Here is a 114843-nt window from a genome sequence, read left to right as displayed (position 1 = left end):
GGCATCCATGCCGAGTCTGTGGCCGTAGTCCACACGGGACGGGCGGTTCGCGCAAGTACCCGCCCCCCGATCCCACCCAAAGGTTGACGTCCCACACCGGGACACGCCGATGGATGTGTCAGGAATCACACCGATTTGCCCTTTTCCGTACGTCCCCATGATGCTGCACGGGCCGACCGGCCGGGCAGTCGTCCGGGAGGTACCGGCAGTGACGGTTCACGGACCGTACGCCCGACCGAGCACCTGACCGAGATGCGAACGGCATTCGGGCTACACCTCCCGGCGGGCGTAGAGTCTCCTGTTGGCCCTCACCTCGACCGGCCGCCATCGGACGGTCGAGAGCCTGAAAAACCTCAGGTACAGGTCGGACCACCTCTTCGTAACACCCGGTGGTGAGCGGACGGCAGAGTTGCCCGAAGCGCGCCATCCTGCCGGGCCATCCAGTGGAATCCCAGTGGGCGGAACGGTTACCCATCGGTAGAGATGACGGATCTCCGAGTTGCGGTACACGATGGAGGCGGCGCGACACACCTCAGACCGACAGTGAAGGAACAGCGTGGCTTCCGGATCCGATCGCAACCCGATCATCATTGGCGGCCTTCCGAGTCAGGTCCCGGACTTCGATCCCGAGGAGACCGCGGAATGGCTGGAGTCGCTCGACGCGGCCATCGACGAGCGGGGGCGTGAGCGCGCCCGTTACCTGATGCTCCGCCTGATCGAGCGCGCCCGCGAGAAGCGTGTCGCCGTGCCCGAGATGCGCAGCACGGACTACGTCAACACCATCGCCACCAAGGACGAGCCGTTCTTCCCCGGTAACGAGGAGATCGAGCGCAAGGTCCTCAACGCGACCCGCTGGAACGCGGCCGTGATGGTGTCCCGGGCGCAGCGCCCGGGGATCGGTGTCGGTGGCCACATCGCCACCTTCGCCTCGTCCGCGTCGCTGTACGACGTGGGCTTCAACTACTTCTTCCGGGGCAAGGACGCGGACGGCGAGTCCGGCGACCAGATCTTCTTCCAGGGCCACGCCTCCCCCGGCATCTACGCCCGCGCCTTCCTGCTGGACCGACTGAGCGAGCGCCAGCTCGACTCGTTCCGCCAGGAGAAGTCGAAGGCGCCGTACGGTCTCTCGAGCTACCCGCACCCCCGGCTGATGCCGGACTTCTGGGAGTTCCCGACCGTCTCGATGGGCCTCGGCCCGCTCGGCGCGATCTACCAGGCCCGGATGAACCGGTACCTGGAGCACCGGGGCATCAAGGACACCTCCGACTCGCACGTGTACGCCTTCCTCGGCGACGGCGAGATGGACGAGCCCGAGTCGCTCGGCCAGCTGTCCCTGGCGGCCCGCGAGGGCCTGGACAACCTGACCTTCGTGGTCAACTGCAACCTGCAGCGCCTCGACGGCCCGGTCCGTGGCAACGGCAAGATCATCCAGGAGCTGGAGTCGCAGTTCCGCGGCGCCGGCTGGAACGTCATCAAGCTGATCTGGGACCGCAGCTGGGACCCGCTGCTCGCCCAGGACCGCGACGGCATCCTGGTCAACAAGCTGAACTCGACCCCGGACGGCCAGTTCCAGACGTACGCCACCGAGTCCGGTGCGTACATCCGGGACCACTTCTTCGGTGGCGACCTGCGGCTGCGCCAGATGGTCGAGTCGATGACCGACCACCAGATCCAGCACCTGGGCCGTGGCGGTCACGACCACGCCAAGGTCTACGCGGCGTACAAGGCGGCCCGCGAGCACAAGGGCCAGCCGACGGTGATCCTCGCCCAGACCGTCAAGGGCTGGACGCTCGGCCCGAACTTCGAGGGCCGCAACGCGACCCACCAGATGAAGAAGCTGACGACCGAGGACCTCAAGCGCTTCCGCGACCGGCTGCACCTGCCGATCACGGACAAGCAGCTCGACGAGGGCTACCCGCCCTACTACCACCCGGGCAAGGACTCCGAAGAGATCCAGTACATGCACGACCGCCGCAAGGAGCTGGGCGGCTACATGCCGACCCGCAAGGTGCGGCCGCGCATGCTGGAACTCCCGGGCGACGACGCCTACAAGGCGGTCAAGAAGGGTTCCGGCAACCAGACCATCGCCACCACCATGGCGTTCGTCCGGGTGCTCAAGGACCTGATGCGGGACAAGGGCATCGGCAACCGGTTCGTGCCGATCGCGCCCGACGAGTACCGCACCTTCGGCATGGACTCGCTCTTCCCGTCGGCGAAGATCTACAACCCGCTCGGCCAGACCTACGAGTCGGTCGACCGTGATCTGCTGCTCGCCTACAAGGAGTCGCCGACCGGCCAGATGCTGCACGACGGCATCTCCGAGGCCGGCTGCACCGCCTCGCTGATCGCCGCCGGTTCGTCGTACGCGACGCACGGCGAGCCGCTGATCCCGGTCTACGTCTTCTACTCGATGTTCGGGTTCCAGCGCACCGGTGACCAGTTCTGGCAGATGGCCGACCAGCTCGCGCGCGGCTTCGTGATCGGCGCGACCGCCGGTCGTACGACGCTGACGGGTGAGGGTCTGCAGCACGCCGACGGCCACTCGCAGCTGCTCGCCTCGACCAACCCGGGCGTCGTCGCGTACGACCCCGCGTACGGGTTCGAGATCGCGCACATCATGCAGGACGGCATCAAGCGGATGTACGGCGCCACGGCCGAGCACCCGCACGGCGAGGACGTCTTCTACTACATGACGGTCTACAACGAGCCGATCCGGATGCCGGCCGAGCCCGAGAACGTCGACGTCGAGGGCATCCTCAAGGGTCTGCACAAGTACGCGCCGGCCACGGCGGGTCAGATCAAGGCCCAGATCCTCGCCTCGGGTGTGGCGGTGCCGTGGGCCCTGGAGGCCCAGCGCATCCTCGCCGAGGAGTGGAACGTGGCGGCCGACGTCTGGTCGGCGACCTCCTGGAACGAGCTGCGCCGCGACGCGGTGGAGGTCGAGGAGTTCAACCTGCTGCACCCGGAGGAGCCGCAGCGCGTCCCGTACGTGACGTCCAAGCTCCAGGGTTCGGAGGGTCCGTTCGTCGCCGTGTCCGACTGGATGCGCGCGGTGCCGGACCAGATCTCCCGCTGGGTGCCGGGTGCCTGGCAGTCGCTGGGTGCGGACGGGTTCGGCTTCGCCGACACCCGTGGCGCTGCCCGTCGCTTCTTCCACATCGACGCGCAGTCGGTGGTCCTGGGTGTGCTCACCGAGCTTGCCAAGCAGGGCAAGGTCGAGCGGCACGCGCTGAAGGAGGCGATCGACCGCTACCAGCTGCTGGACGTGGCCGCCGCCGACCCGGGCGCTGCGGGCGGCGAAGCCTGATCAGCCTGTAAACACTGAGGGCCGGACTCCTTCTCTGGGGTCCGGCCCTCGGGCTTTCGGGGAGTCCCCGCGCCCGGTAGGAGCAGTCCGGCAGGACAGGCCCGGGCGGCGAACGGATGATTTCGGGTACGTAGCATCCCTCGTACGACTGGAGGAGACCATGCGGGACGAGATCATCGCGCGGGCCGGGTTCCTGCTCCGGGACCTGCACCTGCCACCGGTGGACGCGCAGCTGCGGCTCAAGGACTACTTCCCCGATCTCGAGCTGGAGGAGCGGGTCCGGTACGTCCGGGAGGCCCGGGAGCTGGCGCAGGGGGCGGCGGCCGAGCTCAGCTGACGGTGAAGGTGCCCAGTACGGTGCTGAACTGCTGCTGGGCCGTCGGCCAGTCCTGGGCCGGCGAGCCGACGTAGATCGCGTACTCGGTGCCGTTCACGGCGATGAAGGCCTGGTCGGCGGCGTGCCGGGGCCCGAGCCCGGAGTCGGTCCAGGTGAACTCCCAGAGGGCGCCGTCGCGGCCCTGGTAGGTGTCGGCCTGCAGGGTGATCCGGGAGTAGTCGGGCAGCGTGCCGACGGTCTGTTCCAGCTGGAGGAAGTGCGACTGCGAGCTCTGCGTCGCGCCGGGCGTCAGGCCGAAGCGGAGCAGGTGCACGCCGCCGTCCGGCGAGTAGTCGATCTGCCCGTTCGTCACACTGCGCGTCCAGCCCTGGGGCACCGCGAAGCGGAACCCGGCCGGGTCGTCGGTCCAGCTGTAGCCGGCGGGGGCCGCCGTGACGGTCTGCGTCGCGGCAGGAGCGGGGGGTGGGGTCGGGGTCGGCGTGGGGGTGGGGGTCTGCGTCGGGGTCGACGCGGGGGTCGGGGTCGGGGTCGGGGTCGCTGTCACGGTGACCGGTGCGGGGCTGCCGCTCTGGAGTGGGGCGGTGACGGTCGCCGGGGTGCCCTTGTGCGAGTTGCTGTTGACCACTGCGAAGACGACCCCGCCGACCAGCAGCACGCCCAGCACGGCGGCGACCAGCACCAGCCAGGTCCGCCGCCTTCCGTCGTCCCCGGCCCCGGCCTGGAACGGCACCGGCGTCGGCGTGGACGGCGGGCCCGACGGCGGGCCCTGCGGTGGCCCCGAGAGCGGTACTGGTACCGGCAGCGGGGTCGGCGGGGTCGAGCGGGTCGGGGTGGCGGAGAGCCCTGCGTCGGCCGCCTCCGTCGGGGCGTGCAGCGCCGTGCCGGAGGTCCGGGCGGTGGCCACCTCCTGGAGCAGGGCCAGCGCCTGACCCGCCGTCGGCCGCTCCGCCGGGTCCTTGCGCAGCAGTGCCTCGATGACCGGCGTGAGCAGGCCCGCGTTCCGGGGCGGCGGCAGCGGGTCGGTGATCACGGCCTGCAGGGTGCTCATGGTCGTCGTCCGGTGGAACGGCGACTGTCCCTCCACCGCCGCGTACAGCGTCGCCCCCAACGACCACAGGTCGGACTCGGGCCCGGGCCGGTGGCCCATGACCCGCTCGGGGGCGATGTAGTCGGGCGAGCCGACGATGTCACCGGTCCGCGTGAGGCCGGGCGAGCCCTCCAGCATCGCGATGCCGAAGTCGGTGAGCACCACCCGCCCGCCGCGCTCCAGCAGCACGTTGGCGGGTTTGACGTCCCGGTGCAGTACGCCGAGCCGGTGGGCCGCATCCAGCGCCGACACCACCTGTGCCCCGACCCGGGCCGCGTCGCGCGGCAGCAGGGTGCCCTCGGTGGCGACCACTTCGGCGAGCGAGCGCCCGTCGATCAGCTCCATCACGATCCACGGCCGGCCGTCCTGCTCCAGCACATCGTGGACGGTGATCACGCTCGGATGCTTGACCCGCGCCGCCGCCCTGGCCTCCTGCTGCATCCGGGAGTGCAACCCCGGCAGCTCGGAATCCGGCACACCGCTGACGCTGAGCTCCTTCACCGCGACCTCGCGGTCCAGCATCTGGTCCCGGGCCAGCCAGACCGTCCCCATGCCGCCACTGCCGAGGCTCGCCCCCAGCAGGTACCGCCCGGCGAGCAGCCGTCCGCCCTCCGGAGGCACCTCGTCGTCGTGTGAGCTCATGGGTGTTCCCGCAATCTGTGCGGCGGCCTGATCTCTGTTTCAAGTCTTGCGCCGCCCACCCCCGGCTGCGACCGGGGTGAACTCGGCGAGGTGATTCGGGGGCGGCACCCCGGCCCACCCGTCCCCACGAGTCCTCCGGCCCGGCGGGCGCCACCCCATCCCGAACTTATGACAGTCTCTGCCATTAGACAATCACTGACTTCTGCCAATGGCTGACATATGTCAGACCGCTATCGTGGTGACCATCACCTGACGTCGGAAGGCTCCCCCATGGCCGTGCAGCTCACGGACACCACCCAGCCCGACCAGGTGCTCGGCCTGCGCGAACGCAAGAAGCGGCGCACCCGGGACGCCCTGGTCGAAGCCGCCCACCAGCTCTTCCTGGAACAGGGCTACGCCCGCACCACCGTGGACGAGATCGCCGCCGCCGTGGACGTCTCGCAGCGGACCTTCTTCCGGTACTTCGCCAACAAGGACGAGGTCGCGCTCGCGATCCTGGCCGACGCCGAGGACCACTTCGTGGCCAACCTCCGCGAGCGCCCCGCCGACGAGAACCCCCTGCGGGCCCTGCGCCGCGCCATCGTCCTGACCTGGCGCGAACTCGGCACCGCCCGGCACGACCGGCCGAGCAGCATCACGGCGGCGCTGGAGCTGATCCAGCTGATCGAGAGCACCCCCACCCTGCTCGCCGCCCACCTGCGCCGGATCACCGAGCAGGAACAGATCGTCGCCGGCATCCTCGCCGAGCGCGAGGGCCTGGACCCCGCCACCGACCTGCGTCCCCGGGTGATGGCGGCCGTCTTCGGCGGCGTCCTGCGCTCGGCACACCTGTCCTGGAGCGCGGAGAACGAGAGCACGGAGACGGAGAACTCGGGCTCCGAGGCCATGATCAACCTGATCGAGCGTCACTTCGACCAGCTCGGCCCCGCCCTCGCGGGCGACTGGCACGGCCGGTAGGAGCGATCAGCGGATGCTCTGACCAGCCGATCAGCCGCCGGTACGGCAGCGCGCCATACGACGGGCGGGCGCCCGGCGAGCCCGATTGGACGTGTGAGGCTTCCCACAGTTTAGACTCTGCACACCCCCTGCTCGGAGCCCCTACGCTGGCTGACGAGTAGTAGGTAGGCGGTCGTACCACCATCGGGCCCCGCCCGCTGTGAAGGTCAAGGGTCCGAGGGAGTTGGCGCCATGCAGCGCAGGCGGGTCAAGCGCATCCTGATAGGGGCCTTCGCGGCCTCCGCGGTACTGGTGGACGCCGGCTCGGCCGCCGCCCAGGCCGCCGCCGCCAACGAGCAGGTCGCCATCACCACCCCGCCGGCCGGCAGCGCCGCCTGGGTCGGGGACCACTCGCTCGGCCGGGCGCTCCCCGACCCGGCCACCGCCGACGCCAGGACCGTCGCCGCCTTCTTCGCCTCGCTCACCCCCGAGCAGACCACCCGGCTGATCGCCGAGTACCCGCTCGTCGTCGGCAACCTCGACGGCGCGCCCGTCGCGCTGCGCTACCAGGCCAACCGGCTCGCCATCGCCGCCGAGAGCGACCGCTCGCGGGCCCGGGCCAACGACCCGAAACTCGACGCCGACACCCGCGCGCTGGCACTGTCCCGCGCCAACGACACCAACGCCCTGCTCGACAAGGGCCGCCAGATCCTGGCCTTCGACCCGCGCGGGCGCGGCCTGGTCAGCGAGGTGTACGGCGATCTCGGCAGCGCCCAGCGGGTCGCCGTCCTGGTCCCCGGCTCGGACGCCGACCTGGCCCGCTTCGACCGGTCCGTCGACCCGCTGCGCTCCCCCGCCGGGATGGCCCGCGCGCTGGTCGCCGAGGAACACCGGCAGGCCCCGGGCAGCCACACCGCCGTCATCGCCTGGACGGGGTACGTCACCCCGTCCGGCCTCGGCCCGGACGCCGCGACCTCCCGGCTCGCCGATGCCGCGGCACCCCGTCTGGAGCGCCTGCTCGACGGACTGGCCGTGACCAGCAGCCCGGACTCCCCGCCGGCCCTGTTCTGCCACAGCTACGGCTCGGTGGTCTGCGGCGTGGCCGCCCCGAAGATCCACGACGGCGCGGCCACCACCGACATGGTCGTCTTCGGCAGCCCCGGCATGGGAGTCCAGGACGCCGCCGAGCTGGGCAACGGCGTCCAGGTCTGGGCGACGCGCAACCCCACCGACTGGATCGCCAACGTCCCGTACCTCGAGGTGGGTGGCCTCGGCCACGGCGCCGACCCGACCGGCGCGGACTTCGGCGCGCAGCAGGTCTCCTCCGCCGGGGCGGCCGGCCACACCGGCTACCTGGCCGCCAACACCGCCAGCCTGCACAACTTCGGCTCCATCGCGCTCGGCGACTACCAGAACGTCAGCCACCCGCCGACCACCGGCTGAACCGGCAGCGCCCGCACCCGTCAGCGTGCCGGGTCGGCCGCTCCGTAGAGGTCGGCGATCCCGGCTGCGACGCGGGCCAGTTCGGCCCGGGCCTGCGGTGGTGAGAGCACCTCCAGGTCGGTGCCGTAGGGCAGCAGCATACGGACCGCGCCGAGCGCCTCGAACCCGAACTCCAGCTCTGCCCAGTCACCTTCGGCGGGTTTCGGTGGCGCCACCAGCAGCCCCGAATGAATCCGCAGGACCAGGTCGAGCCGCTCGCGGCGCACCCGCGCCACCACCCGGACCGCCACCGGCCGCCGTTCGACCTGCTCGCGCAGCACCGCCCAGACCTCGGCCAGGCCGAGCCCGGCCCGGCGGCGTACCGGTTCGTCCTCGGTCACGGCCGCCAGCACCCGCTCCACCCGGAACAGCCTCGGCTCGGCGACCAGATCCGCCACCAGGTACCAGACGCCCGCCTTGCTCACCAGCCCGTACGGGTCGACGGTGTACTCGCGCGGCGCGGCCGAGCCGCTGTGCCGGTAACGCAGCGCCAACCGCCGGTCGGTGAGCACGGCCCGCTGCAGTTCGGCCAGGTCGACCGCGCCGGCCGGTACCATCCGCTGCCAGCGGGCCGGGTCCACCAGGATGCGTTCACTGGTCAATTCGGCGGCCGGGCGGTGCGGGGCGGGCAGCGCGGCCATCACCTTGCGCAGCGCCGGACCGATCGCGCCGCCCAGCCCGAGCGCGTCGTGCGCGCCCTGTGAGGAGAGCACGAAGAGCGCGCGGGCCTCGTCGCTCGTCAGCCCGGTGACATCGGTGCGGTAGCCCGGCAGCAGGTTGATCCCGCCGTGCCGCCCGCGCTCGGCCCAGACCGGCACCCCCGCCGCCGACAGCGCGTCGACGTCCCGGTAGACCGTGCGGACGGAGACCTCCAACCGCTCGGCGAGCTCGGCCGCCGGGACCTGCCCCCGGGTCTGGAGCAGCAGCAGGATCGAGAGCAAACGGTCGGCTTTCACCACGTCAGGTTAAACCTGACAGTAGATGTCAGGTATCCCGGGCAGAGTGCTCCTCGTAAGGAACCACCGCACGCAGCCGAGGAGTTAACCCCATGGACGCCACCACCGACCTCCGCCCGCTCTACCGGCGCGCCCTCGGCCAACTGGAGAAGCTGGTCGTCACCATCACCCCCAACCAGCTCGAACTGCCCACCCCCTGCGATGAGTTCGACGTACGGGCACTGCTGAGCCACACCGTCGGCGGGATCCACCGGGCCTCGTACGTCGGCGAGGGCGGCTACGCCCTGGACGTCCCCGCCCTGGTCGGCGAGACCGCCGACGACGCCTGGCCGGCCGTACTCGGCCGGGCCGGCGCCCGGATGACCGCCGCCTGGGCGGACGACGCGACGCTGGACCGCCTGGCGGTCGTGCCGTGGGGCGAGGTGCCCGGCCGCGCCGCACTGGGCGGCTACTTCATGGAACTGGTCACCCACACCTGGGACCTGGCCCGGGCGACCGACACCGCCGCCACCACCCTGGACGACGAACTCGCCCACGTCGCACTGGCGTTCGCCGAGTACGCGCTGCCCGCCGAGCGACGCGGCCCGGGGGTCCCGTTCGGCCTCGTCCGCCCGGCCCCGGCCGACGCCGACGCCTACACCCGCCTGGCCGCCTGGCTCGGCCGGGCGTAGCTATTCGGGGGCGCGGGGGAGAGCCCCGCGCCCCCAAGCGAAACGCTACTCCCGACCCGCCGAGGTGAAGGTCATGTCGGCGTAGCGGTTGCCGGCGACCTGGGCCGCGATCGGCTCCAGTTCGGCGAGTTCCTCGGTGGTGAGCCGCAGGGTGGCCGCTGCGGTGTTCTCGGCCAGCCGGGTGCGCTTGCGGGTGCCGGGGATCGGGACGACCGTCAGGCCGTGGACCTCGGCGCGCTGCTGGACCCAGGCGAGTGCGACCTGCGCGGCGCTGACGCCCCTGCCTGCGGCGATCTTCTGGATCGGGGCCACCAGGGCGGCGTTCCGGGCCGCGTTGGGGCCGCTGAACTGCGGGTGGTGACGGCGGTAGTCGTCCTTGCTCAGCTCCTCGGCGGCGGTGAACGCGCCGGTGAGGAAGCCGCGCCCGAGCGGCGAGTACGGCACGAAGGCGACGCCGAGTTCGGCGGCGGCCGGGACGGCCGTCCGCTCGACGTCCCGGGAGAAGATCGACCACTCGGACTGCAGGGCGGCGATCGGGTGCACGGCGTACGCCTCGCGCAGCTCGTCACCGGTCACCTCGGAGAGCCCGAGGTGCCGCACCTTGCCGGCCCGGACCAGCTCCGCCATCGCCCCGACCGAGTCGGCGAGCGGGACGGCGGGGTCGCGTCGGTGCATGTAGTAGACGTCGATGACGTCCACGCCGAGGCGGCGCAGCGAGGCGTCCACGGCGGTCCGGACGTACGCCGGGTCGTTGTTGAAACCCCGGTAGCTGATGTCGTCCGCGCGGCGCTCGATGCCGAACTTGGTGGCCAGCACGACCTGGTCGCGATTGGCCCGGACGAACGGGCCGATCAGCTCCTCGTTCGCGCCGGAGCCGTACACGTCGGCGGTGTCGAAGAGGGTGACTCCGAGCTCCAGGGCGGAGTCCAGCGTCGCCAGCGCCTCGGCGGCGTCGGTGGGGCCGTAGAACTCGCTCATGCCCATGCAGCCGAGGCCCTGGATGCCGACGGTGGGGCCGTTGGTGCCGAGAACGGTGGTGGGGAGGCTCATGCGCTCTTCCTGTCTGTTCCGATACGTGCGGGAGTACGGGTTTGCGGGGTGCGGGTGTCGGCCTTGTGGGAGTACAGGTCGATCTTGTAGTCGAGGACGGCGAGGGTCGCATGCAGATCGGCGATCTTCTGCCGGACTTCCTCGCGGTGGGCGACCAGCAGGTCGCGCCGGTCGTCGTAGGTGTGCTCGCCGGCCCGGACCAGCTCCACATAGCGGAGCATGTCGGCGACCGGCATGCCGGTCAGCCGCAGCCGTCCGAGGAAGGCGAGCCGGGCCAGGTCGGCGTCGCTGTAGCGGCGCTGGCCGGAGTGCGAGCGGTCGACCGCGTCGAGCAGACCGATCCGCTCGTACCAGCGGAGGGTGTGGGCGGTCAGCCCGCTCGCGGCGGAGACCTCGCCGATGCTGTGCCGGGGGTTCCGGTCCGCGTCGGCGGTCGCCGTGTTGAAGGCCTCGCTGCAGCTCAGCAGATCAAGGCGGATCGGTGCGAGCGTTGCCATCGTGTAACTCCCGGTTCTCGGCGACGAATGAAAAGTTACAGAGTTAGAGCGCACTCCAAGCAAGCCTGCCACTCCGGCACCGCCGGGTGAGTCGTTAGAGTCGGCGCATGCAGAGCTTGCGGATGATCGAGGACTGGCCGGTGCCCAACGCGGCGGCTGCGGTGGTACGGGGTGCGGACGGCGCGCTGCTGGGCGAGAACGGGCCGCAGGAGCGGCTGTTCCCGCTGGCGTCGGTGACCAAGCTGCTCAGCGCGTACACCGTGCTGGTCGCGGTCGAGGAGGGCGTGTTCGAGCTGGACGACCCGGCGGGCCCGGAGGGGTCGACGGTGCGGCACCTGCTGGCGCACACCTCGGGGCTGGCCTTCGACGAGCGCCGGGTGATGGCCGCGCCCGGCACCCGGCGGCTTTACTCGAACGCCGGGTTCGACGTACTGGCCGAGGCGCTCACCGCAGCCTCCGGCATCCACTTCGCGCAGTACGCGGCGGAGGCGGTGTTCGAACCGCTCGGGATGCGGGCGACGCTGCTCAACACCGCGCACCGCTCCCCCGCCGGCGCGGGCGGGCTCTCCACGGTGGCCGACCTCGCGCGGTTCGCCGCCGAGCTGCAGGCGCCCAAGCTGCTGGACCCGTCCACGGTGCACACCGCCACCCGCGAGGTCGCCTTCCCCGGACTCAGCGGCGTACTGCCCGGCTTCGGCCACCGCCGCCCCAACGACTGGGGCCTCGGCTTCGAGATCCGCGGCGACAAGTCCCCGCACTGGACGGGCACCACCAACTCACCCGAGACCTTCGGCCACTTCGGCCAGTCCGGCACCTTCCTCTGGGTGGACCCGGTGGCGGACGCGGCCTGCATCGCCCTCACCGACCGCGACTTCGGCCCGTGGGCCGCAGAGGCCTGGCCGGCCTTCACCGACGCAGTGCTCGACGAACTCCGCAGCTGACGGTCGCCCCCGCGTGGTTGCCCTCAGCCGAAGAGGACCGGCGAGTGCATCTCCCAGAGCAGCAGCTCCGCCCCCGCCGCCCCCGCCGTGGGGTCGGCGAACGCGGGGCCGGTGACGCGGACGCTGTCACCGGGGTCCATCGACCGGCCGCTGCCGTGCGGGCCCGGCACGGTGCGGTAGCCGAGCGAACCGGCCGTCAGGTGCAGGTAGCGGTAAGGGGCCTGCGGCAGTTCGGGCAGCGGTTGCCAGGGTTCGGCCGTGACCAGGTACAGCGCCGCGTCGCTGCGGCGCAGCCGTAGCGCGGTGGTCCCGGCGTCGCGGTCCAACCCCGAGGCCAGCAGGGTGAGTCCGTCGGCCGACGGCTCGACCTTGCGCAGCCCGTACGCGGGCGGTGCGTCGAAGGTGTCCGGCTGCAGCCACATCTGGACGAACCGCACCGGCACCTCCGCGCCGCCCGCGTTGCGCTCCGTGTGGGTGACACCGGTGCCGGCGCCGAGGTGCTGGATCATGCCCGGGCGGACGATGCCCGCGTGGCCGTCGCTGTCGCGGTGGGCGAGTGCGCCCTCGACCACCCAGGTGAGGATCTCGGTGTCCCGGTGCTTGTGCTCGTCGTAGCCGGCGCCGGGCTCGAGCAGCTCCTCGTTGCAGGCCAGCAGGGCTCCGAAGTGGGTGTTCTTCGGGTCGTAGTGGCCTGCGAAGGAGAACGCGTGCCGGGTGTCGATGCCTTCGACAGGGGCGGAGCGGTAGCGCTCGGCGGCGCGGCGGAGGTCGGCTCGGGGGCGGGCGGGTAGGTCGGTCACGGCTCCCACCGTATCGGGTGCGGCAGTCGGTGTGACCTGGGCCACCCGGCCGATCCGGTGGGGCCGTGCGCGAGCACCCGCCGCCGTGAGGCAGTCTTGTCCTGTGCCAGCCGCTTCAGCGAATTCCGACAAGAAGACCGCAGCCAAGAGGACCGCCGCCAAGAAGGCGGCGCCGGCCGAGGCCGCGCCCGCCAACCCTGCGGACGGCAAGACGCCCGACACACCACGCCCCGCCCGGCGCGGCCGCCTCACGGCCCAGGAACGCAGACTCACCACCGAGCGGGCCGAACTCCGCGCCGCGACCCTCAAACGGCTGGAGAAGTCCTCGGGCAAGCTCGCGACCAACGCGATCGCCCGGATGGACGACCAGTTGGGCTGGTACCGGCGGATGCCGCCGGAGCACCGCTCCTGGATCGGGCTGGTCGCGCAGGCCGGTATCGCCGCCTTCACCGAGTGGTACCGCCACCCGGAGGCGCCGCAGGCGATCAGCACGGACGTGTTCGGCACCGCGCCGCGCGAGCTGACCAGGGCCATCACCCTGCGGCAGACCGTCGAGCTGATCCGCACCACCATCGAGGTGATGGAGGAGGCCATCGAGGAGGTGGCCGCCCCCGGTGACGAGGCCGGGATGCGCGAATCGGTGCTGGTCTACGCCCGCGAGATCGCCTTCGCGACCGCCCAGGTCTATGCCCAGGCCGCCGAGGCACGCGGCGCCTGGGACGCCCGGCTGGAGGCGCTGGTCGTCAACAGCCTGCTCTCCGGCGACGCCGACGAGGGAGTGCTCTCCCGGGCCGCCGCGCTGGGCTGGGGTCAGCCGAGCAAGGTGCTGGTCATCATGGGCAGCGCCCCGGACGGGGACAGCGAGCTGGTGGTGGAGGCGATCCGACGGGCCTCCCGGTACGCCAAACTCCACGTCCTCACCGGTGTGTTGGGCAAACGGCTGGTGGTCGTGGTGGGCGGCGACAAGGAGCCCGTGCACGCCGCCCGGGCACTGATCGGCCAGTTCGCCCCCGGCCCGGTGGTGGTCGGCCCGACCGTCGGTGACCTGCTGTCGGCGACCAGGTCCGCGCATGCCGCCGCAGCCGGCCTGAAGGCGTGCGCCGCCTGGCCGGACGCCCCCCGCCCGGTGGCGGCGGACGATCTGCTGCCCGAGCGCGCCCTCGCGGGCGACCAGGCCGCCCGGCGGCAGCTGGTGGAGGAGATCTACACACCGCTCGACGAGGCCGGATCGGCACTCCTGGAGACGCTGAGCGTCTACCTGGAACAGGCCTCCTCGCTGGAGGGTGCCGCCCGGATGCTCTTTGTCCATCCGAACACCGTGCGCTACCGGCTCAGACGTGTGACTGACGTCACGGGCTATGCTCCCTCCGACGTGCGTTCGGCCTTCACCCTGCGCATCGCCCTTGCGCTGGGCCGTCTCGGCTCGGGCGTCGAACACGGGTGACCAGGCTGTAGGGACTCCACAAACCGAGGTGCTTTTCTTCGTTACCGTCGCCTACCCGCCCACGGGCGCCCGGCGAGAGAGGGTTGAACCGTGCTCGTAATCGTTGCCCCTGGACAGGGTGCCCAGACTCCCGGCTTCCTCAGCTCCTGGCTGGAGCTGCCCGGCGTGGACGACCGGCTGCAGCGCTGGTCCGCCGTCGCCGGGCTCGACCTTGTCCGCTTCGGCACCGAGGGCACCGAGGAGGAGATCAAGGACACCGCCGTCGCCCAGCCGCTGCTGGTCGCCGCGGGCCTGCTCACCGCCCGTGCCCTGTTCGGTGACGAGGCCGAAGCCCGCAAGCTGGTCGGCGCCGTCGCCGGGCACAGCGTCGGCGAGATCACCGCTGCCGCCTGCGCCGGTGTGCTCGACGCGCACGACGCGCTCACCTTTGTCCGCGAGCGCAGCCTGGCGATGGCCGACGCCGCCGCCCTCACCCCGACCGGGATGGCCGCCCTGCTGGGCGGGGATCCGGAGCTCGTCGCGGCCAAGCTCGCCGAACACGGCCTGACGGCGGCGAACAACAACGGTGGCGGCCAGATCGTCGCGGCCGGCACCCTGGACCAGCTGGCAGCACTGCGGGCCGACCCGCCGGCCGGCAGCCGGGTGATCCCGCTGAAGGTCGCCGGCGCGTTCCACACCGAGCACATGGCTCCGGGCGTCGAACGGCTCGCCAAGCTGGCGCCGAGCCTGAAGGTCGCCGACCCGCAGGTCGCGTACGTCTCGAACCGGGACGGCGAGGTCGTCGACTCCGGTGCCGAGGTGCTGGCCCGCCTGGTGTCGCAGGTCTCCAACCCGGTCCGCTGGGACCTGTGCATGGAGACGCTGCAGCAGCTGGGTGCCACCGCAGTGATCGAGCTGGCTCCGGCCGGCACCCTCACCGGCCTGGTCAAGCGCAACCTCAAGGGTGTCGCGACGCTCGCCCTCAAGGCCCCCGCCGACCTCGACAAGGCGCGAGCGCTGGTCGAGGAGCACGGCGGTCAGGAGCGACTCGGATGAGCAACCCTGAGACCGGCGTCGCCCCGACCGGGCCGGCGCAGATCCGTCCCACGGTCGGCGCCGCGTACTCGCGGATCCACGGCGTGGGCGGCTACCGACCCGTCCGGGTGATCCCGAACTCCGAGGTGCTGAACTGGATCGACTCCTCGGACGAGTGGATCCGGACCCGCAGCGGCATCGCCGAGCGTCGCTGGGCGGGCCCGGAGGAGACCGTCGCCGAGATGTCGGTGCAGGCCGCCGGCAAGGCGATCGCGCAGGCCGGGATCGCCCCCGAGCTGATCGGCGGCGTGATCGTCGCGACGGTCTCGCACCTCAAGCAGACGCCGGCCATCGCCACCGAGATCGCCCAGCGGCTCGGCTGCGGCACCGCCCCGGCCTTCGACATCTCGGCGGCGTGCGCGGGCTTCGGCTACGGCCTGAGCCTGGCGGACGGTATGGTGCGCGGCGGCAGCGCCGAGTACGTGCTCGTGATCGGCGTGGAACGGCTCAGCGACCTCACCGATGTGACGGACCGTTCGACGGCCTTCATCTTCGGCGACGGCGCGGGCGCCGCCATCGTCGGCCCGTCCGACACCCCCGGTATCGGCAAGGTGATCTGGGGCTCGGACGGTTCGCAGAAGGACGTCATCTCGCAGACCCAGGCGTGGGACACCGCGTTCGCCAAGGAGGACGCCGTCAACGGCGTCGGCGCCCAGGTGAAGTGGCCCGCGCTCCGGATGGAGGGCCAGGCGGTCTTCCGTTGGGCCGTCTGGGAGATGGCGAAGGTGGCCCAGCAGGCGCTGGACGCCGCCGGTGTGACCGCCGACCAGCTCGGCGCGTTCATCCCGCACCAGGCGAACATGCGCATCACCGATGCCATGATCAAGAAGCTGCAGCTGCCCGACTCGGTACCCGTCGCCCGCGACATCACCGAGACCGGCAACACCTCGGCGGCCTCCATCCCACTGGCGATGGAGCGCATGTTGGAGAGCGGCGAGGCGAGGAGCGGAGACCTCGCCTTGATCATCGGCTTCGGGGCGGGTCTGGTCTACGCCGCAACAGTCGTTACTCTCCCCTAGGCGTCACCGCCTGTATGACCACCGTGTCCCGCACCCGCGGGCGCGGGACAGAAAACCTGCCGACTGCCCACCCGGGCAGTGGGCGACCCACAGTGAAGAGGAGCAGCCACTATGGCTACCAAGGCAGAGGTCCTGGAAGGTCTCGCTGAGATCGTCAACGAGATCGCCGGTATCCCGGCCGAGGACGTCGAGCTCGACAAGTCCTTCACCGATGACCTGGACGTCGACTCGCTGTCCATGGTCGAGGTCGTCGTGGCCGCCGAGGAGCGCTTCGAGGTGAAGATCCCGGACGACGAGGTCAAGAACCTGAAGACCGTCGGCGACGCCGTGGACTTCATCCTCGCCAACGCCGACGTCTGACAGTCCGCGTCGACAACTCGTCGGTCCCCGTGACCGACCGGTCCGGCCGGGGGGCGTTCCGCTCCCCGGCCGACCACCCCCACCACTTCGTACTCTCGGCTTCCGCCGCCACTCCCTGCCACACGTGAAAGAAGAAGAACCAGTGACCGCTGAAAATCGCACCGTGGTCGTCACAGGTATCGGCGCCTTCACGCCGCTGGGCGGCGACGCCGCCTCGTTCTGGGAGGGCCTGCTCGTCGGCCGTTCCGGCGTGGGCACGCTGACCGAGGAGTGGGCCGCCGACCTGCCCGTCCGGATCGCCGCCCGAGTGGCCGTGGAACCGGGCGAGATCCTGCCGCGCCCGCTGACCCGCAAGCTGGACCGCTCGGCGCAGTTCGCGCTGATCGCCGCCCGCGAGGCCTGGGCCGACGCCGGTTTCGAGACCCCCGCCACCGACGAGTCCTCCAAGCTCGCCCCCGAGCGGCTGGGCGCCGTGATCGCGTCCGGCATCGGCGGCGTCACGACGCTTCTCGACCAGTACGACGTACTGCGGGAGAAGGGCGTCCGCAAGGTCTCCCCGCACACCGTCCCGATGCTGATGCCCAACTCCCCGGCGGCCAACGTCGGTCTGGAGGTCGGCGCCCGCGCGGGTGTGCACACCCCCGTCTCCGCCTGCGCCTCCGGCGCCGAGGCGATCGGCTACGCGATCGAGATGATCCGCACCGGCCGCGCCGACGTGGTGATCGCCGGTGGCACCGAGGCGGCCATCCACCCGCTGCCGATCGTGGCCTTCGCCAACATGATGGCGATGTCCAAGAAGAACGACGAGCCCCAGCGCGCCTCCCGCCCGTACGACAAGGGCCGTGACGGCTTCGTCCTCGGCGAGGGTGCCGGCGTGGTCGTGCTGGAGTCGGCCGAGCACGCCGCCGCGCGCGGTGTCCGGGTCTACTGCGAGGCGGTGGGCCAGGGCCTCTCCTCGGACGCCCACCACATCGCCCAGCCCGAGCCGACCGGCGCGGGCATCGCACGGGCCATCGCGCACCTCTTCGAGTACAACGACCTCGACAAGGCCGAGGTCGTCCACCTCAACGCGCACGCCACCTCGACCCCGCAGGGCGATGTCGCGGAGCTGAAGGCCCTGCGCAAGGAGCTCGGCGAGCACGTCGAGCACATCGCGATCTCGGCCACCAAGTCGATGACCGGCCACCTGCTGGGCGGCGCCGGCGGCATCGAGACCGTCGCCACCGTGCTGGCCCTGTACAACCGCCTCGCCCCGCCGACCATCAACCTCGACGACCTGGACGACGATGTGGACGGCGACGTCGTACGCGGCGAGCCCCGCAAGCTCCCGCAGGAGGGCCGGATCGCGGCCCTGAACAACTCGTTCGGCTTCGGCGGCCACAACGTGGTGCTGGCCTTCCGCACCGTCTAGTCATAACAAGGGGCGCGAGGAACTGCGCGAATCCGGAAGGCCACAACCCGCAGCCTCCCGCTTCGCAAAGCCCCTCGCGCCCCTTGTTCTGTGCTCAGACCACTTGGTGAAGCCACCGCACCGGCGCGCCCTCGCCCGCATAGCGGAAGGGCTCGAGTTCGTCGTCCCAGGGCTTGCCGAGCAGGCGGGCCAGGTCGGCCTCCAGGTCGCTGCCCTCGGTCTTGGCGCGGAGCAGCACGGCCCGCAGCCGGTCCTCGGGGATCAGGATGTCGCCGTGCATGCCGGTGACGGCGTGGAAGATCCCGAGCGACGGCGTGCTGCTGTAGCGCTCGCCCTCGGCCGTCGGGCAGGGCTCGCTGGTGACCTCGTAGCGCATCAACTGCCAGCCGCGCAGGGCGGAGGCGAGCTTCGAGGCCGTGCCGGGCTCGCCCTGCCAGGAGAGCTCGGACCGCCAGTGGCCGGGCGCGGCCGGCTGGCGGATCCAGTCGAGGCTGACCCGCACGCCGAGCACGCCCGCCACCGCCCACTCGACGTGCGGGCACAGCGCGCGGGGCGCGGAGTGGATGTACAGGACACCACGTGTCGTCACCGGGACCTCCAGGCTGTGGACGAGGGTCGCCTTCCCCAGCTGCCTCGTACCCATTGCCGGTCGTGTCCTGCTGTCTGACTACCCAGTGCCCCGATGGGACCCAACTCATTCGAGATTAGGTCATCAAGTTGAGCAAAACGGACAAGCTTTCACCCCATGCTAGTCGGATCCCGGGCAGGGTCCACCCCTCATCCGGATCTCTCCCCCGAACGGCCGCATCCGGGACGGACCTGGGGACGGACCGGGGGCGGCTCCAGGACGAATCCACCGTAGCGCCCACGCCAGTGGGCCACATGACGGTCCGTCGGAAAGGCCGGAAATTCACCTCCGTACGCGCCCGTACGCGAACCGCCCCCGCAGTGGGATCTGCGGGGGCGGTTCGCGAGCTCATGGTGTGACGGAGTGTCAGACCAGGCTGAGGGCCACGTCGATGTTGCCTCGGGTGGCGTTGGAGTACGGGCAGACCTCGTGCGCCTGCTCGACCAGCAGCTTGGCGGCCTCGGCGTCGAGCGAGGGAAGCTTGACGGCGAGGTCGACGGCGAGGCCGTAGCCACCGGCGGCGTTCGGGCCGATGCCGACCTTCGCGGTGACCTCGGCGCCTGTGACGTCGGCCTTGGCGCGGCGGGCGACCACGAACAGCGCGCTCTGGAAGCAGGCCGCGAAGCCGGCCGCGAAGAGCTGCTCGGGGTTGGTGCCCTCGCCGCTGCCGCCCAGCTCCTTGGGCGGGCGGACGGTGACGTCCAGCAGGCCGTCGGAGGAGGCGACGCGGCCGTCACGACCGCCCTCGGCGGTGGCTATGGCGGTGTAGGCGATCTTGGTGGGCTTGCCCGACATGAGGTGACTCCTGGCTGTGGTGAGGGAATTCGAGGAAGGACCGGAGGTGATCAGGAGTTGATCAGGAGGTGAGCTGGACGACCATCTTGCCGGTGTTGTCGCCGCGCAGCAGACCGATGAAGGCTTCGGCGGTGTTCTCCACGCCCTTCACCACGGTCTCGTCGTAGCTGAGCTTGCCGTCCCGCAGCCAGCCCGCCATCTCGGCGACGAACTGCGACTGCAGCGCGGCGTGGTCGTTGACGAGCATGCCCTGCAGGCGCAGGCGCTTGCCGATCGCCATCGCCAGGTTGCGCGGGCCGGCCGGGGGCGTGGTGTCGTTGTACTGGGCGATCGCGCCGCACAGGGTGGCCCGGCCGTACGGGTTGAGCGCGCTGATCGCGGCCTCGAGGTGGTCACCACCCACGTTGTCGAAGTAGACGTCGATGCCGTCCGGCGCGGCCTCGGCGAGCTGCTCGCGGACCGGTCCGTCCTTGTAGTTGAACGCGGCGTCGAAGCCGTAGCCGTCCACCAGCTTGGCGACCTTCTCGGCGGAGCCCGCCGAACCGATCACCCGGGACGCGCCCTTGAGCTTGGCGATCTGGCCGACCAGCGAGCCGACCGCACCGGCCGCGCCGGAGACGAAGACGCTGTCGCCCTCCTTGAAGCTCGCGACCTCCAGCAGACCGGCGTACGCCGTCAGGCCGGGCATGCCGAGCACGCCGAGGTAGTACGAGAGCGGAGCCAGCGCCGGGTCGACCTTGACCGCGCGCTCGGCGGGGAGCGTCGCGTACTCGCGCCAGCCGAGCCCGTGCAGCACCGCGTCACCGACGGCGATGCCCTCGGCCTCGGAGGCGATCACGTAGCCGACCGCGCCGCCGTCCATCGCCGCACCGAGCTGGAACGGCGGCACGTACGACTTCACGTCGTTCATCCGGCCGCGCATGTACGGGTCCACCGACAGGTACTCGTTGCGGACCAGGATCTCCCCCGGGCCGGGCTGCCGGACCGGAGCCTCGACCAGCGCGAAGTTCTCCGGGGTGGGCCAGCCTGCCGGGCGGGCCACCAGGTGCCACTCGCGACCGACCGTGGGCGTTACCTGCTCTGACATCGTTCTGCTCCCTTGGGACGTTTTCCCCCGTAGTACCGGTCGACCTGAAAGGTTGACCGCCTAAAGCAATCGTGGACGTGAAAGGTTCACGTTGTCAAATGTTCAGCTAGACTGGTTCCCATGGAGAACACCCCGACCAAGGTCGTCCAGGAGCCCGCCGACGCGATCACCCGCGAGGTCGTGGATCTCATGGCGGGCCTGGTCGCGCTGTTCCACCGCGAGTACGAGGAGGCGGCCGCCGCCCGCTCGCTGACCGGCGCCCAGGCCAAGGTCCTCGCGCTGCTCCGGCGCGGCCCGATGCCGATGCGGCACATCGCCCAGACGCTGAGCTGTGAGCCGTCCAACATCACCGGGATCGTCGACCGCCTGGAGGCCCGCGGCTTCGTCACCCGCCAGGCTGACCCGCAGGACCGCCGGGTCAAGCTGGTCGCCGCGACCGAGGCGGGCCGCTCCGCGAGCGAGGAGCTGCGCGAGTCGCTCAACTTCGCCCGCGAGCCGCTGGCCACCCTCGCCGAGGACGAGCGGACGACGCTGCGGGACCTGCTGCGGCGGATGCTCGAAGGCGCGGACCCGGAGACCGACCCCTCCTGATATCGCCTCCTGATATCCCCTCATTCCACCCTGGGTCGAACATACTTCTGCATCGAGTCGCACGCAGGTGTAACCGAACGCCGCCTCGAAACCGTCTATCCGGTGAGACCCGCACCAACCGGCCGGCCCTCACCCGAACGACCTTCACCCGGGCGGCCGTACCCCGAGCGGCCGTACAGAGAGCGCTGATGATGACCGACGTCAAGAGCCTGCCCGTGAAGGGCTCCGGCCGCTCCACCCGAGCGCGGCTCGCACGGGCCGCCGGTGCGACGGCCGCAGTGGCCGTAGTGATCGCCGGCGGGACCGGGGTCTGGTTCTACCGGCACCTCAACCACAACATCAGCACCTTCGACCCCAGCGGCATCGCCAGCAGCCGCCCGCCGGCCGCCGTCCCGGTGCCCGCGAAGAGCGGCGGCACCGGCGACAGCGTCGGCGGGCCGCCCGTCAACGTGCTGGTCCTGGGCTCGGACTCGCGGGCCAACGGGAACGACAGCCTCGGCGGCGGCGAGGTCGGCGTCGGCAACTCCGACACCGCGATCCTGCTGCACGTCTACGGCGACCACCGGCACGCCGTCGCCGTCTCGATCCCCCGCGACACCCTGGTCACCATCCCCTCCTGCCGGCTGCCCAGCGGCCACTGGACCACCCCGCACACCAACCAGATGTTCAACTCGGCCTTCACCGTGGGCGAGTACGCCGCCGGCAACCCGGCCTGCAGCCAGAACACCGTGGAGACCCTCACCGGCCTGCGGATCGACCACACCGTGGTGGTCGACTTCAAGGGCTTCGCCGCGATGACGGACGCCGTGCACGGTGTCGACGTCTGCGTACCCAACGACGTCGACGCGTACGGCATAAAGCTCGGCAAGGGCCGGCAGACCGTCTCCGGGCAGGCGGCGCTCGACTACGTCCGCGCGCGGCACGGCTTCGGCGACGGCTCGGACATCGGCCGGGTGAAGCGCCAGCAGGCTTTCCTCTCCTCGCTCTTCAAGAAGGTTCAGGGCCAGGGCTTCGACCTCACCACCCTGCTGCCACTGGCCGACGCCGCGACCAAGTCGCTGACCGTCGACCCCGGTCTCGGCAGCGCGCTCAAGCTCGCCGACTTCGCCCAGTCGCTCCGGGACATCAAGCTGAACGACATCACCTTCGTCACCGCGCCCTGGCGGTACGACGGCGAGCGCGTCCGGCTGGTCCAGCCGGACGCGGGTGTGCTCTGGAACCTCCTGCGACAGGACCGCACCCTCGACGGCCTGCCCGCCCCCGCACCCTCGACGGGCGCGACGGCCGGCGGCGACCCGACGGCCACCACGACGGCCACCCAGGCGACTTCCCCGACAGGCGACCCGACGACCTCGGCGGCGACCTCGGCGATGTCCTCACCGACGTCCGCTCCGACGTCCTCGCCGACGAGCTCGGCGGCGGCTCTCCCGAGCAGCCTGCCGACCGGCATCACGACGAACGCCCGCAACGCGGGCAGCGACCTCTGCTCCGACCTGAGCTTCGGCTAGGCCCCGCCCGGCTGCGCCGGGTACACCGGCCACTCCGGGCTCACGGGTCCGGGACTCCGGTGACCACCACGGTCACCCTGGTCCCGGGCCTGAACTCCCCGGCGGCGGCGAGGTCGTGGACAGCCAGCAGGGTCTTCGCCACGTACCGGCGCTCGGGGTCGATCCCGTGGCGGCGCTCGAACTCGACTGCGAACGCCTCGAGTTCCGGCGGGACGCGGCCGTAGCCGCCGCCGTGGTGGCCGTGGTGGATCCGCCAGTTGTCGAACTGCCGTCCGTACGCGGCCTGGTGGAGCTCCGCGACCTCGCGCTCCAGGTAGCCTTCGCCGCGCAGGACAGCCACCCCGAGGGCCCGCGCCCCGGCTGGCAGGCCCCCCGCGATGCCGGCCAGCGTGCCACCGGTGCCGACCGGGCAGCAGACCACGTCCCGCTCCCCGAGCTCCGGGATCTCGGCCGGAATCCCGGCGGCCCCAGCCACGGCCAGGGCGTTCGAGCCGCCCTCCGGCAGCACCAGCAGACGCCCGTCGCCGTCCTGCTCCGACCACCGGTCCGTACCGCGCACCAGCTCCCGGTACCGCCCCCGCGAGACGAACCGCAGCTCCATCCCGGCCGCCTCCGCCGCCCGGAGCGACCAGTTGCGCGGCAGCGGGGCCAGCTCGTCACCCCGGATCACCCCAACGCTGGACAGCCCCAACTCCCTTGCAGCGGCTGCCGTCGCGCGGATGTGCGTGGAGTAGGCGCCACCAAAGGTGAGCAGCCCGGTGTACCCCTGCTCCACCGCCAGGGCCAGGTTCGGTGCGAGCTTGCGCCACTTGTTGCCGGGCACCGTCGGATGCGCGAGATCGTCCCGCTTCAGCCGCAGCCGTACCCCCACCCGGGCCAGCGCCGGGACGTCCAGAGTCACCAGCGGGGTCGGCAGCGCGGCGGGTGACAGCATCGGCCCAGCATACGGAGGGTGGGTGGCGCGTCCTATCTCCTAGCGGGAGGACTGGAGGTGGGCGAAGACCACCACGTTCTCCGTGTAGTCCTTGAGCTTCCGGTCGTACGAGCCGCCGCAGGTGATCAGGCGCAGCTCCGCGTCCGGGGTGTCGCCGTAGACCTGGGCGTTGGGGAAGGCGTTCTTGGCGAAGGTCTGGGTCGAGTCGACCACGAAGGTCGCGACGGTGCCGTCCTCGCGGGTGATGTCGACGGTGCTGCCCGGGGCCAGCAGGTGCAGCATCAGGAAGACGGCGGGGCCGGTCCTGGTATCCACGTGACCTGCGACGACGGCGCTGCCGCGTTCGCCGGGCGACGCTCCGCCCCGGTACCAGCCCACCAGGTTCGGGTCGTCCGGGGCCGGTGCCTCCAGGGCTCCTGCGGCGTTGAGACCCAGTTCGCTGAACGGCGCGTCCAGGAAGAGCTGGGGGATCCGCAGCCTGACCGGGCGGGACCTGGGCAACGCCCGGCCGACCGGAGCGGCACGGGACGGCTTCGCGGCGCCCGGCACCCGGGCTCCGGCCGAGGCGGCCGCTCCGGCGACGGCCGGCGGTGGCGGCGCCGCCGGGGCGCCGTCCACCGACTGGTAGATCACCAGGAGCCCGACCACGGCCACCCCCATGGCCCAGCGGAAGAGCCGGAGGCTGCTGTCCTGGGCGGCGGGACGGCCGTCCGTCGGTGACTGACTACCCATCGTGGCGGCTACCTCTCCAGTTACTGAGTGCTGCTGGCTACCGGGTGCTGGTGTGCACACCTGCCGTGTACGTACTACATCGCAACCACCTACACGTGCGTCCTGCAGCGCGCGTACGTACCTCACCGCCGGGCGGCCGGACGGCGGCCGGACGCACCGCCGTGGCCGCCACCGAGCGGTGGCGGCCACGGCAGGACGATGAGTGACGGCTCAGGCTCAGGCCGTGCCGCCGGCCGAGTTACGCCGGCGCAGGGCGAACGCGCCGACGCCGATCCCACCGGCGAGCAGGGCGGCACCGGAGGCCAGTCCGCCGCCGGAGACGGACATCGCGCCACCACCGGTGTGGACTCCACCGGTCGGCTTCGCCTGGTCCTGCCAGGACGCGTCCGCCTCGTCGGAGGTCTCCTTGCCGACCGCCGTGCTGTCGTCCTTGCTCGCGCTGTCGTCCTTCTTGGCGTCGGCCTTCTTCGTGTCGTCCTTCTTGCTGCTGTCCTTCTTGACGTCGTCCTTCTTGACGTCGTCCTTCTTGACGTCGTCCTTCTTCGTGTCGTCCTTGACGACCTTCTTGTCGACGGCGGGCTTCTGGTCGTCGGGCCCGGGGGCCTGCTCCTGCCACACCTTCTGGTCGTCGGCCGAGGCGGCCTTCGGCGCCGCAGCCGCCGGAGCGGCCGGGGCGGCCGGGGCTGCTGCACCTGCCGGAGCCGCCGGAGCGGGCGAGGTGTCCGCGTACGCGATCGGGGAGCCGAGGGCCAGGACGGCGGCGATGGCCGCTCCGGTGAGGAGGGTGCGTTCGATACGCATGAGACCGAATCCTTCCGACGCTCCCGGACGACCGTCGGCACTTCGCCGGCTGATGGAATCGCGGTCACGCCTCAATCACCGTCAGTCACAAACCGGTTGCGCGCCACCGGCGGCTCCCATCCGGGTGAGACCCGTGGCCGGTTCGGGGTCTGCCGACGGATCGTTCCCGGTATTGCCGGGCGCCCCTCCGGCGGATGGCGCCGCCCGCTCCAATGGCGGAGTTCCGCTGGGCCGTCGGAGTGACACTGGGCCCCAGTGCGGCGCCGCACCGCGTCGAGCGGGGAGGTCGGGGGACAGATGCATCATGCTGTCACATCATCAGATCATGTCCCGTCGGCTACTACTGAGCGTGGCCGGGCTGACCCTGCTCTCCGCCGAGGCCTGCGGAGCCCCCGTGCCGAACACCGGCAGCGCCGAACACCACGCCGACTCCCCCGGCCCGCTGCCGCCCACCTCCACCTCGCCGACCCCGACCCCCGCGAAGAGCCCGAGCCCGAGCCCGGCCGCTCCGGCGGTGAACGTGCCGAGCCCCGCCCTCAGCAGCGCCGCCGCACCGTCCCACCGGATCAGCGACCCGCTCTTCTCGCTCCCCTCCGACGACAAACTGGTCGCCCTGACGATCGACGACGGGCCGGACCCCACCCACACCCCCATCGTGCTGTCCATCCTGAAGCAGCACGGCATCCGGGCCACCTTCTTCCTGGTCGGGGAGAACGCCGCCGCGCACCCCGGCCTGGTACGCGAGATCGCGCAGCAGGGCCACCACGTCGCCAACCACACCTGGACGCATCCCGACCTCCGCCAGCTCCCCGATGCTCAGGTCCGGGACGAGCTGGAGCGCACCTCCGACGTCCTGCAGAAGGCCACCGGCAAACCGCCGACCTGGTTCCGGTCACCCGGCGGGGACTGGTGCAAGGTGGCGCTGCGGACGTGCAGCGAGCTGGGCATGCGGCCGATGGGCTGGTCGGTCGACCCCCGGGACTGGTCCCGCCCGGGGACTTCCAAGATCACCACTCGCGTCCTGGGAGCCGTCCGGCCGGGCTCGATCGTCCTCAACCACGACGGCGGCGGCGACCGCTCGCAGACCATCGCCGCCATGCGCGCCTACCTGCCGGTACTGATCGAGGACGGCTACCAGTTCACCGCCCCCCGGTGAGGCTGGCCATGCCCGCTTGCCACCGGCTTGTTCCACCGACAACAAGACTCCCCTCCAACGCTGTTGGCCAGGATCGACCGATCGGTCACGGTCGCGGGCCACTGCGGCGGAGGGGAGATCAACCGATCGGTTGATGCGGGCTGGAGCAGACGCTCCCAGGTACTCAGTTCTCCTTGACGACGACGGTCTTGGCGACCTTGTCGTGCAGGCACTGCTGCAGCGGCTTGTCCCACAGCTGCCAGAGGACATCGAGCAGGCTGAAGAGCGTCCCGAGGCAGTAGACGGCCTGCGGTCCGGCGTAGACCGCCGCGCGGGTCCAGAACTCGGCATCGGTGGGCCGGCCACCGTGGTCGAGCGCCACCACCCGGATCTTCATCACCTTCTTGCCGAGCGTCTGACCGTTCTGCGTGATCATCATGGCCGCCTCGTAGCCGAGGATCATCACGGCCGCCGCCACGTAATACAGGTACGGGCTCACCGCCGCCACGATCGCGTAGACCACGATGATCGGCACCAGCAGTACGGCGAAGTCGATCAGCTTGGCCAGAAACCGGTCCCCCGGCGAGGCCAACGTCCGACTCCCCGGAGCCGGCGGGCCACCGTACGGGCCCGCCGGGCCCTGCTGGGAGAGCCACGGCGGCAGCGGCTGCTGCGGCTGACCGTAGGGAGGCTGCTGCCCGTACGGGGGTTGCTGGCCATAGGGGGGTTGCTGCGGCGGCGGACCATAGCCGGGCTGCGGCTGGCCGTACGGGTCCTGATGCGGCGGCTGCTGCGGCGGCTGCGGACCGAAGCCCGGCTGCGGCTGGTCGTACGGGTTCTGCGGCCGGTCATCCGGCTGTCCATGACCCTGCGGTTCGTTTGTGCTCATGCCCCCGACTCGTCTTCCATGTCCGGGCGATCACCCTCGATCGCGGGGATGGCTCCCGCCCACAGGGTCCACAGGCCCGTAGATCTTGTCAACACACTTATCGGAAGAGACGATGACAAACTCGACCGAGTGGCCAACACCCTTGTCTTCCTGGAGTTCTGATGACGCCCCCGCTCCGCTACGACGCCGTACTCTGTGACATCGGTCCGTCCTGACCGGGACTGTACGAAAGTTGGCTCTGTCCCGTAATCGGTGGTAACGAAGTGTGACTGCCGTCGTTGGTATGGCGTGCTTGATGTCAACGAGCTTGTGGGTGTGGTGTTTTCGGGGCTGTCGGCCCTTGTCGTTGAGGGGGTGGCGGACGAGGGCGGGGTCACTTGGGCATCCGCACGGACCCGGGATGATCCGGTGCCGTGTCCAGCGTGCGGGCAGCCGACGAGTCGCTCTCCGCCTACCCTGACACTGCTTCCCCCGGGCTCACGCGTCTCCAGTGTCCAGGCATCCACCCCGAGGTGGAACCTCAGTTGCCCTCTCTCCCGCTGGCCATCCCTCAGGCCGTCCAGCACGACGATCCGTCAGATCAACTACGCGCACGGGCTGTTCACCCAGGAGCCGACGGTCGACGGCCGAGCAGACCATCGCCATCGGCCAGGAGGTGCCTACCTGTTCGAGCACCGCCGGTACAGATGGGCCGCAGAGACTCCACCTGAGGGACATCGCCGTCCCCAAGTCGGACTCTTGTCCCACGCCTTGGGGCGGCTTGTAAAGCTGATGGTGCCCGCACGTTCCCGGACGGGTGAACTTCGGCCTGCCGGTGCCTTCGAAGAGCTGTTGTTGCTCTACAGTCTTCACTGAGGTGGTTCCCGCGTTTTCGCTGGTCACCACGCACACAACCGGCGCCCGAAGGCCGGTCTTTCGAGGTGGGGCGGGTGGGACTCGAACCCACGACCAAGGGATTATGAGTCCCCTGCTCTAACCGGCTGAGCTACCGCCCCGGTTCGCCGCGCAGCGCGGTGCGAGGACCGGTGCAGCAGCAGACGGCCCCTCAGGGCCGTCCCCGGCAGCATAGCCGGTCGATCAGCTGTGGTGCTCGCCGGGGGCGCATCCGGGTGCGCGGGGGTATCGGTGGTCCGACCTGCGGGTGTCGATTGCGTCTATCCGCCAGCGGGGTGAAGCTGGAGGCTCGGTGGACCGGCGGTCCGGCTTCGAGGGTGGTGGCGGGTGATGGTCCGTAAACGTACCGGTCGGCAGGTGCGGCAAGCATGGCAAGCGTGGGCAGGAGCGGCGGCCGCGCTCGTGCTGGCGGCGGCCGGGTGCGGCTCGTCCCCTTCGGGGGCGGCGGGCGGCGCAGCGGCCGGCGCCCAGAGCCCGAGCCAGAGCACACGCGCGCGGCCCAGCGGGTCCGCCGCCACCTCCGCCGCCTCCGCCCACGGCTGGAGCAAGGACCGTCTCCTCAGCGCGATCGCCAAGCACCCGGGCACCACCCACACGGCCAAGGCCGGCAGCCTGAACGGACTCGTCGGAGCGGTCTTCACCCACGACTCGGGCGGCGACCACTTCTGTACCGCGAGCGTCGTCGACAGCGCCGGGCAGAATCTGATCATCACCGCCGCGCACTGCGTCTACGACCCGGTCACGGGCCAGGGCAGCGACCTGGTCTTCGTCCCGGGCTACCGCAACGGCGAAACCCCCAACGGCGTCTGGCCGATCGTCTCGATCACCGTCGACCAGAGCTGGAAGGACAACGGCAACCCCGACCTGGACGTGGCGTTCGCGATCGTCCAGCCGCAGAACGGCCTACAGGTGCAGCAGGTGCTCGGCGCGAACACGCTCGGCGTCAACCTGGGGTACCAGTTGCCGGTCCGGGTGACCGGCTACCCGAGCAGCGGCGACGTACCGATCACCTGCTCCAACAACACCACCCAGCAGAGCCCCACCCAACTGCGGATCGACTGCCCGGACTACACCGGCGGCACCAGCGGCAGCCCGTGGATCACCGCCCTGGACCCGAAGACCCGGTCGGGCACGGTGGTCGGCGTGATCGGCGGCTACCAGCAGGGCGGGGACACCCCCGACACCTCGTACACCAGTTACTTCGGCGACCAGGTCCAGGCCCTGTACGCGCGGGCCACGGGGTAGCGGCGGCGAGCTGCCCCCGGCACCCAGAGCTGACCCACGAACCTCATCCCAGAGGGTGGCGCGGCGGGCTTCCCGCCTGGTAGATCTTGCTCCGGACCTGCCGTGGGACGGCACGGCCGGAGGAAAGGGTTCACGAATGGCACGCGTACGGCCCGGCGCCAGCACCGCCGCCCGGCGGCTCGCCGCGACGCCCGGCGTCGCCACTGCCGCCACCACCGCCGCAGCCGCCCTGCTGCTCGCCATCGCCACCGCGTGCACGACGGCCGGCCCTTCGGAGAGCCGCAGTACCCCGTCCTCCCGCCCGGCCGACCTCGGCGGGACGAGCAACCGGATCGGCGCTCTCTTCCTGGACGCGAACGGCTCCCGGGGCTGTACCGCCAGCGTGGTGGACAGCCCGCACCACAACCTGCTGGTGACCGCCGCGCACTGCGTCTACACCGCCGCCAACGGCCGGCTGGACAGCCTGGTGTTCGCGCCGGGCTTCCGCAACGGTGAAGCTCCGTACGGCAGTTGGAAGGCCACTACGACGACCGTCGACCCGCGCTGGGCGGCCGGCGAGGACCCGGAGTACGACATCGCGTTCGTCACCGTGGACGCACTGGACGGCCGGCAGATCCAGGACGTGCTCGGCGGAAACCCGATCGCCACCGACGCGGGTTTCGGCCTGCCGGTCTCCGTCACCGGCTACCCGAACGAGAGCCAGACGCCGATCACCTGCTCCAACCGGACCAGCCGGTACAGCGCGACCCAGGAGCGCTTCGACTGCCACGGCTACACGGACGGGACGAGCGGCAGCCCCTGGCTCACCCCGGAGGGCAAGGTGGTCGGCGTGATCGGCGGCTACCAGCAGGGCGGGGACACCGACCAGACCTCGTACAGCATCACCTTCGACCACCGGGTCACCGACCTGTACCGGCAGGCCACCGCCTGAGTCCGGGCGGGCGGTCAACCCGGAGAGGCGACAACAACAACCAGCACGGGCCGGGGAAACACGAAGGCCCTCCGGCGGCCGGAGGGCCTTCGCTCTGCACACTCACCTCAACTGCCGGTGAAGCTCCCGCAATTGGACTCGAACCAATAACCTGCCGATTAACAGTCGGCTGCTCTGCCAATTGAGCTATGCGGGACCGAACTTGCAGCGCCGGAGGGCCTTGGCGGGCCTTCCGAGCTCCCGCAATTGGACTCGAACCAATAACCTGCCGATTAACAGTCGGCTGCTCTGCCAATTGAGCTATGCGGGATTGAGTTTGTGCCTGGGAGCCGGATCTTCCCCGGCGCCTCGGCGCTCGCTGCGGGTCATACATTAGCGCACTCAGGGGGGTGGTCCGCCAATCGCTTTCGCGCAGCCGGTCACCCGGGGTCCGATCGCGCCCGTGAGCGACCCGCTCGGCGCGCCCCGCGCGCGGCCGCGAGCCCCGCCGGGGATGCTGGGGCACAGTGGCGGGAAGGCCCGCCCGGACCCGCCGCAGCCCGGGAGGTTCGCCGCCGGGCAGGACGGGTAGGGCAACGCGGCAGGGTCCGCAAGGAAGGGTGGAAGCCGAGCATGTGGAAGCTGACGTTGATCGTCGGAGTCGGGGTCGGGTACGTCCTGGGCGCCCGGGCCGGGCGGCAGCGCTACGAGCAGATCGCCAGGACCGCACGGCAGATCGCCCAGAACCCCAGAGTGCAGGACGCCGCCGAGAAGGCCCGGCACCAGGCCGGCACGGTGGCGGGGAAGGCGGCGGGCGCGGTGGCCGACCGGGTCGGCGACCGGCTGCCGAACGCGGTCACCGACCGCGTCTCGTACTTCAACCGCCAGCACGCCGAGGACGACAGCTGGGGCACGGTACGCCCCTGAGGGCCGGGTCCTCGGGGCGCCCGCCGGTACGGCGCTCCGAGGACCGCTCCGAGGGCCCGAAAGGGCAGGCCCAGGTGTTACCCGCCCGTACCGAGTGGGCAACACTTGGCCCGCCGGTCGTCATCCGGGCCGCCTGCTGAGGCATGATCTCGATATGGCCATCGTCGCGGGCATCGACAGCTCGACCAGCCGAACCAGGATCGTCGCGTGCGACGCCGACACCGGCGCCGTGCTGCGCGACGGCCGCGCCGCGCACCCCGTGCAGGAGACCGCCAACGCCCGGGCCACCGAGACCGACCCGCAGAACTGGCTGCACTCGCTCGGCGAGGCGGCCACCGGCGGCCTGCTGGAGAGCGTCCGGGCGATCGGCGTCTCCGCGCAGCAGCACGGGCTGATCGGGCTGGATGCGGGCGGCGTACTGGTCCGCCCGGCACTGCTCTGGAACGACCCGCGCTCGGCCGGCTCGGCCGCCGCGCTGATCGACGCGCTCGGCGGCCCCGAGCCGTGGGTCCGGGCGATCGGCTCCGTCCCCGCCCCGACCTACACGATCGCCAAACTGCGCTGGCTCGCCGAGCACGAGCCGGTCTCCGCGAAGCGGATCGCCGAGGTCCTGCTGCCGCACGACTGGCTGGTCTGGCAGCTGCTCGGCCATCCCAAGCGCCGCACCACCGACCGGGGCGACGCCTCCGGGACGGGCTACTGGTCGCCGCTGACCGGCGAGTACCGGCAGGACCTGGTGGAGCTCGCGCTCGGCCACCAACTACGGCTGCCGGACGTGCTGGGCCCGGCCGAACCCGCCGGGCACACCCCCGAGGGCCTGCTGATCTCGGCCGGCACGGGCGACAACATGGCGGCCGCGCTGGGCCTCGGCCTGATGCGCGGCGACGCGGCGGTCTCGCTGGGCGGCAACGGAACGATCTTCGCGGTGCACGACCAGCCCGTGGTCGACCTCTCGGGAAACATCTCCTCGTACGCCGACGCGACCGGGAACCACCTGCCGATGGTCGGCACGCTGAACGCCGCCCAGGTGCTGCGCTCGATGGCCGGGGTGCTGGGCTGCGACCTGGCCGGGCTGAGCGACCTGGCGCTGCAGTCCTCCCCCGGCTCGTACGGGCTGGTGCTGCTGCCCTACCTGGACGGCGAGCGGACCCCCCGACTGCCCAATGCGGCAGGCACCCTGACGGGCCTGCGGGCCGAGTCGATGGCCCCTCAGCACCTGGCCAGGGCCGCCGTCGAGGGCATGCTCTGCAACATCGCGGACGCGCTCGACGTGCTGCGCGGCCAGGGTGTCGCGCTGCGCCGGGTGTTCCTGCTCGGCGCGGTCGGCCGGCTGCCCGCCGTACGGGAGATCGCGCCGCTGCTGTTCGGCGTCCCCGTGGTGATACCGCCGACCGGCGACCACGCGGCGCGCGGCGCGGCGCGGCAGGCCGCCTGGGCCCTGGCGGGCACGGCCGAGCCACCGCAGTGGGAGCTGCCGGAGGCCGTCACCGTCAACCCGGACCAGTTCCACGACCCGGCCGTCGGCAACTCCGTGCGCCAGCAGTACGCCACGATCCGCGAACAGGTACACCCGGAGACCGCAGGGTAACTCCGACGCAAGCCACAACAGGGGCGCGAGGAACTGCGCGAAACCGGAAGGCAACAACCCGCACCCTCCCGCATCGCGCAGCTCCTCGCGCCCCTGCTGTAGCCAGAGCCCTACACCGGCAGGTGGTCCCGCAGCGGGCCGACCGTCAGGCCCTGCTCGGCGCACTTCTCCAGGATCCTGGGCAGCGCTCCGAGGGTGGAGTGCCAGGCGCCGGGGGCGGAGGTGACGTCCGAGTCGTGCAGCAGGAGCGTGCCACCGGCGAGCGGTGCCCGGGTGATGGTCCGCAGGACGGACTCGGGGGTGGCGGTCGACGTCCAGTCCCGGCCCCAGTGCGACCAGAGCATCGGGGTCAGGTCCAGCTGCCGGGCGGCGGCCAGTGCGGAGAGGCTGAGCACGCCGTACGGCGGGCGGTACCAGCGCGGCTGCTCGCCCGTCACGTCGGCGATCAGGTCCCGGGCGCGGGCGATGTCGTCGCGGGTGGCGCGGGGTGAGCGGATCACCATCGGGCGGTGCTGGAAGCCGTGGACGGCGACCTCGTGGCCGGCCTCGACCAGGTCCCGGCCGAGCCAGGGGGCGCGGACCAGCATCCGGCCGAGCAGGAAGAACGTCGCCCGGACGCCCGCGCGGTCCAGTTCCTTCAGGAAGAGCGGGGTGGAGCGCGGGTCGGGCCCGTCGTCGAAGGTGAGCGCGACGTGCCCGGGGTCGCCCCAGCCGTTGAGGCCGGGGGCGAGGTACGGGCGCAGCGGGCCGAGCGAGGTGAGCGCAGGCAGGCTGTGGGCCACGGCCAGGCCCCCCGCCGCGACGGCGGCGGACACGGCCAGGGTCCGGGTGACGGTGGACTGGCTGCTCATCACGCGACCTCGAGGCTGTGGGCGGTCTGCTCCGCGTACAGCGCCGTCGTGGGGACGGGCCGGACGGTCTGAGCGGGAATCGGAACGGGGGTGGCGGCGGGAGCCGGTGCCGGGACGGGGTCGGCGGTCGGGCCGGCCAGGTCCGCGATGACGCGGTCGGGCGAGGACGGTACGGCCGACGCGGCGGAGCCGGAGCCGGCCTCGTCGAGGGCCCAGGGCGCCGGGTCCGGGCTGCTCGCGAGGGCGGTGGTCAGGGCGGGGGCGAGCTCCGCGAGGTCGCGGATCCAGACCGCGAGACCGGCCTCGTCGAGGGCCTCGGCGTTGGTGACGCCGTGGCCCGGCAGGCAGCGGTAGCTGACCACGGGCACGCCGCTCGCCATGGCCTCCAGCGAGGTGAGGCCACCGGCGTTCTGCACGACCACATCGGCGGTGCGCAGCAGGGCGGGCATGTCGTCGACCCAGCCGAGCGGCACGCCGACGGCCGACTTCAGCAGGCGTCCGCGCAGCACGGTGTTGTGCCCGCAGACCGTGACGGGGACCGCGAGGCCGGAGGCCGCGATCTCCCGGGCCGTCTCCTCGACCTCGCCCACGCCCCAGGAGCCCGCCACCACGAGGGCGAGCGGGCGGTCGGTGGGCAGACCGAGCCGGACCCGCTCGTCGCGGCGCTCGGTCTCGGAGAGCGCCGGGCGGAACTCCGGCCCGACCAGCGGCCCGCAGGACATGACCTCGCGGGCGCCGTGGCGGCCCGCCTGGTTCGAGGCCACGGGGTGCAGCGCGAGGTGCAGGTCGATGCCGTCGGCGACCCAGAGCGGGTGGACGGACATGTCCGTGAGGAAGGTCACCGCCGGGATCGACAGCCCGCCGTTGCGGCGGAGCTGGCCGAGCGCCTGGCTGGCCAGCGGGTAGGTGGAGACCACGGCGGCGGTGTCGGGGCCGATCGCCGCACGGGTACGGCGGGCCGCAGCCCGGCCCGCCAGCCGGCCGACCAGCCCGCCGAAGCCGCGGTGCTGCTCCAGGGCCCGCAGCATGGTGCCCCACGCCCAGGGGGCGACGCGCAGTTCGAGTGCGTAACTGCCGCGCAGCAGACGGCCGCAACCGGGTGGCAGCAGGTCGAGGAAGTCGTGGCGGTCGACCTCGTAGCCGGCCTCCTCGAGGCGGCGGGCCAGCTCGCGGGCCGCGCCGTCGTGGCCGGCTCCGACGCTGGCCGACACCACGGTTATGCGTGTCCGTCGTGATGGCATCAGTTTCCTTTCGGCCGGGCGGAGCGGAGGTGGCCGGTGAGCCCGGTCCCCGCACGCCGTGGCACGGAAGTGGTGGCGCGAACGTGGGATGGGCCGGCCCCGAGATCCCTTCGGGGCCGGCCGGTCTGTGGAGCGCCGGGTCAGTCCGGCGCGCGTTCGACATCCGGTGGTCGCCCACCGGCCACGTCGGTACTGCGGGTCACGCCGGTACCCGCAGTGGCGACGGTATCGGACGGTGCTAGCCGGCGGGGACGGTGTTGCCGGTGACCGTGCCGTCGGCGCCTGCCAGCGAGACGTCGTGGCGGACGCCGTCCGTGCCCAGCACCACGGCCAGCCAGGCACTGCCGCCGCCCTGCTGCCCGGTTATCCGGAGCGTCTCGACCCGGCCGCCCGGAACGGCGCCGGCCGCCTTCGCCGCCGCCTGGGCGGCGGGCAGTGCGGGCAGCGGCGCGGGCGCCAGCGCCTGGCCCTCCTCGCCGTCGGTGCCGTCACCGGCCTGGCCGCCCTGAGCACCGTCCGCGCCGTGGCGCAGGTGGCCCTCGGCACCCTGGCGGTGCCCGCCCTGGCCGTAGGACCCGGCCTCGGCGTAGTGACCGCCCCAGCCCTCGCGCGAGTGGTGGTGGTCCAGCACGGCGGCAGCCGCCGCTCCCCCGCCCACGATCACCACGACCACGGCCAGCGCGGCCCACCGGGCGCCTCGGCGCCGGGGCACCAGGCGCCCGAGCGCCACCCGGGAACGGGCCGACTGCTCGGACTTCCCGGGCTGCTCCGGGGTGGAGGGAAAGGACTGAGACATCTCGCTGCTCCTCATGACAACCGGACACCGCGCCCGGCTCGGCACCGAGCATGCTGAAGCGAACCTGAAGCTGAGCTGAAGCCACCTGAAGGCATCTTCAGCCGGACGCCCGCGCCGCCTGCGACCCTTGTCCTCATGCGCGTACTGGTGGTCGAGGACGAGCGGCGGCTCGCCGCCGCTCTGCAGCGAGGGCTTCAGGCCGAGGGTTTCTCCGTGGACGTGGCCCACGACGGGCCCCAGGGGCTCTGGCTGGCCGGCGAGCACGACTACGACGTGATCGTGCTCGACATCATGCTGCCCGGGCTCAACGGCTACCGGGTCTGCGCCAGGCTGCGCGCCGCCGGGAGCGAGGCCGGCATCCTGATGCTGACGGCGAAGGACGGCGAGTACGACGAGGCGGAGGCGCTGGACACCGGGGCCGACGACTTCCTGTCGAAGCCGTTCTCGTACGTGGTGCTGGTCGCCCGGCTGCGCGCGCTGGTCCGGCGTACCGGGCGGCGCGGCCCGCAGAGCATGGAGTTCGGCGACCTGATGATCGATCCCGCCCGGCGGCTCTGCACCCGTGGCGGGGTCGAGGCGAAGCTCACCTCGCGGGAGTTCGCGGTGCTGGAGCACCTGGCGCGGCGGGCGGGCGAGGTGGTGCCCAAGCGGGAGATCCTCGAGCAGGTCTGGGACTCCGCGTTCGAGGGCGACCTGAACATCGTCGAGGTCCACGTCAGCGCGTTGCGCCGCAAGATCGACGCGCCGTTCGGGCGGGCCGCCGTGGAGACCGTCCGAGGCGCCGGCTACCGCCTGGCGGTGGACGGTGGCTGACCGGGGCCCGGGCCGCCGGGAGCGGCTGACCCGCCTGCTGCTGCGGTTCCGGCCCGGATCCGTCCGGGCCCGGGCCACGCTCGGCGCGTCCGTCGTGGTCGCCATCGCACTGGGTATCGCCTCGTTCGCGCTGGTCACGCTGCTGGACCTGAACCTGATCCAGAACGCCGAGGCCGCAGCCGAACAGCAGGCCGTCTCGGTGTCCCAGCTGGCGGCCGAGGAACGCCTCGACCCGCTCCCACCGCCGGCGCACGGCGCGGACTTCATCCAGGTCGTCGACTCCACCGGACGGGTCCTCGCGGCCAGCCCGAACCTGGCCGGACGCCCGCCCGTCTCCCCCTATCGCCCGATGGTCGTCGGCATCGTGCGCGGCACCTGGGATCTCAGTCCGCTGCACGACGAGCACCGCCAGCAGGTCGTCCGGGTGACCACCAGGACTCCGACCGGCCTGGTCACCGTCTACGCCGGTACCTCGCTGCGGGACGCGGACGCCGCCGACACCACCACCACGGCCACCCTGCTGGTGGGCGTGCCGCTGCTCCTGCTCACCGTGATCCTGGTCACCTGGTGGGTGACCGGCCGGGCGCTGCGGCCGGTCGAGGCGATCCGGGCGGAGGTCGCCGAGATCAGCGACCGCGACCTGCACCGCCGGGTGCCGGTGCCCCGCAGCCGGGACGAGATCGCCCGGCTCGCCGCCACCATGAACGCGACCCTCGACCGCCTGGAGGCGTCCGGCGTCCGGCAGCGCCAGTTCATCGCGGACGCCTCGCACGAGCTGCGCAGCCCGATCACCGTGCTGCGCACCCAGCTCGAGGTGGCGCTGGCGCACCCCGACCCCGCGCTCTGGCAGGAGCTGGTCAGCGGTGCGCTGGAGGACACCGCCCGGCTGGAGGACCTCGCCTCCGACCTGCTGCTGCTGGCCCGGATGGACGCCGCCGAGCCGGCCTCGGCGACCTCCGTCGACCTGGCCGACCTGGCCGCCGAGACGGTCGCCGCGCGGCGCGCCGACCGCGTCCCGGTCCGGATCCGGGCCGCCACGGACGTCACCGTGATCGGCAACCCGCTCTGGCTGGCCCGGCTCATCACCAACCTGCTGGACAACGCCCAGCGCTACGCGATCAGTCAGGTCGAACTCTCCCTCCAGGTCGAACCCGGCACCAGGACAGCCGTGCTGGAGATCTCCGACGACGGCCCCGGCATCCCGCCGGCCGACCGGGAGCGGGTCTTCGAACGCTTCACCCGGCTCGACGACGCGCGCAGCCGCGACGAGGGCGGCGCCGGGCTGGGCCTGGCCATCGCCCAGGACATCGCGACCCACCTCGGCGGCGGTCTGGTCGTGGCGGACTCCGACCATGGTGCCCGGCTGGTGGCCCGGCTGCCGCTCGCGAAGGACTGAGGGCCAGGTCCACCTCCGGACTCCGGGAGCCGCCGAACGGCCCTATGGGCGGGCAACCCGCCGGTCCGAGCGTGAATGCTGGCAGCTGAGCGCCCAGCACCGGCAGGCCGGAGCTGCGCGGGACCACCACGAAGGGACCTGGGATGGCACTGCACCACGGAGACGCCGACGACCGCCGACTGACCGTCGCCCCCTTCCTCGGCGAGGCCGACCCGCTCGGCGCGATGGAGCTCAGCCCGCCCCTGCACCGACTGGCGGACGGCCCGATCCCGCCGGACACGGCGTACCAGCTGATCCACGACGAACTGATGCTGGACGGCAACGCCAAGCTCAACCTGGCCACCTTCGTGACCACCTCGATGGAGGTCCAGGCGGAGAAGCTGATGGCGGAGTGCCTGGACAAGAACATGATCGACAAGGACGAGTACCCGCAGACCGCCGAGCTGGAACGGCGCTGCGTGGCGATCCTGGCCGACCTCTGGCACGCCCCGGACCCGGACACGGCGGTCGGCTGCTCGACCACCGGTTCCAGCGAGGCGTGCATGCTGGCCGGGCTCGCCCTGAAGCGCCGGTGGATGGGACGGAACGCCGACCGGTACGCGGCCGGGGCCCGGCCCAACCTGGTGATGGGAGTCAACGTCCAGATCTGCTGGGAGAAGTTCTGCAACTTCTGGGAGGTCGAGGCGCGTACCGTGCCGATGCAGGGTGATGTCTACCACCTCGACGCCGAGCGGGCGGTGGCCCTCTGCGACGAGAACACCATCGGGGTGGTCGGCATCCTCGGCTCCACCTTCGACGGTTCGTACGAGCCGGTGGCGGAGATCTGCGCGGCGCTCGACGCGCTGCAGGCGCGGACCGGGCTCGACGTGCCGGTCCACGTCGACGGGGCGTCCGGCGCGATGGTGGCGCCCTTCCTGGACCCGGATCTGGTCTGGGACTTCCAGCTGCCCCGGGTCTCCTCGATCAACACCAGCGGCCACAAGTACGGGCTGGTGTATCCGGGGGTCGGCTGGGCGCTCTGGCGGGACAAGGAGGCCCTGCCGGAGGAGCTGATCTTCCGGGTGAACTACCTGGGCGGCGAAATGCCCACGTTCGCACTGAACTTCTCCCGCCCGGGGGCCGAAGTCGTCGCCCAGTACTACACGTTCCTCCGGCTGGGCCGGGACGGGTTCCGCGCCGTGCAACAGGCCAGCCGGGAGGTCGCGGAGTATCTGGCCGCCGAGATCGAGAAGTTGGGCTGCTTCCGACTGCTCACCCGGGGCGACGAACTGCCGGTCTTCGCCTTCACTACGGCAGACGGGATGCCGTTCGACGTCTTCGACGTCTCCCGGCGGCTGCGCGAACGCGGTTGGCAGGTACCGGCGTACACCTTCCCGGCAGACCGGACCGACCTATCCGTACTGCGAATCGTCTGCCGGAACGGGTTCTCCCGCGACCTGGCCGACCTCCTGCTCGCCGACCTCACCCGCCTGCTCCCCGAACTCCAGCGCCAGCCGGTGCCGTTGCAGAAGCTCGGCGTACCGGCCCGAACCGGCTTCCACCACTGAGCCACTGAGCCGCAAGGTGTGCACCCGCTCAGTCGAGGTACCCCCGGAGCTGGTCCGCGAAGGCGTGATCCCGCAGCTTGGCAAGGGTCTTGGCCTCTATCTGGCGGATCCGCTCACGGGTGACACCGAAGAGGTGGCCGATCTCCTCCAGCGTGCGCGGGCGTCCGTCGTCCAGGCCGTAGCGGAGCTGCACCACCTGCCGTTCGCGCTCACCCAACGTCGAGAGCACCGCCTCCAGGTGCTGGCGCAGGAGCAGGAAGGCGGCGGACTCGACGGGTGAGGCGGCGTCGGCGTCCTCGATCAGGTCCCCGAGGGCGACGTCGTCCTCCTCGCCGACAGGGGTGTGCAAGGAGACCGGCTCCTGCGCGAACCGCAGCACCTCCCGGACTCTGCTCTCGGAGATCTCCAGCACGGCGCCGACCTCCGCCACGCTCGGCTCGGCACCCCGCTCCTGGAGCATCGCCCGCTGGACGCGGATCACCCGGTTGATCAGTTCGACCACGTGCACCGGAACCCGGATGGTCCTGGCCTGGTCGGCGAGGGCACGGCTCATCGACTGCCGGATCCACCAGGTGGCGTACGTCGAGAACTTGTAGCCGCGTTCGTAGTCGAACTTCTCGACCGCGCGGATCAGACCGAGGTTGCCCTCCTGGACGAGATCGAGCAGCGTCAGCCCCCGGCCGACGTACCGCTTGGCGACGGAGACCACCAGTCGCAGGTTGGCCTCGATCAGGCGGCGCTTGGCCATCCGGCCCAGCACGACCAGGTGGTCGAGCTCGTCGGTGAGCCGCTCGTCCGGGCCGGGGCTGGTGTCCAGGGCCTGTTCGGCGAAGAGCCCGGCCTCGACCTGCCGGGCCAGCTCGACCTCCTCGACCGCGCTGAGCAGCCTGATCCGGCCGATCTCGCGGAGGTACTGACGGAGCAGGTCGGCGGCCGGGCCGGAGGACTCGTCGAGTGCGGGGGGCGGGCCGTCCTCGTCCTCGTCCTCCACACCCGCCTCGGCTCCCAGCGGGTGACCGGTCGGCGGCCCGCCCTGGACCGGCACCCGGGCCTCCTCGGACGGCGGGCCGTCGTCGCGCCCGTGGTCGTCGGCGCTCGCACCGACCGCTCCGCCCTCGTCCGTTCGGTACCGTCCTGGTCCGGCCTGGCTCGCTCCGGCCTCGGCGGCGGCATCATCGACGAGCAGCTCGTCCACGACGGCCTGCGGTGGCTGCACTGCGGCAAAGTCCACGGGCATCCCTCTCTGGGCCGCGCGCGGTTCGTGGGGGATCCGCGCCACACGGACTGGGATACCCACCAGTGTGGGGTACGCCACGCTCCTGGGCCGAGAGCCCTGCGCCGACTTTCTGCCCCGGCCCGCTTCCCGCTCCGGACCACCCGGTACGGCTACAGGCCGGCGAAGCCCCGGCTGCGCAGTCCCTGCCCGTACTGCTGGAGGGCCCACAGCTCGCTCTGCACGGCGTTCATCTCCTCCGCCGTGGAACGGTTCCCGAGGCGCTGCAGCTGGCCCCGGACCTCGGCGATCCGGCGGTCCACCGCCTGCAGGCGCAGTTTGACCAGGAACTCGCCCGCGTAGATCTCGTCGGGTGCCCGCCGGGTGCGGATCGGCTCTACCGTCAACTCGGTTACCAGTCTGCGTACTTGATCGTCGGGGCAGATCTCGCGCACGACTGCGGTGAAGTCGGGCAGGGTCGCGCCGTACGTGGCTCCGCCGGCCTGGCGGATCGCGCCGCGTACGGCGGCGTACGGCGGGGTGGGGAACTCCTCGTCGCCGTAGTTGTCGAACGCCGGGCTGACCAGGTTCGGGTGCTGGAGGGCGAGCTTCAGCAGCTCGCGCTCCACGAACTGGGCGGGGTCCTTGGGGTTCAACCGGTAGACGGGGCGCTGCGGTTCGGCGGCCGCCTGGACCTCGATGCGGCGGGCGGCGAGCTGGGCCCCGCGTGCCTGCTGCGGGTTGTCGCGCTGCCAGCGGGCCAGCTGGCCGATCCGCCGGACCACGAACTGCTCGTCCAGGATCCCGAGCAGGCCCGCGAGTTGGACGGCGTACTCGTGTTGGATCGAGCGGTCCTTGATCTTCACGATGATCTGGGCCGCCTCCTCGAGCGCGGCCGCGCGGCCCTCCGGCGAGTCCACGCGGTGCCGGGCGACGGCCGAGCGGAGCGCGAACTCGAAGAGCGGGACGGGGTTTTCGATGAGTTCCCGGACTGCTTCGTCGCCCTTGGCGAGGCGCAGTTCGCACGGATCCATGCCGCCGGGGGTGATGGCGATGGAGGTGCGGGCGGCGAACTTCTGATCGTCCTCGAAAGCTCGCAGGGCGGCCTTCTGGCCGGCGGCGTCGCCGTCGAAGGTGAAGACCGTCTCGCCCCGGTACTGCGAGGTGTCCATCAGCAGCCGACGAATGATCTTGATGTGATCCTCGGCGAACGCGGTACCGCAGGTCGCCACCGCCGTTGTCACACCGGCGAGATGACAGGCCATCACATCCGTGTAGCCCTCGACCACCACGGCCCGGCCGGACTTGGCGATCTCCTTCTTGGCGAGGTCGATGCCGTAGAGGACGTTCGACTTCTTGTAGATCGGCGTCTCAGGGGTGTTGAGGTACTTCGGGCCGGTGTCGTCCTCGCGCAGCCGACGGGCGCCGAAGCCGATCACCTCACCTGTGGTGTCCCGGATCGGCCAGACCAGGCGGCCACGGAAACGGTCGATCAGCCCGCCGCGCTGCCCCTGCGAGGCCAGGCCGCCGAGCAGGATCTCCTTGTCGCTGAAGCCCTTGCCACGCAGGTAACGGACCAGGTGCTCCCACCCGGCCGGGGCGTAGCCGACCCCGAAGTGCTTGGCGGCGTCGGCGTCGAAGCCGCGCTCCGCGAGGAAGGCCCGGCCGATCTCGGCCTCCGGGGTCTCCAGTTGCTCCTGGTACCAGGCGGCGGCCACCTTGTGCGCCTCGACCAGCCTGGTCCGCTCGCCCTGCTGGTGGCGGGGCGAGTAGCCGCCCTCCTCGTACCGGAGCGTGATGTTGGCCTGGCCGGCCATCCGCTCGACGGCCTCGGCGAAGGAGAAGTGCTCGATCTTCATCAGGAAGGAGATCGTGTCGCCGCTCTCACCGCAGCCGAAGCAGTGGAAGACACCCTTGCCCGGGTGGACGTAGAACGAGGCCGACTTCTCGTCGTGGAACGGGCAGACGCCCTTGAGCTGGCTGCCACCGCCGTTGGTCAGCTGGACGTAGTCGCCGACGACAGCATCGATCGGCAGTGCGTTGCGCACCGCCTGCACATCCTCGTCCCTGATCCGCCCAGCCACTTGGTGAAGTGTACGGGCTCGGCCACCCGTACGGCCGCGACCTCGACCACCACTTCGGTCACCCCGACTCGATCACCCCACCTCGGTCACGCCGGCCCGTTCACCCCGCCTCGACCAGGCGGGCGTGCAGAGCCAGCGCCGAGGCGTCGGTCAGGGTGGCGATCTGGTCGATCACCGCCCGCAGGGCCGCCCGGTCGTCCTCCGCCTCCTCGTAGAGGGCGGCGAACACCGGGTCGAGACCGTACGGCGCGGTGCGGACCAGGGTGTCGGCCAGCTCGGCGATCACGATCCGCTGGCGGGAGCGGAGTTTCGCCTGCTCCTCGCGCTGCATCACGTACCGGACGGCGACGGCCTTCAGGACGGCGCACTCGACCCGGACGGCGTGCGGGACGACCAGCTCCGCCGCGTACCTGGTCAGCGGCCCGGGGCCGTAGCGGGCCCGGGTGGCCTGCTCGGCCGCCAGGCAGAAGCGGCCGATCAGCTGGCTGGTGAGGTCCTTCAGGCCGGCCCGGGCGCGGGCGGAGCCGTCGTACGAGCGGGGCCACCACTCCTCGGCGCGTAGGCGGTCCAGCGCCTCGCCGAACTCCTCGGCCTCGGCCTCCGGCGCGTACCGTTCGGCGATCTTGAACAGCTCGCCGCGCTCCTCGGCGGAGCGCAGCACGGCCGGGTCGATGTGGCCGGCCTGCAGGCCGTCCTCCACGTCGTGGGTGGAGTAGGCGACGTCGTCGGACCAGTCCATGACGGTGGCCTCGAAGCACTTGCGGTCGGCGGGCGAGCCCTTCCGCAGCCAGCGGAAGACCGGCAGGTCGTCGGCGTAGACGCCGTACTTGGTGGAGCCCGGGTCGGTGGGGTGCGAGCCGCGCGGCCAGGGGTACTTGGTGGCGGCGTCGAGGGCGGCCCGGCTCAGATTGAGACCGACGCTGTGCCCGGGCCACGGCGCCAGCCGGGCGGGGGCCTCGTCGAGTGGCGCGAAGCGTTTGGGTTCGAGCCTGGTGAGAATGCGCAGCGACTGGGCGTTCCCCTCGAACCCGCCGCACGCCTCGGCGGCCTGGTCGAGCGCCTGCTCACCGGTGTGGCCGAACGGCGGGTGCCCGATGTCGTGGGCCAGACAGCCGGTCTCGACCAGATCCGGATCGCAGCCGAGGGCCGCGCCCAGCTCCCGCCCGACCTGGGCACACTCCAGCGAGTGCGTCAGCCGGGTACGCGGGAAGTCACTGAGCATCGGCGCAACCACCTGCGTGATCCCTGCCAGCCGGCGCAGCGCGGCGGAGTGCAGCACCCGCGCGCGGTCACGCTGAAAAGCCGTCCGCCCCGGACGCTTGTCCGGTTCGGGCACCCAGCGGGCCTCGGCGGAGGGTTCGTACGGAGCGGTGCGGTACGCGGTGTCGTTCACAGCTGTGTCATCCATATATCGGTCACCGTACGCCGCACCACCGACATTCCACCGGCGCACCGCGTAAGAGGCCCCGCCGGATCGGGCTTCCCGGTCGCACCCTCGCGAACCAGCCTCTCCGTGGTGCGGAGGATCCGCTGCAAGGCAGCCGGGTCGGCCGGACGGTCAGCAGGTCGGCCGGTGCGACGGATCAGCCCTTGACCGCGCCGAGCACCGCCGCCGCCATGCCCTGCTGCCCACGGGCGTTGGGGTGGACCGGCGCAGACCCGGCGGCGGGGATCGGCGGCTCGATCCAGCGGGTCTCCTTCCCCGAACACATGTCGTGGCCGACCGACGGGGCGAAGGTGTCCACGTACACCGCCCCCGCCGCCCTGGCCCGCTGTTCGAGCATCGCGTTGAGCCCGCGCTCCTCCGCCAGGAGGAAGCCGACATCCCCCGGAGCCACCGTGCGCCCCAGCGTCTGCGCACAGTCCGCCGGATCGGCCGGCAGCAGCGCCGGGTAGCCGACCACGTACACCCGGGCCTGCGGCGCCCGCCGCCCGATCTCCCGCAGCAGGTCCGCCAGCCGCTCCCCTGCCGTGTCGACCTTGCCGCGCAGCTGGTCCTGACCTTCTGCGGACGTGTAGTGCGTACGGCAGGGTGCCTGGTCGGCGGACGCCCCGGTGGAGCCGCCGAACAGCGAGTGCCGGAGATCCTCCATGGCGCACACCGTCAGTACGTCCACGAACCCGACGTCGTTACCGCCGATCCCCAGCGTCACCAGCCGGGTGGCCGGTGAGAGCGCGTCCAGCTGGGGCGCGTTGGTGCCGCCCGCCGTCCGCTGGACCCCCGTCAGATCGGCTGTGGTGGCTCCGCTGCAGCTGACGTCGGCGAACCCCGGCCCGGCCGCCAGGCCGAGTTCCTTCGCCACCAGCGAGGGGTAGTTGACGCCGGATCGGCCGCAGCCCGTTGGCGTGCCGACCTGCGGATCGATCGCCGGCCCGGCGGTGTACGAGTCGCCGAGGGCGACGTACGGGCCGCTCGGGGCCGCCACGGCGCTCGTGGTCGGGCCCGCGCCGGTAGGGGGCGCGGGCTTCGAGAGGCCGCCGGTGCCCGCGCCGCAGGCCGCCGTCAACAGCAGACCGGCCAGCCCGAGCGGCCAGCGACGACGTCCGACCTCCACCGCGCACCCCCTCCCAGCCCCGTCGCCGCACAGTTACTCCGCTACTACTGGTCCGCGTCGCGTACTACTACTCCGCGTCGCGCTCGTGCTCCGCCAGGAACTCCTCGAAGCGCCGCCCCAGCTCGTCCGCCGACGGCAGGTCGGCCGGATCGGCCAGCAGGCTCTCGCGCCCCTCCGAGCCCGCCACCGCGTCGTACTGGCTCTCCATGCCCCGGATGGCGGAGCGCAACTCGTCGTCGCCCTGCGCCAGCTGCTCCTCGATGTCGGCGTAGACCTCACCGATCCGGTCACGCAGGTCGGTGCCGGGCAGCACCAGACCGCTGGCCGACTGAACGGCCTCCAGGATCAGTACGGCCGCCGACGGGTAGGCCGAGCGGGCGACGTAGTGCGGTACGTGCACCGCGAAACCCAGCACGTCGTGGCCCGCGTCGGCCAGGCGGTACTCCAGCAGCGCCTGCGCGCTGCCGGGCACCTGGGCCTGGTCGAACCACTTCGGGTAGCCGGCCGCCAGGTCCAGCCGCGTCCCGTGCGGGGTGAGCCCGACCGGGCGGGTGTGCGGGACGCCCATCGGGATGCCGTGGAAGTCCAGCGAGATCCGTACCTCGAAGCGCTCGACCAACTCGCGCACGGCGGCCGCGAACAGCTCCCACTCGGTGTCGGGTTCCGGGCCGGTGAGCAGCAGGAAGGGCGTACCGACAGAGTCGTGCACCAACTGCAGCAGAATCTCGGGCGGCTCGAAGGACGTCCACCGGTCCCGGTCGAACGTCATCGCGGGACGGCGGGCGCGGTAGTCGACCAGCCGATCGTGGTCGAAACGGGCGACGATCTGCGGGGAGCCCTGCTCCAACAGATGAGTCACCACCTGGCCGCCGGCCTCACCGGCGTCCATGAAGCCCTCGAAGTGGTAGAGCAGCACCAGACCAGCGGCGTCCTGGCCGGCCGCCGCGTCTGCGGCTACCAGCGCGGCCACGCCCTGCTGCTCCAGTTGGTACAGCTCCTTGGGATCCCGCACCGCGCACCCAACCCCGTTCCGTCTTGTCAGTCGTCTCGTCGGTCCCACCGTTTGGCTCGACCACGCGGGCCGACCGCAGTCGTTCCGGCCGTCCGATCAGTCCAGCGTGCCGGACACCCGCGACATTCCCGAATTGCCGGGCGGCGACATTCCCAAGTAACGGAGAGCGCCTCGTCCGGGTTCCGGTTCCGCCGACCGGACCGCAGGGATACCGGCTCCCCCGACCACGGCGTGACCATCATCGCACCCCACCACGAATCCGCTGGTCGGAGCCCTGGCGACCGCCCCGGGCCGGTCTCCGGGCGGCCACCGAGCCGCGCTCGCCGAGCCGTTCCGAAGCCGTTCCGCGACCGTTTCGAAGCCGTCAAGGCGAGCCCGGCGGCAGGCCCGGCGCAAGCTCGCAACCCTGATGGCGCGCCGCGAGGTGACGCACCGCCTTCTGGCGGGTATCGTCCTCTCGCTGACCCGCATCGCCGCGTCGCTGTCCCGTCGTCCGTGACGCCGTGGACCCGGCCCGGGCCCGATACGGTCAGACACTCGCACCGCACCTTGCCTTCACCTGGCCGCCTGCTTCCCTTCGCGCTCTCATTCTCCTTTCGGCCATCTCGCGGACGCACACTGTCCCCCCGCTCATCTCGCCGGACCGGTCCGTTGACCCGAGTCCGTTCCGGCACCGCGCTGCCCGCTTCCGGGCCGCCTCCTCGCCGCACGACCGGGCCTCCGGCGTTGGCAACCCCGCTCCCCACAGCGGGTGGAGGCATATCCCGGAGCCGGGGCGAAAGACCAGTTGCCCTTGTGCCGTACCCCGGCACGAGGGTCCCTCCGATCGCCGAAGGACCGAAGGATCCGTGCCCGTACCCGTAACCCTCATCGGCCGCACCGCGCGGCTGGAGCCCCTCGCCATGCACCACGCCGAGGCTCTCGCCCTGGCCGGCGCCGAGGACCGTGCGACCTACGCCTTCACGCCCGTCCCGCACGGTCTGGAGGCTGCGCGGGACTACATCGCGCGAGCCCTCGCCGACCAGGCGGCGGGCCGTTCGCTCCCCTTCGCCACGGTGAGCGTCGCCGACAACCGGGTGGTGGGCGCCACCCGGTTCCAGGAACTCGACTACTGGCAGGGCCCGGTGGTCTGGCCGCCGACGCCCGGTGTGCCGTTCGGTGATCCGCGCGACGCCGTCCCGGACGCCGCCGAGATCGGCGCGACCTGGCTCTCCTCGCGCGCCCAGGGCACCGGCATCAACACCGAGGCGAAGCTGCTGATGCTCCGCCACGCGTTCGAGAGCTGGCGGGTGCAGCGGATCTCGCTGCGGGCCGACGCCCGCAACCTCCGCTCGCGCACCGCGATCGAGCGCCTCGGCGCCACCTGCGAGGGCGTCCGGCGGGCGCACTCCCGTGGCCTGGACGGCGTCGTGCGCAGCACCGCGTTCTACTCCATCCTGGACGAGGAGTGGCCGGCCGTCCGGGACATCATCGAGATCCGGATCGCCGCCGCGACCTCGCCGAGCGCCCCGGATCCGGCTCTCTCCCAGGAGTGTCTTAGACACGGCAGCCCGCTGATCACCGCCTGACCGGTTGAGCCGTGCCCCCACCACGGCCCCCGTACAGCGGCGCCGACCTCGTCAGAGGCCGGCGCCGCTGTCGTCCCCGTGCACCAGTCCCCCGCCCTCACCGGGGCCGGTTGCCGGCCGGACGGGCGGAGCCCCTACGCTCTTGGGTCGGGGCGGAGGAGAACGACCGGACACCGGCGGGGCCGGGACCGGCACGAACCGGCACGGATCGACAGGGGGAGCACGCCGTGAGCTACCACCGGAACAACTGGCAGCAGGCGGTCGGCCTGGCGGCGGCGTTCGTACCCGGCGGCGAGGCGATCAAGTTCGCCGTCGACGTGGTCCAGGAGCTGACCGACGACGTCGGGAAGAGCCGGCTCGACTACGTCAAGGGCGGCCGCCCGGTGGTCGAGCTCCCGTGGCAACCGGCGGGCCCACCGCCGTACCCGCAGCGCGCGGACGCGGTCGGCCGGCAGGCCTGGGACCTGCTGTTCGCGGACGAGAAGCGCTTCGCCGCGCGGTCACTGCTCGACCAGGTGGGCAACCTCCTGATGCCGCTGCCACCCGCCGAACTTGACATGGTGATCCGCCGTTTCGGCCCGCAGGGGCTGGCCCGCTGGGACGACCTGACGCACACCAAGGACCAGCAGGGCGAGGAGGCGTACGACCACCGGCGCCAGCAGGAGATGTTCAACTGGCTGCTGCGCTCGGTGAGTCCGTACACCGCCATGCTGATCGGCAGTGCGATGCCGTGCAGCCAGCCGGAGTTCGAGCACGCCTGCTGCGACGACGCCGGCTGGGTGCTGCCCAAGGGGCCGTTCGCACAGGTGGACGGCGGCTACTTCACGGAGAGTTGGCAGCGGGTCTCCGGCTCCACCGAGGCGATGTCCTGGCAGGACATGTCGCAGGGACGCTTCGGCACCTGCTGGCTGCTGACCAGCATTCAGGGCGTCATCCAGGCCAACCCGCAGCACGCCCCACGGCACGTACGGCAGGAGGCCAACGGTACGGTCACCTGCACGCTGTACCAGGACGGCCGGCCGTTCGACATCACCGTGGTGCCGGACCTGCCGTACGCCCACGGCGCGCTGCACGGCGCCAAGGGCCACAGCGACGACGCGCGCTTCGCCGAGACCTGGCCGAGCTACTACGAGAAGGCCGTCGCCCAACTGCGCTTCGGCTACGAGGCGATCTCCCACGGCGGATACGTGGACGACGCGCTCTCCATGCTGACCGGCCGGCCGGCGCAGAAGCTGGACCTCAAATCACCCTGGCTCTGCCACGAGATCGCCGACCGCAAGGCGCGCGGCCACGCCCTCACCGCAGGAACCCTCGGCGAGGGCGACGACCGCAAGCGCCTGTTCGGCGGCCGACTGGCCGCCAGCCACGCCTACTTCGTCAAGGACGTGGACGTGGCAGGCGGCCGGATCTGCCTGGGCAACCCCTGGGGCGACGAGGCGGACCGCCGGATGTGGGAGTGCTGGCTGACGCTCCGGGAGGCGTCGACCTACCTGTACAACATCGACGCCGCCGCGACCTGGTGACGCTCCCCGCGCCCGGTCCACCGCTCTCTCAGCAGTGACCGTCGATCGCCTGGAACGTGCTGTAGTGGTCCCCCGTCCAGTACTCCTCGCCCGCCGTTCCCGTGACGACCCGTCGGGTGCCACGGTCCCCCGAGCCCGGGGTGACCACGGTGAACTCGTGGTAGTAGCCGGTGGACTGCTTCGGGAGCCGGTTCTCGCGGTTCTCGAAGACGATGCCGTCCGTCCGGTACGGGTACGGGCCGCCCTTGTCGACCAGGGCGAGCGTGTCACGGGCCTGGCTGGGCAGCTTGCTGCGGCAGACGTCGGCGATACCGGGATGCGCGGGGGCGCCCGCGCCCGAGGGCCTGGCCGGGGCGGACGGCTTCACCGTGCTGCCGGGCTTGCCCGCACTCATGGTTGCGGGCCCGGCCGCGTGGGAGGTCGACTTCGTACTGCTCGGCTTCGTACTGCTCGACTTCGTACCGCCGAGCAGCCCGAAGGCGACAACGGCGGCGATCGCGCAGAGGACGACCGCCACGACGGCGATCAGACGGTTTCGGCTGGTCATGGGCCCAAGCTTGCCGGGTCCCGGAAGCGGGCCGGTCAACGGGGTACGGCAGTCACCCGAACGGTGGCGCCGGGAACCAGCAGGTACAAGTGGAGCCGGGGCGGGAACGGACGCCATTGTCCGTTCCCACCCCGGCTGCCTACGTACGGCGGCTCTCCTGCGCCGAGCTCCGCCGTACGCCCCTCCCATGGAGGGGGTGCGGTCAGCGATGGGACCGCGCTACGAGGTTGTCACCCCTCAGCGCGAGTCGCTGCCCGCCGTCTCAAGGGCGGCGCGGCCTGCCTCCAGGCGCGCCACCGGGATCCGGAACGGGGAGCAGGAGACGTAGTCCAGCCCCACCTCGTGGAAGAAGTGCACCGACTCCGGGTCGCCGCCGTGCTCGCCGCAGACGCCGAGCTTGAGGTCCGGGCGGGTCGCCCGGCCCGCCTCGACGGCCAGCTTCACCAGGGCACCGACACCGTCGCGGTCGATGGTCTCGAACGGCGAGACCCCGAAGATGCCCTTCTCCAGGTACGCGGTGAAGAACGAGGCCTCCACGTCGTCCCGGGAGAAGCCCCAGACGGTCTGGGTCAGGTCGTTGGTGCCGAAGGAGAAGAACTCCGCCGCCTCCGCGATCTGACCGGCCGTGATGGCGGCGCGGGGCAACTCGATCATGGTGCCGAGCTTGATGTCCAGCTCGACGCCGGTGGACTTGGCCACCTCGGCGAGTACCCGCTCGCACTCGTCGCGGACGATCTCCAGCTCCTGGACGGTGCCCACCAGCGGGATCATCACCTCCGGACGCGGGTCGCCGCCGCCGCGCTTGCGCTCCGCCGCCGCCTCCGCGATCGCCCGGACCTGCATCCCGAACAGGCCCGGGATGACCAGGCCGAGGCGCACGCCGCGCAGACCCAGCATCGGGTTCTGCTCGTGCAGCTTGTGCACGGCCTGGAGCAGTCGCAGGTCGTTCTCGTTCGGGTCCTTGCGGGCCTCGGCGAGGGCGACGCGCACCGACAGCTCGGTGATGTCGGGGAGGAACTCGTGCAGCGGCGGGTCCAGCAGACGGACGGTGACGGGGAGTCCGTCCATCGCCTGGAAGAGCTCGAGGAAGTCGCCCTTCTGCAGCGGGAGGAGGGTCGACAGGGCCAGCTCGCGGTCCTTGTCGTTGTCCGCCAGGATCAGGTGCTCGACCTCCTTGCGGCGCTCCTCACCGAGGAACATGTGCTCGGTGCGGCAGAGACCGATGCCCTGGGCACCGTAGCGGCGGGAGCGGTTCGCGTCCTCGGCGTTGTCGGCGTTGGCCCGCACGGCCAGCCGGCGGCGCACGTCGGCATGCGACACGATCCGGTGCACGGCCTGGACCAGACCGCCCTGGACGTCGGCGCCGGCGTGCAGCGTGCCCTCGAAGTACTCCACCACCGGGGAGGGCAGCACCGGGACCTCGCCGAGGTAGACCTTGCCGCTCGCTCCGTCGATGGAGACCAGGTCACCCTCCTCGACCACCTGGCCGTCGGAGGTGGTGAAACGACGGCGCTTGGTGTCGACCTCGAGCTCCTCGGCACCGCAGACACAGGTCTTGCCCATGCCACGGGCGACCACGGCCGCGTGCGAGGTCTTGCCACCACGCGAGGTGAGGATGCCCTCGGCGGCGATCATGCCGTCCAGGTCGTCCGGGTTGGTCTCCCGGCGGACCAGGATGACCTTCTCGCCCGAGCGGGACCACTTGACGGCGGTGTACGAGTCGAAGACCACCTTGCCGACTGCGGCACCCGGCGAGGCCGCGATGCCCCTGGCGACCTGCTTGGAGTTCGCGTCGGGGGCGAAACGCGGGAACATCAGCTGCGCGAGCTGACCGCCCGTAACGCGGTGCAGCGCCTCGTCCAGGTCGATCAGGCCCTGGTCGACCAGCTGGACGGCGATCCGGAAGGCGGCGGCGGCGGTGCGCTTGCCGATCCGGGTCTGCAGCATCCAGAGCTTGCCGCGCTCGATGGTGAACTCGATGTCGCAGAGGTCGCGGTAGTGCAGCTCGAGCTTGCTCATGATGGCCATGAGCTCGTCGTACGACTTCTTGTCGAGTTGCTCCAGCTCGGCCAGCTGCAGGGTGTTGCGGATGCCGGCGACGACGTCCTCGCCCTGGGCGTTGGAGAGGTAGTCGCCGTACACGCCGACCGCGCCGGTGGAGGGGTCGCGGGTGAACGCGACACCGGTACCGGAGTCCTCGCCGAGGTTGCCGAACACCATCGAGCAGATGTTGACGGCGGTGCCCAGGTCGTTCGGGATCCGCTCCTGACGGCGGTACAGCCGAGCCCGGTCACCGTTCCAGGAGTGGAAGACGGCGTGGATCGCCAGGTCCATCTGCTCGCGCGGTTCCTGCGGGAACTCCCGGCCGGTCTCGCGGAGCACGATCGCCTTGAACGTCTCGACCAGTACCTGGAGGTCGGAAGCATCCAGGTCCAGGTCGTTGGCAGTGCCCTTGGCCTGCTTGGCCTCGTCGAGAGCCTCCTCGAACAGCTCGCCGTCGACGCCCAGCACGGTCTTGCCGAACATCTGCACCAGTCGGCGGTACGAGTCCCAGGCGAAGCGCTCGTTGCCGGACTGGGCGACCAGGCCGAGCACCGAGGCGTCGGAGAGCCCGATGTTCAGGACGGTGTCCATCATGCCCGGCATGGAGAACTTGGCTCCGGAGCGGACGGAGACCAGCAGCGGGTTGTCCGCCTGGCCGAGCTCCTTGCCCATCTCCTGCTCGAGGGACTTCAGGTGGCGGCCGATCTCCTCGTGGAGGGAGGACGGCTCACTGCCCGTCTCCAGGAAGACCTTGCACGCCTCGGTCGTGATGATGAACCCCGGAGGGACCGGGAGACCAAGATTGGTCATCTCGGCGAGGTTCGCACCCTTGCCGCCAAGAAGGTCCTTGAGGTCCTTGTTTCCTTCTGTGAAGGAGTAAACAAACTTCTGCTCGGACGGCACGGGTAGGTCTCCTCGTACGCGGTTGCCCTGACGCCGGAGAACATACCCATTTCAAAGGCGGTTTCGCGCTACCAATAGGCCGTACGAATCTCACAGTGGGCGGTTACCCAGCAGATCGAATGCCCACTGTGGCGTTCACCTCTGTTGGCGAAATCGTCCGGATGACGCTAGCAACCGTTCAAGTAGTGAACACATCGAAACGCCAAGATCATACGAACCGGACAGAGAGTAGCGGCTTGGGATCCACCATGTTTCCCCGGCTTGATTTCCTGCAGCCAGCCGAGCCGATCCGCCGCCAAGTCCTTCGGGAAGCGATTTAGGACCTGGTGTCCAACGAACCCACCTGACCGGCCGTCAATCGCAACGATATGTGGCAAGCGTCACGGACGCATCTCAGCCGTCGGGCGCAGAAAAACTCCCCACCCCGTCACCTTGTGTCCACCCCCGAGACCTCCGAGTGAGCATTATCTGCCAGAAAGGAGCCCTCTTGGCCAGGTTGTCCAAGAGGGCTCCGCCGTACCGGCGAGGCGGGCCGACGGCCCATATTCGCCAATTCAGCCAAATCAACCGCCGGAGGTGTCCGTTTCGGCGTCAACGCTCGGCAGAGCGCAGTCGTACGGATCGTCCAACCAGCCCTCCGGGAGAACCACCCGGTTGTTGCCACTGGTCCGACCGCGCGGACCGTCCGCCCCGGCGGGCCACACCTGCTGCTGCTCCACCTGGGCCAGCGTCTCGGCGAGCTCGGAGAGCGAGCTGGACATCGCCAGCTTCACTCGCAGCTCGGAGCCGACCGAGAAGCCCTTGGTGTACCAGGCGACGTGCTTGCGGAAGTCCACCACTCCGCGGCCCTCGTCACCCATCCACTCACCGAGCAGCTGGGCATGCCTGACCATCGCGCGCGCCACGTCGGCAAAGGTCGGACGGGAGTAGTCGACATCGCCCTCGAAGATCGAGACCAGGTCCTTGAAGAGCCATGGCCGGCCCAGGCAGCCACGGCCGACCACCACACCGTCGCAACCCGTCTCGCGCATCATCCGCACCGCGTCGTCCGCCGACCAGATGTCGCCGTTGCCCAGGACCGGAACCTCGGCCGGTACGGCTTCGCGCAGCCTCGCGATCGCGGACCAGTCCGCCGTGCCGCCGTAGTGCTGGGCAGCGGTGCGGCCGTGCAGCGCGATGGCCGACACCCCCTCCTCCGCACCGATCCGGCCGGCGTCGAGGTACGTCAGATGGTCGTCGTTGATGCCCTTGCGCATCTTCATGGTGACCGGGAGGCTCCCCGCGTTGGCGACCGCCTCGCGGAGGATCTCGCGCAGCAGGTTGCGCTTGTACGGGAGTGCGGAGCCGCCGCCCTTGCGCGTGACCTTGGGGACCGGGCAGCCGAAGTTGAGGTCGATGTGGTCGGCGAGGCCCTCGTCCGCGATCATCCGGACGGCCTTGCCCACCGTCACCGGGTCCACCCCGTAGAGCTGAATGGAGCGCGGCTTCTCACTCGGGTCGAAGTGGATCAGCTGCATGGTCTTGGCGTTGCGCTCGACCAGGGCCCGGGTGGTGATCATCTCGGACACGTAGAGGCCCTTGCCACCGCTCTGCTCCCGGCACAGCGTCCGGAAGGGGGCGTTGGTGATGCCCGCCATCGGCGCCAGCACGACGGGCGGCCACACTCGCATCGGGCCGATGTGCAGCGGCGCGAACTCCGCGCCGGGCGCCGGCGTGGCGCCGGGCGTAGGGCCAGGCGTGACGCCGGCTTCGGCGGCGGGGGCGGAGGATGCGAGGGCGGCGGCGGAGGTGGAGGCGGAGGTGGTGCCGAGCTCGGCGGGCATGGTGCCAGGTGTGGTGCCGAGTGTGGCGTCGGGCGTGGTGGTCATGCGCGGTGAGTCCTCAACAGGATCGGCAGGGCGGCGGTCCGAGACTCTTCATTGTCCCCCACCTGGCGTAGTGGCCCCGGCGGGCTGCCTCTGTGGGGCCTGCCGGGCCACGGAAGTCGGTGGAGAGACACGGGCCTGCGTCGGCTTTCGAACGTCTTGATCAACTGCGGGGATCCGTGGTGCCCGCCGCTCTGGCTCGGCTGCGCCAACCGGTCCCACGCGGCAACGCCGCCGACCAGCAGGGACACCGCCAGCACCAGCGCCCCCAGCACCCGCCAGGTCCTGCGCTCCATGAGCTATCCCACCTCCAGGAAGCGGAGGACCGCCAGCACCCGCCGGTGCGTGGCATCGGCCGGCGACAGGTCCAGCTTGGCGAAGATGCTGTTGATGTGCTTGGCCACCGCGCTGTCCGAGACCACCAGCGACCCGGCGATCGCGGCGTTGGAACGGCCCTCCGCCATCAGCGCCAGCACGTCCCGCTCGCGCGGGGTCAAGCGTTCGAGCGGGTCACGGTGGCGGCGCAGCAGCAGCTGGGCGACCACCTCGGGATCCAGCGCCGTGCCACCCTCGGCAACGCGCTGCAGGGCATCGACGAAATCATCCACATTGGCGACCCGCTCCTTGAGCAGATAGCCGACGCCGCTGGTGTTCCCGGAGAGCAGATCCGAGGCGTAGCGCTCCTCCACGTACTGGGAGAGCAGCAGCACCGCCGTCTCGGGCCACTGCCGGCGGATCACCAGTGCGGCACGCACCCCCTCGTCAGTGAAGCCCGGCGGCATCCGGACGTCCGTCACCACGACCTTGGGTGTGTGCCGCTCGACGGCTGCGAGCAGCGCCTCGGCGTCGCCGACGGCGGCGACGACCTCGAACCCGACCGCCTCCAGGACCTTGACCAGGCCCACTCGCAGCAGGACCGAGTCCTCGGCGATCACAGCTCGCACGGCAACTCCACGGTGATGGTGGTCGGGCCCCCGAGGGGGCTGATGATGGCGAAGGTGCCGTCCACGGACGCGGCCCGTTTTCGCAGGCCGACGAGGCCCGTACCGGTCGCGGTGTCGGCGCCGCCGACACCGTCGTCGGTGACGACGATGCACAGGCGGCCGGCCCGCTGCCGCACCGACAGGTCGACTCTGGACGCTCGGGCGTGCTTCGCCACGTTGGCGAGAGCCTCCGAGACGGTGAAATACGCGACGGCCTCGATGGTGGCGGCGAGCCGGTCGGGCAGCTCGACCCGGAGTCGTACGGGCACCGGAGCGCGGGCGGCGATACCGGAGAGCGCCGCGTCGAGACCTCGGTCCTCCAGGACGACCGGGTGCAGGCCCCGCACCAGATCGCGGAGCTCGACAATGGCTGCCTGAGCCTCCTCGTGCGCCTCCACGATCACCTGCATCGCATCGGGTCGGACACCTCGCAGGGTGCGGCGGGCCAGTCCGAGGTTCATGGCGAGGGAGACCAGACGCTGTTGAGCACCGTCGTGGAGGTCCCGCTCGATGCGGCGGCGCTCGGCATCGGCTGCATCCACCACCCCGGCCCGGCTCTCCGCCAGATCCTCGACCCGCTGCTCCAGCACCTCGGCGCGATTCGGGCCGAGCAGAGCACGGACCGCCCGCTCGTCGGCGCCGGCCAGCCACCCGGACACCCAGGGGATCGCGAACAGCAAGGCGATACCGCCTGCGGTGATCACACCATCGGTGCTCGTCCAGGCCGGTCCGGCGCGAAGGGCGCTGCCGAGTGGCATCAGGACGGCCCAGCCGTAGCTCGTCGCCATCACCAGACCGACACCGCCGGCAAGGATGGCGGTCAGGGCGGCAGCGGCGAACAGCGGCGCGGCGAGCAGGTGATAGACCGCTTGGCGCCAGGTCATCCCCGCGCGCAGCCTGACCACCCAGTCGGCATTGGCCGGCAGCCGGATGGGCACCTCCAGGCCGCGCAGAGAGCGGAAGCGGCTGCGCTGAGCAGTCGTCAGCAGATCCAGGCAGATCAAATTCAGGGCCAGGCCGACCAGCACCCCGACCACCCCGATCGACCCGGTCCGCACGAAGGCAGCCATCGAGAGGGTGGGAAGGCCGAGCGGCACCCCGGCCGCAATAAACAGAGTGTCCTGCCGAGCTGCCGCTGACCACGGGGCATGCTCGGCTCCCCAGGTGACCGTACGGCGGAGGGCAGAGGTAGCCATGCCGGACAGCCTAGGGTTCCCGCTCGGACGTGACCATGAAGCCAACTTCCGCTTTGCAGGTGTAGCTAGGTACACCTCAAAGGCGGCAGTCTGCGCTACCGACTTGGCGTCAGTTATCGGTGAACCTTGAGGACATGACGAGGACCGAGCACAAGGCCCCGTACACGGCCCCGTACACGGCCCCGCACGCGGCCCAGTACGGACCACAGGGCGGACCACAGCACGCGGCGCGCCGAGCGCCACACGATTCGGCATGTCACCCCACCGAACTGACGGCAGAGGTCGCGGCAGCGGGCACCGCTCTCCTGAGGCCCTGGTCGATCCGTACCGCGCCGCATCGCAACGGCCGAGCCGCCCTGGAGGTGTACGAGCACGACGAGTTGTTGGACGTGATGGTCACCTCGGTGCTCAGCAACGCTCTACTGCGAGGCGCACGGCGCTCCGTCGAGGGCGGGCGGCAGACCGGCTTCGCCTGGGGTCGGCTGCCCGCCGACAGGACACTCCCCACCGTGATGTTCACCGGCCGTCGGCTGAGCAGGCGCCGCCAGCCGGCCCGAGTGGTCACGCTGGGGGGCGAGTTCTGGCTCGCGTGGGCGGAGGGGCCCTGCGGCGGTGTAATGGTGCGGCACGGAGGCGGGTCGCCCGTCCGGCTCCGAACGGGACGAGCGTGATGCGCGTGACGATCCTGCTGAGCCTGACGAGTCTGCGCCGACCGCTGCTCGCGTTCGTGCACTCCTGCTGCCGTGGACGGGGCTGCCGGCCGGGCCAACTTCGCCACCAATCCCGCTCACCCGTACCCCCGCCCCTGCCTCAGTTCCCGCCCAAGTTCCCGCCCCCGCCCGGCCACTCAGGGCGAGACGTTCAGCCGCTCCCAGCGCACGCGGGTCTCGTCATCGTGCGGCGTGTACGTCACCAGCCTGGTGTTGGGCCGTGGACCGAGCCACAGATTGGTGTAGTCGAAACGAAGGAGACCGGCATCAGGTACCAGAAAGCGCTTGAGCCCATTGCCTGGTCCTTCGACCTCGTGCCGCGCCCAGACGGCCTCGAAATCGGGGGAGGCACTGCGCAATCGCTCCAGCAGAGCCGTCCAGACCCGCTCGGAGCTATGGTCCGCCATCGCTGCGCGGAAGCGCGCGACGATCGCCTGGCGCGCGGACTCACGGTCGACCAGCAGCCCCGAGAAGTACGAGTCGGTGAACGCAAGCCACATAACGTTGCGGTCCTCGAAAGGCATCGCGTCCAGGTCGCCGACGATCCGGGTGTACGCCCGGTTGTGGGCCAGGATGTCGTAGCGACTGTTGAGTACGGCGGAAGGCATTGGCTCAAGCTGCTCCAGCAACACCCGGACCGCCGGAGTGATGGTCAGGCAGTCGACGACCGGAGCAGGGTCCTCCGAGCCGGCCAGTGCGAAGAGGTGCGCCCGCTCGTTCCGGTCGAGCAGCAGCGTCCGGGCGACGGAGTCCAGCACCTGCGAGGAGACCTGGATGTCCCTCGCCTGCTCGAGCCACGTGTACCAAGTGACTCCGACGGCAGCCAGCTGCGCCACTTCCTCGCGGCGCAGACCTGGCGTGCGCCGCCGCCCGGTCTGCGGGAGTCCGACCTGCTCGGGCGAGATCCGCTCCCGTCGGCTCCGCAGAAAGGCCGCCAACTCGTGGCGGCGGCTGTCGGCAGGCGCGATGCTGGTCGTCATGCGCTCAAGCATGCACCTGTTCGGATCCAGTTGCCAGGTAGTACTTATACCTGGATAAACACTCTCTGGTACCAGGGTGAGCGAGGCCCCATCGTGGTAGTCGTGACCCAGCAACTAGCGCTCCCGAAGACCACTCCTCTGGTACGGCCCGCCACCTCCACCCTCGGTGTCGCCGGCCTCGTCACTGTCCTGCTCGGCGCGTTCCTGCCGATGTTGGACTTCTTCATCGTCAACGTGGCTCTACCCACCATCGACCACGACCTGGCTGCGGGGCCGGCCGTGCTGGAGCTTGTCGCGGCCGGCTACGGCATCGCGTTCGCAGTGCTGCTGGTACTCGGCGGGCGCCTCGGCGACACCTTCGGCCGTCGACGGCTCTTCATCGCGGGCGCGGCCGCATTCGCCCTCACCTCACTCATCTGCGGAATCGCGCCCTCAGCCTGGACGCTGGTCGCGGCCCGCGTCGCGCAGGGCGCGTCGGCCGCGTTGCTGCTCCCCCAGGTCCTGGCCACCATCACCGCAGTCAGCAGCGGCCCGCAGCGCGCACGTGCGCTCAGCATCTACGGCGCGGTCGGGGGCGTCTCCGTGGTGATCGGTCAGGTGCTCGGCGGGATGCTGGTCTCAGCCGACCTCTTCGGCACCGGATGGCGCTCCGTCTTCCTGCTCAACGTCCCGTTCGCACTGCTGACCGCCGTACTGGCCATGGCGTACGTACCCGAGAGCCGCGCCCCACACGCAGCGAAGGTCGACCTCCCCGGCACCGCTCTCCTGACTGCAGCTCTCCTCGCCCTGTTCGTGCCGCTGATGGAGGGGCGAGCCGTGGGCTGGCCGCTCTGGACCTGGCTCATGCTCAGCGCCTTCCCGTTCCTCGCCGCCGCGTTCCTGTTCGTCGAGCGGCGGGCGGAGCTGTCCGGCAGGGTTCCCCTCGTCCCGCTCTCGTTGCTGCGCATTCCCGAGATGCGGCACGGGCTGGGCATAGCCGTGCCGTACTTCACAGGCTTCGGCGGCTTCATGTTCGTGATCGCCGTCATGCTTCAGCAGGGGTTGCGGCTCGGTCCGGTCGCCGCCGGCTGGGCGCTGGTACCGATGGCCGTCGGATACTTCTTCGCCTCGCTCTCCGGGCCTCGGCTGATCAACCGATTCGGCAGTCGGGTGATCACTGCGGGGGCAGTCGTCCAGGGCCTCGGTCTTGCCACCCTCATCACCACGGTGCTGACCGACTGGGCGCACTTCTCACCACTTCGGATGCTGCCCGGGGTGGCGCTCGCCGGCATCGGCCAGGGCCTGATCGGGACGCCACTGTTCCGGGTCGTCCTGTCCAAGGTGCCGCTCGACCGAGCGGGTGTGGGCAGTGGCGTTCTGGCCACTACTCAGCAGTCCAGCCTGGCCCTCGGGGTGGCGACACTGGGGACACTCTTTCTCGCTCTCTCCCCTTCAATGGGTATCGCGCACGCACTGGCTCTGGCCCTGGCCCTCCAACTGACCGGTTCGGTCGTGATCTTCGGCCTCAGCACCCGTCTCCCCCGCTCGGTCGGCTGACCCGAGCAAGCAGTCAGCCCGGCCCGATCAGCCCCCAGCCCCCCGATCAGCCCACCGGCGATCAGTCGGCCGACCTGATCGGCCGGCTGATACTCCGCAGGAAACCGCAGGACCACTGTCGGTTCCGGATGTCAGGATGGCGTCATGACTGCGACCCAGCCCCTCAACCCGGCCGAGACCCGTACCCGCGAGGAGCTCGCCGCCCTGGTCGGGACGGGCATCCGGCCGAAGTACCTGCTCTTCTGGGGCCACCGCCCGGAGAGCAGCGGCCGGGTCGGCCCGGGCTCCCTCAGCCAGTGGTGGCCGTCGGAGTTCACAGTCGGCGGAGTCACGTACGCGACCGCCGAGCACTGGATGATGGCGGGCAAGGCCCGGCTCTTCGGAGACGAGGAGGTAATCCCCCGGATCCTCAAGGCCCGCACCCCCGCCGAGGCCAAGAAGCTGGGCCGACTGGTCGAGGGCTTCGACGAGGACCGCTGGGCAGCAGAGCGGTTCGAGCTTGTGGTCGAGGGCAATGTTGCCAAGTTCGGTCAGAACGAGGCCCTACGCGAGTACCTGCTCGGCACCGCACAGCGGGTCCTGGTGGAGGCCAGCCCGATGGACCGGCTCTGGGGCATCGGGCTGGCAGCGGACAACGAGCGCGCGACCCAGCCCGAGCAGTGGCGCGGCCTCAACCTGCTCGGCTTCGCCTTGATGGAGGCACGTTCCCGCCTGGCCTGACCAGGGCACCCCCACCACCCTCACCACCCCACCAGCTGCCCGCCGACAGCCCGTCCAACAGCAAGTCGGCCCCCTCGCGGCGCGAACGAACCGCAAGGGAGCCGACCAGTAGGACTGTCCGGACTCAACAACCGTCCGGACTCAGCAGCCGATCAGACGGGCACCGAGGTAGGACTTCACCTGGTCGAGGGAGACCCGCTCCTGAGCCATGGTGTCGCGCTCGCGGATGGTGACCGCGTTGTCCTCAAGGGTGTCGAAGTCGACGGTGACACAGAACGGCGTGCCGATCTCGTCCTGGCGACGGTAGCGCTTGCCGATGGCGCCGGCATCGTCGAACTCGACGTTCCAGGCCGTCCGCAGGTCGGCGGCCAGGCCGCGCGCCTTCGGCGAGAGGTCGGCGTTGCGCGACAGCGGCAGCACCGCGACCTTGACCGGGGCCAGGCGCGGGTCGAGCCGCATGCCGACGCGCTTCTCCATGACGCCCTTGGCGTTGGGCGCCTCGTCCTCGAAGTAGGCGTCGATCAGGAAGGCCAGCATGGCGCGGTTGAGGCCCGCTGCCGGCTCGATGACGTACGGGAAGTACCGCTCGCCCGACTCCTGGTCGAAGTACTTGAGGTCCTGGCCGGAGGCCTCACTGTGGGTGGCGAGGTCGTAGTCCGTCCGGTTGGCGATGCCCTCCAGCTCCGAGAACTCGGTGCCGCCGAAGTTGAAGCGGTACTCGATGTCCACGGTGCGCTTGGCGTAGTGGGAGAGCTTCTCCTTCGGGTGCTCGAAGAAGCGCATGTTCTCGGTCCGCAGGCCGAGACCCACGTACCAGTCCCAGCGCTGCTGCAGCCAGTACTCGTGCCAGGTCTCGTCCTCGCCGGGCTTGACGAAGAACTCCATCTCCATCTGCTCGAACTCACGCGTGCGGAAGATGAAGTTGCCGGGCGTGATCTCGTTACGGAAGCTCTTGCCGACCTGGGCGATGCCGAACGGCGGCTTCTTGCGCGAAGTGGTCTGCACGGCCTTGAAGTTGGTGAAGATGCCCTGGGCCGTCTCGGGGCGCAGGTAGGCCAGGCCGCCCGCGTCCTCGGTGACGCCGAGGTGCGTCTTCAGCATGCCCGAGAACTCCTTGGGCTCCGTGAAGGCGCCCTTGTTGCCGCAGTTCGGGCAGTTGATGTCGGCAAGACCGTTGACGGGCGGCTTGCCGTGCTTGGCCTCGTACGCCTCCTCCAGGTGGTCCGCGCGGTAGCGCTTGTGACAGGAGGTGCACTCGGTCAACGGGTCGTTGAAGGTGGCGACGTGGCCGGAGGCCTCCCAGACCTCGCGGGCCAGGATCACGGACGAGTCGAGCCCGACGACGTCCTCCCGAGCGGTGACCATCGAACGCCACCACTGGCGCCTGATGTTCTCCTTGAGCTCGACGCCCAGTGGCCCGTAGTCCCAGGCGGCACGCGTACCACCGTAGATCTCGCTGCAGGGGTAGACGAAGCCACGGCGCTTGCTCAGGCTGACGATCGTGTCGATCTTGTCGGCGGCCACAGTGCTCTCTTCAGTACGACGTCGGTTCGACGGCACGGTCAAGGCGCGGCTGGTTGCACGCACCCGAATACCTCAGGTTACCGGGCACGTGGGTGGGGGGTTCAAATCGGTATTCGCGAGAGCCGGGTCCGCAATTCACCCCAACGGGTGGTTTGACAATCATTTCCACATAAGATGAGAATGGTTGTCATGATGCTCCGACTCCAGCGACCGCGACGCCTCCAGACCTCGATAGCCCTGACCGCCACCGCCCTCGTCGGCGCTCTCGCCCTCACCGCCTGCGGTGGTACGAGCAGCGCCAAGAGCAGTGACGGCAAGCTGAACGTGGTCGCGTCGTTCTACCCGATGGAGTTCCTCGCCGAGCAGATCGGCGGTGACAACGTGCACGTCACCGACCTCACCGCAGCCGGGGTCGAGCCGCACGACCTCGAACTCACCGCCAGGCAGGTCGCCTCGGTCCAGCAGGCCGGCCTGGTGATCTACCTCAAGGGGCTGCAGCCCACCGTCGACCAGGCCGTCACCCAGTCCGACGCCAAGTACGTGGTGGACGCCACCGCGGCCTCCCCGCTGGTCGACCACCACCTCGACGAGGGCACGACCGGCGGCACCGCCCACCCCAGCGCCACCGGCGACCCGCACATCTGGCTCGACCCGGCCCGCTACGCGGCGGTCGCCAAGAGCGTCGGCGCCGAGCTCGCCAAGGCGGATCCGGCGCACGCCGCCGACTACCAGAAGAACACCGACGCGCTGGTCGGCAGGCTCGCCACCCTGGACCAGGACTTCCAGACCGGGCTGAAGGGCGTCAAGTCCAAGACCTTCGTCACCAGCCACGCCGCCTTCGGCTACCTCTCCGACCACTACGGTCTGAACCAGATAGCGATCAACGGCGTCGACCCGGAGGCCGAGCCCACCCCGGCCCGGCTCGCCGAGATCCAGAAGGCCGCCAAGGAGAACGGCGTGACCACCATCTTCTTCGAGACCCTGGTCAGCCCCAAACTCGCCGAGTCGGTCGCCCAGGACCTCAAGCTCAAGACGGCGGTGCTCGACCCGATCGAGGGCGTCAAGGCCCCCGCCAAGGACGACTACTTCTCGATCATGCGTCAGAACCTCGCCAACCTGCGGACCGCGCTCGGCGCCACCAGCTGAGGGGACATCACACCAATGAGCTCTGTCATATCCAGGACCGGTGAAGCGGTCGAGGCGGACTCCGGCCCGGCACAGCACCCCGGCCCGGCGCGGCGCTCCCTCCCGGCGAGCGCCGCGCCTGTGGCCGCATCGGCAGACGCGCCCGCCACCGTGCCCATGGCCGCGCCTGCCGCCGTACCCGCCACCGCACCCAAAGCCGCACCCACCGCCGTGCCCGTACGGCTGCGCGGCGCGGTGGCCTCGCTCGGGGGCCGTCCCGTCCTGCGGGGCATCGACCTCACCGTCCGGCCCGGCGAGGTGGTCGCGCTGCTGGGTGCCAACGGCTCCGGCAAGTCCACCACCGTCAAGACCGTGATCGGCTCGGTCCCGCTGGAGCACGGTGCGCTTGAGCTGTTCGGCATGCCGTACGCCAAGTTCAGGAGCTGGCACCGGATCGGCTACGTCCCCCAGCGCACCACCGCCGCCAGCGGCGTTCCGGCCACCGTCCGCGAGGTGGTCTCCACCGGGCGGCTGCCGCAGCACCGGCTGCTGCCGTTCCGCCGCAAGGACCGGGCCGCCGTGGACCGGGCACTGGACGCCGTCGGCATGCTCGACCGGGCGGAGGACGGCGTGGCCGCCCTCTCCGGCGGCCAGCACCAGCGCGTGCTGATCGCCCGGGCGCTGGTGGGCACGCCGGATCTTCTGATCATGGACGAACCGATGGCGGGCGTGGACGCGGCGAGCCAGCAGGTGCTGGCCGACACCCTGCGCCGCGAGGTCGAACGGGGCGCCGCCGTCCTGCTCGTCCTGCACGAACTCGGGCCGCTGGAGCCCCTGATCGACCGGGCCGTGGTCCTGCGCGACGGCTGCGTCGCGCACGACGGCCCGCCGCCGCCCAACACCGGACAGCACGCGCTGCCCGGCCACGACCACGTCCACCCCCACACAGACGACCACCTCACGACTCCTGGACTGCTGGCATGACCGAGATGTTCTCCCTCGCCTTCATGCAGCGCGCACTGATCGCCGCCGCACTCATCGGCATCACCGCGCCGGCCGTGGGCATCTACCTGGTGCAGCGGCGGCAGGCCCTGATGGGCGACGGAATCGGGCATGTCGCACTCACCGGTGTCGGGCTCGGCTTCATCTTCCAGACCAGCCCGGTCTGGATGGCTGTCCTGGTCTGCATCCTGGCCGCCATCGTCATGGAGCTGGTACGGGCTCGTGGGAACAACCGGGGCGACATCGCCCTCGCCATGCTCTTCTACGGCGGCATGGCCTGCGGCCGGATGCTGATCAGCAAGTCCCCTGCCGCAAGTGGCGCCAGTGGCAGCCTGGACAGCTACCTCTGGGGCTCGATCCTGGCCGTCGACACTGCGGATCTGGTCACCATCGCGGCGCTCGGCGCGATCGTGGTCGCCGTCACCCTCGGGTTGCGCAGGCAGCTCTTCGCGGTCTGCCAGGACGAGGAGTTCGCCAGAGTCACCGGCATCCCCGTGCGCCTGCTCAACCTGCTGCTGGCGGTGATGGCCGCAGTCACCGTCACGGTCGCGATGCGGGTCGTCGGCCTGCTGCTGGTCAGCGCGATGATGGTGGTCCCGGTCGCGGCGGCGCAGCTGCTCACCCGGTCGTTCGTCGCCACCCAGGCGCTCTCCATCGGCCTCGGTGTGGCCGTGTCGCTGGGCGGGGTCGCCGGTTCCTACCAGTTCGACGTACCGCCAGGTTCGGCCATCGTGCTGCTCGCCATCGCCGTCTTCGCCGTCTTCAGTGCGATCGCGGCGCCACTGGCCGGACTGCGGCACCGGTCGGCAGCCGGGGCAGGAGGCACAGCCGGGCCCGGGGTGTGCGACGTGGTCCTGCCCGATCAGGACGGGTCTCGGGCCGGCGACCCGCTGGGAAGTCCGGGGCTGGCACAATGATGTGCGAGATGACCCCACTTCCAGGAGGACCCACGGTGACCACCGCAGGCCCGTCGCCGCGCGCTCGATCCACTCGGCAGCGGGCCGCCGTCTCGGCGGCCCTGGACGAGATCGAGGACTTCCGCAGCGCGCAAGAGCTGCACGACATGCTCAAACACCGAGGTGACTCGGTCGGCCTGACCACCGTCTACCGCACCCTCCAGTCGCTCGCCGACGCCGGAGAGGTGGACGTACTGCGCACGTCGGACGGCGAAGCCGTCTACCGCCGTTGCAGCAGTGGGCACCACCACCACCTGGTCTGCCGCCACTGCGGCGCCACCGTGGAGGTCGAGGGCCCGGCAGTCGAACGCTGGGCCAACACCGTCGCGGCCGAACACGGCTACAGCGACATCGCCCACACCCTGGAGATCTTCGGCACCTGCGCAGAGTGCGCGGCGAAGCAGTAGACCCGAAGAGCAGCAGTAGACCTGAAGAGCAGAAAAGCAGAAGAACGTACGCGAGAGGGGCCCGGGAGACATCCCGGGCCCCTCTCGCGTACGCGCGGTCGGCTCTACCCGGTCAACGCTGGGCCGGCACCTCGCCAGCCAGTCCGGGCTTGACCTCGTTCGGGATCGCGCCGCCGAAGCGGCGGTCGCGCCTCGCGAACTGCTCGCAGGCGTTCCAGAGGTCGCGGCGGTCGAAGTCCGGCCAGAGCACGTCCTGGAACACGAACTCGGCGTAAGCGCTCTGCCAGAGCAGGAAGTTGGAGGTGCGCTGCTCGCCGCTGGGGCGGAGGAACAGGTCCACGTCCGGCATGTCCGGGTGGTACATGTACTTGGCGACGGTCTTCTCGGTGACCTTCGCCGGGTCCAGCTTTCCGGCCGCCACGTCACGGGCGATGGCCGCCGCCGCGTCCGCGACCTCGGCCCGGCCGCCGTAGTTGACGCACATGTAGAGGGTGACGGCGTCGTTGTCCTTGGTCTGCTCCTCGGCGACCTGGAGCTCCTGGACGACGCTCTTCCACAGCTTCGGCATCCGGCCGGCCCAGCGGATCCGGACGCCCATCGCGTCCATCTCGTCGCGGCGGCGGCGGATGACGTCCCGGTTGAAGTTCATCAGGAACTTCACCTCGTCCGGTGAACGCTTCCAGTTCTCGGTGGAGAAGGCGTACAGCGAGATGTTCTTCACGCCGAGCTCGATGGCGCCCTTGAGGACGTCGAGCACGACGGACTCGCCGACCTTGTGCCCCTCGGTGCGCGGCAGACCGCGCTCCTTGGCCCAACGCCCGTTGCCGTCCATCACGATCGCGACGTGCTCCGGGACGAGCTCACCCGGGAGCTTCGGCGGCCGGGCACCGCTCGGGTGCGGGGTCGGAGTCACGTACTCCCGCTGCTTGCTGCCGAAGAGGCGTCGCGCTGCCATGGTGCTCACTTCTCCACGTATCTCATCGAGCGGATGCCCCGCTCCAGGTGCCACTGCAGATAGGCGGCCACCAGCCCGCTGCCCTCGCGCCAGTACCGAGGCTCGCAGTTGTCCGCCGTCTGCCAGTCCCCTGACAGCAGCGCGCCGAGCAGTACCAGTGTCTCAGGGGAGGGTACGGCACTTCCAGGTACCCGGCAGTCCGAGCAGAGCACTCCGCCCGCTTGGAGCGAGAAGAACCGGTTGACGCCGTCCATACCGCACTTGGCGCAGTTGGTGAAGCTCGCGCCGTACCCGTTGACGGCCAGCGAACGGAGCAGGAAGGCGTCCAGTACGAGATGCGACTCGTGCAGCCCGGCCGCCAGCGTACGGAGTGCGCCGACCAGGAGCAGGTACTGCTGGACGGCCGGTTCGCCCTCGTTCTCGGCGAATCGTTCCGCCGTCTCCAGCATCGCCGTGCCGGCGGTGTAGCGGCCGTAGTCCGTGACGATCGAGCTGCCGTAGGGGGCGATGGTCTCCACCTGGGTGCAGAGCGGCAGCGAGCGGCCGACCAGGTCGGCGCCCCGGCTGAAGAACTGCACATCGACGTGGGAGAACGGCTCCAGCCGCGCGCCGAACTTCGACTTGGTCTTGCGGATGCCCCGGGCCACCGCCCGCACCCGGCCGTGCTGACGGGTCAGCAGGGTGATGATCCGATCGGCCTCACCGAGCTTCTGGACGCGCAGCACCACGCCGTCGTCGCGGAAAAGGCTCATCGGTGGATTCCGGAGTCGAACAAGGTGGCCATCCGACCATTGTCCCGCAATCAGCAGGCGGTCCGGTCGGCAGCACGGCAGTCCGGAAAACTACGCACCGCCCCGGACAGCCGTACGCCCGCACCCAGGTCCGTGGGGGGACACCTCGGGTGCGGGTGACGGCGGGCCCGGAGGGGGGGTCGGGCCCGGTTCGTGGGGGTCTACGGGGTGGCCGGCGCGTCAGTGCGAGGCGCTGGTGGCCGACTGGAGGAGTTCGCCGACCCGGAGCTCGGCGAGCTTGAGGCAGCGGCCGACGGCGGCCAGTGCGGCGCGCTCCTGCGGCAGGTACCGGCCGTCGGCCAGCGCGATCCGCGCGCCCTGGAGCAGCAGCCGCTCGCGGCCCTGCTGGGCGAGGTGCGGGGCCAGCGGTTCGAGCGCGGCGTGCAGTTCGATGGCCAGACCGCTGCCCGCACCGTCGAGGTCGACCGGTACGTCACCGTCGACGCCGGTGAGCGCGGCCAGTGCGGCGAGCACCTGGACCTCGCCGCTGTCCTCGAACCCGGCCTCGCGGACCACCGCGCAGGCGGCCTCCCTGGCCGCCCGGCTGCCCGTGCCGCCGGCCGCGAGGACGGTCAGCGCCACGGTGTACTGGGCGTCGCGCAGCATCGCGGCCAGCCGGACGCTGGTGAGTTGCTCCAGGGTCTCGACGCCGTACCTGCCGTGGCAGGAGGTGCACTGGATGCTGCCGATCACCGGGCCGACCGGGACGATCGGTGTGCCGACCAACCGCAGCCACCGCCGACCGTGCTGCCGACGGTAGTTGCGGTCGCCACCACAGCCAGGACAGAAGAAATCACCGAGGACGTCCGTCCGCCACCGAGGGCGAACACCCCACAACCCTGTCACGGCGCCACTCCCCAGACATGGCAGGCGGCCTGCGCATCAATGGGCAGGTCACGCGACCGGAGTCCGCGGGCCGCCCACCGACCCCGGTTCCGGTGGATAGATGCTGCCACGGTTAAGAGCACGTGTCAGCACCCCGAACGGGTAAAGATGTGGCGTGGAACACATTTCTCCGGAGAACCGCCAGGGCTCCCGGGGGGCCACCCATCAGATGACCCCCCATGCGAACTATCCGCGCTGCGCGCGGTTGACAGCGCTCGCCATGGCCTTCAGCGAGGCCAGCACGGTGTTGCCGTCGATGCCGACGCCCCACAGCACCTTGCCGTCCACCGCGCACTCGACGTACGCGGCGGCCTGGGCGTCGCCGCCCTCGCTCAGTGCGTGCTCCGCGTAGTCCAGGACGCGGACGTCGATGCCGATCCGGGCCAGCGCGTCGCCGAAGGCGGAGACCGGGCCGTTGCCGGTACCGGTCAGCGTCGCGGGGACGCCGTCCAGGACGGCTTCGGTGGTCAGCGCGTCCCGGCCATCCTCGGTGGTCAGGCTGCGCGAGCCGCTCAGCGAGATCCGGCCCCAGGCGTTGTCCGGGGTGGGCAGGTACTCGTCCTGGAACCGCGCCCAGATGTCGGCCGGGGTGACCTCGCCGCCCTCGGCGTCGGTCTTGGCCTGGATGATCTTCGAGAACTCGATCTGCATCCGGCGCGGCAGGTCCAGCTTGTGGTCGTTCTTCAGGACATACGCGATACCGCCCTTGCCGGACTGGCTGTTGACCCGGATGACCGCCTCGTACGAGCGGCCGACGTCCTTCGGGTCGATCGGCAGGTACGGGACACCCCAGGTGTACTCGCCGACCGGCACACCGGCCGCCGCCGCGTCGGCCTCCAGGGCGTCGAAACCCTTCTTGATGGCGTCCTGGTGCGAGCCGGAGAAGGAGGTGTAGACCAGGTCACCGGCGTACGGGTGGCGCTCAGGTACGACCATCTGGTTGCAGTACTCGTATGTACGGCGGATCTCGTCGATGTCGGAGAAGTCGATCATCGGGTCGACACCCTGCGAGAACAGGTTCATCCCGACGTTGACCAGGTCCAGGTTGCCCGTCCGCTCACCCTGCCCGAACAGACAGCCCTCGACCCGGTCCGCACCGGCCATGATGGCCAGCTCGGCGGAGGCGACGCCGGTGCCCCGGTCGTTGTGCGGGTGGCTGGACAGCGCGACGAACTCGCGGCGGGTCAGGTTCCGCGACATCCACTCGATCTTGTCGGCGTAGACGTTCGGCGTGGAACGCTCCACCGTGGTCGGCAGGTTCAGGATGATCTCGCGGCCCTCACCGGGCTGCCAGACGTCCATCACCGCCTCGCAGACCTCCAGCGCGAAGTCCAGCTCGGTGTCGATGAAGATCTCCGGCGAGTACTCGTAGCCGAAGACGGTGTCCTCGCCCAGCAGCTTGTCGGCGTACTCCATCACCAGCCGGGTGCCGTCCACGGCGATGCCCTTGATGTCCTCACGGGAGCCCTTGAAGACCACCCGGCGGAACAGCGGCGAGGTCGCGTTGTACAGGTGGACGGTGGCCCGGGGGGCGCCGACCAGGGACTCGACGGTGCGCTCGATCAGGTCCTCGCGGGCCTGGGTCAGCACCGAGATGGTGACGTCCTCGGGGATCGCGCCCTCGTTGACCAGCGAGCGGACGAAGTCGAAGTCGGTGGCACCGGAGGACGGGAAGCCGACCTCGATCTCCTTGTAGCCCAGCTTGACCAGCAGGTCGAACATCTTGCGCTTGCGGGCCGGGGACATCGGGTCGATCAGCGCCTGGTTGCCGTCCCGCAGGTCGGTCGAGAGCCAGCGCGGCGCCTGGGTGATCATCTTGCCGGGCCAGGTGCGGTCCGGCAGGTCGATGGTGCCGAACGGTACGTACCGGCCGTACGGCATGCCGGACGGCTTCTGCTGGACGGACGAAGCGGTGATCGGGGTCGGACGGTCGATGAAGGCACGGGCGATCGAAGACTGCTCAGTCATGAAGGAGACTCTCGGCTTCTCTGTCGATTGCGGGCTGATCGGGGCGGTGAACACCCGACCTGGCCGACTACTGGGCCGCATCAGAAGAAAAACATGGGCACAGCACGATCCCCGCGGCGAGGGAGCCGGCCTTCGTGGTCTACAGGCCCTCGACGCGGCAGCTAAGAAGAAGCAGGCCGTAACGCATGATGTTGTCGAGAGTAACCCAGGCCACTGGCAGGACACAGTGAACCCGGCCACGATTCCACTCCTTGAGATGACAACCCCGTGACAACCAGTCACCAATGCGTCACCCTTGGCGACATGACTTCTGCCGCGCACTTCTGCAGCATCGTCCCGCCGTACATCCTCGACCGGCTCGCCGAGCAGGGCCACGAGGCCGCACAGCGCTCCCTCGCCCTGGACGCCGTCCACCGCGCCGCCCGGCTGACGGCCGTCGCGCCACCGAGCCCGCCGCATCACCTCTCCCGGACCGTCGGCGACGCCCGCCACACCCAGCAGGCCCCCGGCCGGCCGGTCCGCCGCGAAGGCGGCCCGCCGGCCAAGGACGCCTGCGTCAACCGCGCGTACGACGCGCTCGGCGCCACCTTCGCGCTGTACGAGGAGGTCTACGGCCGCAACTCCGTCGACAACGACTGGCTGCCGCTGGACGCCACCGTCCACTACGGAGAGCAGTACGACAACGCCTTCTGGGACGGCTCCCGGATGGTCTTCGGTGACGGCGACGGCGTGATGTTCAACGACTTCACCTCCTCGCAGGACGTGATCGGCCACGAACTCACCCACGGCGTCACCCAGTACAGCGCCGCCCTCGACTACCAGGGCCAGTCCGGCGCGCTCAACGAGTCGGTCTCCGACGTGTTCGGCTCGCTGGTCAAGCAGTACGCGCTCCGCCAGGCCGCCGCCGACGCGGACTGGCTGATCGGCGCCGACCTGCTCGCACCCGGCGTGCACGGCATCGCGCTGCGCTCGATGAAGGCGCCCGGCACGGCGTACGACGACCCCCGGCTCGGCAAGGACCCGCAGCCCGCCCAAATGGGCGACTACGTCGACACCACCGAGGACGAGGGCGGGGTGCACATCAACTCCGGCATCCCCAACCACGCCTTCTACCTGCTGGCGACCGCGCTCGGCGGCAACGCCTGGGAGCGGGCCGGACAGATCTGGTACGACACCCTGACCGGCGGCCGGCTCACCCACGACTCGGGCTTCACCGCCTTCGCCAGGGCCACGGCCGCTGCGGCCCGGGCCCGTTACACCGACGAGGCGGTGGCCAACACCGTGATCGCCGCGTGGTCCCAGGTCGGGGTCAGCGCGACCTGACGGGCCGCCGAGCCCGTACGGTGAGGGGACCAACACCGGGCCAGACTGGGCGTCAGCTGAACGCAGCTCGCACAAACTCTGTAAAAACCCAGCAAATCCCATCACTAGGTAGCAGACTGGCGACCATGCGTATCCAGGTGACCCGTACCGGCGGCCTCGCTGGCCGCGCCCATCGCGCGGAGCTGGACACCGCCGAGCGGCCCGATGCCCCGCACGTCCACGCCCTCGCCCGCGAGGCCGTGGCCGGCGGGCTGCGCACACCCTCGTACGGGGTGCCCGACGGTTACCACTACGAGATCACGGTCGACGGCCGGACGGTGCACTGCGCCGACCCGAAGCTGACGGACTGTCAGCGCGAGCTGATATCGCTGGTCCTGCACGAGGGCACCAGCCGCCCGGACCAGCCACAGCCGTTGACCTAACCGCTCCCCCGACCCTGAAACGCGACCGGCCGGTGCCCCCGTGGGGACACCGGCCGGTCGGGTGCGGTCAGAAGCCGAGCTTGCGCAGCTGCTTCGGGTCGCGCTGCCAGTCCTTGGCGACCTTGACGTGCAGGTCGAGGTAGACCGGGGTGCCGAGGAGGGCCTCGATGTGCTTGCGGGCGGTGGTCCCGACGTGCTTGAGGCGGGAGCCCTTCGAGCCGATCACGATGGCCTTCTGGCTCTGCCGCTCGATGTAGACGTTGGCGTGGATGTCGAGCAGCGGACGGTCCGCCGGGCGGCCCTCGCGCGGGATCATCTCCTCGACCACGACGGCGAGCGAGTGCGGCAGCTCGTCGCGGACACCCTCCAGCGCAGCCTCGCGGATCAGCTCGGCGACCATGATCAGCTCGGGCTCGTCGGTCAGGTCGCCGTCCGGGTAGAGCGGGGGGCCCTCCGGGAGCAGCGGGGCCAGCAGGTTGGCCAGCAGATCGACCTGCTTGTCGCCGACGGCCGACACCGGGACGATCTCGGCCCACTCGATGCCCAGCTCGACACCGAGCTGGTGGATCGCGATGAGCTGCTCGGCCAGCTTCTTGGAGTCGACCAGGTCGGTCTTGGTCACGATCGCGACCTTGGGGGTCTTCTTGACCTCCGCGAGCTCCTTGGCGATGAACTTGTCACCGGGGCCGAGCTTCTGGTCGGCCGGGAGGCAGAAGCCGATCACGTCGACCTCCGCCCAGGTCGAGCGGACCAGGTCGTTGAGGCGCTCGCCGAGCAGCGTGCGGGGCTTGTGCAGGCCGGGGGTGTCGACCAGGACGAGCTGCGCGTCCGGGCGGTGCACGATGCCGCGCACGGTGTGGCGGGTGGTCTGCGGACGGTCCGAGGTAATCGCGACCTTCGTCCCGACCAGCGCGTTGGTCAGGGTCGACTTTCCCGCGTTGGGACGGCCGACGAAGCACGCGAACCCGGAACGGTACGGGGATGAAGGGGCAGTCATGTCCCCCATTCTCCCTGATCACCCGAGCGGCGACGGACAGGCCGTCCCGACCGGGCCCTCTCAGCGGGCCTTACCGCCCCCTCGCCGCGAGGTCAGGCCACCGATCAGCGTCAGTACGAACAGCGTGATGGACCCGGCCAGCCAGTACGGAGAACCGGTCTCCTTCCAGCGCCCCATGCCCATCACGCTCAGCAGCAGCGCGGCGAAGAATCCCAGTGCCCCCATGACACACCCCCTTCCGGTCAGATTATCCGGCCGGAGGCGCCACCAGTAGGCCCGCCGGGCGGTCGCCTGAAGCTGCCGGGTGGTCCGCAGCTCGCGGACCACCGGGCAGCCGCCTCACTCGGCCTTGGCAGCCACCCGCAACGTGCCGTCCGGCCCGGCCAGCAGGACTGGCGTGCCCACGCCGCCCAGGTCGCGCACGGCGGCCAGGTCCGCCGTGGCCGGCGCGGTGGCCTCGCTGACCACTGCCGCCGCCTCCAGGCCCTTGGCACCGCTGGCCACCGCCATGGCGACCGCCGTCTGCAGGGCGCTGAGCCGCAGCGACTCCAGCGCGACGGTACCCGCGACGTACGTGCGTCCGGTCTCGTCACGCACGGCGGCCCCCTCCGCGACGCCGTTGCGGGCGCGGGCGGAGCGGGCCAGCGTGATGATCTTCTTGTCCTCGGGATCCAGGGCGGCGGGATCAAGGTCTGTCAGCTCACTCATGCCGCTGAGCATAGGGGCCGCGCGGCTCGCACGTCCGCGCGGCCCAGAAGCAGGGTCGAGGAGGGGGGTCAGTGACCGATGGGGTTGGGCGGGCCGGGCTTGAAGATCTTCACCATGGCCGGTGGGCCGGACGGCAGCTGCTCCTGCTCGCCGTGGCGCTTCTGCCAGTACGGGTTGTCGTGCGGCAGATGACTGCTCACCCTGCCGTACATGCCGAAGGTGAGCACCACGAAGCCGAAGATGAAGCTGAACAGGACGTTCGACATCCGGAAGTTGAGGATGTTGGCGTCACCCCGGCCGAGCAGGGTCAACCCGGCGAAACCGGACAGGACGAAGAGCACGCCCACGATCATGTTGAGGTTCGAGGCGAAGTTGCCGCCGATCACCGCACCGACGATCAGCACGGCTCCCATCACCACCGAGAGCCAGCTCAGCGCGCCGTTGGTCGACATACCGGCGACCGACTGCCCGTGGGTGCTCAGGAAGCCCGGATGCCCGGTCACCCCGAGAATCCCGAAGACCATCAGGAACACACCGCCCAGGCCCGCGCCGATCCGGTAGACCGTCGCGAGCCGGTGGTCCATGGGAAGTTCGTCTTGCAGTTTCATGGGGACCTCCACCACACAGGTCGAACCTGGGAAACCGGCCCCTCCCCGTACGAGCGCTCGACGCACCCGCACCGTAATCAAGGTACGTCCGGACCGGCCGACGCCGCCTGTCGGTGCTACCGGTGCGGATCGCCCGGCATGTGCGGGACTTCGTGCATGTACAGCGAACCGCACTGCTGACAGGCCCGCAGGCCGGTCCCCCACTCCTCGGCGGGCTTGGTCTCCGCGTCGGGCTCGATGTCACGCCCGCACAGCGCCGCCACGAGGTTCGCGGACCGGACGACATGCCACTGCTTGGCCCCGCCGGACCGGCCCGCAGGGCCGTACTCTGCTCGCAACTGATGCGTCATGCTCACATGGTGGGACGAATCGGAAGGCCCGGCAATTCCTGCTGGGCCTTCCGGACCACGGTCACTCGCCGTCGCCCTCCAAGGGCGCGGTGCCGCGCCGGACCGGCGAGACCACGACGGTCCCGATCCGGTTGCGGCGGCCCGCCGAGCTCTCGGCGGTGAGGCGGATGGCGGTGAAGTCGACCGAGGCGTCCTCGGGGACCGGGATGTCGCAGGAGGAGCCGGGAATCGGGACGCGTCCGAGGTGTTTGGCGAGCAGACCGCCGACCGTCTCGACGTCCTCGTCCTCCAGCTCCAGGCCGAACAGCTCGCCGAGGTCCTCGACCAGCAGCCGGGCGGTGATCCGGTACGAGCCGTCCCCGAGGTCCTCGACCGGCGCGATCTCGCGGTCGTACTCGTCGGTGATCTCGCCGACGATCTCCTCCAGGACGTCCTCGATGGTGACCAGGCCCGCCGTGCCGCCGTACTCGTCGATCACGATCGCCACGTGCGAGCGCATCTGCTGCATCTCGCGCAGCAGGTCACCGGCCGGCTTGCTGTCGGGGACGAAGACGGCCGGCCGCAGGACCGTGCCGACCAGCTCGGACTCGGCGTCCCGGTTGATGTGGGTGCGGCGGACGAGGTCCTTCAGGTAGACGATGCCCACCACGTCGTCCTCGTTGTCGCCGACCACCGGCATCCGGGAGAAGCCGGAGCGCAGCGCCAGGGTGAGCGCCTGGCGGATGGTCTTGTGGCGCTCGATCATCACCAGGTCGGTGCGCGGCACCATCACCTCACGGACGATGGTGTCGCCCAGCTCGAAGACCGAGTGCACCATCCGGCGCTCGTCGTCCTCGATCAGGTCGTCCTTCTCCGCCAGGTCGACCAGCGCCCGCAACTCGGCCTCGGAGGCGAACGGGCCCTCCCGGTAGCCCTTGCCCGGGGTGAGCGCGTTGCCCAGCAGGATCAGCAGGCGCGGGATCGGGCCGAGGATGCGGGCCAGCGGCAGCAGCACGAAGGAGGCCGCCGTGGCGGTGGTCAGCGGGTGCTGGCGGCCGATCGTGCGCGGCGAGACCCCCACCGCGACGAACGAGACCAGCACCATCACACCGAAGGCCAGCAGCACGGCCTGCCAGGTCTGGTGCAGGCTGCGCACGCAGACCACCGTCACCAGGACGGCCGCCGCCATCTCGCTGGCGACCCGGATCAGGGTCGCCAGGTTGAGGTAGCGGATCGGGTCGGAGGCGAGCGTCAGCAGCCGACCGGAGCCGCGCCGCCCGGCCCGGACGGCCTCCTCCGCGCGGAACCGGGAGATCCGGGAGATACCGGCCTCCGCGCAGGCCGCCAGCCAGCCGAGCACGACCAGCAGGCAGGCCCCGACGAGGAAACTCGTACTTTCACCACTCACCGAAGGCCTGGCCTCAGTGGGTGGTCGGCGCCGGGGAGATCCCCGACAGCCCGCGACCGGACCGCCAGTCGTCCAGGATGCGCTTCTGGAGCGCGAACATCGCGCGCTCCTCCTCGGGCTCCTCGTGGTCGTACCCGAGGACGTGCAGCACACCGTGGACGGTGAGCAGCTGCAGCTCCTCGTCCATCGAGTGCTTGGACGGCGCGTCCAGGCCCTGCTTCTCGGCGACCTCGGGGCAGAGCACGATGTCACCGAGCAGGCCCTGCGGCAGCTCCTCGCCCTCCTTGCCCGGGCGCAGCTCGTCCATCGGGAAGGACATCACATCGGTGGGCCCCGGGAGGTCCATCCACTGGATGTGCAGCTCCTCCATCGCCGCGCCGTCCACCAGGATCACGGACAGTTCGGACTGCGGGTGGATCCGCATCTTGTCGAGGGCGAAGCGGGCGACGTCGAGGATGGCATCCTCGTCGGCGTCCCAACCGGACTCGTTGGCGATGTCGATCGACATGGAGGGCTTGGTACTCAGCTTTCGGTGCGATGGGACTGGCGGGGAGCGCGCGCGGTCTCGGCCTTGCCGGGGCGGCGCTGTGCGGGCTTACGGGGTGTGGCTTCGGTCTCGGCCTCCTGCAGGGCGTCCCAGCGTTCGTATGCGTCAACGATGTGGCCGACCAACTTGTGACGCACCACATCGGTGCTGGTGAGGACGGAGAAGTGGATGTCGGGGACACCCGTCAGGATCTCCTGGACGACCTTGAGACCGCTCCGGGTACCGCCCGGGAGGTCGATCTGGCTGGTGTCACCGGTGACCACCATCCGGGAGTTGAAGCCCAGGCGGGTGAGGAACATCTTCATCTGCTCGGGCGAGGTGTTCTGGGCCTCGTCCAGGATGATGAAGGCGTCGTTGAGGGTACGGCCGCGCATGTACGCCAGCGGGGCGACCTCGATGGTGCCGGCCGCCATCAGACGCGGGATGGTGTCCGGGTCCATCATGTCGTGCAGCGCGTCGTAGAGCGGCCGCAGGTACGGGTCGATCTTCTCGAACAGCGTGCCGGGCAGGAAGCCGAGCCGCTCGCCGGCCTCGACGGCCGGGCGGGTCAGGATGATCCGGTTGACCTCCTTGGCCTGCAGGGCCTGGACGGCCTTGGCCATCGCGAGGTAGGTCTTGCCGGTACCGGCCGGGCCGAGGCCGAAGGTGACCGTGTGCTTGTCGATCGCGTCGACGTACCGCTGCTGGTTGAGGGTCTTGGGGCGGATGGTCCGGCCCCGGTTGGACAGGATGTTCGCGGTGAACACCTCGGACGGGGCCGGGTGGTCCGGATCCGTGGTGGCACTCCTGAGCATGGCGATGGAGCGCTCCACAGCGTCCTCCGTCAGGGGTTGGCCGGTGCGCAGCACCAGCATCATCTCGCTGAAAAGCTCCTGGACGAGGTCGACCTCGGCACGCTCGCCGGTCGCGGTCACCTCGTTGCCGCGGACGTGGATGTCGGCGGCGGGGAAGCCGCGCTCGATCACTCGTAGGAGGGAGTCGGTGGCACCGAGCAGGGTGACCATCGGGTGCTTCTCGGGAATGACGATCCGGGCACTGGCCGCCCCGTCAGGGCGCGTCTGTCCGTTGGCGGGGGTACGTGATGTATCACTCATGGGTCGGCCTGGGGCCTGCCTCATCCCATCCGTCGTCGGGGTGCCACTCGGTCTCTCCGGGGTCACCAGGGTACGCCGCACGAATGATCGTTGCGGCGGCGCGGTGCCGCTGTGGGCGGCGGCTTCGATGCTGGGGCAGATCGTTCTGCCATGCGAATGGTTTTAGAAGGTTTACGACCGTCGGCTGCCGGGCTTCACGGCCGGCGCGGTGGTACCGGGACGCGGGCGAGGTCCTCGGCGACCACCAGCTCGCCGTCGAAGTGCTTGCGGGCCTCGGCCAGGTGCCCGTCCAGCTCCGGGTAGCGCTGGGAGAAGTGGGTGAGCACGAGCGTGCGGACCCCCGCCTCGGTGGCGACCCGGGCGGCCTGGGCGGCGGTGAGGTGACCGTGCTCCTCGGCGAGGTGGGCGTCGGCGTCCAGGAAGGTCGCCTCGATCACCAGCAGGTCCGCACCCTCGGCCAGCTCCCCGACGCCGTCGCAGAGCCGGGTGTCCATCACGAAGGCGAAGCGCTGCCCGGGCTTCGGCACGCTGACCTCCGCCAGCGTGACGGTACGGCCGTCCCGTTCGATCCGGCCCTCGCGCTGGAGCACCCCCACGTCGGGCCCGCGCAGGCCGAGGGCGGCGAGGCGCTCGGGCAGCAGCCGACTGCCGTCGGGCTCGACCAGGCGGTACCCGAACGAGTCGACCGGGTGCGAGAGCCGTACCGCCTCCAGGGTGAACGGCGCACCGGGAGCGGGCAGCGGCCCGGGCTCGAAGACCGGGCGGGGGCGCAGCTCGGCCGTCTCGTGGAAGGCCGTGGCGTGCCGCAGCCGGTCGAAGAAGACTTCGCCGGTGGCCGGGTAGTAGACGTCCACCGGGTGCGGGACGCGGTCCAGGTTGATCCGCTGGATCACCCCGGCGAGGCCGAGGCTGTGGTCACCGTGGAAGTGCGTGACCCCGATCCGGGTGATCGCGGTGGCGGAGACCCCGGCGTGCAGCATCTGCCGCTGCGTCCCCTCCCCCGGGTCGAACAGCAGGCCCTCGCCGTCCCAGCGGAGGAAGTAGCCGTTGTGGTTCCGCTGCCGGGTCGGCACCTGGCTGGCGGTGCCCAGGACCACGAACTCGCGCTGCGACACGGTGTCAGACCAGGCCCTTGTGCTGCAGCGAGGTGCCGCCGCCGAGCACGTGCACATGGGCGTGGAAGACGGTCTGCCCGGCGCCCGCGCCGGTGTTGAAGATCAGCCGGTAGCCGGACTCGTCGATCTTCTCGTCGACGGCCACCTCGCCGGCCTCGGCGAGCACCTCGGCCGCGAGCAGCGGCTCGGCGGCGGCGAGGGTGGCGGCGTCCGGGTAGTGCGCCTTGGGGATGACCAGCACGTGGGTCGGGGCCTGCGGGCTGATGTCCCGGAAGGTGACGGTGTGTTCGGTCTCCCGCAGGACGGTGGCCGGGATCTGGCCCGCCACGATCTTGCAGAACAGGCAGTCGGACTGCGGCTCGCCGGCCATCTCGGTCTCCTCGTACTGGGTACTGCGAGTCGGGTACGGCGGAAGCCTAGCGCCCCCGCCTGACGGCCCGTCGTGGATCATCGCTCGGTTCAGGACCAGCGGCCGGTACGGCCGAGCAGCAGCGCCCCGGCCGCCACCCCGGCGGTCGAGGTGCGCAGCACGGACGGACCCAGCCGGTACGGCTTGGCGCCCGCCTCGGCGAAGGCGGCCAGCTCGTCCGGGGAGACCCCGCCCTCGGGGCCGACGATCAGGACGAGGTCGCCCGAGTCCGGCAGCGCAGCGGTGGCGAGCGGCTCCGCGCCCTCCTCGTGCAGGACGCCGGCGAACGCGGCGGCGGCCAGCAGCGGGGCCAGTTGACGGGTCGTCATCGGCTCGCGCACCTCGGGGAACCGCAGACGGCGGGACTGCTTGCCCGCCTCCCGCGCGGTGGCCCGCCACTTGGCGAGCGCCTTGGCACCCCGGTCGCCCTTCCACTGCGTGATGCAGCGGGAGGCGGCCCACGGGATCACCACGTCGACCCCGACCTCGGTCATGGTCTCGACGGCGAGCTCGCCCCGGTCGCCCTTGGGCAGCGCCTGCACGACCACGATCCGGGGCGTGGGCTCGGGCTCCCGCCGGACGGCCGAGACGGTGACGTCCAGCGCGTCCTTGCCGTGCACGGCGGAGACCGTCCCGTCCACGCCGAGCCCCAACCCGTCGGCCAGCGTGACCGCCTCGCCGGACTCCAGCCGCTTCACGGCGGCGGCATGCCGCCCCTCCGCACCGTCGAGGCGGACCACCGAGCCGGGAACGACACCGGCCAACCGCGACGAGTCGACGACGAACACAGGGGCGGTCATACGAACGAACCTCCGATGATGAGCGTTAACCACAGGGGCGCGGGGAACTGTGCGAAACCGGAAGGCACGGTCCGCACCTTCCGACGTCGCGCAGTTCCCCGCGCCCCTGGAAAAACCCGGGCCTAACGCCCGTTGAACGCGTCCTTCAGGCGGGAGAACAGCCCCTGCTGGCCCGGCGCGAACTGCCCGGAGGGCCGCTCCTCGCCGCGCAGGATCGCAAGACGGCGGAGCAGGTCCTCCATCTCGGGGTCGAGCTTGGTGGGGGTCTGCACCTCGACATGCACTATCAGGTCGCCCCGGCCGCCGCCGCGCAGGTGGGTGATACCCCGGCCGTGCAGCGGGATGGACTGGCCGGACTGCGTGCCGGGCCGGATGTCGACCTCTTCGAGGCCGTCCAGGGTCTGCAGCGGCACCTGGGTGCCGAGCGAGGCCGCCGTCATCGGGATGGTGACGGTGCAGTGCAGGTCGTCGCCACGCCGCTGGAAGGTCGAGTGCGCCGTCTCGGCGATCTCGACGTACAGGTCGCCGGGCGGGCCGCCACCGGGGCCGACCTCGCCCTCGCCTGCCAGCTGGATGCGGGTGCCGTTGTCCACACCCGCCGGGATCTTGACCGTGAGGGTGCGGCGGGCCCGGACCCGGCCGTCGCCCGCGCACTCGGGGCACGGGGTCGGGACTACGGTGCCGAAGCCCTGGCACTGCGGGCAGGGACGCGAGGTCATGACCTGGCCCAGGAAGGACCGGGTGACCTGCGAGACCTCGCCCTTGCCGCGACACATGTCACACGTCTGCGCGGAGGTGCCGGGAGCGGCACCCTCACCCGAGCAGGTGGTACACGTCACAGCGGTGTCGACCTGGAGTTCCTTGGTGGTGCCGAAAGCCGACTCCTCCAGGGTGATCTCCAGTCGGATCATCGCGTCCTGCCCGCGACGGGTCCGCGAACGCGGGCCGCGCTGGCCCGCCGCGGCGCCGAAGAAGGCGTCCATGATGTCGGAGAAGCCGAAGCCCGCCGCACCCGCGCCGAAGCCGCCCGCGCCGCCACCGCCACCGTTCGGCGAGAGCGGGTCGCCGCCGAGGTCGTAGACCTGGCGCTTGCCCGGGTCGGAGAGCACCTCGTAAGCGGCGTTGATCTCCTTGAACCGCTCCTGCGTCTTCGGGTCCGGGTTGACGTCCGGGTGCAGTTCACGGGCAAGGCGTCGGAACGCCTTCTTGATCTCGTCCTGCCCCGCATCCCGTCGGACGCCGAGTACCGCGTAGTAGTCCGTGGCCACCAAATGCTCCGCTTGTTCCGCCTCTAGAAGTGCTGCGACTTGTCACCGTGTGCCGTCACACGGTGCTGTTCCTACGACTCGGCCAGAATCTGGCCCACGTACCTTGCCACCGCACGCACCGCCCCCATTGTGCCCGGGTAGTCCATCCGGGTCGGACCGATCACGCCGAGTTTCGCGACGCTCTCGTCGCCCGAACCGTAACCGACCGAGACGACCGAGGTGGAATTGAGGCCCTCGTACTCGTTCTCACGGCCGATCCGAACCGTCATCCCGGCGTCCGCCGTCTCACCCAGCAGACGCAGCAGGATCACCTGTTCCTCCAGAGCCTCCAGGACCGGCTGGATGGTGAGCGGGAAGTCATGTCCGAAGCGTGTCAGGTTGGCCGTGCCGGCCAGCATGATCCGCTCCTCGTTCTGCTCCGCGAGGGTCTCGAAGAGCGTCGCGAGCACGGTGGTCACGACCGAGCGGTCGGCCGCCTCGAAGGCGGCCGGCAGGTCCTCCAGCAGACCGGGGACGTCGGGCAGCCGCTGGCCGCCCGCGCGGGCGTTGAGCCTGGCGCGCAGCTCGGCGAGGACGTTCTCGCCGACCGTGCCCGGGCAGTCGACCATCCGCTGCTCGACCCGGCCGGTGTTGGTGATCAGGACCAGCATCACCTTGGCCGGGGCCAGCGCGACCAGCTCGACGTGCCGGACGGTGGAGCGGGAGAGCGAGGGGTACTGGACCACCGCGACCTGCCGGGTGAGCTGCGCGAGCAGCCGCACCGTACGGGCGACGGTGTCGTCCAGGTCGACCGCGCCGTCCAGGAAGTGCCGGATCGCGCGGCGCTCGGGGGCGCTCATCGGCTTGACCTCGGCCAGCCGGTCGACGAAGAGGCGGTACCCCTTGTCGGTGGGGATCCGGCCCGCGCTGGTGTGCGGCTGGTGGATGTAGCCGTCCTCCTCCAGGGCCGCCATGTCGTTGCGCACCGTCGCCGGGGAGACCCCGAGGCTGTGCCGCTCGACCAGGGCCTTGGAGCCGACGGGCTCCTCGGTGCCGACGTAGTCCTGCACGATGGCGCGCAGGACGGCGAGCTTGCGATCGTCCAGCGGGCGGACGTCACGGACGTCCAGGCGCGAATCGAGCTGCCGATTATCGGACTTGCGTTCGTCGGCTCTGCGCTCGCTGAACATGGCACGCACCTCCGTCTTCGTCCGTTGAGCTGGTATCTGGCGGGTCCCCTGGCACTCTGGAAGGCAGAGTGCCAGCACCGTACCTGCCAGTGTAAGGCCCGACCACGACGGCAGGAACGGCCCGCCGACGTGATCCTCGACGGAAATCCCGCGCGGGGACGATGCCCACGCGCCCCGCGAGTGGCAGCATCGGAGATGAACTTGAATATCGAAGGAGCAGCGATGTCGGCGTCACCACAGCACTCCCGCTTCGCACCCGACCGCGGGCTGACCGGTCGGATGGTCACCACCATGTTCTTGATCGGGTTGCTCTACGTCGGCTTCACCGGTGTGCTGATCGTCCTGCTGCGCGGGGCGTGGCCGCTCATCGTGCTGATCTCGGGCGGGCTGTTCGTGGTCCAGTTCTGGTTCAGCGACAAGATCACCGAGCGGGCGATGGGCGCCCGCGAGGTCACCCCCGAGCAGTACCCGCAGCTGCACGGCACCATTGACCGGCTCTGCGCGCTCGCCGACATGCCCAAGCCCCGGGTCGCCGTCGCCGACAACGACATGCCGAACGCCTTCGCCACCGGCCGCAACCCCGAGAACTCCGTGGTCTGCGTCACCACCGGCCTGCTGCGGCGGCTGGAGCCGGAGGAGTTGGAGGGCGTGCTCGCCCACGAGCTCTCGCACGTCGCGCACCGGGACGTCGCGGTGATGACGATCGCCGGCTTCCTCGGCGTACTGGCCGGCGTGATGACCCGGATCGCGCTGTACGGCGGCTTCCTGGGCGGCAACAACCGGAACAACAACGACCAGAACGCCGCCATCGCGATGCTGATCATCCCGCTGGTCAGCATCGTGGTCTACGCGATCAGCTTCCTGCTCACCCGGATGCTCTCCCGCTACCGCGAGCTGGCCGCCGACCGCGCAGCCGCCCAACTCACCGGCAGGCCCAGCGCGCTGGCCTCGGCCCTGACCAAGGTGACCGGCCAGATCGCCGCGATCCCGACCAAGGACCTGCGCAAGGCGCAGCCGTACAACGCCTTCTACTTCGCCCCCGCGCTCAGCGCGCGGGACGCCGCCACCCAGCTGATGTCGACCCACCCCTCGCTCGAGCAGCGGCTGGAGCAGCTCGGCAAGATCTCGGCCCAGCTGGGTCAGTGACCCGTCCGTAGAACCGTCAGCACCAGTAGGAGACTTCGTGGGAATCCTGGACGCCCTGTTCGGCCGCACCAAGCCGGTCAGACCCGACCTCGACCAGCTCTTCGGCGTGCCCTCCGCCGCACTCACCCTGGAGGCGGCGGCCGGGTTCAAGCCGACCGGGCTCGGCTCGGTCTGCTTCGCCGCCGTCGAGGGCGGCGCGTTCAGCGAGGTCGAGCGGCAGGTCCGCGCCCTGCTGGACGCCGACACCGTGAACGGCGGTGTGCCGGTCGAGGTCAGCCAGGACGGCTACGGCTACACCTGGCTGCTCGCCCGGCACACCCCGGACCAGCTGCCGGAGCTGGTCAACGACCTGCACGCGGTCAACAGCGAGCTGGAGGCGAACGGCTTCGGCCCGCAGCTGCTCTGCTCGATCGTGGGCTTCCGCAACAACGCGGGCCAGTCGCTCGGGCTGGTCTACCTCTACAAGCGCGGCAGCTTCTACCCGTTCGCCCCGATGCCGGGCGGCACCGAGAAGCGGAACAGCCCGGTCGAGCTACAGATCAAGGCGATGCTCGGCAACGACCTGCGGGTCGAGCAGGACCTCAGCCGCTGGTTCCCGGTATGGGGCGCGCCAGGGCTCTGAGCGCTGGTCAGATTTCATATCATCGCTGGATGCGCAGCCGGAGCTATGGACCAGACCTGACCCCGCCGTGGAAGCGGCAGCAGCCGGCACCGGAGGTGGCGGCCGACCGTGACCTGGTGGTGGAGGAGGCGGCCACCGGGTTCTGCGGGGCCGTGGTGCGGTGCGAGAAGACCGCCGAGGGGCCGACGGTCACCCTGGAGAACCGGTTCGGCAAGCACCGGGTCTTCCCGATGACCCCTCGCGGGTTCCTGCTGGAGGGTCAGGTCGTCACCCTGGTACGGCCCGCCGGGCCCGCCCCCGCCCGGGCCCCGGGCCGTACCGCCTCCGGGTCGGTGGCGGTACCGGGCGCCCGGGCCCGGGTCGCGCGGGAGTCGCGGATCTACGTCGAGGGGCGGCACGACGCGGAGTTGGTCGAGCGGGTCTGGGGCGACGACCTGCGGATCGAGGGCGTGGTCGTGGAGTTCCTGGAGGGCATCGACGACCTCCCCGCGATCGTCGCCGACTTCGCCCCCGGCCCGGGCCGCCGCCTCGGCGTCCTGGTCGACCACCTGCTGCCCGGCACCAAGGAGCACCGGATCGCCGCCCAGGTGACGGGCGACGCCGTCCTGATCGTCGGCCACCCGTACATCGACGTCTGGGAGGCCGTGAAGCCCAGCAGCATCGGCATCCCCGCCTGGCCGGCCGTCCCACGCGGCGAGGTCTGGAAGGAGGGCGTCTGCCGCCGCCTCGGCTGGCCGGTGGACACCCCGGCCGCGTGGAAACGCATCCTCGCCTCGGTCAACTCCTACAAGGACCTGGAGCCGGAGTTGCTGGGGCGCGTCGAGCAGCTGATCGACTTCGTCACAGGTGAACCCTAGGCACCCGGTCAACCACAATCAGGGGCGCGGGGAACTGCGCGAAATCGGAAGGCTCCGGCCTCAGGTGTCGCCACACGAGCGACTGGGCACCCCTCAGGTCTCTGCGCAACGGGGTGCCCCAAGCATCAGTCGACCAGGTCACGGACCACCGCGTCCGCGAGCAGCCGCCCCTGCAAGGTGAGCACGGCCCGGCCGTCCGCGAAGCCCGCCGCGTCCAGCAGCCCGTCGGCGAGCGCGCGGTCGGCAGCAACGCGGCCCGCCGGGGCGAGCAGGGAGAGCGGGCAGCCCTCACGCAGCCGCAGCTCCAGCAGGATGCGCTCGACCCGGCGGTCCTCGTCCGGCAGGACCTCGCGGCCCAGCGCGGGCGTCCGCCCCTCGGCCAGCGCCTGGGCGTACGCCGCCGGGTGCTTCGCGTTCCACCACCGCACGCCGCCGACGTGGCTGTGCGCGCCGGGGCCCGCGCCCCACCAGTCGGCGCCCGTCCAGTACAGCTCGTTGTGGCGGCAGCGGCCCGCGTCGGTGGTGGCCCAGTTGGAGACCTCGTACCAGTCGTAGCCGGCGGCGCTGAGCGCCTCCTCGGCGATCAGGTAGCGGTCGGCGTGCACGTCGTCGTCGACCATCGGCAGTTCGCCGCGCTTGATCCGGGCGGCCAGCTTGGTGCCGTCCTCGACGATCAGGGAGTACGCGGAGACGTGGTCGGGCCCGGCGCCGATCGCGGCGTCCAGCGAGGCGCGCCAGTCGTCGTCGGACTCGCCGGGGGTGCCGTAGATCAGGTCCAGGTTGACGTGGTCGAAACCGGCCGCACGGGCCTCGGCGACGCACGCCTCCGGGCGGCCGGGGGTGTGGTGGCGGTCGAGCAGCTGGAGGACGTGCGGCTTGGCGCTCTGCATCCCGAAGGAGATCCGGTTGAACCCGCCCTCGCGCAGCTCGGCGAGGTAGGCGGGGTTCACGGACTCGGGGTTGGCCTCGGTGGTCACCTCGGCGCCCTCGGCGATCCCGAACTCTTCACGGATCGCCGCGAGCATCTTCACCAGGTCACGGGCGGGCAGCAGGGTGGGGGTGCCGCCGCCGAGGAAGACCGTCTGCACGGGCAGCTCGGCGGAGCCGAGCACCCGGCGGGCGTGCCGGATCTCGGCGACCAGGTTGTCGGCGTACGTCTCCTGCGAGGCCACCGTGCCCGAGGAGCGCAGCTCGGTGGCGGTGTAGGTGTTGAAATCGCAGTAGCCGCAGCGGGTCGCGCAGTACGGCACGTGCACGTAGAAACCGAAGGGCCGCTCGCCCAGCCCCTGGAGGGCGTGGGCGGGCAGGGAACCGTCGGACGGCACGGGTTCGCCGTCGGGGAGTGCGGAGGGCATACCCCTATTGTCCGGTACGGCTCGGGGAAGCCGTACCGGACATGATCACTACGCCTCGTTGGCGCCCGCGTACATCCCGGCGACGGCGTCCGCGTACGTCCGCTCGACCACCGGGCGCTTGATCTTCAGGCTCGGGGTCAGCTCGCCGTGCTCGATGTCCAGATCGCGCGGGAGCAGGGTGAACTTCTTGATCGTCTGCCAGCGCTGGAGGTCGCCGTTGAGGCGCTGGACGAAGCCGTCGATCAGCTCGTTCGCCTGCGGTGAGGCGACCACCTCGGCGTACGACTTGCCCTCCAGGCCGTGCGCGGCGGCCCACGGCATGATCACCGTCTCGTCCAGGCCGATCAGCGCGGTGCAGAAGTTGCGGCCGTTGCCGATCACCAGGATGTTGCTGACGAACGGGCAGATCGCCTTGAACTTGCCCTCGACCTCGCTGGGGGCGACGTACTTGCCGCCGGAGGTCTTGAACATGTCCTTCTTGCGGTCGGTGATCCGCAGGTAGCCGTTCTCGACCAGTTCGCCGATGTCACCGGTGTGGAACCAGCCGTCGGCCTCCAGCACCTCGGCGGTCTGCTCGGGCAGCTCGTGGTAGCCGCGCATGACGCCCGGGCCGCGCAGCAGGATCTCGCCGTCGTCGGCGATCCGCACCTCGGTGCCGGGCAGCGGCCGGCCGACCGTACCGATCCGGACGTCCTCCGCGCGGTTGACGCAGGATCCCGCGCTGGTCTCGGTGAGGCCGTAGCCCTCCAGGATCGGCACGCCCGCGCCCATGAAGAAGTAGCCGATCTCGGGCGACAGCGCGGCGCTGCCGGAAACCGAACCGCGCAGCTGACCGCCGAACGCGGCACGGATCTTCGCGTAGACCAGCTTGTCGGCGATCGCGTGCTGGAGCGTGAGCGCGAAGGGGGCGCTGTCCCGGCCGGCGGCGATCCGGTTGGCCTGGGTGGTCCGCGCGTGGTCGCGGGCGACCTTGGCGGCCCAGAGGAAGATCTTGTACTTGGCGCCGCCCTCGGCCCGGGCCTTGCCCGCGATGCCGTTGTAGACCTTCTCGAAGATGCGCGGCGCCGAGGCCATCAGGGTGGGGCGGATCACCGGCAGATTGTGGATGATGCGGTCCACCCGGCCGTCGACGGCCATCACGTGACCGGTCGCGATCTGGCCCGAGATCAGGGTCTTGCCGAAGACGTGGGACAGCGGCAGCCACATGAACTGGATGTCGTCCGAGCGCAGCAGCCCGCTCTCCTGCTGCGCCACGCCCTCGTACGCCCAGCAGTCGTGCACCAGGCGCACGCCCTTGGGGCGGCCGGTGGTGCCGGAGGTGTAGATGAGGGTGGCGAGCTGCTCCTTGTCGAGCGCGTCGACGGCCTCGGTGACCGCGTCCGGGTGCTCGGAGAGGTACTTCGCGCCCGCCTGCTCCAGCTCCGCGAGGGTGAGCAGGGTGAGCCCCTCGGTCTCCGGCCGGTCGGCCTTGGCGTCGAAGAGGATCACCGTGCGCAGCGCGGGGAGCTTCTCGCGCTGGTCGATCACCTTGGCCAGCTGCTTGGCGTTCTCGGCGAAGAGGGCCTTGCTCTGCGAGTTGGAGAGAATGAAAGCCGTCTCGTCGGCGTTGGTGCTGGGGTAGACCGTCGTGGTGGCGGCGCCGGCACACATGTTGCCCAGGTCGGCGATGATCCACTCGACTCTGGTGGAGGAGGAGATCGCGACCCGGTCCTCCGCCTCGATGCCGAGCGACATCAGGCCCGCGGCGACCGCCTTGACCCGCTCCGCGGTCTGCGCCCACGTCAGCGAGCGCCACTGCTCGGCGCCTGGAGCACCGTCGGCGGCGTGCTCGTCGACGGGCGCGGGGTACCGGTACGCCTCGCTGTCAGGTGTGGCCTCTACCCTGCTGAGGAACAGGTGTGCCACGGACGCCGGGCGTCGCTCGATCATGGACTGCGCGGAACTCAACGAGGACCTCCGGGGGGCGGGTGGCCGAGGGTGGCGAGCGGTGGCAGTGGGGGCAGCCTACCGACCGCACTTGTTAACCAGCGAGTAACAAGCGGGCAATCTGCAGCCTAGGGGGTGCGGGGCCGTTCCGTAAGGGGGTGCCGACAGCTGACACCCGCGCGGACCGGAAGTGCAAAGGACAGTACAAGCCTGCGGGTGGGGCCACGATTACGGCCTCCGGCAGGACGTGCGAAGTACGAAAATGGGGATGCGAATCCTCCCGCCGACAACGAGAGTGTCCCGGTGCTGATCAAAATCCTCCGAGCCCATCTGGGCCCCTACTCCAAACCGATCACCCTGCTGGTCCTGCTGCAGCTCGTCTCGACCATTGCGGCCCTGTACCTTCCCACCCTCAATGCCGACATCATCGACAGCGGTGTCGTCAAGGGCGACACCGGCTACATCATGCGGATCGGCGGGGTGATGATCGGCGTCACCCTCGTCCAGGCCGTCTGCTCGATCGGCGCGGTCTACTTCGGCGCCCGTACCGCGATGGCCGTCGGACGGGACATCCGCACGTCCGTCTTCGACCAGGTGCAGAGCTTCTCCGCACGGGAGCTCGGGAGCTTCGGCGCTCCCTCGCTGATCACCCGCAGCACCAACGACGTCCAGCAGGTCCAGATGCTGCTGCTGATGAGCTTCACCCTGATGGTGGCCGCGCCGATCATGTGCTTCGGCGGCATCATCATGGCGCTCAACCAGGACGTGCCGCTCTCCGCGCTGCTGCTGATCGTGGTGCCGCTCCTGGGCGCCGTGGTGACCGTGCTGGTGAAGCGACTGCGGCCGGAGTTCCGGACCATGCAGGTACGGATCGACAAGGTCAACCGCGTCCTGCGCGAGCAGATCACCGGTATCCGGGTGATCCGCGCCTTCGTGAAGGACGGTCACGAGCAGGACCGTTTCGGCGGCGCCAACCAGGAACTGACCGACACCTCGCTGCGGGTCGGCCGGACGATGGCGTTCATGTTCCCGTCCGTGATGCTGGTGGTGAACGTCTCCAGCGTCGCCGTGATGTGGTTCGGCGGCCACCGGATCGACAGCGGCGGGATGCAGATCGGCGCGCTGACGGCCTTTCTGTCCTATCTGATGCAGATCCTGATGAGCGTGATGATGGCCACCTTCATGTTCATGATGGTGCCGCGCGCCGAGGTCTGTGCCGAGCGCATCCAGGAGGTGCTGGCCACCGACACCAGCGTCGTGCCGCCCACCACCCCGGTCACGGACCTGCACGGCAGCGGCCACCTGGAGCTGCGCGGTGTCGAGTTCCGCTACCCGGGCGCCGAGTCGCCCGTCCTGCGCGGTATCGACATCGTCGCCCGCCCCGGTGAGACCACCGCCGTGATCGGCTCCACCGGCAGCGGCAAGACCACGCTGCTCAACCTCATCCCCCGGCTGATCGACTCGACCGAGGGCACGGTCTTCGTGGACGGCATCGACGTCCGGGAGCTCTCCCCCGACCTGATCGCCAGGACGGTCGGGCTCGTCCCGCAGAAGCCGTACCTCTTCACCGGCACGGTCGCCAGCAACCTCCGCTACGGGAAGCCGGACGCCACCGACGAGGAGCTCTGGCACGCCCTGGAGGTCGCCCAGGCGAAGGGCTTCGTCGAGAAGCTCGATCTCGGCCTGGCGGCCCCGATCGCCCAGGGCGGTGGCAATGTGTCGGGCGGTCAGCGCCAGCGGCTGGCGATCGCGCGCGCCCTGGTCCGCCGGCCCGAGATCTACCTCTTCGACGACTCGTTCTCCGCCCTCGACTACGCGACCGACGCCAAGCTGCGCAGGGCGCTCTCCAGGGAGACCGCCGAGGCGACCGTCCTGATCGTCGCGCAGCGGGTCAGCACCATCCGGGACGCCGACCGGATCATCGTGCTGGACGAGGGCGCAGTGGTCGGCACCGGCACCCATCACGAGCTGATGGCCGACAACCCGACATACCGGGAGATCGTGCTCTCCCAGCTCACCGAGCAGGAGGCGGCGTGACCACGCCAGGCAAGGGGGCGCCCGCGAAGGCGTCCACCGACGAGACGACCGTCCCCAGCGACTCGCAGAGCGCGGCCGCGCGGCGCGGTTCGGGCCCCGGCCGGTTCATGGGCGCCCAGGGCACCGAGAAGTCGATGGACTTCAAGGGCTCCGGCAAGCGCGTCCTGAAGCTGATGCGCCCCGAACGGGCCACCCTCTACGGGGTGTTCACCCTCGGCGCGCTCAGCGTCGGGTGCGCGGTGGTCGGGCCCAAGATCCTCGGCTACGCCACCGACCTGATCTTCGCGGGGGTGGTCGGGCGGCAGTTCCCCGCCGGTACCAGCCACGCCCAGGCGATCGCGGCGGTCCGGCAGCGGGGGCAGGGGCGGATCGCCGACCTGCTCAACTCCGTCCACTTCACCCCCGGCCAGGGGATGGACTTCAACGCCATCGGCACCGTGCTGCTCTGGGTGCTGGCGATCTACGTCGCCTCGTCGGTCTTCAGCGTCTTCCAGGGCCGGCTCGCCGCCCGGGCGATCAACCGGACGGTCTACCGGCTGCGCGAGTCCGTCGACGCCAAGATCTCGCGGCTGCCGCTCAGTTACTTCGACAAGCAGGCGCGCGGCGAGGTGCTCAGCCGCGTCACCAACGACATCGACAACATCGGCCAGTCCATGCAGCAGACCATGGGCCAGGTGGTGAACTCGCTGCTCACCATCGTCGGTGTGCTGGCGATGATGTTCTGGATCTCCCCGCTGCTGGCCGTGATCGCCCTGGTCTCCGTCCCCGCCTCGGTGATGGTGGCGACCAAGGTCGGCAAGCGCGCGCAGCCGCAGTTCATGGCCCAGTGGAAGACCACCGGCCAACTGAACGCGCACATCGAGGAGATGTACACCGGCCACGCGCTGGTGAAGGTCTTCGGACGGCAGAAGGAGGCCGCCGAGATCTTCCGCCGGGAGAACGAGGCGCTCTACGCGTCCAGCTTCAAGGCGCAGTTCATCTCCGGCATCATCCAGCCGGCCATGATGCTGATCGGCAACCTCAACTACGTGCTGGTCGCCGTGGTCGGCGGTCTGCGGGTGGCCAGTGGCGCGCTGTCGATCGGTGACGTGCAGGCGTTCATCCAGTACTCGCGGCAGTTCAGCCAGCCGCTGACGCAGGTCGCCAGCATGGCCAACCTGCTGCAGTCCGGCGTCGCCTCGGCGGAGCGGGTCTTCGATCTGCTGGACGCACCCGAGCAGAGCCCGGAGCCGGCCATGCCGGAGCGTCCGGCCGAGTTGCACGGGCGGGTCGCCTTCGAGGAGGTCTCCTTCCGGTACGACCCGGAGAAGCCGCTGATCGACGGGCTCTCGCTCAAGGTCGAGCCCGGCCACACCGTGGCGATCGTCGGGCCGACGGGCGCGGGCAAGACCACCATGGTCAACCTGCTGATGCGGTTCTACGAGGTCAGCGGCGGCCGGATCACCCTGGACGGGGTGGACATCGCCGCGATGTCCCGCGAGGAGCTGCGGGCCGGCATCGGCATGGTGCTGCAGGACACCTGGCTGTTCGGCGGGTCCATCGCCGACAACATCGCGTACGGCGCCGAGACGTCCACCCGCGAGCAGGTCATCGAGGCGGCGAAGGCCGCGCACGTCGACCGCTTCGTCCGCACCCTGCCGGACGGCTACGACACCGTGATCGACGACGAAGGCGCCGGGGTCAGCGCGGGTGAGAAGCAGCTGATCACCATCGCCCGCGCCTTCCTGGCGCAGCCGAGCATCCTCGTCCTGGACGAGGCGACCAGCTCGGTGGACACCCGTACCGAGGTGCTCATCCAGCGCGCGATGGCCACCCTGCGCACCGGCCGGACCAGCTTCGTGATCGCCCACCGCCTCTCCACCATCCGGGACGCGGACGTGATCCTGGTGATGGAGAACGGCTCGATCGTCGAGCAGGGCTCGCACGACGAGCTGATCTCGGCCAAGGGCGCGTACGCCCGCCTGTACGAAGCCCAGTTCGCCCAGGCGGTCGCCGAGGTCGACTGAGCGGGTCACTGCCAGGGGCGCGGGGCTCTGCTCGATCAACGCAGAGCCCCGCGCCCCTGTCCATCGCCGATCGAGTGCCGATAGCGTGGACCCGTGAGTGACGAGGGTTCAGCAGGAACGTTCGAGCAGCAGCGGCGCTACCTCGGCTCGGTGGCGTACCGGCTGCTCGGGTCGTTCAGTGACGCCGAGGACGTGTTGCAGGAGGCGTGGCTGCGCTGGTGCGCGGTCGACCAGGCGCGGGTCACCGACCCGCGCGCCTACCTCAGCACCGTCGTCACCCGGCTCTGCTACGACCTGCTGGGCTCCGCCCGGGTGCGCCGCGAGTCGTACTTCGGGGAGTGGCTGCCCGAACCGGAGGTCTCCGACGAGGACTCCCCCGCGCGGCTGGCCGAGCTGGGCGAGTCGGTGTCGCTGGCGCTGCTCGCCGTCCTGGAGCAACTCACCCCCGCCGAACGCACCGCGTTCGTGCTGCACGACGTCTTCGCGGTCGGCTTCGACGAGATCGCACACTCGCTCGACCGGACCCCGGACGCCACCCGGCAGCTGGCCTCCCGCGCCCGGCGCCGGGTCCGGGACCTCCGGCAGGTGGCGGACAAGGGCCGGCGCGGCCCGGTCGACCCGCAGGAGCACCGGCAGGCCGTGTACGCCTTCGCCGCAGCAGCGGCCGGCGGCGACCTGCAGGCCCTGGTCGCCGTCCTCGACCCCGAGGTGGTCTGGCACTCGGACGGCGGCGGCGTCGTCTCCGCCGGTGCCCGCCCGGTGTTCGGTGCCGACAAGGTCTCCCGGCTGGTCATCGGGCTGGCGTCGAAGTCGCTCCGCCCCGAGTCGGGTATCGCGGCCGCCTTCACCCTGGTCAACGGCGACCCCGGCCTGCTCTGGCACGAGGCCGACGGCCGGGTGATCGCGGTGACCGGCTTCACGGTCGCGGACGGCCGGATCACCGAGGCGTACACCGTGGTCAACCCGGCGAAGCTGACCCATGTGACGAGGGTCACCGTCACACCCTGACCGGCTGCTCCGTCCCCTTCCCGAACGAGCGCGTAACGCATCGGGCATCGGACATCGCAGAAGGAGGACGACATGGCCGGGCAGAGCACCGTCGGACAGCACATCGTCGTGGTCGGCGCGGGCTATGCGGGACTGACCGCCGCCACCGGGGCCGGCCGGCTGGGCCGGGTGACCCTGGTCGCGCCGGAGGCCCGCTTCCTGCACCGCATCCGCCAGCACGAGACCGCCGCCGGCCACCCCGAGCAGCGCCCGGCGCTGGCACGGCTGGTACGCGGCCGCCAGGTGACACACGTGCAGGCACGCGTCACCGAGCTCGACCTGACGGCCCGGAAGGTCTTTCTGGACTCGGGCGAGACCCTCGCGTACGACACCCTGGTCTACGCACTCGGCAGCCGGACGGCCTGGCACGGCGTGCCGGGCGCCGCCGAGCACGCCTACCCCGTCGAGCGCTCCGCCGAGCTGCGCGAGCGACTGCGCGGCGCCGAGCGCCCCGGCACGGTGGCCGTGGTCGGTGGCGGCGCGACCGGCATCGAGCTGGCGGCCGAACTCGCCGAGGCGTACCCGCAGTGGCGGGTCCGGATCATCGCAGCCGGGCAGGTCGGCGGCTGGTTCTCAGCCAAGGGCCGCGCGCACGTCCTGCGGGTGCTGGACCGGCTCGCCGTCCAGCTCCACGAGTACGCGCCCGTCACCGCCGTCACGCCCCAGGGACCGCGCACCGACCAGGGGTTGATCGACGCGGAGGTGACCGTCTGGGCCGCCTCGATGGAGCCGGCCGGCCTCGCCGCCGACGCCGGACTGGCCACCGCCCCCGACGGCCGGGCCCTGGTGGACGACCACCTGCGCTCGGTCTCCCACCCGGAGGTGCACGTGATCGGCGACGCCGCGTCCGTCACCCTGCCCGGCCCGGGCACGCTGCGGATGGGGTGCGCGACCGCCCAGCCGATGGGCCGGTACGTGGGCAGGCTGCTCAGCGGCCGGACGGCGAAGCCGTTCGCCTACCGCTACGTGGCCCAGTGCCTCAGCCTGGGCCGACGGGACGGCCTGCTGCAGCTGATTCACGGCGACGACTCGATGCGGCCCACGGCCCTGACCGGGACGACCGGGCGGCTGGCGAAGGCGCTCATCGTCAGCGGGGTGATGGCCGGCCTGCGCTGAGGCTCCGCACCCGCTCAGCCACAGACAGGGGCGCGGGGAACTGCGCGAAGACGGAAGGGCACAGCTCGTTGCCTTCCGTCTTCGCGCAGTTCCCCGCGCCCCCATTGGTTGCCCGGGTGCCTGGGGAACCGCTACTTCTTGTCCTTCGGGGCGTCCGCGTCGGTGGACAGCGCGGCGATGAAGGCCTCCTGCGGGACCTCCACGCGGCCGACCATCTTCATCCGCTTCTTGCCCTCCTTCTGCTTCTCCAGCAGCTTCCGCTTACGCGAGATGTCACCGCCGTAGCACTTGGCGAGGACGTCCTTGCGGATCGCGCGGACCGTCTCACGGGCGATCACCCGCGAGCCGATGGCGGCCTGGATCGGCACCTCGAACTGCTGGCGGGGGATCAGCTTCTGCAGCTTGCCCGCCATCATGATGCCGTAGTTGTACGCCTTGTCCTTGTGCACGATCGCGGAGAACGCGTCGACCGCGTCGCCGTGCAGCAGGATGTCGACCTTGACCAGGTCGGCACTCTGCTCGCCGATCGGCTCGTAGTCGAAGGAGCCGTAGCCACGGGTCTTGGACTTCAGCATGTCGAAGAAGTCGAAGACGATCTCGGCCAGCGGGAGGGTGTAGCGCAGCTCCACCCGCTCCTCGGAGAGGTAGTCCATGCCCTGCATGTTGCCGCGACGGCCCTGGCAGAGCTCCATGACGGCGCCGACGAACTCGTTGGGCACCAGGATGGACCCGCGGACCACCGGCTCGTTCACCTCGGAGATCTTGCCCGTGGGGAACTCGCTCGGGTTGGTGACGGTGTGCTCGGTGCCGTCCTCCATGACCACCCGGTAGACCACGTTGGGGGCGGTGGAGATCAGGTCGAGGTTGAACTCGCGCTCCAGCCGCTCCCGGACGATCTCCAGGTGCAGCAGCCCGAGGAAGCCACAGCGGTAACCGAAGCCCAGCGCGACCGAGGTCTCCGGCTCGAACACCAGGGCGGCGTCATTCAGCTGCAGCTTGTCGAGGGCGTCGCGCAGCAGCGGGTAGTCGCTGCCGTCCAGCGGGTAGAGGCCGGAGAACACCATCGGGCGCGGGTCCTTGTAGCCGCCCAGCGCCTCGGTCGCACCCTTGTGCATCGAGGTGATGGTGTCACCGACCTTGGACTGCCGGACGTCCTTGACGCCGGTGATGATGTAGCCCACCTCGCCGACGCCGAGGCCGTCGGAGACCTTCGGCTCGGGCGAGATGACGCCGATCTCCAGCAGCTCGTGCGTCGCGCCCGTGGACATCATCTGGATGCGCTCGCGCTTGGTGAGCTCGCCGTCGACCACTCGGACGTAGGTGACCACGCCACGGTAGGTGTCGTAGACCGAGTCGAAGATCATCGCGCGGGCCGGGGCGTTCTTGACGCCGACCGGCGCGGGGACCTTCGCGACCACGTGGTCCAGCAGGTCCTCGACGCCCAGGCCGCTCTTGGCGCTGACCTTGAGGACGTCCTCCGGGTCGCAGCCGATGATGTGCGCGATCTCGGCGGCGTACTTCTCCGGCTGGGCGGCCGGCAGGTCGATCTTGTTGAGGACCGGGATGATCGTGAGGTTGTTCTCCAGCGCCAGGTACAGGTTGGCGAGGGTCTGCGCCTCGATGCCCTGGGCCGCGTCCACCACGAGGATCGTGCCCTCGCAGGCGGCGAGCGAGCGGGACACCTCGTACGTGAAGTCGACGTGGCCCGGGGTGTCGATCATGTTGAGGATGTGGGTCTTGCCCGCACCCTCACCGGTGGTCGGCGCCCACGGGAGGCGGACCGCCTGCGACTTGATGGTGATGCCGCGCTCGCGCTCGATGTCCATCCGGTCGAGGTACTGGGCACGCATCTGCCGGGGGTCGACCACGCCGGTGATCTGCAGCATGCGGTCTGCGAGCGTCGACTTGCCGTGGTCGATGTGCGCGATGATGCAGAAGTTGCGGATCAGCGCCGGGTCGGTACGGCTGGGCTGTGGCACATTGCTGGGGGTCGCGGGCACCTTGGTCCGATTCTCCGTGGGTCCGGGGGCCGGGAGTGCCCTGGTCATCACTGACCGGCTTCCCGGGGACCGGACGGTCTCGTCCGATCGACATGGTTCCTACCATCCTCCCACGAGCCGGGAGCAGCTTGCCGGTCAGCCGTCCCCGGGGGCTTCCCAGCGGCCCGGGGCTCGGCAAGGATCACTGGCCATGATCCTTGAGAGTGCGCTGCTCGACGTTCTGCCCGGCCAGGAGGAGACCTTCCTCACCGCGTTCGCCCGGGCCAAGCCGCTGATCACGGTCCAGCGGGGCTTCCGCTCGCTGGAGTTGCGGCGCTGCCTGGACGAGGGGCGCGGCTCGCGCTTCCTGCTCCAGGTGGAGTGGGAGACGCTCGCCGACCACACCGAGGGCTTCCGGGGCTCACCCGAGTACCAGCAGTGGCGGGCGCTGCTGCACGACTTCTACTCACCGTTCCCGGCGGTGGAGCACTTCGACGCGCCCGTGATCAGCGCGTAGCCGGTTTGGGCGTGATCGGGGGCCCCTGGTAGCGTGGGGCGCTGCACCTGGCATCGGCATGCCCTCTCAGCTTGCCCGAGGCCGCCGGTGCAGCCCGTTCATGATCCATACGAAACTAGACTGAGGCTCCTTCGTGGCGAACATCAAGTCCCAGATCAAGCGCAACAAGACCAACGAGAAGGCGCGCCTGCGCAACAAGGCCGTCAAGTCCTCGCTGAAGACCGCTCTGCGCAAGGCCCGTGAGGCCGCTGCCGCCGGTGACACCGAGAAGGCCACCGTGCTGGCCCGCGAGGCCTCCAAGGCTCTCGACAAGGCCGTCAGCAAGGGCGTCATCCACAAGAACCAGGCTGCCAACAAGAAGTCCGCGATCACCAAGCGCGTCGCTGCCTGAATTCGGTCGGCTCCGGCCGATCCCGGCTGACGTCACCAAGACTTTCGACCTCAGTCGCCTGAATTCCTTCCCGGGCCCCGCCCGGACCGGTCGGCGCGACCCGGCGGCCCTCTACCCGCCCCCGCCGACCACCCCTTCAGGTCAATTCCCGGCCCTCTAACCGGAACCCTGAGGTGTACAGACTCGTACCGCACGCGGCCTGCGTTCGCCACGCGGGTGCGGTACACCGAGCATTGAACAGCAGAACCGACAGGCGTCGCAGCAAAGCCCCGCAAAGGGTGGCTGCGGCGCCTGTCGGCGTTTCTCCGACCCCCGCGCACCCTTTGCGTATCCCCTCGCGTTCGGTGGGGTAGGTACGGGCGGGTGACGCGCCGGGTGATCTCACGCTCTGCAATCGACTGTTCACCGATAGGGTTCGCTACCACGGACGGCTGCGACGGTCAGCGCGGGACACCAGTTGGGGGTTCACCAGATGTCGACACCAACGGATGCCGGCCCCGGGTACGGGCCGTTCCCCGGCCGGCCGTCGCCCTTCGGACCGCCGCCGCCCCCGCTCTCCCCGCTGCCACCACCACCCGCGCCGCAGGCGGCCCGGGCTCGTCCGGCGGCCCCGGTCACGGCCGGGCGCTCGCGCCGGGGGCTGGCGTGGGGGGTGGCGGGCGCGCTGGTCGCCTCGGGGGTGTGGGCGGCGGCGGTGATCACCGTGCCGGGCCTGGTCACCGTCAAGAGCAGGGCGCAGAGCCTGCACGGCTACCGCGTGGTCGACGACCTCTGCGCCACGGCCCGCTTCGACCGGTTCAGCCAGCTCTCCCCCTCGCAGTCCGGCACGCCGTACCACTACTCGACCAGGAACCCCGCCCTGGACGACATGTACTGCAGCGAGTACCTCAAGAAGAACAGCACCGACACCGAGTACTCGTCGCTCTACCTCGAGGTTCAGCTGCACAAGGCGGTCGACTCCCGGCCGGAGTTCGCGGCCCAACGGGAGAGCCTGCGGCAGCGGAGGTACCTGATCACCGACGTGCCCAACCTCGGTGAGCAGGCGTACGTGGGCTACCTCGACGACCCGAGCAGCTCCGATCGGACCTGGCACTACCTGACCCAGGTGCTGTACGTCCGCGACGGCGGGCTGACGTACTACCTGAGCTGGTCCGGCTCCTACCAGGAGGGCAAGAGCAGCCCTCCGGACCGGGACGTCATCCGGCAGGCGCTCCTGATGGACAGCCGGGACATCCTGAAGGCGATCGGCGGGCCCTGACCCGCGAGCCGCCCGGCCGGTCGCTCAGCCGGTCAGCTGTCAGCTGGTCAGCCGACATGCATGACGCCCGGTCAGTACGTACGGGCGCCCGAGCGGGCGGCGCGGGCGACGGCGACCACGGCACGCTCCAGCGCGTACGCCGGGTCGTCCGAGCCGCCCTTGACGGCGGCGTCCGCCTGGGCGATGGCGGTGAGGGCGGTGGCGACGGCATCGCCCGTCCAGCCGCGCATCTGCTGCCGGACCCGGTCCACCTTCCACGGCGGCATCCCCAGCTCGCGGGCCAGGTCGGCCGGGCGCATGTTCCGGCCGGTGGTCGCCAGACGGCCGATGCTGCGGACTCCGGAGGCCAGTGCGTAGGTGATGCCGGTGGGCGGCTGACCGACCGCCAGCGCCCAGCGCAGCCGCTCCAGCGCCTCGGCGGCCCGCCCGGTGACGGCGAGGTCGGCGACCTCGAAGCCGGTGGCCTCGGCGCGGCCGCTGTAGTAGCGGGCGACGACCGTCTCGTCGATGGTGCCCTCGACGTCGGCCGCGAGCTGGCTGCACGCCGCCGCGAGCTCGCGCAGATCGCTGCCGAGCGCGTCGAGCAGCGACTGGCACGCCTCCTGGGTGGCGGAGCGGCCCAGCGTACGGAACTCACCCTTGATGAACGCCAGCCGGTCACCGGCCTTGGTCAGCTTGACGCAGGCCACCTCACGGCCACCGGCCTTGCGGCCCGCGTCCAGCAGCCCCTTGCCCTTGGCACCGCCGGCGTGCACCAACACCATGATCACTTCTTCGGCCAGGGCCTCGATGTACGCCTTGACCTCCTTGACCGAATCGGCCGAGAGATCCTGGGCGGCCCGGACCACGATGACCTTGCGCTCGGCGAACAGCGACGGGGTCGTCAGCTCCGCGAGACTGCCCGGCTGCAGGGCGCCCGGAGCGACATCGCGCACATCGGTGTCCGGATCAGCCGCTCTGGCAGCGGCCACCACCTGGGCGACCGCGCGGTCGAGCAGCAGCTCCTCCTGGCCGACCGCGAGGGTCAGCGGGGCGAGCAGGTCGTCGGGTGCACTCTTCCTGGCCATCGCCTACCAGGATCGCACGGGGCACCGACAGTGCGGCACCGACAGTGGGACGCCGGCAGCGGGGCGCGGACAGTGACGGCCGCCCCCGGGGCCGACGTCGCGTACCGCGTCTGGAGAATGGACCCGTGACCATGAACTTCACCCGCCAACTCCTTGTCCTCCCCGATCGCGACGTGGCCGAGGAGGCCTCGGAGGAGCTGTCCGCCCGCTGGCCCGACCTGGGCCACCTCGAAATCGTCCGGGACTCGCTGGCAGGCGAGGACGACGCGGAGGACGCCCAGTGGCTCCTCGTCCTCGAAGCACCCGAGGACACCGGCTGGACGCCGGAACGGTTGGCCGCCCTCGACACGTTCGCCGCCGAACTCGACGGCTGGCGCGAGGAGGAGTGAGGGCCTGACACCCCACCCACTCAGCCCGGTGGCGGGCGGGTGGGGGCTGCTCGGTGCGGCGGGCCGGGGGGATGGCGGTGGGGGTGGGTGGCTGCCTGGAGGTGGCTGTGGGAGCCGAGCACGGCGATGTCGCCCGACCGGTCGGTGCGCAGGACGGTGGCGCCGAGAGCTCGGAGCCGGTCCACGGTGCGGGGGGCCGGGTGCCCGTAGGAGTTGTCGAGACCGCAGGAGATCAATGCCAACCGGGGGCTCAGGGAGCCCTCGAAGTCCCAGTCCTGGTTGGCCGACCCGTGGTGGGCGACCTTGAGGACGTCGACGTGGGAGAGGGGTTGCCGGTCATGGAGCGCCGCCTGTGCCGGGGGTTCGAGGTCGCCCAGCAGGGCGACGCGGAGTGGGTCCGACGGTGGGCCCACGGAGGCCAGTAGCGCGACGCTGGAGTTGTTCGCGCCAGGGGTGTCAAGGCCGAGCTGGTCGTCGGGCCAGAGGATCTCCCAGGAGAGTTCGGGCCCGGCCGTGCGGTGTTCACCGCGTCGGGCCTGGATGACGGGGACGTGGGCGGCGGCGGCCAACCCCAGGACTCGGGCTCGCTCTCCGGGTGGGCTGTCCAGGGTGGTGACCTGGAGGGCGCCGACGCTTCGCCCGTGCAGGACCCCGGGCAGACCTTCGGAGTGGTCCGCATGGAAATGAGTGACGATCAGCAGGGAAACCCTGGTGATGCCGAGAGCCCGAAGGCACGAGTCCGCAGCCTTCGGGTCCGGCCCCGCGTCCACCACCACGGCGGTGTCCGGTGCCTCGCCTCCCGCCGAGGTGAGCGGAAGTACCGTCATGTCCCCTTGGCCGACATCGCACATGACCAGCCGCCATCCTGGTGGCGGCCAGCCGGTGGCGATCCGGACCAGCAGGGGCGGCCGGAGCAGCACCGTCAGCAGGGCCAGCCCGGCGGCGAGGGCCAGCACCACCCGGAGCCACCGACGGGCCAGGAGCGGGCCCGGCCCGAAATGGCGAGGACCGAAGTGGAGCGGCTCGGGGTGGGTCAGCCCGGGGCGGGTCGGCTCGGAACCGTGGAGTTCGGGTTGGGTCGGCTCGGGCCGGGCCGCTCTGCGGCGGGCGAGCAGCGGTCGGGCGGCCCAGGCGAGCGCGAGTGTCAGGAGCGCCAGCGTCGCGGCACCGAGAAGGCCGCTGGGCAACTCCAGCTGCGCGCCGGGCAGCGCGGCGCCGTACTCGGCCACGGCCACCAGCCAGGCGGTGGGCAGCGCGGCGAGATCGACCAGGAACCGGGCGGCGGCGTGCCAGAGCGGGTCTACGACGAGAGCCGCGAAGCCGAGCAACGTGACCGGGGTGATGGCCAGTTCGGCAAGTGCGTTGCAGGGGATGGCGACCAGGCTGACCTTCGGCGCCAACAGGACGGTGACGGGTCCGCAGAACGCCTGGGCGGCTGCGGTCGACGCCACGGCGGTGGCCAGGTGGTGCGGCCAGCGGCGGGCGAGCAGGGCGGCGGTCCAGGGCGGGCCGAGGACGAGCAGCCCGGCCGTGGCGAGCGTGGAGAGCATGAATCCGTACGAGCGGGCCAGGTACGGATCGAGGAGGACCAGTACGAGCACGGCCCCCGCGAGTGCGGGCAGGGCTTGCCGGGGCCGACCGGTGGCAAGGGCGAGCATCGCGATCAGGCCGGTGGCGGCGGCCCGGAGCACACTCGGGTCCGGCCGGCAGATGGTCACGAACGCCAGGGTCAGCAGCGCGCCGAGGAGAGCTGTGGTCCGCAGGGGCAGGCCGAGGAGCCCGGCCAGCCCGGTCCGGTCCGGCTCGCCCGCTCTGCCGGGGGCTCCGATCAGCACGGCCAGCACGATGGCGAGGTTCGCGCCGCTGACGGCGGTGAGATGGCCGAGGTCGGTGGCGCGGAAGGAGTCGTTCAACTCCTCGGAGATACGGGAGGTGTCGCCGACCACCAGCCCGGGGAGCAGCCCCCGGGTGTCGGGCGGCAGGTGGTCGCAGGCGGCCCGCAGTCCGGCCCGCAGACGTCCCGCCAGCCGCTGCGGCAGGCTGGGCGGCGCCAGCAACCGAGGCGGGCCGCGCACCAGCAGAACAGCGCCGACGGCGCTGCCGGGGGCGGGGTCGGCCGGGAGGACGCGCACGTCCACGCCGAGCCGGGTGGAGGGGAGCATCTGCTGCCAGTCCGGCGCGTCCTGCTCCCGGATCAGCAGGATGACGGGTGTCCTGGTCCGGACCACCTCCGCGAGCGGGGGAACGGCCTCCGGCTGCCTGACGACGTCGACGGTCGCGCTGACGGTGAGCAGGGACTTACCCGGTCCGGTCCCGCTGCTCGGTGAGTGTCTGGCCTTCGGGTCACCGGCGACGGTGAGTTCGACCGTGAGTTCGGGGTGTGGCTGACGGGCGAGGAGCACGAGTGGGCCTCGGTACAGGTCTGCGGTGTGCAGCACCGTGGTGACGGTACCGGCGGCGGCGGTGAGGAGGGTGGCGGCGACCAGGATCGCCGGGTGCCGGTCCCGCCCGGCGGCGAGGAGCAGCAGGAGCAGGGCGGCCACCACCGCCACCCCGGCTGCCAGGAGCAGCACGGGCCGCCACCCCGGGTCGAGCCCGAGAACGGTTACCGCGACGGCCCAGGCGGAGACTGCCGGGACGACGAGGCGGACATCGGCAGGGCGGCGGCGGTGCCCGGATCGGCCGGTCGAGGCGGGAATGGGGGTCACCTCCATCGGGTGGAAGCATCGGGTGGTCAATGCGTCAGAGGGTCGACTCGGACGGTCGACTCGGAGGGTCAACTCAGAGGGTCAACTCAGAGGGTCAACAGGGAGCGCAGGTCCAGGAACTTGCGGTTGCCGATGCCGCTCACCTGGCGAAGCTGGTCCACCGAACGGAAGCCACCGTGCTCGCGGCGGAACTGGGCGATCCGTTGGGCCAGCGTCGGCCCCACCCCTGGCAGGGCGTCCAGCTGCTCGACGGTGGCGTGGTTGAGACTGAGCGGCGTGGTCGCCGTGCCCGCGCCGGACGACCCGGCGGACGCACCGACCACGATCTGCTCACCGTCGCTCAGCACCCTGGCCAGGTTGACGCTGTCCGTCTCGGTGTCGGGCAACGGCCCGCCAGCCAGCCGGAGCGCGTCGGCGACGCGGGAGCCGCTCGGCAAGGTCCGGAGCCCCGGGTGCTGCACCTTGCCCGCCACATCGACCACGACCTCCGGCCCGGACGGTGCGGACAACCCGGGTGCCCCGGACGACCCGGGTGAGGGCGGTGGAGCGGTAGCCCGGCGCGACACGGCGGTGAACGCGGGAGGAACCGAGGCCGCTGCGGAGACCGGCTCCGGGATCGGGACCGGCTGGGGCCGCCCCAGCCAGAAGTGCTGCACGGCGTAGCCGACGGCGAGTAGCAGCAGGACGGTCAGCCCGAGGATCGCCCGACGGTCGAGCAGCAGCGCGGGATGCAGGCGCGGCAGGAGCCGACGACGGCTCGCGCCGGGCGGGTCCACGGGAACGGGATCGGGATCGGAATCCGGGTCGAGGTCGAGGTCGTCCAGATCCAGGTCCAGGTCAAGGTCAAGGTCAAGGTCCGTGTCAAGGTCAGAGTCCAGGTCCGGATCGGCAGCCGGCTTGTGCTCAGGCGCGGGATCAGGACCGGCATCGGACGGTGGATCAGGAGTCGGCGACGCGGTTGCGCGGCGGGCGGACCGGGGCGGTGGGTCGTCGAGCTCGTAGTCGGCATCGGACGCGAACAGGTTGGACATCCGGTCGCGGACGGTCTCGGTGGTCTCTCGTCGCCGGGCCGCGCCCGGGGTCATCGTCCTCATGGCGACGACCGTAGAGCCGCCCCGGCCCAACGTCAGGATTGGTCAAATCCCTGTGGACAACTCGGCGTTGTGGATAACTCCAGTCACCCGGACGAAGGAGTTTCAGGCCAGGAAGCCCCGCTCATCGCGGCGCGACCACGACCGCCAGCAGCCCCGGACCGACGTGCGCACCGATCACCGCGCCGACCTCGCCCACGTACAGATCCCGCAGCCCGGGTACGCGCTCGCGCAACCGTTCGGCGAGCGGTTCGGCCCGGTCCTCGGCGGCCAGGTGGTGCACGACGATGTCCACCTCGGCCTCCCCCGCCTGCGCCACCGCGATCTCCTCCAGCCGGGCGATCGCCCGGGAGGCCGTCCGGACCTTCTCCAGGGGCTCGATCCGCCCCGAGGCGAGGTGCAGCAGCGGCTTCACGGCGAGTGCCGAACCCAGCAGAGCCCGGGCGGCACCGATCCGCCCCCCGCGCCTCAGGTGCTCCAGGGTGTCGACGTAGAAGAATCCGCTGGTCAGCGAGGCCCGCCGGGTGGCCGCGGCCACCGTCTCGTCCAGCCCGAGGCCGGCCTCGACCGCTCGTGCCGCCGTAAGGACGCAGTGTCCGAGCGCCATACCGACCAGGCGGCTGTCCACCACCCGTACCGGAATCCCCGCCTCGGCGGCCGCGAGCCGCGCCGCCTCGCAGGTACCCGAGAGCTCCGAGGAGAGGTGCAGCGAGACGACCCCGGTCGCGCCCGCCTCGGCGGCGGCCCGGTAGGCCGCCGCGAAGGTCTCCGGGCCCGGGCGGGAGGTGGTCACGCGGCGCTTGCTCCGGAGCGCCTCGGCGACGTCCTTCGGCGAGATCTCGATGCCTTCGAGGAGGGCCTCGTCGCCCACTGCCACGCTGAGCGGGACCACCGCGATCCGATGACGGTCCACGGCGTCCTGGGGCAGATAAGCCGTGGAATCGGTGACAAGTGCGAGGTGGGCGGGCATGAGCCGGAGGTTACTCCCCGTGCGGCGCAGAAGACAGCGACGGCAGGGAGCAGCGGCCGACCGCTGGTCGCCAGGTTGTCGCCCGGTGGCTAGCCCGCCGAGGAACTCCCGGTCGAGGGCCCGGTGGAGGGCTTCCGCAGGCGCCCGGCGAGCCTGGTCAGCGGCTCACCGAGCCCGAGCATCTCCTCCGCGCTCAGGTGCCGCCCCGAGGACACCCCCTTCCGCGAAGCTCCGGCTGCACCTGCCGCGCCGGCAGCCCCCGCCGCGCCGGTCCCAGCGGTGTCGCCGGCCGCAGGCGCCGAGTCCCAGTGCCGCAGAGCACCCGCCTCGCTCTCGCACTCCTCGCTCAGCCGTGCCAACTCGTCGTCGGCGAAGCGCTGCATCCGGTCCTGCGCGGCCCAGCGCATCGACTCGGCGGAGTGCGTGATCCGTTCGGCGCGCTCGCGCAGTTCGGAGAGCTTGGCGGCGATCCTGACCCCGTCCGGCTCCCGTTCCAGTACCCGCAGCTCGCCGTCCAGCTCCGCCGCGTGGGCGTCCAGCCGGGTCAGCAGCTGGAGGGATTCCGTCAGCTGGCTGTCCCGGGCGAGCCCCTCCTGCAGCACCCTCCGGGTGCCGTCGAGCGACGTGCGCAGCGACAGCCGGACGGCCGAGATCTGCCCCTGGGAGCCCGGTTTGGTGTACGTCTTCGCCTTGAGGGTGACGTTCTCGACCGCACGCCGGGCGTTGGCCTCGTGGTGCTCCACCTTGGCGACGACGGCCCGGGTGGCCTTCACCGCGACGACCACCAGCATCGTCAGCACGCCCACGCCGAACAGTACGATCAGGCCGATCACCGCGCCGATTGCGTCCATCATGAGCTACCTCTCACCGAAGCCACCGTGGCCGCCGAAGTCGGCACCGCCCGAGTCTCCAAGGTAGCCCCACAGGCCGGGCCGGAAACGGGCTATGCCCGCCGCCGGGCCAGAGATCAGGGTCGGCTCAGGGGTCTCCCCCGCAGGGATCCCAGGGTCGGCCGGCCTCCTGGTACGCCGACGGGCGGCCCCTCCTGAGAGCCAGGAGAGACCGCCCGCCGATATGACGACCGTCAGCCGGTGACGATGTTGACCAGCTTCGGCGCCCGCGCGATCACCTTGCGGACGGGCGCGTCACCGATGGCGGCGACGACCGCCGGGTCGGCCAGGGCCAGCGCCTCCAGCTCGGCGTCGGAGATCGACGGTGCGACCTCCAGCCGGGCCTTGACCTTGCCCTTGATCTGGACGACGCAGATCACGCTCTCGGCCACCGCGTACACCGGGTCGGCCACCGGGTAGTCGGCGAACGCCAGCGACTCGGTGTGGCCCAGGCGGCGCCACAGCTCCTCGGCGATGTGCGGGGCCAGCGGCGCGATCAGCAGCACCGCCTGCTCGGCCACCACACGCGGGGTCGAGCCGCGCTTCACCAGGAAGTTGTTCAGCTCGATGGCCTTGGCGACGGCCGTGTTGAACCGCAGCCCGGCCATGTCGCCCCGGATGCCGTCGATCGCCTTGTGCAGCGCGCGCAGGGTCGCCTCGTCGGGCGTCTCCTCCGTGACCACCAGCTCGCCGGTGTCCTCGGAGACGATGTTGCGCCACAGCCGCTGCAGGAAGCGGTACGAGCCGACCACCGCGCGGGTGTCCCACGGACGGGAGACGTCCAGCGGGCCCATCGACATCTCGTACAGGCGCAGCGTGTCGGCGCCGTACTCGTCGCAGATGGAGTCGGGCGCGACCGCGTTCTTCAGCGACTTGCCCATCTTCCCGGCCTCGCGCTTGACCTGCTCGCCCTGCCAGAAGTACTTGCCGTCGCGCTCCTCGATCTCGGCGGCCGGCACCGGGAAGCCGCGCTCGTCACGGTAGACGTCGGCGGTGATCATGCCCTGGTTGAACAGCTTGTGGAACGGCTCGACCGAGGAGACGTGACCCAGGTCGTGCAGCACCTTGTGCCAGAAGCGCGCGTACAGCAGGTGCAGCACCGCGTGCTCGGCGCCGCCGACGTACAGGTCGGCGCCACCGCCCGGCTTCTGGTCGGTCGGGCCCAGCCAGTAGCCCTCGTTGGCCGGGTCGACGACCTTCTCGCCGTTGGCCGGGTCGATGTAGCGCAGCTCGTACCAGCACGAACCGGCCCAGTTGGGCATGGTGTTGGTCTCGCGGCGGTACGGGCGGACGCCGTCGCCCAGGTCCAGTTCGACGTTGACCCAGTCCTCGTTGCGGGACAGCGGGGTCTTCGGCGAGGACTTGGAGTCGTACGGGTCGTAGGTGTGCGGCGAGTAGTCCTCGACCTCGGGGACCTCGACCGGCAGCATCGACTCGGGCAGCGCGTGCATCACGCCGTCCTCGTCGTAGACGATCGGGAAGGGCTCGCCCCAGTACCGCTGACGGCTGAACAGCCAGTCGCGCAGGCGGTAGTTGACGGTGCCCTCGCCGATGCCGCGCGCAGCCAGCCACTCGGTGGCGGCGGCCTTCGCCTCGACGACGCTCAGGCCGTTCAGCGACAGGCTGTCGTGCGCCGAGTTGACGATGACGGAGTCGTACGTGTCGAAGGCGTCGTCCCACTCGTGCGGGTCCTGGCTCCGGCCGTCCGTCGGCTGGACGACGCAGCGCATCGGCAGGGCGAAGGCGCGGGCGAAGGCGAAGTCGCGGTGGTCGTGGGCGGGGACGGCCATGATGGCGCCGGTGCCGTAACCCATCAGCACGTAGTCGGCGATGAACACCGGCACGGGCTCGCCGCTGACCGGGTTGGTCGCGTAGGCACCCGTGAAGACGCCGGTCTTGATCTTCGCGTCGACCTGGCGCTCGACGTCCGACTTCGCGGCTGCCTCCGCGCGGTACGCCGCCACGGCCTCGGCGGGGGTGGCGGCGCCGCCCTTCCAGTCCTCGTGGGTCTCGGCCGGCCAGGCGGCGGGGACGATCGAGTCGACCAGCGCGTGTTCGGGCGCCAGCACCATGTAGGTGGCGCCGAACAGGGTGTCGGGGCGGGTGGTGAAGACGGTGATCGCGTCGCCGTTCACCGAGAAGTCGACCCGGGCGCCCTCGCTGCGGCCGATCCAGTTGCGCTGCTGCAGCTTGATGGCCTCGGGCCAGTCCAGCAGGTCCAGGTCGGCGATCAGGCGGTCGGAGTACGCGGTGATCCGCATCATCCACTGGCGCAGGTTCGACTTGAACACCGGGAAGTTGCCACGCTCGGAGCGGCCGTCGGCCGTGACCTCCTCGTTGGCCAGCACGGTCCCCAGCCCGGGGCACCAGTTGACCGGCACCTCCTTGGAGTACGCCAGCCGGAAGTCGCCCAGCAGCTCGTCACGCTCGGCGGCGGACAGCTCGGACCAGGCGCGGCCGTCCGGCGTCGGGCGCGAGCCGTCCGCGAACTGGGCGATCAGCTCGGCGATCGGGCGGGCCTTGGCCGTCTCCTGGTCGTACCAGGAGTTGAAGATCTGCAGGAAGATCCACTGCGTCCAGCGGTAGTACTCCGGGTCGATCGTGGAGATCGAGCGACGCGGGTCGTGACCCAGGCCCAGACGGCGCAGCTGCTGGCGCATGTTCGCGATGGCGGCGTCGGTGGTGATCCGGGGGTGCTGGCCGGTGGCGACGGCGTGCTGCTCGGCCGGCAGGCCGAAGGCGTCGTAGCCCAGCGTGTGCAGCACGTTGTGGCCGTTCATCCGCTGGAAGCGGGCGAACACGTCGGTGGCGATGTAGCCCAGCGGGTGGCCCACGTGCAGGCCGGCACCCGAGGGGTACGGGAACATGTCCATGATGAAGCTGTGCGGCTTGGCCGCGACGTCACCGGCGGCCGGGTCCGACAGCGCACCGGCCGGGTTGGGGGCGTTGAACGTCCCCTCCTTCTCCCAGACGTCCTGCCAGCGGGACTCGATCTCGGCGGCCAGCGCGGCGGCGTAGCGGAAGGGCTCGGTGGCGGCCTCGGCCGCGCCAGGGGTCGTCTCGCTCATGGTCCTTCAAGCTCCATCGATGTCGTTGGCGAACAGGCGGCGAAAACAAAAAAGCCCCTCGCAGGAGGGGACGCCACGCCGACTCCGGCACCACCCGAAGGCTCAGCCGGTCCTTGTCAGCGCGGCCGGCTAAGGAGCAGGCGCACGGTTCGCATGGGCTCAGGGTACCGCAAGGCGCTAGCCGCTCCGGCTTACCGGCAACCACGGCAGGGGCGCGAGGAACTGCGCGCGCAACCGTCCACGTACGCCGTGCCTTGGTCGCGCGGTTCCCCGCGCCCCTGGGAGGTGCATGGCTAAGGTCCGCTAGCCGCGCGCTGCCGCGTCGAAGTCCCGCAGGGCCCGCGCCACGCGTACGGACTGCATGCCCGCCGCCAGCAGCCGGGCCTCATCGGCGACCTTCGCGGCCTCCTCGTGCTCCCCGGTGCGCTGGTACGAGTCGGCGAGCCGGACCATCAGCAGGGCCTTCACCCGCGCCCGCTCGGGCGAGAGGGCGGTGATCGCGCCGGACAGCAGCTGCTGCGCCCGCTCGTGTTCGCCGAGGAAGAGGTAGCCCTCCCCCACCATGCCCTCCAGGTCGGCCCGTTCCTGTGCGTGGCCGTCCTCGCCCTCCAGGGCCAGGAACGCCCGGTCGGCGACCGCCTCGGCGCTGATCTGCTCGCCCTTCTTGCCGTGCGCCCGGGCTATCCGGCCCAGCTGGAGCGCCCGCTCACGCGGGGTCAGCACCTCGTCGGCGGCCCGCAGGGCGGTTGAGAGCATGGCCACGGCGTCCAGCCCGCGCCCGCCGGAGTTGTGGGTGGCCTGCACCGCCAGGCAGCCGACCACGCTCACCCCGAGCCGGGGGTCGCCGGACACGTGGGCCGCCCGCAGCGCCGCGACGAAGGCGCGCTGCGCCGCCGCATCGTTGCCCAGGTCGTAGTTGGCCCACCCGACCAACCGCGCCAGCCGGCTCGCCGCGCCGTACAGCTCCCGGCCCAGCTTCTCGCCGTACGCGCCCAGTTCCAGCAGCTTCGCGACCATCGCCAGCTCGGCCTTGGCGAGGTCGAGGATCAGACCGCCGCCGTAGGTGCGCTCGAGGCGCTGCTTGCTGTCGTAGCTGAGCCGGAGGTCGTCGAGCTGCTCGGTGGCGATCCGCAGCGCGCCCTCGCCGCCGGTGACCTCGGGTGGCGGTGAGGCCCAGTGGCGGGCGGCCTGTTCGAGTTCGTCGCCACGGAAGAGGTCGGTGAGGCGTACCGGCGCGGCGTCCGCACCGGCCTCGCGGAGGGCGGTCTGCGCGGTGTCGGCCGTCCACGGGTCGGTGAGCAGCCGGGGCGAGAGCATCTTGGCACCCCGGTTGCTGCCCATCTGGCCCCAGAGCTGCTCGTACGTCACGGCGATGCCCAGAGTGCGGCTGAACACCTCGCACACCGCCTGGTCGTGCGGGGACCTCGGCACCATGCCCCGGTCGCGCCACTTGTAGGGGGCGGTGGAGCTGATCGCCAGGGCGCTCGGGAGCGCCGCGTTCACTTCGCGGGCGAGCCGCTCGGGGCTCCAGCCGAGTTGGTGCAGGATCCGGGCAAGCTCTTCGTTGCGCTTACGCGCCAGATCGGCCATGCGACGACCGTAGCCGCCGACCGCCGCACCCGGGTAGGGCACCGCTGGAGACTGCGGACCACGGCCGGCCGGGAAAAGCGGAAAGGCCGCCTTCCGAATCCGGAAGGCGGCCTTTCCCAAGGGTGGAGCTACGGAGAATTGAACTCCGGACCTCTTGCATGCCATGCAAGCGCTCTACCAACTGAGCTACAGCCCCTTGACCTGCAGTGTCACCGGGCGTTTCCCCCGGCGACATGCATTACTTTACACGGTCCCCGGCCCACTCCCCTAATCAGTTCCCGGCGGCCCGGGAAGGCGTTCCTCCCGCACCCACGGGCGGGCGCGGGAGGAACACGGTTCAGACAGCCGCCCGCCGGGTGCGGTGCGCGAACACCGCGGCGAGGACGAACGCCGCCGCGATCGCACCGCAGGTGACCAGCAGCGCCGCCCCCGAGCTACGGGCCGGGGCCGGCAGCAGTCCGGGCGCACGCAGTACCCGTCCCGGGATCAGCGGCTGTCCGCCACGTGCGGCGATCCGCCACTCGACCAGGCCGAACAGCGCGAACAGCAGCGCGCTGACGGTGAGCACCACCCAGCCCCAGACCGGCCAGCCCAGCTCGTGCCCGAGCACCAGCGGCACCACCAGCGTCCCGATGGCCGCCGCGAGCACCACCAGCCCGACCACGTCGAAGCGGCGGCTGCCGTCTCCGGGCAGCACCGGGAGCAGACGACGGCTCAGGAGCAGCAGCACCAGCCCGATCGGCACGTTGACCGCGAGCGGATGGAGTACGTCGCCGCCAACCCCGAGCTCCCGGTCACCGACCACGGCCACTGGAACTGACAAAGCAGGAAGGCCGCCTCCCGTGGGGGAGACGGCCTTCCTGTCCGCTGTGGAGCTACGGAGAATTGAACTCCGGACCTCTTGCATGCCATGCAAGCGCTCTACCAACTGAGCTACAGCCCCGCGACACGAACGGACCCTTGCGGGGACCGCTGGTGCGGAGTGGAGCTACGGGGAATTGAACCCCGGACCTCTTGCATGCCATGCAAGCGCTCTACCAACTGAGCTACAGCCCCGCACTTCGGAGGAATCCCCGCCTCCCTCCCGGGCGGCGTTTCTTTCCTGCGAACGAGGAAGACTCTAGCTGGTCAGGCCCGGAAGTGTGAAATCCCGCCCCCTGCGAAGGGACGCCCCCGTCGCTCAGGTGCCGCCGTCACCCGGATGCCGGCCAGATGTGGCCGTCACTCGGATGTCGCCGTACTCAGGTGTCGTCGCCGATCACCGGCTGCGGCAGGGTGCCCGCGTTGTGCTCCAGCAGACGCCAACCGCGCGCGCCCCGGCCGAGCACCGACCAGCAGCAGTTGGAGAGACCGCCGAAGCGCTCCCACTGTGCGGCTTCCAGGTCGAGCAGCCGACCGAGCATGGTGCGGATGGTGCCGCCGTGACTGACGACCACCAGCGTGCCGTCCTCGGGCAGCTTCTCGACGGCCGTCAGCACCACGGGGACGGACCGGTCCGCCACCTCGGTGCTCAGCTCGCCACCGCCGCGCCGGACCGGCTCGCCCTGCGCCCACGCCTCGTACTGCTCCGGGAAGCGGGCCTGGATCTCGGCGTTGGTCAGGCCCTGCCAGTCGCCCGCGTACGTCTCGCGCAGCCCCTCGTGGTGCTGCACGTCCAGACCGGTGATCCTGGCGAGCTCGACGGCCGTACGGGCGGCGCGCTTGAGGTCGGAGGAGATCAGCAGGTCGGGGCGGAGACCGGAGAGCAGCCGGGCGGCCCGCTGGGCCTGGAAGACGCCCTGGTCGGTCAGCTCGATGTCGGTGCTGCCCTGGAACCTCGACTCCAGGTTCCAGGACGTCTGGCCGTGCCGCCAGAAGACGATGCGCGGCCCCCGCGCGGCGCGGCTCAGCTCTCGTCCTCGGCGTCGGTGTCAACGTGGTGGTTGACGTCCTCGTCGTGGTCGGCCACGGCCACGGCGTTGCCGTCGGCGTCGAGCACGGCGTTCTCCGGGCGGTTCCGGGTGGCCAGCGCGTCGGCGGGGATCGGAAGCTCCGGGCAGTCCTTCCAGAGCCGGTCGAGGGAGTAGAAGGAGCGCTCCTCGGAGTGCTGGACATGCACCACGATGTCCAGGAAGTCGAGCAGGATCCAGCGGCCCTCGCGCTCGCCCTCGCGGCGCACCGGCTTGACGTCCAGCTTCTCGCGGAGCTGCTCCTCGATCTCCTCCGCGATCGACTTCACCTGGCGGTCGTTGGCCGCGGAGGCGATCAGGAAGGCGTCAGTGATCGCCAGCACGTCGCTGACGTCGAAGGCGATGATGTCGTGGGCCAGCTTGTCGGCCGCCGCCTGTGCGGCGACGTTGATCAATTCCTGGCTGTGGTCCGTGGCAGTCACAGTGTTCTTCCGGCTTGATTACAGAGATTCGCCTTCCAGGATCTCACGAACACGAAGAGGCCCCGGCCGAATTCGACCGGGGCCTGCTCGCACGGCCGGCTGCTACTGGCCCTTGGCGGGCGCGAAGTCCTTGCCCAGTACGAGCACCAGGTCCGCGTTCAGCGAGTCGGTGACCTTCTTCACTGCGCTGTCCGGCAGGCCGAGAGTGGTCGCCAGGGACTTGGCGGCGGCCTGCTTGGCGTCGTCGGTGTAGCGGATCTCGGTGTTCGCCTGGGTCGGCCCGGGGTTCGCGCCGCTCGGGACGACGTTCAGCCCGGCGTTGGTCACCTGGATGGTCGCGGCGGCCGTGTTCTGGTCGTTGCCGGACGCGTTCAGGATGCCGACCCTGGTCGTCGTCGAGCCGGACTGGGCACTGTGCACGGTCCCGCCGAGAACGTCCTTGACCTGCTGACCGGCAACGGCCGGATCCAGCGTGCCGTCGGGCTGCACCTTCAGGGCGCTGGTGCTGAAGTGCCCGTCCTTGGCCTGCTGGGCGAGCTGCGCGAGCACCCCGGCCAGCGCCTGTTCCGGCAGCGACGGGTCGAGCACCGCGTTCATCCGGTGCACGTCGTCCTGGGAGTCGGCCAGCGTGGTCGGCATGGTGCGGACCAGCGCGTCGAGCACCTGCCCGAACCGCGCCAACTGGGCGTCCCGGCTCTCCCCCGGCCCCTGGTAGGTGGCGTACAGGACGGCCGCGCGACCGCTGAGCGTGACGCCCTTGCCGGCGGCGGCCAGCTGCTTGCCGTTGTCGTCGATCTCAGCGTTGGTGTCCACCTGGACGCCGCCGAGCTGGGCGACGAGCAGCTGCAGGTACGGGGTGTCGAGCCGCCAGGTGCCGGCCACCGTCGTGCCGAGCACGGTACCGAGCCCGTCCCGGGTGCCGGAGGCGCCGAGGCCGTCCATCGCCTGACCGAGCGGGGTGGTCGCGGAGTCGCCGCTGTCGGGCAGCTTGAGGGTGTCCGGCAGCAGCAGCGCCGAACCCTTGTGGCCCGCCGCGTCGTTGACCAGCAGCGCGGTGCTGACCTTGCCCTGGAGATCCCGCAGGTGCACCACGTTCACCTGGCGCTTCCCGACCGCCTTCGCCACCGTGGCGGAAGCGCCGAACTTGCCGCTCCACCACAGGTAACCGCCACCACCGGCGGCCAGCAGCGCCAACACCACCAGACCGCCGATCGCCCGGCTGCGCAGCTTCTTGCGACGCTCGTCCCGGCGCTCGCTGCGCGACTCGGCGAACTTGAGCCAGTCGATGACGTCCTCGCTCTCCTCCGCCTCCTCGTCGACGAAGGTGAACTCGCCCGTCGCGTAGCCCTCCGGGGCCGCCTTCTGCGCGCGCCGCCCGCCGACCTGCTCGGACGGCTCCGCCGGGGCCGGCGCCGGCCCGGCGGCCGGCTCGGACGGGCGGGGGCGCGGCGGAACGACCCGCTGCGCGGGGCGCTGGACCGGGGACTGAACGACGGGCTGGACGACGGGGGGCTGGACGATTACGGGCTGCGCGGGCAGCGGCTGCTGCTGGTACGGGTCCTGGACGTACGCCTGCTGCTGCCCGTACTGGTCGTACTGCTGCTGCGGCTGGTACGGGTACTGCTGTTGCCGGCCCTGGTAGGGATCCTGGACGTACGCCTGCTGCTGGCCATGGGGGTCCCCCCAGCCGGAGGCTGGGGGATGGTCGTACTGCTGGTGGGGCTGCTGCTCGTAGACCGGCTGCTGGTACGGGTCCTGGTACTGGCCCTGCGGCTGCCCATGGGGGTCCCCCCAGCCGGAGGCTGGGGGATGGTCGTACTGCTGGTGGGGCTGCTGCTCGTAGACCGGCTGCTGGTACGGGTCCTGGTACTG

At 70.9% G+C, this 114843-nt stretch carries 101 protein-coding genes and 6 tRNA genes; 43 read left to right on the top strand and 64 right to left on the bottom strand.

Translation table 11 applies throughout. The annotated features are described in order from the left end of the window. Positions 1-556 precede the first annotated feature (556 nt). Both aceE and P3T29_RS02510 read left to right on the top strand, forming a co-directional pair. Positions 557-3307 (top strand): pyruvate dehydrogenase (acetyl-transferring), homodimeric type, encoded by a 2751-nt coding sequence (aceE, locus tag P3T29_RS02515; protein ID WP_280714547.1) that lies wholly within the window; start codon positions 557-559, stop codon positions 3305-3307. A gap of 160 nt (positions 3308-3467) precedes the next feature. Next, on the top strand, positions 3468-3644 hold the full coding sequence (locus P3T29_RS02510) for a hypothetical protein (RefSeq protein WP_280714546.1): 177 nt from the start codon (positions 3468-3470) through the stop codon (positions 3642-3644). On the opposite strand, the gene P3T29_RS02505 is transcribed toward P3T29_RS02510, so the two are convergent. Further along, positions 3637-5373: a serine/threonine-protein kinase gene (locus P3T29_RS02505; RefSeq protein WP_280714545.1), complete on the bottom strand. Its 1737-nt coding sequence runs from the start codon at positions 5371-5373 to the stop codon at positions 3637-3639. The two genes, P3T29_RS02510 and P3T29_RS02505, sit on opposite strands and share 8 nt — an antisense overlap. Before the next feature lie 270 nt (positions 5374-5643). On the opposite strand from P3T29_RS02505, the gene P3T29_RS02500 reads away from it, so the two are divergent. Next, positions 5644-6330, top strand: coding sequence for a TetR family transcriptional regulator (locus P3T29_RS02500; RefSeq protein WP_280714544.1), 687 nt, complete (start codon positions 5644-5646; stop codon positions 6328-6330). Positions 6331-6561: 231 nt separating this feature from the next. Continuing rightward, positions 6562-7752, top strand: coding sequence for an alpha/beta hydrolase (locus tag P3T29_RS02495; protein ID WP_280714543.1), 1191 nt, complete (start codon positions 6562-6564; stop codon positions 7750-7752). A 20-nt stretch (positions 7753-7772) separates the two neighbouring features. Here the strand turns inward: P3T29_RS02495 and P3T29_RS02490 are convergent, their stop codons facing one another. Further along, on the bottom strand, positions 7773-8747 hold the full coding sequence (locus P3T29_RS02490) for a WYL domain-containing protein (protein ID WP_280714542.1): 975 nt from the start codon (positions 8745-8747) through the stop codon (positions 7773-7775). Positions 8748-8839: 92 nt separating this feature from the next. Here P3T29_RS02490 and P3T29_RS02485 point away from each other — a divergent pair, with 92 nt between their 5' ends. Further along, positions 8840-9418 (top strand): TIGR03086 family metal-binding protein, encoded by a 579-nt coding sequence (locus tag P3T29_RS02485; protein WP_280714541.1) that lies wholly within the window; start codon positions 8840-8842, stop codon positions 9416-9418. A gap of 45 nt (positions 9419-9463) precedes the next feature. Here P3T29_RS02485 and P3T29_RS02480 read toward each other — a convergent pair whose 3' ends face one another. Together P3T29_RS02480 and P3T29_RS02475 are read right to left on the bottom strand one after the other, a co-directional pair. Next, positions 9464-10468 (bottom strand): aldo/keto reductase, encoded by a 1005-nt coding sequence (locus P3T29_RS02480; RefSeq protein ID WP_280714540.1) that lies wholly within the window; start codon positions 10466-10468, stop codon positions 9464-9466. Beyond that, on the bottom strand, positions 10465-10965 hold the full coding sequence (locus P3T29_RS02475) for a MerR family transcriptional regulator (RefSeq protein WP_280714539.1): 501 nt from the start codon (positions 10963-10965) through the stop codon (positions 10465-10467). Before P3T29_RS02475 ends, P3T29_RS02480 begins: the two co-directional genes overlap by 4 nt. A 107-nt stretch (positions 10966-11072) precedes the next feature. On the opposite strand from P3T29_RS02475, the gene P3T29_RS02470 reads away from it, so the two are divergent. After that, positions 11073-11906, top strand: coding sequence for a serine hydrolase domain-containing protein (locus P3T29_RS02470; protein ID WP_280714538.1), 834 nt, complete (start codon positions 11073-11075; stop codon positions 11904-11906). 23 nt (positions 11907-11929) lie between these two features. Here the strand turns inward: P3T29_RS02470 and P3T29_RS02465 are convergent, their stop codons facing one another. Continuing rightward, the gene (locus P3T29_RS02465; protein ID WP_280714537.1) at positions 11930-12706 is read right to left on the bottom strand and encodes a pirin family protein; all 777 of its coding nucleotides are present in this window, start codon (positions 12704-12706) and stop codon (positions 11930-11932) included. A gap of 313 nt (positions 12707-13019) precedes the next feature. On the opposite strand from P3T29_RS02465, the gene P3T29_RS02460 reads away from it, so the two are divergent. From P3T29_RS02460 to P3T29_RS02440, 5 genes are all read left to right on the top strand, one after another. Then, positions 13020-14150 (top strand): helix-turn-helix domain-containing protein, encoded by a 1131-nt coding sequence (locus P3T29_RS02460; protein WP_280714767.1) that lies wholly within the window; start codon positions 13020-13022, stop codon positions 14148-14150. A 90-nt stretch (positions 14151-14240) separates the two neighbouring features. Continuing rightward, positions 14241-15185, top strand: coding sequence for an ACP S-malonyltransferase (locus tag P3T29_RS02455; protein ID WP_280714536.1), 945 nt, complete (start codon positions 14241-14243; stop codon positions 15183-15185). Further along, the gene (locus P3T29_RS02450) at positions 15182-16243 is read left to right on the top strand and encodes a beta-ketoacyl-ACP synthase III (RefSeq protein WP_280714535.1); all 1062 of its coding nucleotides are present in this window, start codon (positions 15182-15184) and stop codon (positions 16241-16243) included. Before P3T29_RS02455 ends, P3T29_RS02450 begins: the two co-directional genes overlap by 4 nt. Before the next feature lie 111 nt (positions 16244-16354). After that, on the top strand, positions 16355-16603 hold the full coding sequence (locus tag P3T29_RS02445) for an acyl carrier protein (RefSeq protein WP_280714534.1): 249 nt from the start codon (positions 16355-16357) through the stop codon (positions 16601-16603). A gap of 142 nt (positions 16604-16745) precedes the next feature. Further along, positions 16746-18014, top strand: coding sequence for a beta-ketoacyl-[acyl-carrier-protein] synthase family protein (locus P3T29_RS02440; protein ID WP_280714533.1), 1269 nt, complete (start codon positions 16746-16748; stop codon positions 18012-18014). A 94-nt stretch (positions 18015-18108) separates the two neighbouring features. Here the strand turns inward: P3T29_RS02440 and P3T29_RS02435 are convergent, their stop codons facing one another. The 3 genes from P3T29_RS02435 to P3T29_RS02425 all read right to left on the bottom strand — a co-directional run bounded on the left by P3T29_RS02435 (position 18109) and on the right by P3T29_RS02425 (position 20524). Further along, positions 18109-18603 (bottom strand): DUF3145 domain-containing protein, encoded by a 495-nt coding sequence (locus P3T29_RS02435; RefSeq protein WP_280714766.1) that lies wholly within the window; start codon positions 18601-18603, stop codon positions 18109-18111. A 405-nt stretch (positions 18604-19008) separates the two neighbouring features. Next, a complete protein-coding gene (locus P3T29_RS02430; RefSeq protein ID WP_280714532.1) occupies positions 19009-19437 on the bottom strand; it encodes an organic hydroperoxide resistance protein in 429 nt (142 codons plus the stop codon). Between the two features lie 61 nt (positions 19438-19498). Further along, positions 19499-20524 carry an NADP-dependent oxidoreductase gene (locus P3T29_RS02425; protein WP_280714531.1) on the bottom strand — a complete coding sequence of 342 codons (1026 nt, stop codon included), beginning with the start codon at positions 20522-20524 and terminating at the stop codon, positions 19499-19501. Between the two features lie 120 nt (positions 20525-20644). Between P3T29_RS02425 and P3T29_RS02420 the strand changes: the two genes are divergently transcribed. Further along, entirely contained in the window at positions 20645-21115 is a 471-nt protein-coding gene (locus P3T29_RS02420; protein WP_280714530.1) for a MarR family transcriptional regulator, read from the top strand. Between the two features lie 188 nt (positions 21116-21303). Beyond that, positions 21304-22623, top strand: a complete 1320-nt coding sequence (locus P3T29_RS02415) for an LCP family protein (protein WP_280714529.1) — start codon at positions 21304-21306, stop codon at positions 22621-22623. 40 nt (positions 22624-22663) lie between these two features. Here the strand turns inward: P3T29_RS02415 and P3T29_RS02410 are convergent, their stop codons facing one another. From P3T29_RS02410 to P3T29_RS02400, 3 genes are all read right to left on the bottom strand, one after another. After that, positions 22664-23557: a pyridoxal-phosphate dependent enzyme gene (locus P3T29_RS02410; protein ID WP_280714528.1), complete on the bottom strand. Its 894-nt coding sequence runs from the start codon at positions 23555-23557 to the stop codon at positions 22664-22666. A gap of 39 nt (positions 23558-23596) precedes the next feature. Next, complete coding sequence (locus P3T29_RS02405) at positions 23597-24289, bottom strand: class F sortase (RefSeq protein WP_280714527.1); 693 nt, start codon at positions 24287-24289, stop codon at positions 23597-23599. Between the two features lie 216 nt (positions 24290-24505). Then, complete coding sequence (locus tag P3T29_RS02400) at positions 24506-25090, bottom strand: hypothetical protein (RefSeq protein WP_280714526.1); 585 nt, start codon at positions 25088-25090, stop codon at positions 24506-24508. A 325-nt stretch (positions 25091-25415) separates the two neighbouring features. Here P3T29_RS02400 and P3T29_RS02395 point away from each other — a divergent pair, with 325 nt between their 5' ends. Next, the gene (locus P3T29_RS02395) at positions 25416-26246 is read left to right on the top strand and encodes a polysaccharide deacetylase family protein (protein WP_280714525.1); all 831 of its coding nucleotides are present in this window, start codon (positions 25416-25418) and stop codon (positions 26244-26246) included. Between the two features lie 163 nt (positions 26247-26409). On the opposite strand, the gene P3T29_RS02390 is transcribed toward P3T29_RS02395, so the two are convergent. Further along, positions 26410-27114, bottom strand: a complete 705-nt coding sequence (locus P3T29_RS02390; RefSeq protein WP_280714524.1) for an RDD family protein — start codon at positions 27112-27114, stop codon at positions 26410-26412. Between the two features lie 921 nt (positions 27115-28035). Further along, positions 28036-28109: transfer RNA gene (locus P3T29_RS02385), tRNA-Ile, on the bottom strand. Between the two features lie 256 nt (positions 28110-28365). Between P3T29_RS02385 and P3T29_RS02380 the strand changes: the two genes are divergently transcribed. Both P3T29_RS02380 and P3T29_RS02375 read left to right on the top strand, forming a co-directional pair. Next, positions 28366-29253, top strand: a complete 888-nt coding sequence (locus P3T29_RS02380) for a trypsin-like serine protease (protein ID WP_280714523.1) — start codon at positions 28366-28368, stop codon at positions 29251-29253. A 136-nt stretch (positions 29254-29389) separates the two neighbouring features. Continuing rightward, entirely contained in the window at positions 29390-30184 is a 795-nt protein-coding gene (locus P3T29_RS02375; protein WP_280714522.1) for a trypsin-like peptidase domain-containing protein, read from the top strand. A gap of 123 nt (positions 30185-30307) precedes the next feature. On the opposite strand, the gene P3T29_RS02370 is transcribed toward P3T29_RS02375, so the two are convergent. Further along, positions 30308-30380: transfer RNA gene (locus tag P3T29_RS02370), tRNA-Asn, on the bottom strand. A 41-nt stretch (positions 30381-30421) separates the two neighbouring features. Further along, positions 30422-30494 (bottom strand) — tRNA-Asn (locus P3T29_RS02365). A 302-nt stretch (positions 30495-30796) separates the two neighbouring features. Between P3T29_RS02365 and P3T29_RS02360 the strand changes: the two genes are divergently transcribed. Next, positions 30797-31090 (top strand): hypothetical protein, encoded by a 294-nt coding sequence (locus tag P3T29_RS02360; RefSeq protein WP_280714521.1) that lies wholly within the window; start codon positions 30797-30799, stop codon positions 31088-31090. A 154-nt stretch (positions 31091-31244) separates the two neighbouring features. Then, on the top strand, positions 31245-32678 hold the full coding sequence (locus P3T29_RS02355) for an FGGY family carbohydrate kinase (protein ID WP_280714520.1): 1434 nt from the start codon (positions 31245-31247) through the stop codon (positions 32676-32678). Positions 32679-32788: 110 nt separating this feature from the next. Here the strand turns inward: P3T29_RS02355 and P3T29_RS02350 are convergent, their stop codons facing one another. The 3 genes from P3T29_RS02350 to P3T29_RS02340 all read right to left on the bottom strand — a co-directional run bounded on the left by P3T29_RS02350 (position 32789) and on the right by P3T29_RS02340 (position 35566). Beyond that, entirely contained in the window at positions 32789-33529 is a 741-nt protein-coding gene (locus tag P3T29_RS02350) for a polysaccharide deacetylase family protein (RefSeq protein ID WP_280714519.1), read from the bottom strand. After that, the gene (locus P3T29_RS02345) at positions 33529-34743 is read right to left on the bottom strand and encodes a glycosyltransferase (protein ID WP_280714518.1); all 1215 of its coding nucleotides are present in this window, start codon (positions 34741-34743) and stop codon (positions 33529-33531) included. Before P3T29_RS02345 ends, P3T29_RS02350 begins: the two co-directional genes overlap by 1 nt. A gap of 265 nt (positions 34744-35008) precedes the next feature. Further along, entirely contained in the window at positions 35009-35566 is a 558-nt protein-coding gene (locus tag P3T29_RS02340; protein ID WP_280714517.1) for a hypothetical protein, read from the bottom strand. Positions 35567-35701: 135 nt separating this feature from the next. Between P3T29_RS02340 and P3T29_RS02335 the strand changes: the two genes are divergently transcribed. The 3 genes from P3T29_RS02335 (at position 35702) to P3T29_RS02325 (ending at position 39322) form a co-directional block, all read left to right on the top strand. Next, entirely contained in the window at positions 35702-36379 is a 678-nt protein-coding gene (locus P3T29_RS02335; RefSeq protein WP_280714516.1) for a response regulator transcription factor, read from the top strand. Next, positions 36372-37775, top strand: a complete 1404-nt coding sequence (locus tag P3T29_RS02330; protein ID WP_280714515.1) for an ATP-binding protein — start codon at positions 36372-36374, stop codon at positions 37773-37775. Before P3T29_RS02335 ends, P3T29_RS02330 begins: the two co-directional genes overlap by 8 nt. A gap of 143 nt (positions 37776-37918) precedes the next feature. Then, positions 37919-39322, top strand: coding sequence for a glutamate decarboxylase (locus tag P3T29_RS02325; RefSeq protein WP_280714514.1), 1404 nt, complete (start codon positions 37919-37921; stop codon positions 39320-39322). A gap of 28 nt (positions 39323-39350) precedes the next feature. Here P3T29_RS02325 and P3T29_RS02320 read toward each other — a convergent pair whose 3' ends face one another. From P3T29_RS02320 to P3T29_RS02300, 5 genes are all read right to left on the bottom strand, one after another. Continuing rightward, positions 39351-40559 carry an RNA polymerase sigma factor gene (locus tag P3T29_RS02320; protein ID WP_280714513.1) on the bottom strand — a complete coding sequence of 403 codons (1209 nt, stop codon included), beginning with the start codon at positions 40557-40559 and terminating at the stop codon, positions 39351-39353. Positions 40560-40708: 149 nt separating this feature from the next. Further along, on the bottom strand, positions 40709-42619 hold the full coding sequence (dnaG, locus tag P3T29_RS02315; protein ID WP_280714512.1) for a DNA primase: 1911 nt from the start codon (positions 42617-42619) through the stop codon (positions 40709-40711). A gap of 100 nt (positions 42620-42719) precedes the next feature. Beyond that, positions 42720-44027, bottom strand: coding sequence for a deoxyguanosinetriphosphate triphosphohydrolase (locus tag P3T29_RS02310; protein WP_280714511.1), 1308 nt, complete (start codon positions 44025-44027; stop codon positions 42720-42722). Positions 44028-44202: 175 nt separating this feature from the next. Next, on the bottom strand, positions 44203-45174 hold the full coding sequence (locus tag P3T29_RS02305) for an SGNH/GDSL hydrolase family protein (protein WP_280714510.1): 972 nt from the start codon (positions 45172-45174) through the stop codon (positions 44203-44205). Positions 45175-45241: 67 nt separating this feature from the next. Further along, positions 45242-46186 (bottom strand): PAC2 family protein, encoded by a 945-nt coding sequence (locus P3T29_RS02300; protein ID WP_280714509.1) that lies wholly within the window; start codon positions 46184-46186, stop codon positions 45242-45244. 848 nt (positions 46187-47034) lie between these two features. Here P3T29_RS02300 and P3T29_RS02295 point away from each other — a divergent pair. Both P3T29_RS02295 and P3T29_RS02290 read left to right on the top strand, forming a co-directional pair. Further along, a complete protein-coding gene (locus P3T29_RS02295) occupies positions 47035-47754 on the top strand; it encodes a GNAT family protein (RefSeq protein WP_280714508.1) in 720 nt (239 codons plus the stop codon). Between the two features lie 227 nt (positions 47755-47981). Further along, positions 47982-49277 (top strand): C2 family cysteine protease, encoded by a 1296-nt coding sequence (locus P3T29_RS02290; RefSeq protein WP_280714507.1) that lies wholly within the window; start codon positions 47982-47984, stop codon positions 49275-49277. A 28-nt stretch (positions 49278-49305) separates the two neighbouring features. Here P3T29_RS02290 and P3T29_RS02285 read toward each other — a convergent pair whose 3' ends face one another. The 5 genes from P3T29_RS02285 to P3T29_RS02265 form a co-directional block, all read right to left on the bottom strand. Beyond that, a complete protein-coding gene (locus P3T29_RS02285; RefSeq protein ID WP_280714506.1) occupies positions 49306-49824 on the bottom strand; it encodes a ribonuclease domain-containing protein in 519 nt (172 codons plus the stop codon). Between the two features lie 237 nt (positions 49825-50061). Then, entirely contained in the window at positions 50062-52770 is a 2709-nt protein-coding gene (gene ppdK / locus P3T29_RS02280; protein WP_280714505.1) for a pyruvate, phosphate dikinase, read from the bottom strand. Positions 52771-53333: 563 nt separating this feature from the next. Then, entirely contained in the window at positions 53334-54440 is a 1107-nt protein-coding gene (gene dusB, locus P3T29_RS02275) for a tRNA dihydrouridine synthase DusB (RefSeq protein WP_280714765.1), read from the bottom strand. A 494-nt stretch (positions 54441-54934) separates the two neighbouring features. Further along, complete coding sequence (locus tag P3T29_RS02270; protein WP_280714504.1) at positions 54935-55579, bottom strand: response regulator transcription factor; 645 nt, start codon at positions 55577-55579, stop codon at positions 54935-54937. Further along, the gene (locus P3T29_RS02265; protein WP_280714503.1) at positions 55567-56814 is read right to left on the bottom strand and encodes a sensor histidine kinase; all 1248 of its coding nucleotides are present in this window, start codon (positions 56812-56814) and stop codon (positions 55567-55569) included. The genes P3T29_RS02270 and P3T29_RS02265 overlap by 13 nt, the downstream gene beginning before the upstream one ends. Before the next feature lie 134 nt (positions 56815-56948). Between P3T29_RS02265 and P3T29_RS02260 the strand changes: the two genes are divergently transcribed. Further along, positions 56949-57485 carry a hypothetical protein gene (locus P3T29_RS02260; protein WP_280714502.1) on the top strand — a complete coding sequence of 179 codons (537 nt, stop codon included), beginning with the start codon at positions 56949-56951 and terminating at the stop codon, positions 57483-57485. Between the two features lie 176 nt (positions 57486-57661). Here the strand turns inward: P3T29_RS02260 and P3T29_RS02255 are convergent, their stop codons facing one another. Beyond that, positions 57662-58504, bottom strand: a complete 843-nt coding sequence (locus P3T29_RS02255; RefSeq protein WP_280714501.1) for a helix-turn-helix transcriptional regulator — start codon at positions 58502-58504, stop codon at positions 57662-57664. A gap of 138 nt (positions 58505-58642) precedes the next feature. Between P3T29_RS02255 and P3T29_RS02250 the strand changes: the two genes are divergently transcribed. Both P3T29_RS02250 and P3T29_RS02245 read left to right on the top strand, forming a co-directional pair. Next, positions 58643-60040, top strand: coding sequence for an MFS transporter (locus P3T29_RS02250; RefSeq protein ID WP_280714764.1), 1398 nt, complete (start codon positions 58643-58645; stop codon positions 60038-60040). 144 nt (positions 60041-60184) lie between these two features. Then, entirely contained in the window at positions 60185-60760 is a 576-nt protein-coding gene (locus tag P3T29_RS02245; protein WP_280714500.1) for an NADAR family protein, read from the top strand. A 141-nt stretch (positions 60761-60901) separates the two neighbouring features. Here the strand turns inward: P3T29_RS02245 and P3T29_RS02240 are convergent, their stop codons facing one another. Continuing rightward, positions 60902-62284, bottom strand: a complete 1383-nt coding sequence (locus P3T29_RS02240) for a glycine--tRNA ligase (protein WP_280714499.1) — start codon at positions 62282-62284, stop codon at positions 60902-60904. 189 nt (positions 62285-62473) lie between these two features. Here P3T29_RS02240 and P3T29_RS02235 point away from each other — a divergent pair, with 189 nt between their 5' ends. The 4 genes from P3T29_RS02235 (at position 62474) to P3T29_RS02220 (ending at position 65774) form a co-directional block, all read left to right on the top strand. Further along, positions 62474-63430: a metal ABC transporter substrate-binding protein gene (locus tag P3T29_RS02235; RefSeq protein ID WP_280714498.1), complete on the top strand. Its 957-nt coding sequence runs from the start codon at positions 62474-62476 to the stop codon at positions 63428-63430. Positions 63431-63586: 156 nt separating this feature from the next. Continuing rightward, positions 63587-64393, top strand: a complete 807-nt coding sequence (locus P3T29_RS02230; RefSeq protein ID WP_280714763.1) for a metal ABC transporter ATP-binding protein — start codon at positions 63587-63589, stop codon at positions 64391-64393. Further along, positions 64390-65328, top strand: a complete 939-nt coding sequence (locus P3T29_RS02225; RefSeq protein ID WP_280714497.1) for a metal ABC transporter permease — start codon at positions 64390-64392, stop codon at positions 65326-65328. The genes P3T29_RS02230 and P3T29_RS02225 overlap by 4 nt, the downstream gene beginning before the upstream one ends. Before the next feature lie 35 nt (positions 65329-65363). Further along, positions 65364-65774: a Fur family transcriptional regulator gene (locus P3T29_RS02220; protein ID WP_280714496.1), complete on the top strand. Its 411-nt coding sequence runs from the start codon at positions 65364-65366 to the stop codon at positions 65772-65774. 112 nt (positions 65775-65886) lie between these two features. On the opposite strand, the gene P3T29_RS02215 is transcribed toward P3T29_RS02220, so the two are convergent. The 4 genes from P3T29_RS02215 to leuA all read right to left on the bottom strand — a co-directional run bounded on the left by P3T29_RS02215 (position 65887) and on the right by leuA (position 70373). Continuing rightward, positions 65887-66729, bottom strand: coding sequence for an isoprenyl transferase (locus P3T29_RS02215; protein ID WP_280714495.1), 843 nt, complete (start codon positions 66727-66729; stop codon positions 65887-65889). A gap of 5 nt (positions 66730-66734) precedes the next feature. Beyond that, positions 66735-67481 carry a DNA repair protein RecO gene (gene recO / locus P3T29_RS02210; RefSeq protein WP_280714494.1) on the bottom strand — a complete coding sequence of 249 codons (747 nt, stop codon included), beginning with the start codon at positions 67479-67481 and terminating at the stop codon, positions 66735-66737. 219 nt (positions 67482-67700) lie between these two features. Continuing rightward, positions 67701-68246 carry a TerB family tellurite resistance protein gene (locus P3T29_RS02205; protein WP_348532786.1) on the bottom strand — a complete coding sequence of 182 codons (546 nt, stop codon included), beginning with the start codon at positions 68244-68246 and terminating at the stop codon, positions 67701-67703. 345 nt (positions 68247-68591) lie between these two features. Beyond that, a complete protein-coding gene (gene leuA / locus P3T29_RS02200; protein ID WP_280714492.1) occupies positions 68592-70373 on the bottom strand; it encodes a 2-isopropylmalate synthase in 1782 nt (593 codons plus the stop codon). A gap of 303 nt (positions 70374-70676) precedes the next feature. On the opposite strand from leuA, the gene P3T29_RS02195 reads away from it, so the two are divergent. Further along, complete coding sequence (locus P3T29_RS02195) at positions 70677-71696, top strand: M4 family metallopeptidase (RefSeq protein WP_280714491.1); 1020 nt, start codon at positions 70677-70679, stop codon at positions 71694-71696. Positions 71697-71821: 125 nt separating this feature from the next. Next, positions 71822-72118 carry a protealysin inhibitor emfourin gene (locus P3T29_RS02190; RefSeq protein WP_280714490.1) on the top strand — a complete coding sequence of 99 codons (297 nt, stop codon included), beginning with the start codon at positions 71822-71824 and terminating at the stop codon, positions 72116-72118. A gap of 67 nt (positions 72119-72185) precedes the next feature. On the opposite strand, the gene era is transcribed toward P3T29_RS02190, so the two are convergent. From era to hrcA, 13 genes are all read right to left on the bottom strand, one after another. Further along, entirely contained in the window at positions 72186-73115 is a 930-nt protein-coding gene (gene era, locus P3T29_RS02185) for a GTPase Era (RefSeq protein ID WP_280714489.1), read from the bottom strand. Between the two features lie 60 nt (positions 73116-73175). Continuing rightward, positions 73176-73340, bottom strand: a complete 165-nt coding sequence (locus tag P3T29_RS02180) for a hypothetical protein (RefSeq protein WP_280714488.1) — start codon at positions 73338-73340, stop codon at positions 73176-73178. A 114-nt stretch (positions 73341-73454) separates the two neighbouring features. Then, entirely contained in the window at positions 73455-73835 is a 381-nt protein-coding gene (locus P3T29_RS02175) for a cytidine deaminase (protein ID WP_280714487.1), read from the bottom strand. 56 nt (positions 73836-73891) lie between these two features. Further along, on the bottom strand, positions 73892-74431 hold the full coding sequence (locus P3T29_RS02170; protein ID WP_280714486.1) for a DUF4383 domain-containing protein: 540 nt from the start codon (positions 74429-74431) through the stop codon (positions 73892-73894). A 116-nt stretch (positions 74432-74547) separates the two neighbouring features. Next, the gene (locus P3T29_RS02165; RefSeq protein WP_280714485.1) at positions 74548-74781 is read right to left on the bottom strand and encodes a hypothetical protein; all 234 of its coding nucleotides are present in this window, start codon (positions 74779-74781) and stop codon (positions 74548-74550) included. A gap of 61 nt (positions 74782-74842) precedes the next feature. Next, a complete protein-coding gene (locus P3T29_RS02160; RefSeq protein ID WP_280714484.1) occupies positions 74843-76168 on the bottom strand; it encodes a hemolysin family protein in 1326 nt (441 codons plus the stop codon). A gap of 13 nt (positions 76169-76181) precedes the next feature. Further along, positions 76182-76676, bottom strand: a complete 495-nt coding sequence (ybeY, locus tag P3T29_RS02155; protein WP_280714483.1) for an rRNA maturation RNase YbeY — start codon at positions 76674-76676, stop codon at positions 76182-76184. Between the two features lie 14 nt (positions 76677-76690). Next, positions 76691-77809, bottom strand: a complete 1119-nt coding sequence (locus P3T29_RS02150) for a PhoH family protein (RefSeq protein ID WP_280714482.1) — start codon at positions 77807-77809, stop codon at positions 76691-76693. 194 nt (positions 77810-78003) lie between these two features. Then, on the bottom strand, positions 78004-78924 hold the full coding sequence (locus P3T29_RS02145; protein WP_280714481.1) for a ribonuclease Z: 921 nt from the start codon (positions 78922-78924) through the stop codon (positions 78004-78006). Positions 78925-78928: 4 nt separating this feature from the next. Further along, on the bottom strand, positions 78929-79294 hold the full coding sequence (locus P3T29_RS02140) for a histidine triad nucleotide-binding protein (protein ID WP_280714480.1): 366 nt from the start codon (positions 79292-79294) through the stop codon (positions 78929-78931). A gap of 89 nt (positions 79295-79383) precedes the next feature. Further along, a complete protein-coding gene (locus P3T29_RS02135; protein WP_280714479.1) occupies positions 79384-80133 on the bottom strand; it encodes a 16S rRNA (uracil(1498)-N(3))-methyltransferase in 750 nt (249 codons plus the stop codon). A 122-nt stretch (positions 80134-80255) separates the two neighbouring features. Next, the gene (gene dnaJ / locus P3T29_RS02130) at positions 80256-81401 is read right to left on the bottom strand and encodes a molecular chaperone DnaJ (RefSeq protein WP_280714478.1); all 1146 of its coding nucleotides are present in this window, start codon (positions 81399-81401) and stop codon (positions 80256-80258) included. A 71-nt stretch (positions 81402-81472) separates the two neighbouring features. Then, complete coding sequence (gene hrcA, locus P3T29_RS02125; RefSeq protein WP_280714477.1) at positions 81473-82570, bottom strand: heat-inducible transcriptional repressor HrcA; 1098 nt, start codon at positions 82568-82570, stop codon at positions 81473-81475. A 222-nt stretch (positions 82571-82792) separates the two neighbouring features. Here hrcA and htpX point away from each other — a divergent pair, with 222 nt between their 5' ends. From htpX to P3T29_RS02110, 3 genes are read left to right on the top strand one after another with little or no spacing between them, the layout of a single operon-like run. Beyond that, a complete protein-coding gene (htpX, locus tag P3T29_RS02120; RefSeq protein ID WP_280714476.1) occupies positions 82793-83716 on the top strand; it encodes a zinc metalloprotease HtpX in 924 nt (307 codons plus the stop codon). 37 nt (positions 83717-83753) lie between these two features. Beyond that, entirely contained in the window at positions 83754-84338 is a 585-nt protein-coding gene (locus P3T29_RS02115; protein WP_280714475.1) for a hypothetical protein, read from the top strand. 29 nt (positions 84339-84367) lie between these two features. Then, positions 84368-85195: a DUF3097 domain-containing protein gene (locus P3T29_RS02110; protein WP_280714474.1), complete on the top strand. Its 828-nt coding sequence runs from the start codon at positions 84368-84370 to the stop codon at positions 85193-85195. Positions 85196-85320: 125 nt separating this feature from the next. Here the strand turns inward: P3T29_RS02110 and hemW are convergent, their stop codons facing one another. Further along, positions 85321-86550, bottom strand: a complete 1230-nt coding sequence (gene hemW / locus P3T29_RS02105) for a radical SAM family heme chaperone HemW (protein WP_280714473.1) — start codon at positions 86548-86550, stop codon at positions 85321-85323. A 48-nt stretch (positions 86551-86598) separates the two neighbouring features. Next, positions 86599-88497, bottom strand: a complete 1899-nt coding sequence (locus P3T29_RS02100; protein WP_280714472.1) for an AMP-dependent synthetase/ligase — start codon at positions 88495-88497, stop codon at positions 86599-86601. 282 nt (positions 88498-88779) lie between these two features. On the opposite strand from P3T29_RS02100, the gene P3T29_RS02095 reads away from it, so the two are divergent. From P3T29_RS02095 to P3T29_RS02080, 4 genes are all read left to right on the top strand, one after another. Then, positions 88780-90513, top strand: a complete 1734-nt coding sequence (locus P3T29_RS02095; protein ID WP_280714471.1) for an ABC transporter ATP-binding protein — start codon at positions 88780-88782, stop codon at positions 90511-90513. Between the two features lie 107 nt (positions 90514-90620). Continuing rightward, on the top strand, positions 90621-92519 hold the full coding sequence (locus tag P3T29_RS02090) for an ABC transporter ATP-binding protein (RefSeq protein WP_280714762.1): 1899 nt from the start codon (positions 90621-90623) through the stop codon (positions 92517-92519). A gap of 93 nt (positions 92520-92612) precedes the next feature. Next, positions 92613-93527, top strand: a complete 915-nt coding sequence (gene sigJ / locus P3T29_RS02085) for an RNA polymerase sigma factor SigJ (RefSeq protein ID WP_280714470.1) — start codon at positions 92613-92615, stop codon at positions 93525-93527. Positions 93528-93599: 72 nt separating this feature from the next. Further along, a complete protein-coding gene (locus P3T29_RS02080) occupies positions 93600-94682 on the top strand; it encodes an FAD-dependent oxidoreductase (protein ID WP_280714469.1) in 1083 nt (360 codons plus the stop codon). A gap of 131 nt (positions 94683-94813) precedes the next feature. On the opposite strand, the gene lepA is transcribed toward P3T29_RS02080, so the two are convergent. Further along, positions 94814-96682 (bottom strand): translation elongation factor 4, encoded by a 1869-nt coding sequence (gene lepA / locus P3T29_RS02075; protein ID WP_280714468.1) that lies wholly within the window; start codon positions 96680-96682, stop codon positions 94814-94816. Positions 96683-96872: 190 nt separating this feature from the next. Here lepA and P3T29_RS02070 point away from each other — a divergent pair, with 190 nt between their 5' ends. The 3 genes from P3T29_RS02070 to P3T29_RS02060 all read left to right on the top strand — a co-directional run bounded on the left by P3T29_RS02070 (position 96873) and on the right by P3T29_RS02060 (position 98827). After that, positions 96873-97178, top strand: a complete 306-nt coding sequence (locus tag P3T29_RS02070; protein ID WP_280714467.1) for an antibiotic biosynthesis monooxygenase — start codon at positions 96873-96875, stop codon at positions 97176-97178. 133 nt (positions 97179-97311) lie between these two features. Beyond that, the gene (rpsT, locus tag P3T29_RS02065) at positions 97312-97569 is read left to right on the top strand and encodes a 30S ribosomal protein S20 (RefSeq protein WP_280714466.1); all 258 of its coding nucleotides are present in this window, start codon (positions 97312-97314) and stop codon (positions 97567-97569) included. 472 nt (positions 97570-98041) lie between these two features. Beyond that, positions 98042-98827: a hypothetical protein gene (locus tag P3T29_RS02060; protein ID WP_280714465.1), complete on the top strand. Its 786-nt coding sequence runs from the start codon at positions 98042-98044 to the stop codon at positions 98825-98827. 71 nt (positions 98828-98898) lie between these two features. On the opposite strand, the gene holA is transcribed toward P3T29_RS02060, so the two are convergent. Continuing rightward, positions 98899-99894: a DNA polymerase III subunit delta gene (gene holA, locus P3T29_RS02055; protein WP_280714464.1), complete on the bottom strand. Its 996-nt coding sequence runs from the start codon at positions 99892-99894 to the stop codon at positions 98899-98901. A gap of 131 nt (positions 99895-100025) precedes the next feature. Between holA and P3T29_RS02050 the strand changes: the two genes are divergently transcribed. Then, the gene (locus P3T29_RS02050) at positions 100026-100283 is read left to right on the top strand and encodes a hypothetical protein (protein WP_280714761.1); all 258 of its coding nucleotides are present in this window, start codon (positions 100026-100028) and stop codon (positions 100281-100283) included. Positions 100284-100303: 20 nt separating this feature from the next. On the opposite strand, the gene P3T29_RS02045 is transcribed toward P3T29_RS02050, so the two are convergent. From P3T29_RS02045 to P3T29_RS01985, 13 genes are all read right to left on the bottom strand, one after another. Beyond that, positions 100304-102997, bottom strand: a complete 2694-nt coding sequence (locus P3T29_RS02045) for a ComEC/Rec2 family competence protein (RefSeq protein WP_280714463.1) — start codon at positions 102995-102997, stop codon at positions 100304-100306. Between the two features lie 80 nt (positions 102998-103077). After that, positions 103078-104085, bottom strand: a complete 1008-nt coding sequence (locus P3T29_RS02040; protein ID WP_280714462.1) for a ComEA family DNA-binding protein — start codon at positions 104083-104085, stop codon at positions 103078-103080. Between the two features lie 121 nt (positions 104086-104206). Further along, entirely contained in the window at positions 104207-105052 is an 846-nt protein-coding gene (locus P3T29_RS02035; RefSeq protein ID WP_280714461.1) for a DegV family protein, read from the bottom strand. 89 nt (positions 105053-105141) lie between these two features. After that, on the bottom strand, positions 105142-105906 hold the full coding sequence (locus P3T29_RS02030) for a hypothetical protein (RefSeq protein ID WP_280714460.1): 765 nt from the start codon (positions 105904-105906) through the stop codon (positions 105142-105144). A gap of 230 nt (positions 105907-106136) precedes the next feature. Further along, positions 106137-109010, bottom strand: a complete 2874-nt coding sequence (leuS, locus tag P3T29_RS02025; protein ID WP_280714459.1) for a leucine--tRNA ligase — start codon at positions 109008-109010, stop codon at positions 106137-106139. 303 nt (positions 109011-109313) lie between these two features. After that, positions 109314-110600 (bottom strand): hypothetical protein, encoded by a 1287-nt coding sequence (locus P3T29_RS02020; protein WP_280714458.1) that lies wholly within the window; start codon positions 110598-110600, stop codon positions 109314-109316. Between the two features lie 123 nt (positions 110601-110723). After that, a tRNA-Ala gene (locus P3T29_RS02015) sits at positions 110724-110796 on the bottom strand. A gap of 141 nt (positions 110797-110937) precedes the next feature. Beyond that, the gene (locus P3T29_RS02010; RefSeq protein WP_280714457.1) at positions 110938-111423 is read right to left on the bottom strand and encodes a hypothetical protein; all 486 of its coding nucleotides are present in this window, start codon (positions 111421-111423) and stop codon (positions 110938-110940) included. Between the two features lie 47 nt (positions 111424-111470). Then, a tRNA-Ala gene (locus tag P3T29_RS02005) sits at positions 111471-111543 on the bottom strand. A 40-nt stretch (positions 111544-111583) separates the two neighbouring features. Further along, positions 111584-111656: transfer RNA gene (locus P3T29_RS02000), tRNA-Ala, on the bottom strand. Positions 111657-111841: 185 nt separating this feature from the next. Beyond that, positions 111842-112489: a histidine phosphatase family protein gene (locus tag P3T29_RS01995; RefSeq protein WP_280714760.1), complete on the bottom strand. Its 648-nt coding sequence runs from the start codon at positions 112487-112489 to the stop codon at positions 111842-111844. Beyond that, the gene (rsfS, locus tag P3T29_RS01990) at positions 112486-112971 is read right to left on the bottom strand and encodes a ribosome silencing factor (RefSeq protein ID WP_280714456.1); all 486 of its coding nucleotides are present in this window, start codon (positions 112969-112971) and stop codon (positions 112486-112488) included. The genes P3T29_RS01995 and rsfS overlap by 4 nt, the downstream gene beginning before the upstream one ends. Before the next feature lie 102 nt (positions 112972-113073). Next, positions 113074-114843 (bottom strand): LytR C-terminal domain-containing protein (locus P3T29_RS01985; RefSeq protein ID WP_280714455.1); only part of this gene is annotated, 1770 nt, incomplete at its 5' end.

The sequence above is a fragment of the Kitasatospora sp. MAP5-34 genome, assembly GCF_029894335.1.
Classification (GTDB): domain Bacteria; phylum Actinomycetota; class Actinomycetes; order Streptomycetales; family Streptomycetaceae; genus Kitasatospora.
Note: the sequence above shows the minus strand (reverse complement) of the source record. Positions and strands in the feature narration are given on the sequence as shown.

Coding starts and splice junctions, on each gene's coding strand:
- P3T29_RS02180 (WP_280714488.1), bottom strand. CDS start 73,340: ATGGGGGCACTGGGATTCTTCGCCGCGCTGCTGCTGAGCGTGATGGGC.
- P3T29_RS02260 (WP_280714502.1), top strand. CDS start 56,949: ATGACGAGGACCGAGCACAAGGCCCCGTACACGGCCCCGTACACGGCC.
- P3T29_RS02245 (WP_280714500.1), top strand. CDS start 60,185: ATGACTGCGACCCAGCCCCTCAACCCGGCCGAGACCCGTACCCGCGAG.
- P3T29_RS02175 (WP_280714487.1), bottom strand. CDS start 73,835: ATGCTCAGCGGCATGAGTGAGCTGACAGACCTTGATCCCGCCGCCCTG.
- P3T29_RS02225 (WP_280714497.1), top strand. CDS start 64,390: ATGACCGAGATGTTCTCCCTCGCCTTCATGCAGCGCGCACTGATCGCC.
- P3T29_RS02045 (WP_280714463.1), bottom strand. CDS start 102,997: ATGGAGGTGACCCCCATTCCCGCCTCGACCGGCCGATCCGGGCACCGC.
- P3T29_RS02235 (WP_280714498.1), top strand. CDS start 62,474: ATGATGCTCCGACTCCAGCGACCGCGACGCCTCCAGACCTCGATAGCC.
- P3T29_RS02070 (WP_280714467.1), top strand. CDS start 96,873: ATGATCCTTGAGAGTGCGCTGCTCGACGTTCTGCCCGGCCAGGAGGAG.
- recO (WP_280714494.1), bottom strand. CDS start 67,481: ATGAGCCTTTTCCGCGACGACGGCGTGGTGCTGCGCGTCCAGAAGCTC.
- P3T29_RS02395 (WP_280714525.1), top strand. CDS start 25,416: ATGTCCCGTCGGCTACTACTGAGCGTGGCCGGGCTGACCCTGCTCTCC.
- P3T29_RS02020 (WP_280714458.1), bottom strand. CDS start 110,600: ATGGCCGATCTGGCGCGTAAGCGCAACGAAGAGCTTGCCCGGATCCTG.
- P3T29_RS02265 (WP_280714503.1), bottom strand. CDS start 56,814: ATGGCTACCTCTGCCCTCCGCCGTACGGTCACCTGGGGAGCCGAGCAT.
- P3T29_RS02195 (WP_280714491.1), top strand. CDS start 70,677: ATGACTTCTGCCGCGCACTTCTGCAGCATCGTCCCGCCGTACATCCTC.
- P3T29_RS02310 (WP_280714511.1), bottom strand. CDS start 44,027: ATGGATGACACAGCTGTGAACGACACCGCGTACCGCACCGCTCCGTAC.
- P3T29_RS02325 (WP_280714514.1), top strand. CDS start 37,919: ATGGCACTGCACCACGGAGACGCCGACGACCGCCGACTGACCGTCGCC.
- P3T29_RS02410 (WP_280714528.1), bottom strand. CDS start 23,557: ATGCTGTCACCCGCCGCGCTGCCGACCCCGCTGGTGACTCTGGACGTC.
- P3T29_RS02430 (WP_280714532.1), bottom strand. CDS start 19,437: ATGTCGGGCAAGCCCACCAAGATCGCCTACACCGCCATAGCCACCGCC.
- P3T29_RS02405 (WP_280714527.1), bottom strand. CDS start 24,289: ATGGGTAGTCAGTCACCGACGGACGGCCGTCCCGCCGCCCAGGACAGC.
- P3T29_RS02165 (WP_280714485.1), bottom strand. CDS start 74,781: ATGACGCATCAGTTGCGAGCAGAGTACGGCCCTGCGGGCCGGTCCGGC.
- P3T29_RS02140 (WP_280714480.1), bottom strand. CDS start 79,294: ATGGCCGGCGAGCCGCAGTCCGACTGCCTGTTCTGCAAGATCGTGGCG.
- P3T29_RS02470 (WP_280714538.1), top strand. CDS start 11,073: ATGCAGAGCTTGCGGATGATCGAGGACTGGCCGGTGCCCAACGCGGCG.
- hrcA (WP_280714477.1), bottom strand. CDS start 82,570: ATGTTCAGCGAGCGCAGAGCCGACGAACGCAAGTCCGATAATCGGCAG.
- P3T29_RS02190 (WP_280714490.1), top strand. CDS start 71,822: ATGCGTATCCAGGTGACCCGTACCGGCGGCCTCGCTGGCCGCGCCCAT.
- P3T29_RS02080 (WP_280714469.1), top strand. CDS start 93,600: ATGGCCGGGCAGAGCACCGTCGGACAGCACATCGTCGTGGTCGGCGCG.
- P3T29_RS02500 (WP_280714544.1), top strand. CDS start 5,644: ATGGCCGTGCAGCTCACGGACACCACCCAGCCCGACCAGGTGCTCGGC.
- htpX (WP_280714476.1), top strand. CDS start 82,793: ATGTCGGCGTCACCACAGCACTCCCGCTTCGCACCCGACCGCGGGCTG.
- holA (WP_280714464.1), bottom strand. CDS start 99,894: ATGGCCAGGAAGAGTGCACCCGACGACCTGCTCGCCCCGCTGACCCTC.
- P3T29_RS02355 (WP_280714520.1), top strand. CDS start 31,245: ATGGCCATCGTCGCGGGCATCGACAGCTCGACCAGCCGAACCAGGATC.
- era (WP_280714489.1), bottom strand. CDS start 73,115: ATGACTGCCCCTTCATCCCCGTACCGTTCCGGGTTCGCGTGCTTCGTC.
- leuA (WP_280714492.1), bottom strand. CDS start 70,373: ATGACTGAGCAGTCTTCGATCGCCCGTGCCTTCATCGACCGTCCGACC.
- hemW (WP_280714473.1), bottom strand. CDS start 86,550: ATGCCCTCCGCACTCCCCGACGGCGAACCCGTGCCGTCCGACGGTTCC.
- P3T29_RS02495 (WP_280714543.1), top strand. CDS start 6,562: ATGCAGCGCAGGCGGGTCAAGCGCATCCTGATAGGGGCCTTCGCGGCC.
- P3T29_RS02135 (WP_280714479.1), bottom strand. CDS start 80,133: ATGACCGCCCCTGTGTTCGTCGTCGACTCGTCGCGGTTGGCCGGTGTC.
- P3T29_RS02090 (WP_280714762.1), top strand. CDS start 90,621: ATGGGCGCCCAGGGCACCGAGAAGTCGATGGACTTCAAGGGCTCCGGC.
- P3T29_RS02360 (WP_280714521.1), top strand. CDS start 30,797: ATGTGGAAGCTGACGTTGATCGTCGGAGTCGGGGTCGGGTACGTCCTG.
- P3T29_RS02040 (WP_280714462.1), bottom strand. CDS start 104,085: ATGAGGACGATGACCCCGGGCGCGGCCCGGCGACGAGAGACCACCGAG.
- P3T29_RS02230 (WP_280714763.1), top strand. CDS start 63,587: ATGGCCGCGCCTGCCGCCGTACCCGCCACCGCACCCAAAGCCGCACCC.
- P3T29_RS02375 (WP_280714522.1), top strand. CDS start 29,390: ATGGCACGCGTACGGCCCGGCGCCAGCACCGCCGCCCGGCGGCTCGCC.
- P3T29_RS02285 (WP_280714506.1), bottom strand. CDS start 49,824: ATGACCAGCCGAAACCGTCTGATCGCCGTCGTGGCGGTCGTCCTCTGC.
- P3T29_RS02320 (WP_280714513.1), bottom strand. CDS start 40,559: ATGCCCGTGGACTTTGCCGCAGTGCAGCCACCGCAGGCCGTCGTGGAC.
- P3T29_RS02450 (WP_280714535.1), top strand. CDS start 15,182: ATGAGCAACCCTGAGACCGGCGTCGCCCCGACCGGGCCGGCGCAGATC.
- P3T29_RS02110 (WP_280714474.1), top strand. CDS start 84,368: ATGCGCAGCCGGAGCTATGGACCAGACCTGACCCCGCCGTGGAAGCGG.
- P3T29_RS02420 (WP_280714530.1), top strand. CDS start 20,645: ATGGAGAACACCCCGACCAAGGTCGTCCAGGAGCCCGCCGACGCGATC.
- P3T29_RS02060 (WP_280714465.1), top strand. CDS start 98,042: ATGTCGACACCAACGGATGCCGGCCCCGGGTACGGGCCGTTCCCCGGC.
- P3T29_RS02215 (WP_280714495.1), bottom strand. CDS start 66,729: ATGGCAGCGCGACGCCTCTTCGGCAGCAAGCAGCGGGAGTACGTGACT.
- ybeY (WP_280714483.1), bottom strand. CDS start 76,676: ATGTCGATCGACATCGCCAACGAGTCCGGTTGGGACGCCGACGAGGAT.
- leuS (WP_280714459.1), bottom strand. CDS start 109,010: ATGAGCGAGACGACCCCTGGCGCGGCCGAGGCCGCCACCGAGCCCTTC.
- P3T29_RS02400 (WP_280714526.1), bottom strand. CDS start 25,090: ATGCGTATCGAACGCACCCTCCTCACCGGAGCGGCCATCGCCGCCGTC.
- P3T29_RS02030 (WP_280714460.1), bottom strand. CDS start 105,906: ATGATGGACGCAATCGGCGCGGTGATCGGCCTGATCGTACTGTTCGGC.
- P3T29_RS02035 (WP_280714461.1), bottom strand. CDS start 105,052: ATGCCCGCCCACCTCGCACTTGTCACCGATTCCACGGCTTATCTGCCC.
- P3T29_RS02335 (WP_280714516.1), top strand. CDS start 35,702: ATGCGCGTACTGGTGGTCGAGGACGAGCGGCGGCTCGCCGCCGCTCTG.
- dusB (WP_280714765.1), bottom strand. CDS start 54,440: ATGCGAGTGTGGCCGCCCGTCGTGCTGGCGCCGATGGCGGGCATCACC.
- P3T29_RS02350 (WP_280714519.1), bottom strand. CDS start 33,529: ATGAGCAGCCAGTCCACCGTCACCCGGACCCTGGCCGTGTCCGCCGCC.
- P3T29_RS02050 (WP_280714761.1), top strand. CDS start 100,026: ATGAACTTCACCCGCCAACTCCTTGTCCTCCCCGATCGCGACGTGGCC.
- P3T29_RS02475 (WP_280714539.1), bottom strand. CDS start 10,965: ATGGCAACGCTCGCACCGATCCGCCTTGATCTGCTGAGCTGCAGCGAG.
- P3T29_RS02170 (WP_280714486.1), bottom strand. CDS start 74,431: ATGAAACTGCAAGACGAACTTCCCATGGACCACCGGCTCGCGACGGTC.
- P3T29_RS02505 (WP_280714545.1), bottom strand. CDS start 5,373: ATGAGCTCACACGACGACGAGGTGCCTCCGGAGGGCGGACGGCTGCTC.
- P3T29_RS02425 (WP_280714531.1), bottom strand. CDS start 20,524: ATGTCAGAGCAGGTAACGCCCACGGTCGGTCGCGAGTGGCACCTGGTG.
- P3T29_RS02485 (WP_280714541.1), top strand. CDS start 8,840: ATGGACGCCACCACCGACCTCCGCCCGCTCTACCGGCGCGCCCTCGGC.
- P3T29_RS02255 (WP_280714501.1), bottom strand. CDS start 58,504: ATGACGACCAGCATCGCGCCTGCCGACAGCCGCCGCCACGAGTTGGCG.
- P3T29_RS02150 (WP_280714482.1), bottom strand. CDS start 77,809: ATGAGTGATACATCACGTACCCCCGCCAACGGACAGACGCGCCCTGAC.
- P3T29_RS02415 (WP_280714529.1), top strand. CDS start 21,304: ATGATGACCGACGTCAAGAGCCTGCCCGTGAAGGGCTCCGGCCGCTCC.
- P3T29_RS02480 (WP_280714540.1), bottom strand. CDS start 10,468: ATGAGCCTCCCCACCACCGTTCTCGGCACCAACGGCCCCACCGTCGGC.
- P3T29_RS02340 (WP_280714517.1), bottom strand. CDS start 35,566: ATGTCTCAGTCCTTTCCCTCCACCCCGGAGCAGCCCGGGAAGTCCGAG.
- P3T29_RS02510 (WP_280714546.1), top strand. CDS start 3,468: ATGCGGGACGAGATCATCGCGCGGGCCGGGTTCCTGCTCCGGGACCTG.
- P3T29_RS02390 (WP_280714524.1), bottom strand. CDS start 27,114: ATGAGCACAAACGAACCGCAGGGTCATGGACAGCCGGATGACCGGCCG.
- P3T29_RS02445 (WP_280714534.1), top strand. CDS start 16,355: ATGGCTACCAAGGCAGAGGTCCTGGAAGGTCTCGCTGAGATCGTCAAC.